A 110,005-nucleotide genomic window follows, 5' to 3' on the forward strand; every position below is an offset into this window, starting at 1 on the left:
CTTCACTGGCCCGCTCAGGAGCAGCAGGCGGTAACACCGACCGACGCCGTCGCCCCCGAACCGGTCCCGACCAGCGTTGCGGTGTCCACATCCGACGGCCAGCCAACCGCTGTGACGCGGAATGGCGTCGACACGTCAGCTGTCGCTGCGCCGCCGCCATCCGGGGTCGACGCGACGCAGTTGGACGGGGTCGAAGCCGCAGTTCAGGACGGTCGCAAGGATGCCGTCCATCCGGCAATGGGTGAGTCCGAAGCCGTCGAGCCGGAGTCAGAGTCAGTGGAGTCGCCGGTGGCGACCGAGAAGAGCTCGCTGGACCCGGCGCACGATGAGACCGGTTCTGCTTCGATCACCCAGCAGGGCGCCCCGCCTGACAACACGGCGACGACCGGCGACTCATCACCCACGCCGGCGGCACCCGGTGATTCGGCCACAGCACGCCAAGGGGCATCGCTGTCAGCGTAAGGCCCGGCCGAGCCTTGCACTCGCCATGGCAGAGTGCTAAAAATGCTGTTGGCACTCTCGACTCGTGAGTGCTAGGTCGGAGCGGTGAGACCGGGCAGCACAGGCCGGTCGTCCGTCGCGGGCACTGACCCGACCACAGCTTCGATGGAGCGACTCATCTAGCGGTCGCTCTTGACGTGCACAAAACCTATTCCGGAGGAAACACTTCGCAATGGCCAAGACAATTGCGTATGACGAAGAGGCCCGTCGCGGCCTCGAGCGGGGCCTGAACAGCCTCGCCGACGCGGTCAAGGTGACGCTGGGCCCCAAGGGTCGCAACGTCGTCCTGGAGAAGAAGTGGGGCGCCCCCACGATCACCAACGATGGTGTGTCCATCGCCAAGGAGATCGAGCTGGAGGATCCCTACGAGAAGATCGGCGCCGAGCTGGTCAAGGAAGTTGCCAAGAAGACCGACGATGTCGCCGGCGACGGAACCACCACCGCCACCGTCCTCGCTCAGGCCCTGGTTCGCGAAGGTCTGCGCAACGTCGCGGCCGGCGCCAACCCGCTCGGCCTGAAGCGCGGCATCGAGAAGGCCGTGGAAGCGATCACGGGAAGTCTCCTTGCATCCGCCAAGGAGGTCGAGACCAAGGAGCAGATCGCTGCCACCGCCGGTATCTCCGCGGGCGACCAGACCATCGGTGACCTGATCGCCGAGGCCATGGACAAGGTCGGCAACGAGGGTGTCATCACCGTCGAGGAGTCCAACACCTTCGGCCTGCAGCTCGAGCTCACCGAGGGCATGCGGTTCGACAAGGGCTACATCTCGGGCTACTTCGTGACCGACGCCGAGCGGCAGGAAGCCGTCCTGGAGGATCCCTACATCCTGCTGGTCAGCTCGAAGATCTCGACCGTCAAGGATCTGCTGCCGCTGCTGGAGAAGGTCATCCAGGCCGGCAAGCCGCTGCTGATCATCGCCGAGGACGTCGAGGGCGAGGCCCTGTCGACCCTGGTGGTCAACAAGATCCGCGGCACCTTCAAGTCCGTCGCCGTCAAGGCCCCGGGCTTCGGTGACCGTCGCAAGGCGATGCTGCAGGACATGGCCATCCTCACCGGTGGTCAGGTCATCAGCGAGGAGGTGGGCCTCTCCCTGGAGACCGCCGACGTCTCCCTGCTGGGCCAGGCCCGCAAGGTCGTCGTCACCAAGGACGAGACCACCATCGTCGAGGGCGCCGGTGACTCGGAGGCCATCGCCGGCCGGGTCGCCCAGATCCGCAGCGAGATCGAGAACAGCGACTCCGACTACGACCGCGAGAAGCTGCAGGAGCGCCTGGCCAAGCTGGCCGGCGGTGTTGCGGTGATCAAGGCCGGTGCTGCCACCGAGGTGGAGCTCAAGGAGCGCAAGCACCGCATCGAGGATGCCGTGCGCAACGCCAAGGCCGCCGTCGAGGAGGGCATCGTCGCCGGTGGCGGCGTAGCCCTGCTGCAGTCGGCTCCGGCGCTCGAGGAGCTGAAGCTCGAGGGTGACGAGGCCACCGGTGCCAACATCGTGCGCGTCGCGCTGTCGGCTCCGCTGAAGCAGATCGCCTTCAACGCGGGCCTCGAGCCCGGCGTCGTCGCCGAGAAGGTCACCAACTCCGCTTCCGGGACCGGCCTGAACGCCGCCACCGGTGAGTACGAGGACCTGCTCAAGGCCGGCGTTGCCGACCCGGTCAAGGTCACCCGCTCGGCGCTGCAGAACGCGGCGTCCATCGCGGCGCTGTTCCTGACGACCGAGGCCGTTGTCGCTGACAAGCCGGAGAAGGCCGCCGCTCCCGTCGGCGACCCGACCGGTGGCATGGGTGGCATGGACTTCTAGAAGTCGCCTACGGAAGAGCCCGGTGTGCATTGCACGCCGGGCTTTTCTTTCTTCGCCGAGCGTGGGCCATATGGATGTCCAGAGGTGGATTTCCGTACGCAGGGCCCACACTCGGCGAGGTGTGCGGCCGGTTCACAGTCGAATGTTCGTCCACAGCAACCACGTTCGGTGATCAGCATGGGCGCTCGGTGACATCCGGTCCGCAGAACATGGGCCCATGGACGCCATTCCCTTCTCGGGCAGTCAGGCCCTCGCGCGCGGTGCCGTCACCCGCAATCAGCTGCGCACGCGGTATCGCGCGGTGTTCCGCGACGTGTACGTCGACAGGAACGTGCAGCTGACCGCAGCGACCAGGGCCCGTGCGGCCTGGTTGTCGACGGGTGCGATCCTGGCCGGCCATTCCGCGGCCGCCGTGCTCGGCACGAAATGGCTCGACGCGGCAGCGCCCGCAGAGATCGTGCGCCGTGACCGCCATGGTCAGCCGGGGATGGTCGTGCACAGTTACCGGCTGGCCGACGACGAGGTCCGCATCGTCCGGGGAATGCGCGTGACCACGGCCGCCCGTACCGCATTCGACATCGGGTGCGGACTGCCGGTGGCGCGGGCGCTGCCGATCCTCGACGCATTGCTCAATGCAACCCGGATCGAGCCCGCGCACGTGCGCGCGGTGGCGGATCGATACCCCGGGGCACGCGGCATCCGGCGGCTGCGCGCTGCGCTGGAGGTGGCAGACGGCGGCGCCGAATCACCGATGGACACCCGGGTGCGGATGCTGTTGGTGGCTGCGCGCCTGCCCAGACCCGAGACGCAGATCGAGGTGTGGGGCCTGTGCGCCCGATGCATCCGCCTCGATATGGGCTGGCGTGCATGGCGGGTCGCCGTCGAGTACGACGGTGTTCAACATTGGGATGATCCGGCGCAACGAGCGTGGGACATCGAGCGGCTCGCACTCCTGGAAGCCGCCGGCTGGGTGGTGATCCGGATCAGCGCCGCAATGCTGCGGCGTCCTGCGGTGATCGTCGACCGCGTCCGCGCCAAGCTCGCCGAACGTGGGGCCTTTGGACCTTCCGAATTCGATTTGCGTACGCAGGGCCCACACTCGGCGTGATGCAGGCGCCTCAGTCGGGTGTCCGCGCCAGCAGGCGCTTCAAGCTCGACGACTACAACTCCAGCGCCTCGAGATCGTCGTCGCCGAGTCGGTTCGCGGCATCGCTACCGCATGACGCAGAATCGACGACATGCAGATGGCTGGCTATTCAGCGCCAACGATGGACCTGCGTGCGGTGCCCGGGCTCCAGGAGGCGGTGGACTGGACGATGGCCACCACGGTGACCACGGCACGCCGGGTCATCGCGCTGGCGTCGCTGATCGACCGGGCCGGGTCGACGCTCGACGACATCGCCGAGCTGCGGCGGTCGGCCGAGATCATCGCGGAGACCCTGTCCGATCTGGGCACCAGCGCGGCGGGCATCGACCGCAACGCCGGCAAGATCGGCGAGGAGATCTCGGGTCTCAGCGACGCGGCCCAGGGCATCGACACGCATGCACAGAAGCTCGTCACCGGGATCGACGAACTAGTGGCGATCCTGCCGACGCTGCAGCGGCTGACCGAGATCGTCGACCCGCTGGACAACACGGTGGTCCGGCTCGGCCGATTCGTGGATCGGCTGCCTGGGGCTGGCCGCCGCGCGGTTCGACCGGCCAGGGACTGACGTCCGGTCAGGCCTTGAAGACGACGCAGTCGTGCAGGCAGCCGGACTCGGCGGCCGGCGAGCCGGGCGCGGCCCGGCGGTGCAGCAGCGCCTTGATCGGCACCACCCGCAGATGGTCACCCGCCTCGGCGCGGCCGTCGACCATCAGCGCGTAGCCACCCGGTTCATGTGGCGGCCACAGCAGGCTGACGACGTCATGTGCGCCGATGTTGTCGGTGCTGTGGGATCCGATCTCGCCGACGTGAAAGACGTTGTCCCGCAGAACCGTATCGACCATCACCGTATGCGGTCGGCCTTCCGCGCCGACGGTGATCAGATAGGCCACGTCGAAGTCGGCCAGCGCCTCGGCCAGTCGCGCGAAGTCAACGGAACTCATTTCCAGTCCCGGAAGGCCGACAGTAGACGATTGCGGAAGACGGGATCGAGCTGGTCGTCGGAGATCTGATTCAGGGTGCCGATGGTGGTCCGCAATTGCTGCAGATAGTTCTCGCACCCGTCGCATTCCAGCAGGTGCATGTCGAACCGGGCCCGCGTCTCGAGGTCCAGTGCCTGGTCCAGATACGCGGTCACCAGTTCGACGAGCTCGTTGCAGTCCATCGGCTCGGGACCCGTTGCCGTCATGACGGTCCCTCCTTCAGATAGTCCTCGAGTGCCTGCCGGATCGCCGAACGACCGCGATGCAATAACACCCGTTGGTTCGCGACGCTGATCCCGAGCACCGCGACCACCTCCGCCGACTCGAATCCGAGGATATCTCGCATCGTCACGACGGCCCGCTGTCGTTCGGGCTGCTTGTCCAGCTCGCGCTGGGCCAGGGCCACCAATTCGGCGCCGAGCAGCGACCCCTCGGGGCTGTCGGGGAACGGCGCCGGCGTCCGGTCGGCCTTCCAATGTCCGGGCCATTCGTCGCCGTCCGGCCGGAACCGGTCCGGGTCCACGGAAGGGCCGTCGAACGCCAGCAGCTCGACGGAGGCGGTGCGCTGTTCGCGGACGCCCCGGGATTTCGCGATGTTGATCAGCACGGTGAACAGCCAGGTTCGCAGCGACGAGCGCCCCTCGAAGCCGCCGATGCCCTTCAGTAGCGCGATCCAGGTGTCCTGCACCACTTCTTCGGCGCTCTCGGTGCTGCGGACGTATCCGCGGGCGACCCTGAGCATCGACGGGCCGTAGCGGTCGATCAGCTCACCGAAGACGGACTCGTCACCCGCTCTGAGCGAAGCGATGAGCCCGGCATCCGGATCTGGCATCGCCGGCATGGTCCGATGATGTCATGCAGCCGGCTGGGAGATCGTCCGTCACGCATCGGTGATCAGTTGTCCGCCATGTTCATCACCACGACGCAACCCTCGATGGTGGCCCCGGTCAGGGGCATCCCGGAGGCCTGCGCCCGCGCCATGCACTCGTGGAAGCGGTCGGCGCGACGATCCGCCGCGTTGCCGCCGTCCAGCGCGAGGGTGCCGTGGACGGTGATGAGGCTGCCGGTCGGCAGGTGGCCCTGCGACGGATCGGCGGACGCCGGGGTGGCCAGGCCCAGTGCGGTAATCCCCACGGCGGCCGCGGCCCCCAGGGTCGTGACGAGTCCCCTCATGAGCATTCCCTCCAGTGTCCGGTCCGGCGGCCATCCGCCGAACGCTTACTGAGCGGGAGTGCAGGGCAGGTGACGAAGCGTTACACGCAATCAGCCGACCGGTGCCGGCTGGCGTCCGCGGATCAGCCGGCCGGGGCGCGCCGCGGTGGGCACCCCGTTCTCGGCGATCACCTCACCGGCGACGACGGTCGCCACGTAGCCGTCGGCGGTCTGGTCCAGACGCCGGCCGCCCGCGGGCAGGTCGCTGACCACCACGGGCCGGTGCAGTCGCAGCGCGTCGGCGTCGATCACGTTCAGGTCCGCCTTGTAGCCGACCGCGATCCGGCCGCGGTCGGCCAGTCCCGCGATGCGAGCGGGTACCGAGGTCAACTCGCGGATCACCTCGGGCAGGCCGAGCCGTCCCGACGCGCGGTCGCGCACCCAGTGGGTCAGCAGGTAGGTCGGGAACGACGCGTCGCAGATCATCCCGTAGTGCGCACCGCCGTCGCCCAGGCCCAGCACCACGTCGTCGCGCTGGATCAGTTCGGCCACGGTGTCCAGGGAACCGTCGCGGAAGTTGGCCAGGGTGACCAGCAGCATGGCGTGCCCGTCGTCGTCGAGCAGGCGGTCGTATGCCTCTTCGAGCGGGGAAACGCCGTGTGCGGCCGCCCGGGCCTCGATCGAATCCTGCGGTGACGGTTCGTAGTTCGGCGGATCGCCGAGTGGATACATGTAGCGGAAGGCCTGTGCGGCGAACATCAGCGGATGCCCGTCGGCGGCGGGGGTGTCGTTCAGGATCCGTTGGCGCACTTCGGGTTTGCGCATCTCGGCGACGCGCTCGGCCAGTGGCAGGTCGGCGATCGCCCGGTAGCTCGGATACATCACGAACGGGTTGCCCGACAGGTCCAGGCCCAGCACCAGGCCGATGGGCCGCGGGAAGATCTGCCCCGTGACGTCGCCCCCGTTCGCGTTCGCCTTCTCGACCATGGCGAGCGCGTCGAGGTGGATCGGCGGCCCGGCGTTGCCGATCGCCAGGGTGAACGTGACCGGCAGACCGACGTCGGTGGCGACGTCGAACACCGCGGCCAGCGCGCCCTCGTAGTCGCCGGCCATCAGATCTGGGACGAACTGGAGCAGTCCGCCGCCCGCGTCGTCCACGCCGCGAGCGATCGCCTCGATCTCGGAGTATGCCGCTTCGTAGCTCGGGATCGGTTGTCCGCCAGCCGTTTTGTGCAGGGTCAGCCTGGACGAGGCAAAGCCCAGGGCGCCCGCCCGCACGGCTTCGGCGGCCAGCTTGCGCATCAGCGCCAGGTCCTCGCCGGTGGCCGGCTCCCGGTTGACCCCCCGCTCGCCCATCACATAGACCCGCAGCGGCGAGTGCGGCAGGAACGCCGCCACGTCAATGTCGCGGCGACCGCGGTCGACGGCGTCCAGGAACTCCGGGAAGGTCTCCCACTGCCACGGCAGGCCGTCGACCATCACCACGCCGGGAATGTCCTCGACCCCGGCCATCACGTCGACCAGCACGTCGTGATCCTCCGGCCGGCAGGGGGCGAACCCGACACCGCAGTTGCCCATCACCGCCGTCGTCACACCGTGCGCCGACGACGGCGTCATGCGTTCGCTCCAGATCGCCTGACCGTCGTAGTGCGTGTGCAGGTCCACGAAGCCCGGCGTGACGAGCAAACCGGTCGCGTCGATCTCGCGGTCGCCCGCACCGTCGACGTCACCCACCGCGGCGATGACGCCGTCGCGCACCGCGACGTCACCGACGTAGGGTGGGCCGCCCAGGCCGTCGACGATGGTGCCGTTACGGATGATGAGCTCGTACGTCATATCCCGAATGTACGGTGGCGGCATGATCGACCATTTCGGAATCAACTGTTCGGATTGGGAGAAGTCCAAGGACTTCTACGACAAGGTGCTCGGCGTTCTGGACGCCACCCGGCAGCTGGATATGGGTCAGGCCATCGGTTACGGCACCGACCACCCCAGTTTCTGGATCGCCGACGCCTCCGCCGGGGAGGCCCAGGGGCCGAACCGGGAGGTCCACATCGCCTTTGCGGCCAAGAGTCCGGAGGCGGTGCAGGCGTTCTTCCGCACCGCCCTGGCGCTGGGCGCCGAACCGCTGCACGAGCCGCGGCTGTGGCCGGAGTACCACGACCACTACTACGGTGCCTTCGTCCGGGATCCGGACGGCAACAACGTCGAGGCGGTCTTTCACGGCGGAGGCCCGCATGACTGATGCCGAGGCCGTGCAGGAACTGCTGCGCGACGCGTTCACCCGGCTCATCGAGCACGTGGAGGCTGTCACCGACGATCTGTCCGAGCCGGATGCGACCTTCCGGCCCACGCCGCAGGCCAACAGCATCGCCTGGCTGGTCTGGCACAGCGCCCGGGTGCAGGACGCGCAGGTGGCCGACATCGCCGGCGTCGACCAGGTGTGGACGTCCGAGGGCTGGGTCGATCGGTTCGGCCTGGACCTGCCGCGGGATGACACCGGTTACGGGCACTCCGCGCAGGACGTCGCGAAGGTCCGTGCTTCGGCTCAACTGCTGGCCGGCTACTACCGGGCCGTGCACGCGATGACGCTCGACTACGTGGTCACCGTCGATTCGGACACCCTCGGCCGGATTGTCGACACCCGCTGGGATCCACCCGTCACGGCCAGTGTGCGGCTGGTCAGCGTCATCGACGATTGTGCGCAGCATCTGGGGCAGGCGGCCTACGTCAAGGGCATCCTCGGCTGACTGCTGTTCACCCGTTGGTTACCGCCGAGTACCGCGATGGCGGTAGTTTCGGGACGTGCTGACGCCATCTTCTGTGCCCACCACTACCTATACCGTCCGCGACGATGACGACGACGACCCGGTGCTGCTGCTGCAGCCGGGTGACCGCGAAGTCGACACGTGGCGGGAGAACTACCCGTACGACGAGCGGATGAAGCGCGACCTGTACGAGGACGAGAAGCGGCAACTGCAGATCGAACTCCTCAAGCTGCAGAAGTGGAGCCAGGCCAACGGTCGCCGGCACGTCATCCTGTTCGAGGGCCGGGACGCCGCCGGCAAGGGGGGCACCATCAAGCGGTTCATGGAACACCTCAATCCGCGCGGCGCCCGCGTCGTCGCGCTGGAGAAGCCCACCGAGCGGGAGACCACGCAGTGGTACTTCCAGCGCTACGTCGAGCACTTCCCGGCCGCCGGCGAGATCGTGATGTTCGACCGCTCCTGGTACAACCGCGCTGGGGTCGAACGGGTGATGAGTTTCTGCAGTCCCCGGCAGTACGACGAGTTCATTGCGCAGGTGCCGCTCTTCGAGCAGATGCTGGTCAACGACGGCATCAGCCTGATCAAGTTCTGGTTCTCGGTGTCGCAGTCCGAGCAGCGCACCCGGTTCACCATCCGCATGGTCGACCCGGTGCGGCAGTGGAAGCTCTCGCCGACGGACCTGGCGTCGCTGGACAAGTGGGGCGACTACACCTACGCCAAGGAAGACATGTTCGCCAAGACGGACACCGACGTCGCGCCGTGGATCGTGGTGAAGAGCAACGACAAGAAGCGCGCCCGCCTCAACGCCATGCGCTACGTGTTGAGTAAGTTCGACTACGACAACAAGAACTTCGACATCGTCGGGCAGCCCGATCCGCTGATCGTGGGCCGCGCGCTCTCCGACTGACAAGGAGCCCGCGTGCGGTTCGTGCTGGCGGCGCTGATGTGGCTGCTCACCACGGCCGCGCTGGCGTTGGCCCTGCCGGTGATGTGGTTGCAGCACAACATCGTCGATGCCGACGGCTACGCCGCGTTGGCGCAGCGGGCCGCGTCCGACCCCGCACTGCAGCAGGCCGTCGCAGGTGAATTGACCAGCCAGATAGGGAACCTCGCGTCCGCTGATGTTTCGACGGCGGTGGTGGGTGCGCTGGCGTCGAGCTATACCGGCGGGTCGTCATTCCCGGGACAGTTCGCGCAGGCGAACCGCCTCGCGCACCGGTGGATGTTCACCAACTCCGTGCAGTCCCAGCTGGATTCGCAGGGCCGCTGGGTGGTGGACCTGGCGCCGATGCTGGCGGACAGTTCGTTCCAACAGACGCTGAACAGTTATCGCATCCAGGTTCCGCAGACGCTGCCGGTGCCGCTCACGGAGAATGTGCCGGCGGCGGTGCGCCCCGGCCAATTGCAGCGCGTGGCCACCTGGGGTCCGTGGGTCAGCGCCGGCCTAGCCGGTCTGGCCGGATTGGGTGCGCTGCTGACCGTCGTGGCAGCGCGCAAGCGTGGCAAAGCAATTGCCGCACTGGGTGTTTCGCTGCTGCTGGTGGGCGCGGTGGGTTGGGTCGGTCTGGAGATCGGCAGCAGCTACCTCGACGGCGCGCTGGGGTCCGTCTCCGGGAATCCGCGCCAGATCGCCGAATCCATGGTGCAGCAGTCTATTTCGAGCATGCACCAGTGGCTGAACCTGGGGCTGGCCGGCGGCGGGGCCCTGGTGGTCCTGGGTGTCGTCGTCGCGCTGCTCGGCGGCATCGGGCACCGTTCGGTGCGCGAGCCCCGCCTGACGCCGTAGCGGCGAGCGTGCACCCTTATGCAAATCAGGTGTCTGCAATTGCATACTGGTGCACGCTCGCGCCGTCAGGTAGCTCCGATGGTGCGCCAGAGGAACTCGTACGTCAACGCCGTCTTGAACGCCGTCTGCGCGTTGTCCGCCGCGCCGGCGTGCCCGCCCTCGATGTTCTCGTAGTACCGCACCCGGTGCCCGGCGGCCTCGAGCGCCGCGGTCATCTTACGGGCGTGGCCGGGATGCACGCGGTCATCGCGCGTCGACGTCGTCATCAGCAACGCCGGGTAATCGGCTGTGGCCGAGATGTTCTGGTACGGCGAGAATGCCTCCATGAACGCCCAGTCGGCGGGGTTGTCCGGGTCGCCGTACTCGGCCACCCAGGATGCGCCGGCCAGCAGTAGGTGGAATCGCTTCATGTCCAGCAGTGGCACGCTGCACACCAGCGCGCCGAACAGCTCCGGGTAGCGGGTCAGCATGACACCCATCAACAGGCCACCGTTGCTGCCGCCCTGCGCGCCCAGTTGCGGCACGGTGGTGATGCCACGGTCGACGAGATCCGTTGCCACCGCAGCGAAATCCTCGTAAACCAGATGCCGGTTCTCGCGCATGGCCTGGGTGTGCCAGCGCGGGCCGTATTCGCCGCCGCCGCGGATGTTGGCCAGCACGTAGGTGCCGCCGCGGGCCAGCCACAGCCGGCCCAGCACGCCGGCATAGCCGGGCAGGTTGGAATTCTCGAAGCCGCCGTAACCGCCCAGCAGGGTCGGGCCGGGACCAGAACGATCGCGATGCCCGACAACGAAATACGGGATCCGGGTGCCGTCGGCCGAGGCCACGAAGTGTTGGGACACCGCCAGGTCGGTGGCGTCGAAGAACGACGGTGCGCTCTTGACCTCGACCAGCGACTCACCCGCGTGGCCCCACAGCAGCCGCGACGGGACGGTGAATCCACTGCAGTCCACGAAGATCTCGTCGCCGTACTCGTCCACGTCGACGATCACGGTGTTGGTGTTCGGCGGGATGCCGGCCACCGGTTCGCGATGCCAGCTGCCGGGGGTGGTGATCTCCAGCCGGCTGGCGACGTCGGCCAGGGTCAGCAGGATGAGCCGGTCGCGGGTCCAGGAGAACGACTCCAGGCTGGTGTGCGCGTCGGGCTCGAATACTACGGTCAGTTCGGCTGTACCGGTGAGGAATTCGTCGTATTTCGCGGCCAGGAGCGAGCCTGCTGGATGCAATGTGGACCCGACCTGCCAGTCGGTGCGCGGGCGGATCAGCAGCCATTCCCGGTGCGCCGAGATGCTGGCGTCGGTCGGTACCTCGACGAGGACCGGCTGCTCGCCGCGCAGTTCGTAGTATTCCCGGTTGAAGAAGTCGGTCGACCGCGAGATGAACAGCCGCTCGTAGCCGGGGGTCGGGTCGTAGCCGGCTCCCACACTGACGTCCGACGCCGAGCCCTCGAACAACGTCGCCGCCTCGGCCAGGGCCTGCCCACGGCGCCAGCGCTTCACGATGCGGGGATAGCCCGAATCGGTCAGCGAGCCGGGCCCGAAGTCGGTGCCGACCAGCACCGAATCCGCGCCCTCCCAGGTGATCGACGTCTTGGCTTCCGGCAGGTTGAACCCGTCTTCAACGAATTTCCTTGTCCGAAGATCGAATTCGCGTACCACGGTGGCGTCGGCACCGCCGCGCGACAGGCTGATCAATGCCAGCGTAAGGTCCGGTTCGATGACGTCGGCGCCGGCCCACACCCAGTTTTCGCCGTCGACCGCGGCCAGAGCGTCTATATCGATCAGCACGTCCCACTCGGGTTCGTCCGTGCGGTAGCTGTCCAGCGTGGTGCGCCGCCACAGCCCGCGCGGATTGGCGCCGTCGCGCCAGAAGTTGTACAGGTGGTCGCCCCGGCGGCGCACGTAGGGGATGCGGCTGTCGGTGTCGAGAATCTCGAGCGCCTCGGCACGCATGTGCTCGAACGTGTCGTCGCACAACTCGGCGACGGTCGGTGCGTTGTGGTCCCGCACCCAGTCCAGGGCGGCGTCTCCGGTGACATCCTCGAGCCACAGGAAGGGGTCGGTGCTGCTCGGTTCGGGCATGCCGCCAATCTTGCCCGCGGCGTAGGGTGGCCGGCATGGTGGCCCCTGCCCGGGTGTTGATCACGCGCAGTGCCGCCGACCTGTTGGCGACGCTGCAGGGTCGGCACGGCCCGCTGATGTTCCATCAGTCCGGCGGCTGCTGCGACGGGTCGTCGCCGATGTGCTATCCGGTCGGCGACTTCATCGTGGGGGACCGGGACGTGCTGCTGGGGCTGCTCGACGTGGTGGGCGACCGCCAGCCCGACGGCGTGCCGGTGTGGATCTCCGGGCCCCAGTTCGATGCCTGGAAGCACACCCAGCTGGTGATCGACCTGGTGCCGGGTCGCGGCGGCGGATTCAGCCTCGAAGCACCCGAGGGCGTGCGGTTCCTGTCCCGCGGACGCGCCTTCACCGATGACGAGAATTGCCAGCTCAGCGCCGCCACCCCGGTCACCGGATCGGGCTATGAGCAGGGGCAACGGCCGGCCGGTCCGCGCGGCTCCGTGGTCGCCGAAGCAGCCGATGCGTGCACGTTGCCGGTGGGGCGCGCCGCGCAGGTCCACGGCTAACCGCAGGTCACGCGGTAGCGTTTTCTTCGTGGTTCCCCTACCGCGGGCGAGATGGCTGACCGGCGCACTGCTGCTGGGTGTGGCGGCCGGGGTCATCGCGGCGGTGCTGGCGACGCTGCTCGTCACCGTCTCGGTCCGGCCCGACGTCGCGATCGGTCTGGTCCTCGTGGTGCCGACGGCCCTGGGTGCGGCGTTGCTGATGGTGTCGGGTAGCCGGACCGTGACGGCCATGGGCGCGTTCTGTCTGGCGTTCGCTCCCGGCTGGTTCATCGTGCTGGTCCTCACGCAGGTGGTGAGCGGTGGCTGACAGCGTTGACGTAGTAGAGACCGGCGCTGTGGATACCGGCTCCATGCCGATGACCGAACCGCACCACGCACCCATCTTCGACACCGGCCCGCATCCCGAACCGCTGAACTTCGGGGGCGACGCGGTTGACTACACCCCGCCGGTGGAGGTCAACCCCTACGCGCGCGCCAGCCGGGAGCCGGTGCACATCGACCTCAGTGGGGCGATCTCGTCGGAGCCCGTCGTGGTGCCCGCAGCGCCCGTCGCGGTACCGGGCCAGTTCGCCTTCATCAAGCGCTGGAAGCTGGCGCTGGTACTGGCCGGCGTGTGGCTGGTCGGAGCGCTCGCCGGCGCTGGCATGTACTTCTGGTGGTTCCACGCGATGGACAAGACGTGGGTGGAATTCGCGGCCCTGGTGTTCGTGATCGTGTGTGTGGTGGCCGCGCTACTGGTCGCGATGGTCGACAACCGGCCCACCCTGTCCGCGGTCGCCCTGGCGGTGATGTCGACGCCGTGCGCGGCGGCCTGCGGTGCGGGCCTACTCTACGGGCTGTACGCGTACCGCCTGATCACCGCCACTCAGTAAGTCCTGCGAGAGTTTGTCGCAGACGGCGCTACTGGATGCGAGGCGCTTGGTCGCACCACTAGGCTGGGGAGCCGTGACTCACTATGACGTCGTCGTGCTCGGTGCCGGCCCCGGCGGATACGTGGCGGCGATCCGGGCGGCCCAGCTCGGACTGAACACCGCCATCGTGGAACCCAAGTACTGGGGCGGGGTGTGCCTCAACGTCGGATGTATCCCGTCCAAGGCGCTGCTGCGCAACGCCGAACTGGCCCACATCTTCACCAAGGAGGCCAAGACTTTCGGCATCAGCGGTGAGGTCACCTTCGATTTCGGCGCGGCGTTCGACCGCAGCCGCAAGGTCGCCGACGGCCGGGTGGCCGGCGTGCACTTCCTGATGAAGAAGAACAAGATCACCGAACTGGGCGGCTACGGGAAGTTCACCGGACCCAGCTCGTTGACCGTCGAACTCAATGACGGCGGCACCGAGCAGGTGGAGTTCGACAACGCGATCATCGCGACCGGATCCTCGACCCGGCTGGTGCCCGGCACCTCGCTGAGCGAGAACGTCGTCACCTACGAGAAGCAGATCCTGACCCGGGAGCTGCCGGGGTCCATCATCATCGCCGGCGCCGGTGCGATCGGCATGGAGTTCGCCTACGTCCTGAAGAACTACGGCGTCGACGTCACTATCGTCGAGTTCCTGCCGCGTGCGTTGCCCAACGAGGACGCCGAGGTCTCCAAGGAGATCGAGAAGCAGTACAAGAAGCTCGGTGTGAAGATCCTGACCGGCACCAAGGTCGAGTCCATCACGGACTCGGGCTCCGCGGTGACGGTGGTCGTTTCCAAGGACGGCAAGACCGACGAACTGAAGGCCGACAAGGTGTTGCAGGCCATCGGTTTTGGGCCCAACGTCGAGGGCTTCGGCCTGGAGGCCGCCGGGGTTGCGCTGACCGACCGCAAGGCCATCGCCATCGACGACAACATGCGCACCAACGTGCCGCACATCTACGCCATCGGCGATGTCACCGGCAAGTTGCAGCTCGCCCACGTGGCCGAGGCGCAGGGCGTCGTTGCCGCCGAGACCATCGCCGGTGCCGAGACCATGACGCTGGGCGACTACCGGATGATGCCGCGCGCCACGTTCTGTCAGCCGCAGGTGGCCAGCTTCGGGCTCACTGAAGAGCAGGCCAAGGCCGAAGGCTACGACGTTGTCGTCGCCAAGTTCCCGTTCACCGCCAACGGGAAGGCGCACGGGCTGGCCGACCCGACCGGCTTCGTCAAGTTGATCGCCGACAAGAAGCACCTCGAGCTGATCGGCGGGCACCTGATCGGGCCCGACGTGTCCGAGCTGCTGCCCGAGCTGACGCTGGCGCAGAAGTGGGACCTGACCGCCACCGAATGCGCGCGCAACGTGCACACCCACCCGACGCTGTCGGAGGCACTGCAGGAGTGCTTCCACGGCCTGGCCGGTCACATGATCAACTTCTGATGTTCGCGCGCGCTGCACTCCCGGCCCTGTTGCTGACCGCGGCGGGTGTGGTCGGCGCCGGTCCCGCCGCAGCGGCGCCGGAAGCCCCTGACCTGTCCGGGTATTCAGCGGCAGCACCGGATCAGTACGTCGACGGCGGCGAGGTCTACTTCCAGACTCCGGACGGGCTGTTGTGCGGAATCCGGCCGGCGCAGGGCATGGCCGGCTGTGACGGTCCGTTGCCGCGAGGATCGAGCGGGGCCAATCAGGTTGTGCTGTCGGCCGACCAGGTGCGCCGGGGTCTGCACAACACGGCCAGCCCGTTGTTCGTGAAGTCGACCGGGGCCGCCGCCGCGGTGTTGCCGGTGGGCCACAAGATCGTGTTCGACGATTTCGCCTGCGCGGTGGGCGACGCAAAGGTGTTCTGCACCAAGGGCACCCCGGTGGCCCAGTGGATGGCGATCACCCCCGACGGCGCCAGTGTGGGTCCGCCGACGCCCGGGCTGCCGGCCGGCTTTCCCGATCCCAACGATTTCGTCGTCGGCGACGAGAGCTACATCGTCGGCACCGGAGCGAAGAACCTGTTCCCGGTGTTCACCGTCGGTTCTGGGCTGACGTGCAAGATGGCGATGTTCAGCGGTGGTGTGATCGGTTGTGACACAACGCCTCCGGCGGCGCTGCCCGGTGTCGACGGTTCGGACGATGAGGTGTTCGCACAGCTGCCGGGGCCCGTCGGCACCCGCCGGGCCGGGACTCCACGCCTGGCCAACCCCGACTACCCGGGGGTCGTCAAGGAGCTACCCATCGGGCACCGGATCGATTCCTACGGCGCCACCTGCATGGCCACCGACGACGGCGTCGCGTGCTTCGGGGCCGCCGGTGGTGCGCCGCAGGGGTTTCAGGTGAGTGCTTCGGAGACAACTACTTTCGGTGGTAGCTGACGGCCGGGAGTGGCTAGTCCGGGAAGTCCAGGGGAACCCTCAGCGTGTTCAGTGTCGCCGCCACCATGTCGTAATGCCCTGCCAGGAAACAGAACTCGATCAGCTGATGGTTGTTCAGATGCTCCGAGAGCTGTGACCACGTGTCGTCGGAAACGGTGCGATCCGTGATGAATTCGTCGGTCGCCCGGATCAGCGCACGCTGACGGTCGGTCAGCCCTTCGGCATCGGGCCCTTCGAAAATCCTTGCCTGGGTCTGGTTGTCGAGTCCCCGGCTGCGCGCCAGTCGGCGATGCTGCTGCAACTCATACTCGGATTGGCGCAGATGGCCCACCCGCAGGATCACCAATTCGGTGTCCCGCTTGGGCAATCGGCCCCAGTACAGCAGCGAACCTGCGAAGGGCAGATAGGTCCACATCGTGGACCGGCTGCGAGCCAGGGCGTTGAACAGATGGAACTCGGGTGCCCGGATGCCGCGCGCACCGACCGCGCAGATGACCGCGTTGATCAACCCGACGTCGCGGACGCCGCGGGTGACCGGAATCCGAGCCGGTTCGGCCGAACTCATGCCGGCCGCACCAGATACGGCGACACCGTGCTGCGGTGCTCGTCGATGTCCAGCGCGCGACCCAGTGCCGGGAAGGCGCGCTGCGGGCAGTTGTCGCGTTCGCACACCCGGCAGCCAGCGCCGATCGGGGTGGCGACGAGGTCGGCGGTCAGGTCCAATCCCTCCGAGTAGACGAGCCGGTGTGCATGACGCAGTTCGCAACCCAAGCCGATGGCAAAGGTCTTTCCCGGCTGACCATACCGGTAGGCGCGGCGCTCGACGGTGCGCGCCACCCACAGATAGTTGCGCCCGTCGGGCATCTGCGCGACCTGGACGCTGATCTTGCCCGGATTGGCGAACGTCTCGTAGACATTCCACAACGGACAGGTGCCTCCCGACGACGAGAAGTGAAAGCCGGTGGCGGACTGACGTTTTGACATGTTCCCGGCTCGATCGACGCGAACGAACGAGAACGGCACACCGCGCATCGACGGTCGTTGCAGCGTCGAGAGCCGGTGACAGATGGTCTCGTAGCTGACCGAGTAGAGGGCCGACAGGCGTTCGACGTCGTAGCGGAATTCCTCGGCGACGGCGTGAAATTGCCGGTAGGGCAAGACCGTTGCGGCCGCGAAGTAATTCGCCAGGCCGCGTCTGGCCAGCGTTCGGGACTCGGGGCTGGTGAATGTGCCGTCGTCGACCATCGCGTCGATCAGATCGCCGAACTCGAGGTAGGCCAATTCAGTGGCCAGCCGGAACACCTGCTGTCCGCCCGAGAGCTGATTCCCGATCTGCAGTGTCCTGGTCTGCGGGTCGTAGCGGTGCAGCACGCTGTCGCCGAGGTCGACCTGCCGCACGATGCGCACACCGTGCACCTGGTTGAGTCGCTGGGACAGATCGCGGGCGAGATCGCCTCGGTGCATACCCATCCGCACCGTGAGGTCCTCGGCGGCGGTGTCGAGTTCGTCGAGGTAGTTCTGGCGGTCGTAGAAATAGTCGCGCACCTCTTCGTGCGGCATGGCGATCACTGCGCTGCCGCTGCTGTCAGTGAACCGGCCCTCGGCGACCGCCGTCAGCTGCGCGGTGGTGATCCGGTAGCGCCGATGCAGGTTGACCATCGCCCGGGCGACCGCCGGGTGCGCACCGACCACCTCGGCGATCTCGGCCGGATCCAGGTCGATGTCGAGGTCGCGGTCCAGGCTGACCTCGCGCAGCTCGGCGACCAGGCGGGTGTCGTCCTGGGAGGCGAAGAAGGTCGCGTCGACGCCGAACACCTCGGTGATCCGCAGCAGCACCGCCACCGTCAATGGCCGGACGTCGTGCTCGATCTGGTTGAGGTAGCTGGGGGAGATCTGCAGCGTCTGTGCCAGCGCGGCCTGGCTGAGGCCGCGCTCGTTGCGGAGCTGACGCACGCGTGAGCCGACGAACGTCTTGGACATTCGACCAGGTTACTCGGCTGCTAATTGGCCTTCGCACACTTCGCAGCCGGCGCGGGCGCAGCCAGCGGTTCGTCGACGAAAACGCACGCTCGGCCCGCGCGCAACCGTTTGGCATGATGACCGGGATGGCTATCGAGGATGTGGCGAACGCCCCGGCGACGGGCTTGGCGAAGACGCTGATGCCGGTTCCCGACCCGCACCCCGACGTCTTCGACACGCAGTGGCCGCTGCGGGTCGCCGACATCGACCGCGTCGGACGACTGAAGTTCGACGCCGCGTGCCGGCACATCCAGGACGTCGGCACCGATCAGCTGCGCCAGATGGGCTACGAGGAAACCCACCCGCTGTGGATCGTGCGGCGCACGATGATCGACCTGATCAGGCCCATTGAGTTCCAGGACATGCTACGGATGCGCCGCTGGTGTTCGGGCACGTCGAACCGGTGGTGCGAGATGCGCGTGCGCATCGATGGAAAGCGCGGCCAGGGTCTGATGGAGTCCGAGGCGTTCTGGATCAACATCAACCGCGAGACCCAGGGCCCGGCGCGCATCTCCGATGACTTCCTGGAGGGTCTGCAACGCACGACGGTCGTCGACCGGCTGCGATGGAAGGCGTACCTGAAACCCGGTGCCCGCGAGGACGCCAACCAGATCCGTGACTATCCGGTGCGGGTCTCCGACATCGACCTGTTCGACCACATGAACAACTCGGTCTACTGGAGCGTGATCGAGGACTACCTGCACGCTCACCCCGACCTGCTCGCCGGACCGCTGCGGGTCACCATCGAGCACGATGCCGCCGTGGCGCTCGGGGACAAGCTGGAGATCCTGGAGCACGTGCATCCGGCGGGTTCGACGGACATGTTCGGTCCCGAACTGGTGGATCGCGCTGTTACAACGCTCACATACGCGGTCGGCGACGAGACCAAAGCGATCGCCGCGATCTTCCCGCTCTAACAGTACGTTTGTCCGATGTTTTTCGGTGCTGACCTGCGGCGTTCATGTTACCGACGGGTAGCAGCTGAAGCGGTCAAGTTCGGCAGAACTTTGCAAGATTTGCAAGTTCACACGATCTCGTAGCTGAAATTGGCAATCAATATGGCTTGAACTGCGCATATTCCCGGTGGCATCCTTGCTCCAGCACGCCACTGAAGTTGCCTCGGCATTAACAAACCGGCGATCTGAACTCGCCGAGAGGAGCACGCAATGTCCACGGTCGGAACACCGAAGTCCCCCGAGCAGATCCAGCACGACTGGGATCACAACCCCCGCTGGAAGGGCATCACCCGCACTTACACGCCGCAGGACGTCGTCGCCCTGCAGGGCCACGTCGTCGAGGAGAGCACGCTGGCTCGCCGCGGCTCCGAGGTGCTGTGGGAGCAGCTCCACGAGATGGACTACGTCAACTCGCTGGGTGCGCTGACCGGCAACCAGGCGGTCCAGCAGGTCCGCGCCGGCCTCAAGGCCATCTACCTGTCGGGTTGGCAGGTTGCCGGTGACGCCAACCTGTCCGGCCACACCTACCCCGACCAGAGCCTCTACCCGGCCAACTCGGTCCCGCAGGTCATCCGTCGCATCAACAACGCGCTGCTGCGCGCCGACCAGATCGCCAAGGTCGAGGGTGACCGTTCGGTCGAGAACTGGCTGGCCCCGATCGTGGCCGACGGCGAAGCCGGCTTCGGTGGCGCGCTGAACGTCTACGAGCTGCAGAAGGCCATGATCGCCGCCGGTGTCGCCGGTTCGCACTGGGAGGACCAGCTCGCGTCGGAGAAGAAGTGCGGCCACCTCGGTGGCAAGGTGCTGATCCCGACCCAGCAGCACATCCGCACCCTGACCTCGGCCCGCCTGGCTGCCGACGTGGCCGACGTGCCCACCGTCGTCATCGCCCGGACCGACGCCGAGGCCGCCACGCTGATCACCTCCGACGTCGACGACCGCGACAAGCCGTTCGTCACCGGCGAGCGCACCGCCGAGGGCTTCTACCACGTGAAGAACGGCCTCGAGCCCTGCATCGCCCGTGCCAAGGCCTACGCGCCGTACTCGGATCTGATCTGGATGGAGACCGGCACCCCGGACCTCGAGCTGGCCAAGAAGTTCGCCGAAGGCGTCAAGAGCGAGTTCCCGGACCAGATGCTGGCCTACAACTGCTCACCGTCGTTCAACTGGAAGCAGCACCTGGACGACGCGACGATCGCGAAATTCCAGAACGAGCTCGGCGCGATGGGCTTCAAGTTCCAGTTCATCACGCTGGCCGGCTTCCACGCCCTCAACTACTCGATGTTCGATCTGGCCCACGGCTACGCCCGCAACCAGATGAGCGCCTACGTCGAGCTGCAGGAGCGCGAGTTCGCCGCCGAGGAGCGTGGTTACACCGCGACCAAGCACCAGCGCGAGGTCGGCGCCGGCTACTTCGACCGGATCGCCACCACGGTCGATCCGACCAGCTCCACCACGGCGCTGGCCGGCTCCACCGAAGAGGGCCAGTTCCACTAGCAGTCTCCGCTCGAGAATTGGGTTTCTGACAGCCCGTCCTGGTAGAACGCGTCAGAAACCCAATTCTCGGCGCTGAAAGATCAACCCGTAGGCCCCGCCCCGAACGAGGGGCGGGGCCTTCGCTGTGTTAGGGAGTACCCATGAGCAAGATCGAACGTGTGGGCGTCGTGGGCGGCGGACAGATGGGCGGCGGGATCGCCGAGGTGAGCGCCAAGGCCGGCGTTGACGTCATCGTCTACGAGCCCACCGAGGAATTCGCGGCCGGTAGCAAGAAGCGGATCACCGCCTCCCTGGACAAGGCCGTGGAGAAGGGCAAGCTGGCCGCCGAGGACCGCGACGCGGCGCTGGGCCGGCTGACATTCACCACCGCCCTGACGGACCTCGCCGACCGGCAACTGGTCATCGAGGCGATCGTCGAGGACGAGAGCGTCAAGGCCAAGCTGTTCGCCGAGCTCGACGCGATCATCACCGATCCCGGCGCGGTGCTGGCCTCCAACACCTCGAGCATTCCGATCATGAAGATCGCCGCCGCGACCAAGAACCCGCAGCGGGTGCTCGGCCTGCACTTCTTCAATCCCGTGCCGGTGCTGCCGCTCGTCGAACTGGTCGCCACCCTGGTGACCGACGAGAAAGCCGTGGCCGCTGTCGCCGAATTCGCCGGCCAGACGCTGGGCAAGAAGGTCGTGCGCTGCACCGACCGGTCGGGGTTCATCGTCAACGCGCTCCTGGTGCCCTACCTGCTGTCGGCCATCCGGATGGCCGAGGCAGGGGTCGCCACCGTCGAGGACATCGACACCGCCGTGGTCGCCGGGCTCTCACATCCGATGGGGCCGCTACGCCTGTGCGACCTCATCGGCCTGGACACGATGAAACTGATCGCGGACTCGATGTTCGAGGAATACAAGGAGCCGCTGTACGCGCCGCCTCCGCTGTTGTCGCGCATGGTCGAGGCCGGCCAGCTGGGCAAAAAGTCCGGCCGGGGTTTCTACATTTATTGAGCCCACAGGGCTCGCGCGTATTGGCCAGAACGCTCAACCGTGGGCTAGCCTGGCTCGCGGTGGCGAAGACCCGATCGCCGCCACTGATCCACAGAGCAAGGGGTAGGAAGCCGCATGCCTGAAGTCGAGAACGAAATGAAGCCCTACTACGAGGAGTCCCAGGGCATCTACGACGTCTCCGACGAGTTCTTCGCGTTGTTCCTCGACCCGACCATGGGCTACACCTGCGCGTACTTCGAGCGTGACGACATGACCCTCGAGGAGGCACAGAACGCCAAGTTCGACCTGGCGCTGGGCAAGCTCAACCTCGAGCCCGGAATGACGCTGCTCGACGTGGGCTGCGGCTGGGGCGGTGCGCTGCGTCGCGCGGTCGAGAAGTTCGACGTCAACGTCATCGGCATCACGCTGAGCAAGAACCAGAGCGCCTACAGCCGCAAGATGCTCGCCGGCATCCCGACCAACCGGACCGTCGAGATCCGCATGCAGGGCTGGGAGGAGTTCGACGACAAGGTGGACCGCATCGTGTCCATCGGCGCGTTCGAGGCGTTCAAGGTCGAGCGGTATCCCGCGTTCTTCGCCAAGGCCTATAGCGTGCTGCCCGACGACGGCCGCATGTTGCTGCACACCATCCTGGCGCACAACCAGGCCTTCTTCCGCGACAACGGCATCAAGATCACCATCAGCGATCTGAAGTTCATGAAGTTCATCGAGCAGGAGATCTTCCCCGGCGGCCGTCTGCCGGCCGTGGAGGACATCGAAAAGCTGGCTGCCGACTCGGGTTTCACGCTCGAGCGCGTCCACCTGCTGCAGCCGCACTATGCGCGCACGCTCGACATGTGGGCCGAGAACCTGGAGAAGAACAAGGACGCGGCGCTGGCCATGCAGGGCCAGGAGGTCTACGACCGCTACATGCACTACCTGACCGGCTGCGCGGACTTCTTCCACCGCGGCGTCACCAACGTCGGTCAGTTCACGCTGCAGAAGTAGCTTGCGCTAGAGCGCGGCGACCTTCTTGCGCTCGGCCTCGAGGTCGAAATCGGCTGCGGGCCAAGACAGATCCATCGCGGTGAGCGCCTCGATGAGCAACTCGGTGACCGCCAGCCGGCTGTACCACTTCTTGTCGCACGGCACGACGTGCCACGGTGCGTAGTCCGTCGAGGTCTTGTCCAGCACCGCCTGATAGGCCTCCTTGTAGTCCGGCCACACGGCGCGTTCCTTCAGGTCGCCCGGGTTGTACTTCCAGTACTTGGTCGGGTCCTCGAGGCGCGCCGCCAGGCGCCGCTTCTGCTCGTCGAGTGACACGAACATCGCGACCTTCACGATCGTCATCCCGCCGTCGACGAGTTCCTTCTCGAACGCGTTGATCTCGTCGTAGCGCGCGCCCCAGACCTCCGGCGGGACCAGGTTGTGCACCCGGACCACCAGGACATCCTCGTAGTGCGAGCGGTCGAACACCCCAATATGTCCCGCGGCCGGCAACGCCTTGCGGATCCGCCACAGGTAGTGGTGCTCGAGTTCCTCCGCGGTGGGCACCCCGAAGCCGTGGTAGTCGATGCCCATCGGGCTGCCGGCGGCGACGACGTGGTTGACGATCCCGCCCTTGCCCGCGGTGTCCATGCCCTGCAGCACCAGCAGGATGGAGCGCTTGTCGTCGGCGCGGCCGTTGGCGTAGAGCTTCTCCTGCAGATCGGCGAACACCGCGTTGCGCTCCGCCTGGATCCTGGGCGCGTCGGCCTTGTCGCCCTTGAATCCCGGACTGGAGTCGGTGTCGATGTCGGAGACCTTGCTCCCGGGCTCGAACTTCAGGACCCTGTCGGGTTCATGGGTCCACTGCGAGGGCAGGTCGTCGGCCATGACGGTGAGCCTATAAGCCCGGGGGACGCGAATCAGGGTGCTTCGTCGACAGCCGTCGGCAGGACGGGCGTCGGATGCGGTTGGCTGTTGAACGCGGCCAGCGATCCGTTGGTCTCGACGATGCCGCACAGGGCGCTCCAGGACAGCATGGTCAGGTAGTCGATCAGCTCGTCGGAACTCATCCGGCGGTGCGACATCCATGAGTGTGTGGCCAACTGCACGCCGCCGACGATCATGTACGCCCACGGTTCGACACCCTTGGTGTCCATCCCGACCTTTTGCATGCGGCGGCGGAACATGACGGCCAGCATCCCGGCGATGATCCGTTCGCTGTCGGCGATCACCTTGCTCTTGCCGGCCGAACTGTTGGCGAACACGAACGGGTAGATCTCCGGCTCGGCGGCGACGGTCTCGACGTAGACGCGGATGATTTCGCGGGTCAGGTCGTAGCCGTCGAGGTTGGTGGACAGGGCCGCGGCCATGTTCGGGATCAGGGTGGTCTGCGCGAATCGCATCATGACGGCCGTCGTGAGGTCGTTCTTGTCGACGAAGTAGCGGTACAGGACGGTCTTGGAAACACCGATCTCCGCGGCGATCTCGTCCATGCTGACGTCGCGGCCACGGGTGCGGATGGCTTCCAGCGTTCCGTCGACGAGCTCATTGCGCCGTTCCACCTTGTGCTGGTGCCAGCGTCTCTTGCGCCCGTCCACCTTGTTCGCAGGCGGCCTGGCCCCGGTTGCCACGTCAGCAGTTCCTGTTCTGTCGATGATGCTGATATTACGGCCAGATCCTGACACCGCGGCGGCCCGCCCCGAGCGCCGGTCACAGTAACTGGACCCCTGCGGCCCGCCCTGCAACTCGCCGGAGTAGCGGATGATGGAGACGTGGCAGCTCTCCCAGAACTCCCGACTTCGCCGGCCGATGGTTTCGGCCGTCCAACTCCCGCGGTGAGTGACACCGTCATGGGGATATCGCAGACCCTGGGTTCGTTGGCGGAGTCGTTCGCCGACGCGGACCCGGTCGCCGACGAGCAGCGCCGCCGCGGCCTGCGCCGGATGAAGCTCGTGGCCCTCGGGTTCCTGCTCGGGGCGACGGTGATCTTCCTGGCGTGCACGTGGGCGCAGAAGGGCGGCGACGCGCCCGCCTGGGTGGGCTACGTCCGGGCGGCGGCCGAGGCCGGCATGGTCGGCGCGCTGGCCGACTGGTTCGCGGTCACGGCGTTGTTCAAGCACCCGCTGGGTCTGCCGATCCCGCACACCGCGATCATCCGGAAGAAGAAGGACCAGCTCGGTGAGAGCTTGGGCACATTCGTCCGCGAGAATTTCCTGTCGCCGCAGAACGTCGAGACCAAACTGCGGGACACCGACATCGCCGGCCGCGTCGGTAAATGGTTGTCCGAGCGCGAGCATGCCGAGCGCGTCGCCGGGGAGGCGGCGTCGGTGATGCGGGTGGGTGTCGAATTGCTCAACGACGATGACATTCAGCAGGTGATCGACCGGATGATCGTGCGGCGCATCGCCGAGCCGCAATGGGGGCCGCCGGTGGGCCGGGTGCTCTCCACGCTGCTCGCCGAGAATCGGCAGGAGACGCTGATCCAGTTGCTGGCCGACCGCGCGTTCCAGTGGGCGCTCAATGCCGGGGACACCATCGACCGGGTCATCATGCGCGATTCGCCGAGCTGGTCGCCCCGGTTCGTCGACCAGTTGGTCGGCGACCGGATCCACCGTGAGCTGATGGATTTCACCGACAAGGTGCGCCGCGACCCGAATCATGAACTGCGCCAATCGGCTACGCGCTTCCTCTTCGAGTTCGCCGACGATCTCCAGAACGATCCGCTGACCATCGCCAAGGCCGAGTCGGTCAAGGAGCAACTGATGGCCCGCGACGAGGTCACCCGGGCGGCGGAGACGGCGTGGCGCACCCTCAAGCGCCTGGTGCTGGAAGGCGTCGACGATCCGTCCAGCACGCTGCGCGCGCGGGTCGCGGATTCCGTCGTCCGCATCGGGGAGTCGCTGCGCGACGACGCCGAACTGCGCGACAAGGTGGACAACTGGATCGTCCGCGGGGCCCAGCATCTGGTGAGCCAGTACGGCGTGGAGATCACCTCGATCATCACCGAGACCATCGAGCGTTGGGACGCCGAGGACGCGTCCCGGCGCATCGAATTGCATGTCGGCCGCGACCTGCAATTCATCCGCATCAACGGCACCGTGGTGGGCGCCCTGGCGGGCCTGATTATTTACGCAGTGGCACAAATCATATTCTGACCTGCGCTTGCAACTGCTTGCAAGAGCTAGCACTTGTGCGTACCGTGGGATGTAGCAATTCCGACGAGTACATCAGGGGTGAGCCATGTCGCAGGATGAGAATCTTGCCGCCGTGGTGAGCACTGTCGCCTCCCATGCCGCATCGGATATTGGCAGTTTCATCCGGGCGCAGCGCGAGGCCGCACAGGTTTCGGTACGGCAGCTGGCCGAGAAGGCCGGGGTCAGTAACCCCTATCTCAGCCAGATCGAGCGGGGTTTACGCAAACCCTCGGCCGAGGTACTCAACCAGATCGCCAAGGCGTTGCGGGTGTCCGCCGAGGTGCTCTACGTGCAGGCCGGGATCCTCGAGCCCAGCGAGAGCAACGCGGTGCGCGACGCCATCGTGACCGACATGGCGATCAGCGAGCGGCAGAAGCAGGTGCTGCTCGACATCTACACCTCTTTCCTCCAGCAGAACGAGGCGCTTCAGAAGGAGCTTCCATCTGATCAAACCTCATGAAATGCCTTGCAGAACAAACCGATTGATCACTCCCCGAAAGGAAGAAGAAAATGGCAGAGAACACCACCACCGTTGAGGACCTGAAGGCTCCGCTGCTCGCCGCCGTGGGTGCCGCGGACCTGGCCCTGGCCACCGTCAACGAGATCGTCGTCACGCTTCGTGAGCGTGCCGAGGAAGCCCGCACCGACGCCAGCGAGCGTGCCGAGGAGAGCCGCGCCAAGCTGACCGCGCGTGTCGACGAGGCCCGCGACCGGCTGACCAAGCTGCAGAGCGACCTGCCCAAGGAACTGGGCGATCTGCGCGAGCGGCTGTCGGCCGACGAGCTGCGCAAGGTCGCCGAGGAGTACGCCGAGGCCGCCACCAGCACCTACAACAAGCTCGTCGAGCGTGGCGAGGCCGCCCTGGAGCGGCTGCGCAACCAGCCGGCGATCGAGGGTGCCGCGGACCGCGTCGAAGAGTACGTCGACCAGGCCGTCGAGCTGACCCAGGATGCGCTGGGCACCGTCGCCACCCAGACCCGCGCGGTCGGTGAGCGTGCCGCCAAGCTGGTCGGTGTCGAACTGCCGGGCAAGGCCGAGGACGTCGCCGCGCCGGTGAAGAAGGCCGTCAAGAAGGCCGCGCCGGCCAAGAAGGCGCCGGCCGCCAAGAAGGCCGCCCCGGCCAAGAAGGCCCCGGCCGCCAAGAAGGCCCCGGCCAAGAAGGTCACCCAGAAGTAAGACCGTCAGTCGACGGCAATAACGGCACCCGCCTACCCTTGGAGTCGTGATGCTCCAAGGTGTGGCGGGTGCCGTTCTTCTTGTCGTGCACTACGCGGTTCTGATTACCACGCTGTATGCGCTGGTCCACGCTGCGCTGCAGCGCCCGGATGCCTACACCGCCGTGGACAAGCTCACCAAGCCGGCCTGGCTGGTGATCCTGGCCGCTGCGCTACTGCTGGCGTTCGTGATGGGGCCCGGTTTCGGGTCGGCCATCGCGGCATGCGCGGCGGGCGTATATCTGGCCGACGTCCGGCCGAAGCTGCTGGAAGTCCAGGGGAAGTCCCGCTGAGCGCGCGCCTGGGGTTGCTCTCGGCGGTGGCCGTGGCCGCCGCGGTGCTGGGCGCCGCGCCGGCGCACGCCGACAACGACGTGTTCACCCCGCCGTTCATCGACCACGCCAGGTGGGACCAGTACTGGGGCAACCTCAACACCTTGCGCGTGTATCCGACGCCGCAGGGCCGGGCCGCGGCCGGCACGCTGCAGACCACCGCACAGGCCGACGAGGCGTGGCAGGAGGTCCTCGCCGACGCCCCGGATGCCGACCAGCCCGGGATGCGCGCACAGTTCCTGTGCCACTGGCGCCTGGCGGAGTTCGCCGAACCGGGCAAGGTCAGTTGGAACATCGAGCCGTGGCGGCCCGTGGTGGACGACGTGAAGATGCTGAGCACCGGCTGCAATCCCGGCGGTGAGGAAGAGCCCGACTAGTGGGGGACTGGACGCGCCAGCAGGTGGCGGCGCTGGTCGATCACACGCTGCTCAAACCCGAGGCCACCGCGGCCGACGTCGCCGTACTGGTCGCCGAGGCGGTAGAGCTCGGGGTCTGCGCGGTGTGCGTGTCGCCGTCGATGGTGTCCGGCGCGGCCGACCTGTGTCCGGATGAGCTGCAGCTGGCCGCCGTCGCCGGATTCCCGTCGGGCAAGCATGACAGCGGGATCAAGGCCCGGGAGGCCGCGCTGGCCGTTGCGGCGGGTGCCACGGAGATCGACATGGTGATCGACGTCGGCGCTGCGGTTGCCGGTGAGCTTGGCGCGGTGGGCCGAGATATTGCGTTGGTGCGCAAGGCGATTCCGCATTCCGTGCTCAAGGTCATCGTCGAGTCGGCGGCGCTGCTGTCGCTGTCGGGGGACAGGCTGCTGGTCGACGTGTGCCGCGCGGCCGAGGATGCGGGCGCGGACTTCGTCAAGACCTCCACCGGGTTCCACCCCTACGGCGGTGCCTCGGTGGCCGCCGTGGCCGCGATGGCCGCGACGGTCGGAGATCGCCTGGGGGTAAAGGCATCCGGCGGAATTCGAACGGCCGCAGACGCCCTGGCGCTGCTGGACGCCGGGGCCACGCGGCTCGGGCTCTCCGGTACACGCGCGGTGCTCGACGGGCTCACATAGGCCCGGCCCGGAACCCGCGTCCTAGGCGCGGAAGCGGGCCGCCCGGCGCTGTACCCGGTGCGACCGGCCCCGGGTACGTTCGTGCGGATCGCCGAGGTGCATGGGATCGGCGTAGAAGACCTTCTTGGTGATCTCGACCAGCACCAGGTAGGCCAGCGTCAGCACGGCCAGCGCGGCGAAGAACTGCCAGGGCAGGGTGGTGAAACCCAGCCGGCCCGCCAGGGGCGACAGTGTCAGCGCCACGCCGACCGCGATCACCGTCAGCGTCGAGGCGATCAGCGCCACGCTGGGTCGGCTGCGGAAGAACGGGATCCGCCGGGTGCGGATGGCGAAGATGATCAGCGTCTGGGTCGCCAGGGATTCCAGGAACCAGCCGGTGCGGAATTCGGGTGCACCGGCGTGCAGTACCCCGAGCATCAGCCCGAAGGTCAGGAAGTCGAACAGCGAGCTGATCGGACCGAAGGTCAGCATGAACCGACGGATGAACGCGATGTTCCAGTGCGACGGCGCGTGCAACTGTTCGGGGTCGGCGTGGTCGGTGGGGATCGCCAATTGGGAGGTGTCGTAGAGCAGGTTGTTCAGCAGGATCTGGCCCGGCAGCATCGGCAGGAACGGCAACACCGCCGACGCGGCCGCCGCGCTGAACATGTTGCCGAAGTTGCTCGACGTGCCCATCAGGACGTACTTGATGGTGTTGGCGAAAATGCGCCGGCCCTCGGCCACGCCGTCGGCCAGCACGCCGAGGTCTTTCTCCAGCAGCACCACGTCGGCAGCATCCTTGGCAACGTCGGTGGCCGAATCCACCGAGATGCCGACATCCGCCGAGTGCAGTGCGAGTGCGTCGTTGACGCCGTCGCCCAGGTAGCCGACCGACCGCCCCTGTTTGCGCGCCGACCGGATGATCGCCGCCTTCTGCTCCGGTGTCACGCGGGCGAAGATCGTTGTGTTGGAGACCATTTCGTCGAAGTCGGTGCCGGAGAGCCGCTCCATGTCGGTGCCGGTGACGACTCCCTTGGAAGTCAGTCCGAGGTCCTTGCAGACCTTCTCGGCGACCTGCGGGTTGTCGCCGGTGGCGACCTTGACATCGATCTCGAGTTCGGCGAGCTTGGCCAGCGAGTCCTTGGCGGCGGCCTTCGGGTTGTCGGCGAACACCAGGAATCCCGCCAGGGTCAGGCCCTGCTCGTCGGCCGCGGTGATGGCCGTCAGGGCGGACGCGGACCGGGTGGCCACCGCCACGACGCGGCGGCCGTCGGCGAACAGCGCGTCCAACGTCGGCCGTGCGGTCGCGGGGACGTCGACGCAGTCGTCCAGGACCTGTTCGGGTGCGCCCTTGAGGACGAGAGTTCTTGTCCCTCCGCTAGTTTCGTTGACCAGCACCGAGGAGGCGCGGCGGGTATGGTCGAACGGCAACTCGGCGACCTTGGTCACCCCGGCGGTCAGCCTCCGGGCATCCGGATGCGATTCCCACAGCGCCGTATCCATGTCGTTGCCGCTGGCCCCGCCGGTTGCCGGGTCGACGTCGGTGGCCAACAGTCCCAGCCGCAGGACGTCCGCCGATGCTGTTCCAGCCGGGTCCACGGCGTCGACGAAGCTGATGTGCCCCTCGGTGAGAGTGCCGGTCTTGTCGGTGATCAGGACATCGATGTCGCCCAGGTCCTCGATGCAGACCAGCCGCTTCACCAGGACCTTGCGTCTGGCCAGTTGTCGGGACCCGGCCGCCAGACTGCTGCTGACGACTGCGGGCAGCAGCTGCGGGGTGATGCCGACGGCGATGGCCAGCGCGAAGAGCACCGATTCGATGATGGGCCGGCGCAGCAGCAGATTGGTGACCAGGATGAGGACCGTCAGCGTGATCGCCACGTAGAGAAGCAGATACGAGAACTTGCGCAGGCCGGCCTGGAAATCTGTCTCGGGCGGGGTAGTGCCCAGCCCGGCGGCGATCTTCCCGAACTCGGCGCCGGACCCGGTTGCGTACACCACCGCGGTGCCTTCACCGGAGCTGACGATGGTGCCCATGAACGCCAGGTCGGAGCACTCGGCCAACGGCGTGCCGGGGGGAACCGGTTCCACGGACTTGACGGCGGCCGCCGACTCGCCGGTCAGCAGGCTTTCGTTGCACTCGAGTCCCTGGGCCTCGAGCAGGCGGACGTCGGCGGGCACCGCTTCGCCGAGGGTCAGCCGGATGACATCACCGGGGACCAGGTCGGTGACGTCGAGCTTGACGTACTGTCCGTCCCGGCGCGCCACCGCGCTGTGCTGGACCCGTGAATGCAGGGCCTGGGTCGCGCGTTCGGCCCGGTACTCGTTGATGAAACCGAGGCCGACGCTGATCACCAGGATGATCCCGATGATAATCGATTGGGTGGTGTCGCCCAGGAAGGCCGAAACGATGGCGGTGCCGGCGAGCAGCAGCAGCACGGCATTGCTCAGCTGTCGCTCGAGGATCTTCCAGGCGCTGACCCTGTGGGTCGGGAAGGCGTTGGGGCCGTAGGCTTCTCGCCTGCTGGCGGCCTCAGCGGTGGACAGGCCCTGCGGTGAGGTGGCCAGTTGGGCCAGCAGTTGGCCGGATGACGATGACGCGGCCTGGGCGAGTGGGACGCGGTTGTCCGCGGCGGTGGTCGAGTGCTCCGCGGCGGCGGTCATGTGACAGATAGTGCTCGAGGACCCAAGGCGGGGTCAAGCGGCCCTGTTGGACGTCCTACAGGCTGGTGAAGCAGGCGTCGTTGCCGCCGGCCGGAATCGTCGCGTTCGTCGTCGAGAGCTGGCCGCTCACACCGTCATCGGTCACCTGGATGGCGTCGGCCTTGATGCCCATCGGATAGTCCTTCATCATCTGCTGGGTGAAGGCGTCCAGCGCGGGCTGGACCGACTCGCTGGGCAGCGTGAACCCCAGACCGGTGACGTTCTGGACCTCGAGGCCGATGCTGCCGTTGGTGACGGTGGGCTTGGCGGTGACCGTTCCCAGCGGACCCTGCAACTCGATGGTCCCGGCGGACGCATCGGTGGTAACCCCCGACACGATTCCGCCGAACAGCGGGATCGCGTCCTGCACAGTGCGTTTGATGCCGTCGGAGGACCAGTCGAACCGCGCCACCAGGGAGCCGATGGTGCCGGCCGAGGTGCCCGCGTTCTTCAGCTGCACGTCCTTCAGGTCGATGTTCACCTTCATCCCCTTGGCCTCGCGCACCTGATTGCCGGCGGTTTCCACGGAGATGTTGGTGTAGTGCTCGTTGAAGTGCTGCCACAGGAACGGCGGGACCACCCCGAACGAGGCGTCGGCCTTGTCCTGCACCACGCACGAAACGATGGTCGAGACGATCGAGTTGGCCCGGTGGCGCGCGTAGAGCTCGCCGCCGACGATGGCCGCCAGTCCCAGCGCGACGACGGTCACCAGAACCAGGACGATCGACAGCGGATCGCTGACGAGCCGGCGCAGCGGGTTCTGCGTGGGCGGCCCAGGCTCTTCGGGAGCGATGGGGGGGCTCGCATTGGCCGTCTGGAACTGCTGGGTCGGCGGCTCCGGTCGGGCCTGCCGGGGGATTTGCTGCGTGGCCTCCGGCGGCGGGACCTGCGAAGGGATGCGTTCGGTGGGCGGCACCTGCGGTGGGCGGCCCCACGGCCCCGGTGGCGGATTCGTCACCCGCGCGATTCTGCCCTATCGGTCTGAGCGGACGCTGAGCGGTTACGCAGGACGGCCAGCGTGTCCCGGGCCGACGCGACGACGGCCGGGTCGACATCGCAGACCAGCAGTTGCTCGTCGGCGCCGGCGCTGCCGATGACCTCGCCGTACGGTGAGGCGACCAGGCTTCCGCCGACCCCGGTGGGCCCGATCTTGGCGATCTCGTCGCCGGGATACGCCTGCCCGACCGCGGCGACGAAGCCGGCGGTGTCCAGTGCCCGGGCGCGGGCCAGCAGCGTCCACTGGTCGAGCTTGCCGGGCCCGGTGCCCCAGGAAGCGCTGACGGTGAACACCTGCGCGCCGCGTTGGGCCAGGCCGACATAGAGCTCGGGGAAGCGGACGTCGTAGCACGTGGTCAGGCCAACGGCGACCCCGTCGACGTCGATCAACACCGGTTCGTGGCCGGGTGCGACGGTCTTGGACTCGGCGAAGCCGAACGCGTCGTAGAGGTGGATCTTGTCGTAGTGCGTGTCGATCCCCGGCCCGGCGGCGATCAGCGTGTTGGTGACCCGTTCGCCGTCGGCCGGGCAGAACATCCCCGCCACCACGGTGACGCCGTGCTCCGCCGCGGCCGCCCGCACGCCGTCCGCCCACGGCCCGTCCAACGGTTGGGCGACGGGGCGTAGCGGGACCCCGAAGCGGCACATCGTGGCTTCGGGGAACACCACCAGTTGCGCGCCCTCGGCCGCGGCCCGGCCGACGTAGTCTCGCACCGTGGCCAGGTTGGCGGCGGGGTCGGTGCCGCTCTTGATCTGGGCCAGCGCGATCCGCATGGGTTCAGACTATGCGCCGGGCGTCCAGCGCCACGGTCACCGTGTCGTCGACCTTCATGGTGCCCATCATCATCGAGAACGGCTTGATCTTGAACTCGGTCTGACGCACCTGGGCCGCACACGTCAGATGCCAGGTGTCGCCATCCTGGGTCATCGTGAGGTCGACGGTGGTGGGCCGGCTGACACCGTGGATGCTCAGCGGTCCCGCCAGCCGGTAGCCGTCGCCGGTGCGCTCGATGCTGTCCGGGTGGAATTCGATGGTCGGGAAGGATTTGGCGTCAAGGGTTTTCAGCGCGTTCCCGCGCGCGACCGCCTTTTCCGGGCCGGACAGCGGGGTCACACCGCCTTCGCCGCGCAGCACCTGCAGCGAGTCGACGTCGACGACGAGGGCGGCGGCGACCGGGGTCTTGCCCCGCCACGTCACGTCGATGCGCCACGACTCCATCAGCAGTGTCAATCGATGGCCCATCTTGGCGGCGCGCCCGGCGACGCCCGTGCGTATGGTGAGCTCGCCGTCGGCGTTGGTCAGGGTCCAGGTGGTCACCGTCGAATTCTGCACCAAGGTCGCTGAGACGCCCGTGGAACGACCCTGTGGCAGAACTCGACGTGGGATTTCAGACCGGCTCGACCACATTCCACGGCACCGTCAGCACCGCGTCCCGCAGCCTGCGCCGCTGCGGTTCGACCGGCACCCCGTCGCGCGCCAGCATTGCCACCATCTCGCGCCAGCGCACCCTGGGGCCGAACACCCCCTGACCGGACGCGTGGGCCCACGCCCGATCCGCGGCGGCCAACAGCGCGTGGATCGGCTGACCCGGAACATTGTGGTGGATAAGGACTTTCGGCAGTCGCTCGGCCAGATCGGATGGCCGTTCGAGGTTCCCGGGATCGCATGCCAGAGTCAGGCTCACCGGTCCGTCCTCGTCGAGCAACACCCAGCAGCAGCGCCGGCCGAGTTCGTCGCACGTACCATCCACGATCAATCCACCCGGCGCCAGCCGGGCCCGCAGCGTCGCCCAGGCGGCCGGCACCTCCTCCACGGGGTACTGCCGCAGCACGTTGAACGCGCGCACCAGCACCGGATGCAGTCCCGCCATCTCGAAACCGCCGACGGCGAACCGGACGCCGGGCCGGGCCGCGGACTGCGCCGAGGCCACCCGGTGCGGGTCGATCTCCAGCCCGACCACTTCCACATCGGGGCGGACCGCCCGCAGACGGTCGGACAACTCCAGCGTCGTGACCGGCAGGGCGCCGTAGCCGAGGTCGACCACCAGGGGATCGGCCGCCGACTCGAGAACCGTGCGGACGCGCGGCGAATGCACCAGCCAGCGGTCGCTGCGGCGCAGCCGGTTGTACCCGGTGGTGCCCCGGGTGGGTTGGCCGATGGGCGCGGGATCCCTAGTGATGCTTGGAGATCCAGTCCGCCGTGAACGCCTCCTCGGCGTCGAACAGCATCGTGATGTTGGACAGGATCAGCTGCTCGAGCGTTCCGCCCACGAAAGGGATGTTCACCTTGCACACGTTGGCCAACCGCAGCCGGCTGGTGCCGCCCTCGTCGGTCAGCATGTAACGGCCGCCGAAGTGGCCCGGGCCCAGTGGCACCGACGCCCGGTAGCGGCCCGTGGCGCTGTTCGTCTCGGTATCGAAGGGGGCGAAATGCTGTTCGCGCGTGATGATCATGTCCACCGGCATCACCGCGCGCGCCACCGGCGGCAGGTACATGCGCGGCAGGTTCTGTCGGAAAACGATGTCAGTGCCGGATTCCTCGCAGCGGAACTCGGTGATCTCGGATTGTGGGGTGAGCCACCCGTAGGCGTCCATCAACGCGTCCCAGTACTGGCGATCGGTGAAGTCCTGGTAGACCTTCTCGGCCGGGGCGTCGAACGTAATGGTGTAGTCCATCCGACGGCTCATGCCGGCGATTTTACTGACGCGTCAGCAATTTTCGGTGAGCCACTTCGTGGTGAATCGCTGTTCGGCGTTGAGCAGGTCCACCAGCTGGGCGCTGACGAAGCTCTCGATCTTGCCGCCCACCAGCGGAACGCGGACCTCCACGGAGCCACGAAAGGTGAGGCGGGTCAGATCACCTTTCCGGGTCAGCGCGGCATCCCCGCCCAGCCTGACGGGAGCCCCGTGGATATCGCCGCTGACCTGCGCGGTGGCCTTCTGGTCGGTAACCGGGCTCCACTGCTCCCGGCGCCCGATCCGCAGGTCCCCCCGGTGGAACTGCGTCACGATCCCGGGCAACCGATCGTGGCGCAGGATCTGCGTGGTGGCGACGGTGATGGTGCCGCCCGGGCCGACCTCCAGGGCGTCCAGGGTGGCGTCGTCGGCGCCCGAATCGGCCAGCCGCGCCTGCCAGTACCGCTCGTCGGCAAAGGCGCGATGGACCTGATCGACGGTGCCGTCGTACTCGGCGGACATGTCGAATGAACGCGGCATAGCTGGCCAGGCTACCGTTACCGCCCGTGACCGGTTCGCCATACGCCGGCGCCCTCGTCGAGCACGACGCGCCGTTGGCCCCGCTGACCACCCTGCGGGTGGGACCGGTGGCGCAGCGGCTCATCACCTGCACGTCCACCGACCAGGTGGTGGCCGCTCTGAACGCACTGCGGGGCGAGGGCATCGACCCACTGGTGCTGGGTGGTGGCTCGAACCTGGTCCTCGCTGACACCATGACGAACCTGACGGTCGTGCGCTTATTGAATGCTCGAATAGTGTTGGACGGCAACATTGTTCGAGCTGAAGCGGGTGCCGACTGGGATACCGTCGTGCGCACCTCGATCGACGCCGGCCTGGGAGGGCTGGAGTGCCTGTCGGGTATCCCGGGCTCCGCGGGAGCGACGCCGGTCCAGAACGTCGGCGCCTACGGCGCGGAGGTGGCCGACACCCTGACCCGGGTGCGCCTGCTCGACCGGGACACCGGCGAACTGCGCTGGGCGGCACCGGCCGAACTCGGATTCGGCTACCGCACCAGCGTCCTGAAGCACCCTGCCCCCGGGGTGCGCGCGCCGATCGCCGTCGAGGTCGAGTTCACCCTGGATGCCTCGAACCGCAGCGCGCCGCTGCGCTACGGCGAGCTGACCACCGCACTCGGTGCGGAGCCGGGGCAGCGCACCGACCCGGCCCGCGTCCGCGCCGCTGTCCTGGCGTTGCGCCGCGCCAAGGGCATGGTGATCGACGAGTCCGACCACGACACCTGGAGTGTCGGGTCGTTCTTCACCAACCCCGTCGTCAGCGCCGATCGGTTCGATCAGCTGCTCGCCCGCCACGGTGCCATGCCGCACTTCCCGGCGGACGCCGGGGTGAAGCTGGCCGCCGGCTGGCTGGTGGAACATGCCGGATTCGCCAAGGGCTTCCCGGGTCCCGATGCACCGGCGCGGTTATCGACCAAGCACGCGCTGGCCCTGACCAACCGCGGAACCGCCACCAGTGCCGATGTCATCGCGTTGGCGCGCCGGGTGCGCGACGGCGTGGCCAGCACCTTCGGTGTCGAACTGGTGCCGGAGCCGGTGATCCTGGGCGCTGTGGTCTGATCCGCCGGGCCTCGTGCTCGCGGAAATGCACCGCTCGCCGAACCCGGCTGTGGTGTGATCCGCCGGGCCTCGTGCTCGCGGAAATGCACCGCTCGCCGAACCCGGCTGTGGTGTGATCCGCCGGGCCTCGTGCTCGCGGAAATGCACCGCTCGCCGAACCCGGCTGTGACGTGACCCTCACGATTTAGCGTCCGTCAGCCCGGTCCGTACCCTGGATTCCCGTGAGTGCCGCCCGTCGTTCCGCCGACCTGCCGCCGGTCAACCGGCGCCGGGCGCTGGGCGTGCTGGCACTGGGGGCGCTGGCCCCGGGCGCGCTGGCCGCGTGTGTTGGCGGCGTCACCAAGAAGGAGGCGGCCGCCCCGCCGGCGAGTCCGACGTTGACCTTCAGCCCCGAAGCATCGGCGACCGATGTGCTGCCCACCGCGCCCGTGCGGGCCAACGTCGCCGACGGCTGGTTCCAGAAGATCTCGCTGACCAACGCGGAGGGCAAGGCCGTCGCCGGTGTCCTCAACCGCGATCGCACCGAGTTCGTCGTCACCGAGCCCCTGGGCTACGGCGCGGTGTACACCTGGGCGGGTTCGGTGGTCGGCCGCGACGGCAAGGCCGGCTCGGTGACCGGGAAGTTCAACACCATCAAGCCCACCGTCGTGGTCAACGGTCAGTTCCAGCTGTCGGACGGGCAGACCGTGGGTGTGGCCGCGCCGATCATCCTGCAGTTCGACGCGCCGATCTCCGACAAGGCCGCCGTGCAGAAGGCCCTGAGCGTGACCACCACGCCGCCGGTCGAAGGCAGCTGGGCCTGGTTGCCGGACGAGGCCGAAGGCTCGCGCGTGCACTGGCGCAGCCGCGAGTACTACCCCGCCGGGACCACCGTGCACGTCGAGGCCAAGCTCTATGGCGTCGACTTCGGTGACGACAACTATGGCGCCGGGGATTCGACCCTGGACTTCAGCATCGGCCGCCGTCAGGTGGTGAAGGCCGACGCCGGCAGTCACCGCATCCAGGTGATCACCGACGGCGGAGTGCTGTTCGACTTCCCGTGCAGCTATGGCGAGGCTGATCTGCCGCGCAACGTCACCCGCAGCGGTACCCACGTGGTGACCGAGAAGTACTCGGATTTCTACATGTCCAACGCGGCGGCCGGCTACAGCAACATTCACGAGCGCTGGGCGGTGCGGATCTCCAACAACGGCGAGTTCATCCATGCCAACCCGGCCAGCGCCGGCGCGCAGGGCAATACCAACGTGACCAACGGCTGCATCAACCTGTCCACCGATGACGCCGAGCAGTATTACTACACCGCGATCTACGGCGATCCGGTCGAGGTGACGGGCACGTCCATCGACCTGTCGTACTCCGACGGCGACATCTGGGACTGGGCGGTGGACTGGGACACCTGGGTGTCGATGTCGGCGCTGCCGCCCGAGAACGCTCCGGTGGCGCAGACGTCGATCCCGAGCACGGTTCCCGTGACGCCGACCGACGCGCCCACCCTGTCGGGTACGGCGACCACCACGACGACCACCACCACGACGACGACATCGTCGCCGACCAGTACGACGTCTACTTCTCCTGCGGAGCCCGGCGGCTGAACCGGCCCCACGGCGCCTGATCCCGCGGCCGGAGGATGATCTGGTCGAGATCGACGTGTGCCGGCCGCGACGCGACGAACCCGATGACCTCGGCGACATCCTCGGCGGTCAGCGGCGTGATGCCCGCGTAGACCGAATCGGCGCGGTGCTGGTCACCGTCGAACCGGACCAGGGAGAACTCCGTCTCTACCGCGCCCGGCGCAATCTCGGTGAGCCGCACGGGTTTTCCGAGCAGCTCGCCGCGCAGGGTGCGGTGCAGCGCGCCCTGGGCGTGCTTGGCGGCGGTGTAGCCCGAGCCGCCGTCGTAGGTCTCGAACGCCGCGATCGAGGTCACGGTGACGACGAGACCGTTGCCCGAGTCGATCAACTTGGGCAGCAGCGCGCGGGTCACCCGCAGTGTGCCCAGCACGTTGGTCTCCCACATCCAGCGCCAGTGCTCGAGGTCGGCGTCGGCCACCGTTTCGAGGCCCTTTGCGCCACCGGCGTTGTTGACCAGCAGGTCCACCCGCGGCAGCCGGTCGGCCAGCGCGTTCACCGCGGCGTCGTCTGTGACGTCGGCCACAATCGCGGTTCCGCCGATGTCGGCGGCCAGCGCCTCGATGCGATCCGCCCGCCGGGCCACTGCCGCAACATGAAAGCCTTGTGCGGCAAGTACTTTCGCAGTCGCCGCACCAATGCCCGAGCTGGCACCGGTGACGACGGCCACGCGGTTGTGTCCGTCTGGGTTGGTCATGGCCCAACTGTAGCCAGCGTGCTAGCTTCTCTACCCATGACGGGCACCACCTTCGGGATCCATGCGGCTGCGCACGCCGGCATGTGTTGTTGTCCCGTGCTTCGTCGCGCCTGACCGTCCTCCTCGGTTCCGGGCGCGGCATTCCAGCCCCGTCGGATCGAAACCCAAGGACATCAACGTGCGCACCCAGACTCTTGCTCGACCGGTCACCCCCATCTCCCGCCACGCATTGCGCGGCCGTCACCACGTCGTCGCCCCCGCACTGCGCATCGGCGATGCGCCCGCGGCCGCCGTTTTCGCCGCCGCCCGCCGGCGCGGACCCATCGCCCGGGACGCCATCGCCACCCTGACCTCGCTGTCCATTGCGACGGTGAATCGCCAGGTCAGCGCCCTGCTGGAGGCCGGGCTGCTGCGCGAACGCGCCGACCTGGCCGTCGCCGGGGCGATCGGGCGTCCGCGTGTCCCGGTCGAGGTGAACCATGAGCCGTACCTGACCCTCGGCGTGCACATCGGGGCGCGCACCACCAGCATCGTGGCCACCGATCTGCTCGGCCGGACCCTCGACGCCGTCGAGACGCCGACGCCGGGCGGCCCGCAGTCCAGCGCGCTGGCGACCCTGGCCGGCAGCGCCCGCCGCTACCTGAGCCGCTGGCACAAGCGCCGCGCGCTGTGGGTCGGCGTCGCGATCGGCGGGGTCGTCGACGGGCGGGCCGGCCACGTCGACCACGAACGGCTCGGCTGGACGAAGGCCCCGGTCGGGGCGGTGCTGGCCGAGTCGCTGGGACTTCCGGTGTCGGTGTCGGCGCACGTCGATGCGATGGCCGGGGCCGAACTGCTGCTCGGCGTGCGGCCCCCGGCGGCCAGCAGCCTCTACATCTATGCCCGCGAAACGGTGGGCTACGCACTGGTGATCGATGGCCGGGTGCACACGCCGGACACCGGCCCCGGCACCATCGCGCACCTGCCCGCGCACTCCGAACTGCTCGGCGGCACCGGCCGGCTGGAAACCACGGTCAGCGACGAAGCGGTGCTGGCGGCCGCGCGCCGGCACGGGGTACTACCCGCCACCGTCCCCGCGGTCGGGATGGCGCCGCTGGTCGGCGCCGCGCGCCAGGGCAACGACGTGGCCCGGGAACTGCTCGCCGAACGCGGCCGGGTCCTCGGCGAGAGCGTCGCTCTGCTGCGCGACCTGCTCAACCCCGACGACCTGGTGGTCGGCGGTCAGGCGTTCACCGAATACCCCGAGGGCCTGGCGGCCGCCGAGGCGGCCTTCGCAGAGCGCTCCACGCTGCCGCGCCGGGAATTACGCGTCACCGCGTTCGGCAACCGGGTGCAGGAAGCCGGCGCCGGCGCCGTGTCCCTGGGCGGCCTCTATGCGGACCCGCTGGGGGCGCTGCGAAAGGCCCAGCGGTCGCTCGCGGTTTCCTGATCGCGGGTGCGTGTAAGTATGGAGGCGTGCGTGTCGCCGTCCTGTCGGTCCATACCTCCCCGCTGGCCCAGCCCGGCACCGGCGACGCCGGCGGGATGAACGTCTACGTCCTGCAGAGCGCGTTGCACATGGCCCGCCGCGGGGTCGAGGTGGAGATCTTCACCAGGGCGACCTCGTCGGCCGATCCGCCGGTGGTCCGGGTGGCCCCGGGGGTGCTAGTGCGCAACATCATCGCCGGGCCGTTCGAGGGACTCGACAAGTACGACCTGCCGACGCAGCTGTGCGCCTTCACCGCGGGCGTGCTGCGGGCCGAGGCCAACTACGACCCCGGCCACTACGACATCGTGCACTCGCACTACTGGCTGTCCGGCCAGGTGGGCTGGCTGGCGCGGGACCGCTGGGCGGTGCCCCTGGTGCACACCGCCCACACCCTGGCCGCGGTCAAGAACGCCGCGCTGGCCGAGGGCGACGCGCCCGAACCGCCAATGCGCGCCGTCGGCGAGCAGCAGGTTGTCGATGAAGCCGACCGCTTGATCGCCAACACCGAAGATGAAGCGCGCCAATTGGTTTCGCTACATCACGCCGACCCGTCCCGCATCGATGTGGTGCACCCCGGCGTCGACCTGCAGACCTTCACCCCGGGCGATCGCCGTGCCGCGCGTGCCGCGCTGGGCCTGCCCGACGACCAGCCCGTCGCGGTCTTCGTGGGACGTATCCAACCGTTGAAGGCGCCCGACGTGCTGCTGCGCGCGGCCGCGCGGGTGGACGGACTGCGGGTGGTGATCGCGGGCGGCCCGTCGGGCAGCGGGTTGTCGGCCCCGGATGGGCTGATCCGGCTGGCCGAGGACCTCGGCATCACCGAGCGGGTCACCTTCCTGCCGCCGCAGTCCCGGGAACGGCTCGCCGATCTGTACCGGGCCGCCGACGTCGTCGCCGTGCCCAGTTACTCCGAATCGTTCGGGTTGGTCGCCGTCGAGGCGCAGGCCTGCGGCACGCCGGTGGTCGCGGCCGCCGTCGGGGGACTGCCCACCGCCGTGCGCGACGGTGTCAGCGGCGTCCTGGTCGACGGCCACGACCCGGCGGACTGGGCGGACGCCATCGCCGGCCTGCTCGCCCGCGACGCTGCGGACGTGGCCGCCATGAGTGCGGCGGCGGTGGCACACGCGTCGACGTTCTCCTGGGAGCACACCGTCGACGCGCTGCTGGCGGCCTATGACCGGGCGATCGCCGACTACGCCCGCAGTCACCCCCGGCCGGCCGTCGCAACGCCGTCGGCCCGCCGCGGCACGCGCCGGTGGACCCGCCGCCGCGGGGTGCGGGCGTGAGCCGAGTCGACGATGCCGGCGCTGAAGGCGGCGGAGGAGGAGCGAGGCAATCTGGCGTGAGCCGAGTCGACGAGATCATCACCGCCACCCTCGACGAGCACGGCCTCGAATACAGCCGGCATGAGGGCGTGCGTGGCGGACTGCCCGGCCTGGTCGTCGTGCTGCCGGGGGAGCGGCGCCTCAAGACCAACACGTTGCTGTCGATCGGCGAGCATTCGGTGCGCGTCGAGGCGTTCGTGTGCCGCAAGCCCGATGAGAACTTCGAGGCGGTCTACAAATTCCTGCTCAAACGGAACCGTCGCCTCTACGGGGTGGCCTACACCCTCGACAATGTCGGCGATATCTACCTGGTGGGCCGGATGGCACTGGAATCGGTGACGGCGGACGAGATCGACCGTGTTCTCGGACAGGTGCTCGAAGCCGTCGACAACGACTTCAACACGTTGCTGGAGTTGGGTTTTCGGTCGTCCATCCAGAAGGAGTGGGCGTGGCGGGTCGAGCGCGGCGAGTCGCTGAAGAACCTCGAGGCGTTCGCGCACCTGATCGACGACGAGGCCGGCGAATGAACGCTGCGGCACGGCAACGCCCGTCGTGGCAAGATTCCAGCCATGGCTGACTCCACCCTTGTCCTGCTCCGCCACGGCGAGAGCGAATGGAACGCGCTCAACCTGTTCACCGGCTGGGTCGACGTCGACCTGACCGACAAGGGCCGGGCCGAGGCGATCCGCGGCGGTCATCTGATGGCCCAGCAGGGGCTGCTGCCCGACGTGCTCTACACCTCGCTGCTGCGCCGCGCGATCACCACCGCGAACCTGGCGCTCGACGCCTGCGACCGGCACTGGATCCCGGTGATCCGCAACTGGCGGCTCAACGAGCGGCACTACGGCGCGCTGCAGGGCCTGGACAAGGCCGAGACCAAGGCCAAGTACGGCGAGGAGCAGTTCATGGCGTGGCGGCGCAGCTATGACACGCCGCCGCCGCCGATCGAGAAGGGCAGCAAGTACAGCCAGGACGCCGATCCGCGCTACGCCGACATCGACGGTGGACCGCTCACCGAATGCCTCGCCGACGTGGTCGCCCGCTTCGTGCCGTACTTCGAGAGCACCATCGTCCCCGACCTGCAGGCCGGCCGGACCGTGCTGATCGCCGCGCACGGCAATTCGCTGCGTGCCCTGGTCAAGTACCTCGACGGAATGAGCGACGACGAGGTTGTCGGTCTGAACATTCCCACCGGCATCCCGTTGCGCTACGACCTCGACGGCGCGCTCAAGCCGAAGATCCCCGGCGGCACCTACCTGGATCCGGAGGCCGCGGCCGCCGGAGCCGCGGCAGTGGCCAGTCAGGGCGCCAAGTAGCGATTTCGGCGATATTTCGGCGAACATCCGGTTAACGCGGGTGAACCACAGTCAAATACCTGCATTTCCGTGTGTGAGATGTCCCGAAATGGCCGCACGCTGCTGGGGTGGCGTTCATCGGGTGCGTACGATTTTCGTGTGAGTGTGGTGTCGGCGCTGATCGTCGCCGGGATCTTCCTCGTCGCGGGGATCGTGATCGGAGCTGTGGTGGCCCCCCGCTGGATTGACCGCCACCGCCGGCTGGCCGCCGAGCAGGCCGGCGTGACCGTCTCGCAGATGTTGGAGCACATCATCGCCGGCGCTCCGATCGGCGTCGCCGTCGTCGACACCCACCGTGACGTCGTCTTCATGAATGCCCGCGCCGAGGACCTCGGACTGGTGGTCGACCGCCGCCTCGACGAACGGGCGTGGACCGCCGCGCAGCGCACCCTGATGACCGGTGAGAGCCGCGACGTCGACCTGTCCCAGCGCCGCAGCGGCGCCCCGGGGCGGGCCACCCTGTCGGTGCGCGGTCATGTGAGCCTGTTGACCCGCGCGGACCGCCGGTTCGCCGTGCTCTACGCCGACGATCAGTCCGAGTACGCCCGATTGGAGGCCACCCGACGTGATTTCGTGGCCAACGTCAGTCACGAACTCAAGACGCCGGTCGGTGCCATGGGCGTGCTCGCCGAAGCACTGCTGGAATCGGCCGATGACCCCGATACCGTCCGCCGGTTCGGCACGAAAGTGCTCGCGGAGTCCAACCGGCTGGCGAACATGGTCGGTGAGCTGATCGAACTGTCACGGCTGCAGGGTGCCGAACCGCTGCCCGACCTCGACACCGTCAGCGTGGATACCGTTGTGGCGGAGGCGATTTCACGCAACAAGGTGGTGGCCGACAACGCCGAGATCAGCATCGCGACCGACACGCCGAGCGGCTTCCGGGTGCTGGGGGACCAGACGCTGCTGGTGACGGCCCTGGCCAACCTGATCTCCAACGGCATCGCCTACTCGCCGCACGGTTCGACGGTGTCGATCAGCCGCCGGCGCGCCGGGGACAACATCGAGATCGCGGTCACCGACCGCGGGATCGGGATCGCCCGCACGGATCAGGAGCGCGTGTTCGAGCGATTCTTCCGCGTCGATCAGGCGCGGTCGCGGGCGACCGGCGGCACCGGACTGGGATTGGCGATCGTCAAGCACGTGGCGGCCAATCACAACGGATCGATCCGACTGTGGAGCAAGCCGGGCACGGGCTCGACCTTCACGCTCTCGATCCCGGCATACCTGCACTGTGAATCTGCCTACGACTCGGACTTCGACGCTGAAGATGCCGAACCGGAGATTCCCCACGGAGAGGAAAAAGTCACCCGATGACACGAGCCGAGGAGCGGCGCCGATGACCCGCGCTGATGACGATGCAGAGCGAGGTACGAGCGATGAGGAGGAGCAGCGCCGATGACCCGCGCTGATGACGATGCAGAGCGAGGTACGAGCGATGAGGAGGAGCAGCGCCGATGACCAGTGTGCTGATCGTTGAGGACGAGGAATCGCTGGCCGACCCGCTGGCATTCCTGTTGCGCAAGGAGGGATTCGAGGCCACGGTGGTGGCCGACGGCCCCAGCGCATTGGCCGAATTCGACCGGGCGGGCGCCGACATCGTGCTGCTCGACCTGATGCTGCCGGGCATGTCGGGTACCGACGTCTGCAAGCAGCTGCGGGCCCGTTCCAGCGTGCCGGTCATCATGGTGACCGCGCGTGACAGCGAGATCGACAAGGTGGTGGGCCTGGAATTGGGGGCCGACGACTACGTCACCAAGCCGTATTCGGCGCGTGAGCTGATCGCCCGGATCCGGGCGGTGCTGCGCCGCGGCGGCGAGCCCGATGATGCCGGTTTGTACGACGGTGTGCTCGAGGCCGGTCCGGTGCGAATGGATGTCGAGCGGCACGTGGTCAGTGTCAACGGTGAGCCGATCACGTTGCCGCTCAAAGAGTTCGACCTGCTGGAGTACCTGATGCGCAACAGTGGCCGGGTGCTCACCCGGGGCCAGCTCATCGACCGGGTGTGGGGCGCCGACTACGTGGGTGACACCAAGACGCTCGACGTCCATGTGAAGCGGTTGCGTTCGAAGATCGAGTCCGACCCGGCCAACCCGGTGCACCTGGTCACCGTTCGCGGGCTGGGCTACAAGCTCGAGGGCTGATCCCCGTCCCCTTCGTGGGCGTCCGCATTTGTACGCAAGTACCGGCGTGTCGCCGTACGAACACGGACGCTCGCGGAAGGGGGACTACTCGGCGGCGCGGGTGGCCGGATGTACGGCGATGAGTCCTAATCCGCTGCGCCGCTTGCACATTGCGGCCAACTCGGCGTAGGCCTTCTCGCCGAGCAGTTCGGTCAGCTCGGGGGCGTACGACTGATAGACGGGCCGGCTGCCGACGTGCGCGGCCGGATCGCCGGTGCAGTACCAGTGCAGGTCCAGGCCGCCCTCGCCCCAGCCGCGGCGGTCGTACTCGGTGATGGTGGTCTTCAGGATCTCCGAACCGTCGGGCCGCGTGACCCAGTCCTGGGTCCGCCGGACCGGAAGTTGCCAGCACACTTCGGGTTTCATCGTCCACGGCTCGACGCCGAGTTTGATTGCCTTGCTGTGCAACGCGCATCCGATTCCGCCAGCGAACCCGGGCCGGTTCAGGAAGATGCAGGCGCCCTTGTACTTACGGGTCCGCAGGTTCGCCTTGCCGTCGTACTCGTCCATCTCCAGATAGCCCTTGCGGCCCAGTCCCTTGTCGCGGAACTGCCAGTCCTCGGCGGTCAGCGTCTTGACCGCGTCGTCGAGGTGGGCGCGGTCGTCGTCGTCGGACAGGAACGCACCGTGGCTGCAGCAGCCGTCGTCGGGCCGGTCCTCGACGGTGCCCTTGCACGCCGGGGTGCCGAACACACATGTCCAGCGCGACAGCAGCCAGGTCAGGTCCGCGGCGATCAGGTGTTCGGGATTGTCCGGGTCGTAGAACTCGACCCATTCGCGGGGGAAATCGAGTTCGACCTCGCCGGGATGGACGCTCACCCGGTCAACGGTAGTCGAGAATCGCGGCCGGCTCTTGCCGGGCGGCCGAAGAGCCCGCGGAACCTCGGCAGCATCCAGCCACTAGGTTGTATCCCGTGCGATTGGGTGTGCTCGACGTGGGCAGCAACACCGTCCACCTGCTGGTGGTGGACGCTCGTCGGGGTGGGCACCCCACGCCGATGAGTTCGACGAAGGCGGCCCTGCGGCTGGCCGAATCGATCGACGACTCGGGCAAGCTCACCCGGCGCGGCGCCGACAAGCTGATGTCGACCATCGACGAGTTCGCCAAGATCGCCGCCAGTTCCGGCTGTGCGGAGCTGATGGCCTTCGCCACCTCGGCGGTCCGCGATGCCAAGAACTCCGAGGACGTGCTGGCGCGGGTCCGGTCGGAGACCGGGGTGGAACTGCAGGTGCTCTCCGGTGTCGACGAGTCCCGGCTGACGTTCCTGTCCGTTCGTCGCTGGTACGGCTGGAGCGCCGGGCGCATCATCAACATCGACATCGGCGGCGGGTCCCTCGAGCTGTCCAGCGGGGTGGACGAGGAGCCGGATGTGGCGCTGTCGCTGCCGCTGGGTGCGGGCCGGCTGACCCGGGAGTGGCTGCCCGAGGATCCCCCCGGACGCCGGCGGGTCGCGATGCTGCGGGACTGGCTGGACACCGAACTGGCGGGGTCGGCCGATGCGGTGCTCGAGGCCGGCAATCCCGACCTGGCCGTCGCGACGTCCAAGACGTTCCGGTCGTTGGCGCGGCTCACCGGCGCGGCGCCGTCGGGCGCGGGGCCCCGGGTGAAGCGCACGCTCACCGCCAACGGCCTCAGACAGCTCATAGCTTTCATCTCTAGGATGGCCGCGGCTGACAGAGCGGAACTGGAAGGAGTCAGCGCCGAGCGCGCCCCGCAGATCGTCGCGGGCGCCCTGGTGGCTGAGGCGAGTATGCGTGCACTGGGCATCGACACCGTGGACATCTGTCCGTGGGCGCTGCGCGAGGGCCTGATCCTGCGCAAGCTCGATAGTGAAGCTGACGGAACCGCGTTGGTGGAGACACCGGTGGGGGATGCTGGGAGCCGAGCGGACCGACCGCAGGCTGCGCGGAACGGCGGCAAGGCGAGTGATCGGTCGAGAGGCAACAGGCGATGACGGAACCAGACGACGGCCAGACGGCCACGCGACCGATCTCGGTCGCCGAACTGCTGGCCAAGAACGGCACCATCGGCTCGCCGCCGGTGGGTGGGGGTCGTCGCCGCAAGCGCCGCGGCAACAGCGATGCCGTCACCGTCGCCGAGCTCACCGGCGAGATCCCGATCGTGCGTCTGGACGACAACGGGGTGCTTCTCCAGCACCATGACGACGGTGACATCGAAGAGCCCGGCATCGAGGACGAGGCCGACGGGTATGCCGACACCCATGACGATCATCACTACGTCGCGAGCCGGCTCGAGCCCTCGCCGGACCCCATGCCGCATCGCGGGTCGGGTATCAGACCCGAGCTCAGTCACTACCCGCGTCCGAAGGCGCCGGTCGCCGTCGATCCGGGCGGAGCAGGAGATGAGCCGGTGAACCCCGAGGCCATGACCCCCGACCCCACTGACGACGCGCCCGCGGTGAGCGCCCCGGCCGTCGATGACGAGCTGGGCATCGGCGCGGTCGACGAACCGGACGCGGAACTGTTCAGCGGAGTTGCGCTGTTCAGCAGCGAGGCCAACGACCTCGCCGAAGCGCCCGAGGACGCGGAAGGGGCCGTCGGCGGGGCCATTGATGATGCCGACACCGTCGAGCCCATCGCCGGGGACCTGTCGGACAGCCTGGTGGGCGATGTCGACGAGGATCTCGGCGACGAATACGGCCCGGCCGACCAGGACGAGTACGAGGATTACGAGGCCGTCTACGACTATTACGACGAGCCGACCCGTGGTCAGTCGATCCTGCGCGGCCTGGGCATTGCGCTGCAGTCCGTGCTGGCGGTGGCGCTGGGCGCCGGTTTGTTCCTGGCTTTCGCGCAGCTCTGGCAGTGGAACAGCCTGATCGCCATGGTGTTGGCGATCCTGGCCACCCTCGGCCTGGTCGCGGGGGTGTGGGTGGTTCGTCGGACGGAGGACATCGCGAGCACGTTGATCGCGGTCGGGGTGGGTCTGCTGGTCACCTTCGGACCGCTGGCCCTCATGCACGCGACCAACTGACGCGCGTCCCGTGCGTCCCGCGATCAAGGTCGGACTCTCGACGGCCTCGGTGTACCCGCTGCGGACCGAGGCCGCCTTCGAATACGCCGCCCGGCTGGGCTATGACGGCGTCGAGCTGATGGTGTGGGCGGAGACCGTCAGCCAGGACATCAACGCCGTGCAGCTGCTCTCCGAGCGCTACGACGTGCCGGTGCTGTCGGTCCACGCGCCGTGCCTGCTGATCAGTCAGCGGGTGTGGGGCGCCAATCCGATCATGAAACTCGAACGCAGCGTGCGCGCCGCCGAACAGCTCGGCGCGCAGACGGTGGTGGTGCACCCACCGTTCCGGTGGCAGCGCCGGTACGCCGAGGGGTTTTCCGCGCAGGTCGCCCAGTTGGAGGCCGCGAGTCAGGTCATGGTCGCCGTCGAGAACATGTTCCCGTTCCGGGCCGACCGCTTCTTCGGCACCGGCCAGACGTCGATCGAGCGGATGCGCAGGCGCGGTGGCAGCCCGGGGGTGGGGATCTCGGCGTTCGCGCCGTCGTACGACCCGCTGGACGGCAACCACGCCCACTACACGCTGGATCTGTCGCACACCGCCACGGCCGGCACCGACGCCGTCGAGATGGCCAACCGGATGGGCTCGGGGCTGGTGCACCTGCACCTGTGCGACGGCAACGGCGCATCCGCCGACGAGCACCTGGTGCCGGGCCGCGGGACCCAGCCCACCGCCGAGGTCTGCCAGATGCTGGCCAACAGTGACTTCGCCGGCCACGTGGTGCTGGAGGTCACCACGTCGGGGGCGCGCTCGGAAGCCGAACGCGAGGAGCTGCTGATCGAGTCGCTCGAGTTCGCCCGTACCCATCTGATGCGGTGACTCGTGCAACCGAACATGACCACGCCCTCGTTCGCGCATGCGATGACGCTGCGCCCGGTCTCCGACAGCCCGGACGGTCCCGTTTTCGCCGCGGATCTCAACCCGCACTGGACGATCGGCGCGAAGATCCACGGTGGCGTCATGGTGGCGCTGTGCGCCCGGGCGGCCACCGCCGCGGCCGGCGGGGCGCCGTCCGCGTCGCTGCAGCCGCTGGCGGTCTCGGCCAACTTCCTCGGCGCGCCCGACCCCGGTGAGGTCCAGCTGGTCACCGCCGTCCGCAAGCGCGGCCGGCGGATCAACGTGGTCGACGTCGAACTCAACCAATCCGGCCGCACCGCCGTGCGGGCCGCGGTGACCGTCGGAGTGGCGGAGTCCCCGGGAGAACCCCTACTGCTGGCCAACCCCGTGGTGGACGTCATGCCCGTGGAGCCGCCGCCGGGCCTCGGGGCGATCGGCCCCGGCCACCCGATGGCCGAGATCAACCATCTGGCGGCCGGCTGCGACATCCGCCCGGATCTGGCCAGCGTGTGGACCCACGAACCGGGCCGGTCCCCGGTGACCCGCGTGTGGGTGCGGCCCCGCGACGAGCCGGTGGATGCCCTGTTCGCATTGCTGGCCGGCGACATCTCGATGCCGGTGACGTTCGCGGTGGGTCGCACCGGCTGGGCCCCGACGGTGCAGCTGACGGCGTATCTGCGCGGGTTGCCGGTCGATGGCTGGCTGCGGGTCATCTGCACCACCACCCAGATCGGGCAGACCTGGTTCGACGCCGACCACACCGTCGTCGACAGCGCGGGCGCCGTGGTGGTGCAGACCCGTCAGCTCGCCATGGTGCCGACGCCGTAGCCGGCGCGAACCACTAGGGTTGCCCGACATGGCCAGAATCGCGATCATCGGCGGCGGAAGCATGGGCGAGGCCCTCCTGGCGGGACTGTTGAGGTCCGGCCGGCAGGTCAAGGACCTGGTGGTCGCCGAGAAGCAGCCGGAGCGCGGCAAATACCTCGCGGACACGTACTCGGTGCTGGTCACGTCCGTGCTCGACGCGGTCGAGCACGCGACGTACGTGATCGTGGCGGTCAAGCCGACCGATGTCGACCTGGTGATCGGCGACGTCGCCGAAGCGGCGGCCAAGGCCGAGTCGGGCAGTGCCGAGCAGGTGTTCGTGACCATCGCCGCCGGTGTGACGACGGCCTTCTACGAGAACAAGTTGCCCGCGGGCGCCCCGGTGATCCGGGTCATGCCGAACGCGCCCGCGCTGGTGGGTGCCGGCGTGAGTGCGCTGGCGCCCGGCCGGTTCGCCAGCGCCGAGCAGCTGCGGGCGGTGTCCGAGCTGTTCAACGCCGTCGGCGGCGTGCTCACGGTCACCGAGGCGCAGATGGACACGGTGACCGCGGTGTCGGGCTCCGGACCCGCTTACTTTTTTTTGATGGTTGAAGCACTTGTCGACGCTGGGGTGGCGGCCGGCCTGACCCGCACGGTGGCCACCGAACTCGTGGCGCAGACAATGGCCGGTTCGGCGGCGATGTTGCTGGAGCGGATGGAGGAGACCCGCAAGCGGGCCGCCGACGCCGCTACCGGGGTGGGTGTGGACACCTCGCCCGCGCAGCTCCGGGCGACCGTGACGTCCCCGGGCGGCACCACCGCCGCTGGCCTTCGCGAACTCGAGCGTGGGGGTTTGCGGGCGGCGGCGGCGGCCGCGGTCGAGGCGGCGAAAACCCGCTCTGAGCAGCTCGGAATCACATCAGAGTAATTCAGGAAGTTTCAACGGATTACCCAACACCCGTCGCATTAACCCCATCCGCAACGCTATTCTCCTCGTGTAAGCACGCGTTCGTGCCAGCGGAGGGGAAGCCGCTGGAACTGGCCGTGCCCGATTGATTGGGTTGCGATGACGTCTATGAACGGGCCTTCGGCGCGGGACTCGGCCGGCGCGAAGAAGGACAGTGGAACAGGTTCGGACCAACCGGTCGCGAAGGCGCAGTTCCTCACCGTCGCCGAGGTCGCGGCCCTGATGCGGGTCAGCAAGATGACCGTCTACCGGCTCGTCCACAACGGGGAGCTTCCCGCGGTACGGGTCGGGCGTTCCTTCCGTGTGCACGCCAAGGCGGTCCACGACCTGCTGGAGTCGTCCTACTTCGACGCCGGCTGACCCCGCCGGGTCCGGCGAGCGGTGCGGTTTTCGGTTGGGCGCGCTCCTTCGGTAAGGTGACCAGGTCAAGTCGTGTCCGCCCACCCGCGCGCGGACGTCACAGTGCTAGGTAGGCAGCGAGTTCATGGGTTCAGTCATCAAGAAGCGGCGCAAGCGCATGTCGAAGAAGAAGCACCGCAAGCTGCTTCGCCGCACTCGGGTGCAACGCAGAAAACTCGGTAAGTAACCCGATCTCCTCGGCTTCAGTTGCCCAACTGCGGTTGCGCTCACGATTCCGCACCGCGTGCCGCCGAACCTGAGCGTTTCCTTTTGGTTTCGCGCCCGAACCGCGTCGCGGGGTTCCGGCCGGTAGCCTGACGGGATGGAATTCGGCCGCGACGAGACCCCGCCGCCGAAAGTGGTCCTCGTCACCGGAGCGTGCAGGTTCCTCGGCGGGTATCTGACCGCCCGGCTGGCGCAGAACACGTCGATCGACCGGGTGATCGCCGTCGACGCGGTGACGCCCAGCAAGGACCTGAAGCGCCGGATGGGCCGGGCGGAGTTTGTCCGGGCCGATATCCGAAACCCGTTCATCGCCAAGGTGATTCGTGGCAACGACATCGACACCGTGGTGCATGCGGCGGCAGCGTCGTACGCTCCGCAGTCCGGTGGGCGGGCCACGCTCAAGGAACTCAATGTGATGGGCGCGATGCAGCTCTTCGCGGCCTGCCAGAACGCTCCGACGGTGCGCCGGGTGGTGCTGAAGTCGACGTCCGAGGTGTACGGCTCCAACCAGTTCGATCCGGTGATGTTCACCGAGGCCGGCGGTGCGCGCCGGCCGCTGCGCGACGGGTTCGGCCGCGACAGCACCGACATCGAGGGATACGTCCGTGGACTGGGCCGCCGCCGGCAGGACATCACCGTGACCATCCTGCGGCTGGCGAACATGATCGGGCCGGCGATGGACACCGCGCTGTCGCGCTATCTGGCCGGGCCCGTGGTGCCCACGGTCTTCGGCCGGGACGCCCGTCTGCAGCTGCTGCACGAGCAGGACGCCCTCAGCGCCCTGGAGCGTGCGACGCTGGCGGCCCGGCCGGGCACCTTCAACATCGGTGCTCGCGGCGTCATCATGATGTCCCAGGCGATCCGCCGTTCGGGCCGGGTGAGCCTGCCGCTGCCCCGGGTGGGTGTGCGGGCGCTGGACTCGATGCTGGGCGGGCGGGGGCGCGACGCGAGCAACGACAGCCTCGACTACATGAGCTTCGGCCGCGTGATGGACACCACGCGGATGCGCACCGAGTTGGGATTCGAGCCGAAATGGACCACCATGGAGGCCTTCGACGACTACGTGCGCGGCCGTGGTCTGACGCCGATCATCGATCCACGGTGGGTACGCTCTCTGGAGCGTCGCGCGACAGCATTGGCGCAGCAATGGGGATAACGATCACGGTCTGGTCAACGGCTGATTCGGGAGAGGGGGTGACAACTCGTGACGGGTGAGTCCAAGGCGAAAGTCATTCCGCTGCACGGAAATTCGTCCGCAGCGGCACGGCGTGCCGGGGAGCGCGCCGCGGCGGCGCGCCGACATCCGTCGTTGTTCACCGACGCCGACACCGCGCTCACCGATGAGCAGGTCTCCGCCGTCGTGCACGAGTTCGACCAGCACCGCGGCGCGCCGTTCACCGAGAACGATGAACCCAACGAGCTGGCGCAGCGCGTCAGCGCGATCTCGGAGTTCCTGCGCAAACGACTCACGGGCGACTACATCGTCGACGAGTTCGGCTTCGATCCCGATCTCAACAACGCGGTGTTCCTGCCGATCCTGCGGACCCTGTTCCGCAACTGGTTCAGGGTGGAGGTCAGCGGGATCGAGAACCTGCCCGTCGACGGGGCCGCGCTGATCGTCGCCAACCACGCCGGCGTGCTCCCGTTCGACGGCCTGATGACCTCGGTGGCCGTGCACGACCATCATCCGACCAACCGCGACCTGCGGCTACTGGCCGCCGATCTGGTGTTCGACATGCCGATGGTCGGGCAGGCCGCCCGCAAGGCGGGTCACACGATGGCCTGCACCGAGGACGCACACCGACTGCTGGCCGACGGCGAACTGACGGCCGTCTTCCCCGAGGGCTACAAGGGCCTCGGCAAGCACTTCCGGGACCGCTACAAGCTGCAGCGCTTCGGCCGCGGTGGATTCGTCTCGGCGGCCCTGCGCACCCAGGCTCCCATCGTGCCGTGCTCGATCGTCGGCTCCGAGGAGATCTACCCGATGATCGCCGACGTGAAGCTGCTGGCCAGGCTGATGGGCCTGCCGTACTTCCCGGTCACCCCGCTCTTCCCGCTGGCCGGTCCGCTCGGCATGGTGCCGTTGCCGTCGAAGTGGCACATCGAGTTCGGGACGCCCATCGACACCACCGGCTACGACGCGGCGGCGGCCGATGACCCGATGGTCACCTTCGAGTTGACCGACCAGGTGCGCGAGACCATCCAGCAGACGCTCTACCGCCTGCTGGCCGGCCGTCGCAACATGTTCTTCGACTGACCGTTCTGCGCCGAGATCGACGAAAAGGCGCGAGACTCTCGCACTTTCACGCCGAAACGGACGTCTCGGCGTGGTTGGGGTGTTGGCTCAGTTGCCCATCGCCCGGGCCGCGATGGCCGCGATCTGCTCATTGGTCTCCTCATCACTGGAGGCCTCGCCGAACATGGTGACCACGCTGGTGATGACGGGCTCGCCGTTGGCATCGGTGACCTCGGCGCGGATCTCGGTGATCACCGCGCCGTGCGACTCGACGACGCTATCGAGGTAGGAGTCGAAATAGAGCTCGTCACCGGCCACCAGCGGACGGTGGAAGGTGAGCTTCTGGTCGCGGTGGATGACGCGGGCGATGTTGATACCCACGTCGAAGCGCTTGAACATCTCCAGCTGCACGCGCCGGCCGGCCACGGCGATGAACGTCAGAGGTGCCAGCACACTGTCGTAGCCGAGTTCGTTGGCCTCGGCCGCGTCACGGTGGGCCGGGTGGTCGTCCTTGACCGCGGCGGCGAACTCCCGGATCTTCTCCCGGCCGACCACGAAGCGGTCGTGGTAGCGGTAATGCGTTCCGATGATCTCTTCAGCGATGGCCATAGCGCTTGTCAGCCTAGTCGACGGCGCGGGTGTTCTACTTCCGCCGGGACGCGACGGCGGCCAGCGCTCCGCCCGCGGCGCCCAGCGCCAGCGCCGAGGGCACCCCGATCCGCGCGGCCTTGCGCACGGTCCGGAAATCCCGGATCTCCCAGCCGCGCTCGCGGGCCACGTCGCGCAGATCGGCGTCGGGGTTGATCGCCACCGCGGTGCCCACCAGGGTGAGCATCGGCAGATCGTTGTACGAGTCGGAGTAGGCGGTGCAGCGGCGCAGGTTCAGCCCTTCCCGGATGGCCAGCGCCCGAACGGCGTGGGCCTTGCCCGCCCCGTGCAGGATCTCGCCGACCAGTCGCCCGGTGAAGACCCCGTCGACCGATTCGGCGACCGTCCCCAGCGCGCCCGTCAGGCCGAGCCGGCGGGCGATGGTGGCCGCCAGCTCGTAGGGCGTCGCCGTCACCAGCCAGACCTGCTGGCCGGCATCCAGATGCATCTGGGCCAGGTCACGCGTGCCGGGCCAGATCTTGTCGGCGATGTACTCGTCGTAGATCTCCTCGCCGAGCGCCTCCAGTTCCGAGGTCGGGCGACCCTCGATGAAGGACAGCGCCTTCTGCTTGCCCTCGGCCACGTCGTCGCTGTTCTCCCGGCCGGTCAGCTGGAACTTGGCCTGCGCGTAGACGAACCCCATCACGTCGCGGTAGGTGAAGTACTTGCGGGCGGCCAGCCCGCGGGCGAAATGGACCAGCGACGAGCCGTGCACCATCGTGTTGTCGACGTCGAAGAACGCCGCGGCGGTCAGGTCGGCCGGGGGCGCCGTCCGTTCGGCGGGTTCGGCCTCTTCCTGGTCGGCTTCGTGCTCGGCGAGGTCCTCGACGGCGCGTTCGGCGCTGGCCTCCCCGGCCACCGGTTCTGTCTCGCTACCGGTCATCGATGGACACCCCCTCTCCGCATGCGCTGTCGCCTGACAACCCTACTGAGTGCAGACTGAAACCCGTGTCCCGACCGACCGTCACCGTGCTCACCCGTGCGGGCTGCAGCATCTGCGAACGTGTCCACGCGCGCCTCGGCGAGTTGTCCGGTGAGCTCGGCTTCGACGTGAGCACCACCGACGTCGACGCCGAAGCCGCCGCCGGACGGCCCGCCCTGCGCGCGGAATATGGCGACCGGTTGCCGGTGGTCCTCCTCGACGGTGTCGAACACAGCTACTGGGAGATCGACGAGCCCCGGTTGCGCCGCGATCTGAGGGGTCCCGGTTAGTTCGTCGGCGGGCCTCGTGCTCGCGGAACTGCGCCGCTCGCCGAACCCGCCGATTCCGTTGTCGGCGGGCCTCGTGCTCGCGGAACTGCGCCGCTCGCCGAACCCGCCGAAAAATTTGGAGACCACCTAGGCAAACGACTACCTTGTAGGCAGTTTTCGCGGCGGCAAGGGAGCGGCTAGGTGATTGCTCTGTGAGTGTCCTGCTCTTCGGGGTGTCGCACCGCAGCGCGCCGGTTTCCGTCCTCGAACAACTGTCCACCGACGAGGCCGATCAGGCCAAGATCGTCGCCAAGGTGCTGCAATCGCCGCTGGTCACCGAGGCAATGGTGCTGTCCACCTGCAACCGCGTCGAGGTGTACGCCGTCGTGGACGCCTTCCACGGCGGGCTCTCGACCATCGGGCAGGTGCTCTCCGAACACTGCGGCATGCCGATGGGCGATCTGACGAAGTACGCCTATGTGCGTTACGCCGAGGCCGCCGTCGAGCATCTGTTCGCCGTCGCGTCGGGCCTGGACTCCGCGGTCGTCGGCGAGCAGCAGGTGCTCGGGCAGGTGCGCCGGGCCTACGCGTCGGCCGAGGCCAATCACACCGTCGGGCGCATCCTGCACGAGCTGGCGCAGCGCGCACTGTCGGTGGGCAAGCGGGTGCACTCGGAGACCGGCATCGACGCGGCCGGCGCCTCCGTGGTTTCGGTGGCCCTCGACATGGCGTCGGAGCGGCTGTCCGGCCTGACCGGTCGCACGGCGGCCGTCATCGGCGCCGGCGCGATGGGCGCCCTCTCGGCCGCCCACCTGATGCGCGCCGGGATCAGCACGGTGCTGGTGGTCAACCGCTCGCTGCCGCGCGCGGAGCGCCTCGCCGGCAATCTGCGTGAGCAGGGCATCGAGGCCCGGGCGCTGGTCCTGGACCACCTGGCGATCGCGCTGGCGGCCTCCGACGTCGTGGTCAGCAGCACCGGCGCGGTGCGCCCGGTGGTCTCGCTGGCCGATGCGCACTATGCGCTGGCCCGCCGCCGCGACCGGGACGATCTGGTGGTGTGCGATCTGGGTATGCCGCGCGACGTGGATCCCGCGGTCGCCGGGCTGCCGGGCGTGGACGTCATCGACATGGACCGCATTCAGCGGGAACCGTCGGCACGAGCGGCCGCGTCCGACGCCGACGCGGCCCGCAAGATCGTGGCGGCCGAGGTGGCCAGCTATCTGACCGGCCAGCGGATGGCGGAGGTCACCCCGACGGTCACGGCGTTGCGTCAGCGCGCCGCCGACGTGGTCGAGGCCGAGCTGCTGCGCTTGGACAACCGGTTGCCCGGTCTGGACGACGTCCACCGCGACGAGGTGGCGCGCACCGTGCGCCGGGTGGTCGACAAATTGCTGCACGCGCCCACCGTGCGGGTCAAGCAACTGGCCAGCGCACCCGGCGGCGACAGCTACGCCGAGGCGCTGCGGGAGCTCTTCGAACTGGATCCGACGGCTGTCGATGCCGTTGCTGCGGGCGAGTTGCCGCTGGTGGCAACGGAATTCGACCCTGCCGCGCCGTCGGACGTCCTCGGCGAGACGCAAGAGTAGGGCAGACCCGCGAACGTGATCCGGATCGGCACCCGTGGCAGCCTGTTGGCCACCACCCAGGCCGGCACCGTACGTGATGCCCTGCAGGCGCTGGGCCACGATGCGGAGCTGGTGATCATCTCGACCGAGGGCGATCGGTCGTCGGCCCCCATCGCTGACATCGGCGTCGGCGTGTTCACCACCGCGATCCGCGACGCGGTGGCCGACGGCCGGGCCGACGTTGCGGTGCACTCCTACAAGGACCTCCCGACCGCCGCCGACGACCGGTTCACCATCGCGGCCATCCCGGTGCGGGCCGACTCCCGCGACGCGCTGGTTGCCCGCGACGGCCTGGTGCTGGGTGAATTGCCGGCTGGTTCGGTGATCGGAACATCGTCCGTGCGGCGGGCGGCACAGCTTAGAGCACTGGGTCTCGGTTTGGAAATCCGCCCCCTAAGAGGCAACCTGGACACCAGGTTGAACAGGGTAAGCAGCGGTGATCTCGATGCCGTCGTGGTGGCCCGGGCGGGACTGTCCCGCATCGGACGCCTCGACGTCGTCACCGAGACGCTGGAGCCGGTACAGATGTTGCCGGCACCGGCTCAGGGTGCGTTGGCGATCGAGTGCCGTGCCGGTGATACGGCGCTGGTGGAACTGTTGGCGGCGCTCGACGACGCTGACACCAGATCGGCGGTCACCGCGGAGCGTGTCCTGCTCGCCGAGCTGGAGGCGGGTTGTTCCGCACCGGTCGGCGCGATCGCCGAGGTGGTCGAATCGATCGATGAGGACGACTCACATGTCTTCAACGAACTGTCGTTGCGCGGCTGCGTGGCGGCGCTGGACGGATCCGACGTGATCCGCGCGTCCGGCATCGGAACTCCCGGTCGGGCTCGAGAGCTGGGGCTCTCGGTGGCCGCGGAGTTGTTCGAGTTGGGTGCGCGCGAGCTCATGGAAGAGCGGGAGTGAGCAGATGAGCATGCGAGGCCGTAAGCCGAAGCCGGGGCGCATTCTGTTCGTCGGGTCAGGGCCGGGAGATCCGGGCCTGCTGACGACGCGGGCGCGGGCGGTGCTGGCCAACGCCGCGTTGGTGTTCACCGACCCCGATGTGCCCGAACAGGTCCTGAGCATCGTCGGTACCGAGTTGCCGCCGGCCGCCGGACCCGCCCCCGCACCGGCGTCCGTCACCCCCGACGATGCGTCTCCGGGCGCCGGGCCTGTCGAAGAGCTCGCCGCGCCGATCGTCACGCTCGGACCCGACGTCCGGCCCGCCCTCGGCGACCCGGCCGAGGTCGCCAAGATCCTGGCCCATGAGGCGCGGGAGGGCCACGATGTGGTCCGGCTGGTCGCCGGCGACCCGCTGTCGATCGACTCGGTCCTGGCCGAGGTCAACGCCGTGTCCAAGACCCAGCTGGCCTTCGAGATCCTGCCGGGCCTGCCCGCGGCCACCGCCGTCCCGACCTACGCCGGCCTGCCGTTGGGCTCGTCGCACACCGTGGCCGACGTCCGCTCACCGGACGTGGACTGGCCGGCCCTGGCCGCCGCACCCGGCCCGCTGATCCTGCACGCCACCGCGCAGCACCTGGCCGACTCGGCGCGCACCCTCATCGAGCACGGTCTGCACGACTCCACCCCGTGCGTCGTCACCGCGCAGGGCACCACGTGTGCACAGCGCAGCGTGGAGGCCACGCTGGCCGAGCTCTGCGACCGCGCGGCCATCGGCGCCAATGACCCGGCCGGCCCGCTGACCGGACCGCTCGTGGTCACCATCGGCAAGACCGTCGCGCACCGCGCGAAGCTCAACTGGTGGGAGAGTCGGGCCCTGTACGGCTGGACCGTGCTGGTGCCGCGCACCAAGGATCAGGCGGGCGAGATGAGCGACCGACTGGTCAGCCACGGCGCGCTGCCCATCGAGGTGCCCACCATCGCCGTCGAGCCGCCGCGCAGCCCGGCCCAGATGGAGCGGGCGGTCAAGGGTCTGGTCGACGGGCGCTACCAGTGGGTGGTCTTCACGTCCACCAACGCGGTGCGCGCGGTGTGGGAGAAGTTCATGGAGTTCGGCCTGGACGCGCGGGCGTTCTCCGGCGTCCGGATCGCCTGCGTCGGCGAGGCCACCGCCGATCGGGTGCGCGCGTTCGGCATCAGCCCGGAACTGGTGCCGTCGGGTGAGCAGTCCTCGCTCGGCCTGCTCGACGAATTCCCGCCCTACGACGACATTTTCGATCCGGTGAACCGGGTGCTGCTGCCCCGCGCCGACATCGCCACCGAGACGCTGGCCGAGGGCCTGCGTGAGCGCGGCTGGGAGATCGAGGACGTCACCGCCTACCGCACGGTGCGGGCCGCCCCGCCGCCGGCGCAGACCCGCGAGATGATCAAGACCGGTGGGTTCGACGCCGTCTGCTTCACCTCGAGTTCCACGGTGCGCAACCTGGTCGGCATCGCCGGCAAACCGCACGCGCGCACCATCGTGGCGTGCATCGGCCCCAAGACCGCCGAGACCGCAGCGGAATTCGGCCTGCGGGTGGATGTGCAGCCGGAGACTGCGGCCGTGGGCCCGCTGGTCGAGGCGCTGGCCGAGCACGCCGCCCGGCTGCGCGCCGAGGGTGCGCTGCCGCCGCCGCGCAAGAAGAGCCGCAGGCGCTAATCGTGCGGCAGCGCCCGCGCAGGCTGCGCTCGACGGCGGCGATGCGACGGCTGGTTGCCGAAACATCCTTGGAGCCAAGGCATCTGGTGCTGCCGATGTTCGTCGCCGACGGCATCTCGCAACCCCGGCCGATCTCGTCGATGCCGGGGGTGGTCCAGCACACCCGGGACTCGCTGCGCCGCGCCGCCGCCGATGCGGTGGCCGTTGGGGTCGGCGGGCTGATGCTGTTCGGGGTGCCCCGTGACGAGGACAAGGACGCCTGCGGATCGGCGGGCGTGGATCCCGACGGCATCCTGAACGTCGCTCTGCGTGATCTGTCGAAGGACCTCGGCGATGCCAGCGTGCTGATGGCCGATACCTGTCTGGACGAGTTCACCGATCACGGCCACTGCGGCGTACTCGATTCGCGGGGCCGGGTCGACAATGACGCGACCAACGCTCAGTACGTGAAACTGGCTGTGGCACAAGCAGAGTCGGGTGCCCAGCTGGTGGGGCCCAGCGGCATGATGGACGGTCAGGTGGCGGCGATCCGCGACGGCCTGGATGCCGCCGGGTATTCCGACGTCGCCGTTCTGGCCTACGCGGCGAAATTCGCGTCGGCGTTCTACGGGCCGTTCCGGGAGGCGGTCGCGTCGAGCCTGGAGGGCGATCGCCGGACATACCAGCAGGAGGCCGGCAACGGCCGGGAGGCGCTGCGCGAGATCGAGCTGGACATCGCCGAGGGCGCCGACGTGATCATGGTCAAGCCCGCAATGGCCTACCTGGATGTGGTGCGCGCCGCGGCCGACGTGTCCCCGGTGCCCGTTGCGGCCTATCAGGTGTCCGGCGAGTACGCGATGATCAGTGCCGCGGCCGCCAACGGCTGGGTGGACCGGCGCGCGGCCGTATTGGAATCGCTGACCTGTATCCGGCGGGCCGGCGCGGACATCGTGCTGACCTACTGGGCTGCCGAGGTCGCCGGCTGGCTGGCGTGAGCGCGCCGGGAGCCCCTGGCCCGGCGACGCGTCCCGAGGACGTCGACACCGCCGTCTGGCTGTGGGCGGTCGGGTTGCCGCTGATGATCGCCGGCTATGTCAGTGACGCGGTGTCGGGCCCGCGGCCGGGATTCCTGGTGGTGCTCACCGTCGTGTTCGTCGTGGTGCTGGCGACGGTGGTGGTGACGTTCCTGGTGCTGATGCGCGCCGGGTACCGGTGGGCGCGCACGGTCCTGGTGGCCGGGGCGCTGGCGTCGATCGTGTACACCGTCAACGCGCTGCTGACCGTGCGGCGGGATACGCCGGGTGCGCTGATCTACGCCGGTACCGGCATCGTCGGCACCGTGTTGCTCGCCGGCGGGGTGTTCCTGCTGCACCGCAAGGACGCCGACGCCTGGTTCACCCGGTGACCGGATAGGCTGGCCCGACCATGGATTCCCCCGCACCGCCGCGTCCGCGTGTCGTCGAGGTCGCCTTCTGGCTGCTGGTCGTTGCAGCACTGGCATTGATCACGACCGGGCTGGTGGTCGTGTTCTCGTCGTCGCCGCTTCCGGCATTCTTCCGGGGCGCGGGCGTCCTGTTCGCCGTGGCCGGCGCCGCGCTGGCGTTCGTCGCCGGCCGCACCCGTGGCGGCGATGCCCGGTTCCGGAGCGCGACCATCGGACTGGCACTCGCCCTGGTGGTCCTGCTGGCGTTGTTCAGCCTGTTCAGCCGGGGGCTGGCGTGGCTGCTCATCATGGTGGTGCTCATGGTCGCGGCGATCCTGCTGCTGCGTCCCGCCGCCCACGATTGGTTCGTGGACCGATGACCGAGCCGGAGCCGACTCCCGAGATCCTGTTCGCCGAAAGCGGCGCCAGTTGGCTGTGGCTGCTGGCCGGGCCGGCCGCCGGTCTGGCGATGTTCCTGATCCAGCTCAACAGCGGGCTCGGGGTGCGGTGGGTGGTTCCGCTGGCGTTCTTCCTGCTCGTGTCGTCGTTCCTGGCGCTGCAGATCAAGGCGGCGCGCATTCACACCTCGGTGGAGTTGACGCCCGAGGCCCTGCGGGAGGGCACCGAGACCATCCTGGTCGACGAGATCGTCGCCCTGTACCCCGAGCCGCCGGCCAAGCGGTCCTACGAGCGCGGGCTGATGAAACCCAACGCGATGACCAATCGCGCCATGAAGCGGGCCGGGTTCGACGAGGCGGAGCTGGCCGCCGCGGCGGAACCGGAGGACGACGGCGAGGACGACGCAGCAGCGGAGGCGGCCCGGAAGTGGCAGTCGGCGCGGGCGATCGGTGAACTCACCGGGGTGCCGCGCGGCCGCACCGGCATCGGCCTGAAGCTGACGGGCGGGCGCACCGCGCAGGCCTGGGCCCGGGACCACCGCGGTCTGCGCGCGGCGCTGACGAGGCTGGTGGAGGCCAGGCCGTGACGGCGCGGGTACGTGCGCGGTTGCAGTTGATCCTGGCGGTCGTCGCGGCCGCCGGTTGTGTGTGGAGCTGGGTGGCGGCGCGGTCGGAGGCCGTGGTGGCGCCGGTGGCCGACGGGCAGCCGTCCACCACATCGATCCTCTACGACCCGGCACTGATCAGCCTGGCGCTGGTGCTGGCCACGGTCGCGGGTGTGCTGGCCGTCCTGGGGGTGGCCAACCGCCGCCGGGAGCGACCCCATACACATACCCCGTAGGGGTATAGTCGCCAGGGTGAACGACACCCGAACCATCACCGATCTGCGCCTGAGCGGCATGAGCTGTGCTTCCTGCGCCGCGCACATCGAGAACGCCCTGAACAACCTCGCCGGCGTGCATGCAACCGTGAACTTCGCGGTCGAGACGGCGCACGTCGAACACGATCCCGACGTGGCCCCCGACGATCTGGTCGCCGCCGTCGAATCCTGCGGATACCACGCCGAAGCCGTCCCCGAACACGACGCGGCGGGCGGCGGGCACGATCACATGGACCACGATTCGGGCAGCGGCCTGTTGGCGCGGCTCGTCGGCTCGGCCGCGCTGGGCATCCCGGTCGTCGCGATCTCGATGGTGATGGCGTGGCACTTTCCCGGCTGGGAGTGGCTGGCCCTGGTGTTGACCACCCCCATCGTGTTCTGGGGTGGCTATCCGTTCCACCGCGCCGCGTTGCGCAGTGCCCGGCACGGCCGGTCGACGATGGACACCCTGGTGTCGCTGGGCACCCTGGCCGCATATCTGTGGTCGGTCGTGGTGGTGCTGACCGGTAGCGGCCACCATGGTGGGCACGTCTATTTCGAGACGGCCGCGGCGGTCACGGTGTTCCTGCTGGCCGGGCGCTACGCCGAGGCGCGCGCCAAGCGTTCCGCCGGCGCGGCCCTGACGGCCCTGGTGTCGCTGGCCGCCAAGGACGCCACGGTGCTGCGCGGCGAGGCCGAGGCCCGGATACCTGCCGGAGAGCTGGTGGTCGGCGACGTGCTGGTGGTGCGCCCCGGCGAACGGGTCGCCACCGACGGCACCGTGATCGACGGGGCCAGCGCCCTGGACACCTCGGCGCTGACGGGCGAGTCCGAGCCGCGCGATGTCGGCCCCGGCGACGCCGTGCTGGGTGGGTCGCTGAACACCTATGGCCGGATCCTCTTGCGTGCCAACACCGTTGGTGCTGACACCCAGCTGGCCCGGATGGCCCGGATGGTCACCGAGGCGCAGAACGGCAAGGCGGCCGTCCAGCAGTTGGCCGATCGGGTGTCGGCGGTCTTCGTGCCCGTCGTGCTCGGCATCGCCGCGGTGACGCTGGTGGCCTGGCTGGTGTTCGGCCCGTCGGTGACCGCCGCGTTCACCGCCGCCGTCGCGGTACTGATCATCGCCTGCCCCTGCGCGCTGGGCCTGGCCACGCCGACGGCCATCCTGGTGGGCACGGGACGCGGCGCGCAGCTGGGCATTCTGTACAAGAACCCGAGTGTGCTCGAAACGGTCACCGGTATCGACACCGTCGTGCTGGACAAGACCGGCACCGTCACCACGGGCGCCATGAGCGTCACCGGCGATCCGGACGACACCCTGCTGGCCCGGGCCGCGGCGGTGGAGTCCGCGTCCGAACATCCGGTGGCGACCGCCATCGTTGCCGCGGCGCGCGAGCGCGGGCTCACGGTGGCGCCGGTCGGCGATTTCGTCAACGAACCGGGCGTCGGCGTCTCGGGCCTGGTCGACGGCACCCGGGTGAAGGTCTCCCGGGCGGGCTCGACCGCCGGTGCCGTCCTGCCGGGCACCGCCGTCGAGGTGATCTGGGACGGACGCGCACAGGGTGTCATTCGTCTGGCGGACGCCGTGAAGGCCACCAGTCCCGCGGCCGTGGCCGAACTGCGCGCGATGGGGGTGACCCCGATGCTGCTGACCGGCGATTCCGCAGCGGTGGCACACAGCGTCGCCGCCGCAGTGGGTATCGACGCCGACAACGTCATCGCCGGTGTCCTGCCGACCGAGAAAGCCGCTGTGGTGCAACGACTTCAGGCGCAGGGCCGCAAGGTCGCCATGGTGGGCGACGGGGTCAACGACTCCGTCGCGCTGGCGACCGCGGATATCGGGATGGCCATGGGCACCGGCACCGACGCCGCCATCGAGGCGGGCGACGTCACGCTGGTGCGAGGCGATCTGCGGGCGGTGCCGACCGCCCTGCGGCTGGCCGCACGCACGTTGCGGGTGATCAAGCAGAACCTGTTCTGGGCGTTCGGCTACAACGTGGCGGCCATCCCGCTGGCCGCCCTCGGCCTGCTGAACCCGATGATCGCCGGCGCGGCCATGGCCGCCTCGTCGGTGCTGGTGGTGCTCAACAGCCTCCGGCTGCGCGGGTTCCACTGACGCCCCAACCCCGCCGAAACGGACGTATCGGCGAAAAGGCCCGAGTTCATGCCTCCATTTCGTCGATCTCGGCATCGCTCGAGTGTCCCCGGCCACAGCCGTTTGGTACAGAGTTCAGAATCTGTAACACTGTGTCCATGACGGAGCTCGCCCAATCCGGGACCAAGTCTGAAGCCGCGCCACTGGATGCGCACTCACTGGTGTGGCGGTACTTCGGCGACAACCGCATGTACCTGATCGGGCCGCGGCCCGCGGTGCTGCAGAACATGCTGGCCGAACTCGGCCAGGGCGTGCTGGACCACTCGGTGTTCTTCGCGGATACCGCCGCCCGGATCAAGCGGTCGATCCCGCCGATCATGCGAACGGTCTACGGCTCGGAAGCCGCCAACGACGGCCTGCAGGTCCGCGACTTCCATGTCAACATCAAGGGCGCGATGCCGGACGGCTCGCAGTACCACGCGCTCAATCCGGAGACCTACTTCTGGGCGCACGCCACCTTTGTCGAGCAGGTGCTCTACTTCGCCGACACCTTCGTCAAACGTCTCACCGACGCGGAGAAGGAGCAGATCTGGCAGGAGGGCAAGACCTGGTACCGCCGCTACGGTGTCAGCGACCGGATCGTGCCCGACACCTACGCCGACTTCGTGACGTACTGGGACCACATGATGGATTCCGTCGTGATCCCGCACAAGACCGCGCAGTACGGTATCGGCTACGTCACCAAGGGCTTCCCCAAGCCCAAGGCCGTATCCCCGCTTGCGTGGAAACTCGTTGCGCCCGTGTTCAATCCGATCGCAGCATTTCTGACCACCGGTGGAATGCCGCCGCGGGCGCGGGACATGCTCGGTCTGCCGTGGAGCGACCGCCAGGAGCGCCGGTACCGGCGACTGGCCGCGTTCTGGCGCTCGCGCCCCGTCAACGCAGTGTGGGACCGGCTGCCGATGTCGGTGCGCTACAACGCGTTCGCCCGCACCGGCTACGCGAGGGAAGGTGTCACGCCATAAGTCTGACAGCGCCCGACGCCGTTACCGGGGTCATCCTCGACGCAGCGGTCCAGGAGTTCGAGCGACACGGCTTCCGCCGTGTCGCTCTCGACGACGTCGCGCGACGGGCCAAGGTCAGCCGCACCACGATCTACCGGAAGTTCGCCGGCCGCGACGAGCTGGTGTCCGCGGTCATCGACCGGGAGAACGAGCGCCTGTTCGTCACGATCGCCGAGCGCATCAAAGCCGCTGGGCCGCAGTCGAACATCTACGTCGAGGCGTTCACCGCCGCCATCGTCACCTTTCGGGATCACCGCGTTCTCACCAGGCTGATCACTGACGATCCCGCGCTGGCGCTCGAACTCGCCCATCAGCACTACGCTGCGGCCGTGACGCGCATCGTTGCCGCCCTGTACGTCATCTTCCCGCCCGGCTTCGCCGACAGGGTCGGCGCGCCGGCGGTGTCGGGGCTGGCCGACTGCATCCTGCGCTACGCCATGGTGCTGCTGCTCCTGCCGAGCTTGCAGCCAATGGACACCGTCGAGGACATCAGGACCTTCGCGACCACGCACTTCCTGCCCAGCCTGCCGGCGGCACTGCGGGCCCTTCCGGTGTGACGTTCAGACACGACGCAGCAGCACCGCGCCGTTGTCGAACGGCAACCGTGGGAAGATCCACCGAGCCAGCCCGGTGACGTGCTGTGCCGCTTCGGCTTTGGAGACCACCCGCGGATCGGAGACGGCGAACGTCCGCCCGTAGCGCTTCATCCGGCCGCCGCCGGCCGCGGTGATGTTCTTGAGCCAGTCCCGGTCGGGTCCGTAGGTGAGCATGATCGCCAGGCCCTCATCGGTGGAGAACACCGTCAGCGGAGTTCGATAGGTCTTTCCCGACTTGCGGCCGACGTGCTCGAGGATCCCGAACGTCGGGGCGAAACCCGCCCAGAGTTTCTGGATCGGGTTGGTGAAGTACCTGTTGATCCGGGCCACTCGTTGTGGAATTTGCACGTCCTCATCCAACCTCAGCGGTGCCGTGGCCGTCGAGAGCTCGGCGAATAGTCCCGGAACGTCATCAGGAATCCGATTCCAGCCACCACGGCCGCCGCGATGTAGATCGTGACCGACAGCCAGGTCGCGGAGACCGAAGCGGCCAGCCAGCAGGACAGGAAGGCCGCCGCCAGCAGGCAGGCACCGTAGAACGGTGTCCGCTGCGGATGCTCGCCGCGGGCCATCAGTCCGCGTCAGTCGTTCCGATGAGCCGGCCCGGCCTTGGGCGCGGGCTCATCGGTGGCATGCTCGACCTCTTCCTGGGCCTTGGCAGCGTCCTTGGCCAGTTCCTCGATCGACTCGTCGCCTTCTTCGGCGCGCATGGCAATCCTCCATTCGTCGGTACTCCGGTTCGGTTGCCCGAACCCACTGCGGGCGAAACGCCGGCCTCGGCGGGCACACTGTGGGCATGGCCTATCTGAAACCCCCGTGGTACGTGAGCAAGGTGTTCAACCGGCTGGCGATGGCGACCGGTCTCGCCGGTAGCGAGACACTGACGTTGACCCGCCGCTCTACCGGCCAGGCCCAGCGCATCCCGGTGCTCACCGTGGTGGTGGACGGCACCCGTTATCTGGTATCCACCCGGGGCGAATCGCAATGGGTGAAGAACGTGCGTGCGGCACCCGACGTCGTGATCGGCACCCGCGCCGGAACCGTGCGGTACCACGCCACCGAGGTGCCTGTGGAGGCGCGCGCCGCGATCCTGACCGCCTATCAGGCCAAGGCGGGTAAGGCCGTCGAGGGCTATTTCCGGGACCTCCCGGAGGCCGTCGACCATCCGGTGTTCGCGCTCACCGAGAAGTAATGACGGCTCAGGCCACGCTGCTGACGATCGCAGCGACCAGGCCGCCGACCGTCAGCAGTGCGACCAGCGCGGCGGCGGTGATCGCCGGGCCGTGGCGGTGCCGCCGGATGTAATAGATCGCCAGGGCGATGCCGATGAGGATCAACGCCGCGTAGGCCGAGAGCCCCAGCGTCAGCACTGCCGTTCCCGTCGCAGTGGCCAGAGTCGCGTCGTGCACCGGGCAAGCCTAGGGGGCCGGTGGACGTGGCCGCGGCCCAGCTCACCAGACGGCGGCCACGAAACCGGTGCGAAGCACCACGAAGCCGCGCGATCAGTGCCCACATCCAAAGAACGCCATGAGGACCGCCGCGGCGGTCATGTTCACCCACCCCGGCCATGCGCTGAACTCGACGAACACGGGGTTTCGCACCGGTACTCCAATGTCCGCGCGCGGGCTCGGGCGCCGGACGCACCTCGAACCCGAGCGTTGTCCGTACGGGTGGATTTCAGGCCGGAGCACCCTGGCTGGAACACTGGTCACCATGAGCAGCACCGAACAGTCGGCAAAGCTGTTCGCCGACGCGTGCGCGGTGATTCCCGGCGGGGTGAACTCTCCGGTGCGTGCGTTCAACGCCGTCGGCGGCACACCCCGATTCATCACCTCCGGCAGTGGCTGCTGGCTGACCGACGCCGACGGCAACCGCTACGTCGACCTGGTGTGCTCATGGGGCCCGATGATCCTGGGCCACGCGCACCCGGCGGTGGTGGACGCCGTCGCCAACGCCGCCGCCCGCGGGCTGTCGTTCGGGGCACCGACGCCGTGCGAATCCGAGCTCGCCGCCGAGATCATCGCGCGGGTGGCCCCGGTCGAGCTGCTGCGCCTGGTCAACTCCGGCACCGAGGCCACCATGAGTGCCATCCGGTTGGCCCGCGGCTTCACCGGCCGGCCCAAGATCGTCAAGTTCTCCGGCTGCTACCACGGCCACAGCGATGCCCTGCTGGCCGACGCCGGGTCCGGCGTCGCGACGCTGGGTCTGCCGTCGTCGCCGGGGGTGACGGGCGCGGCCGCCGCCGACACCATCGTGCTGCCGTACAACGACCTCGACAGCGTCGCGGCGGCGTTCGCCGAACACGGCGATCAGATCGCCTGTGTCATCACCGAAGCCAGTCCCGGCAACATGGGCTGCGTGCCGCCGCTGCCGGGCTACAACGCCGCGCTGCGCCGGATCACCACCGCACACGGCGCACTGCTGATCTCCGATGAGGTGATGACCGGCTTCCGGGTGAGCCGAAGTGGTTGGTACGGAATCGATCCCGTTGACGCGGACCTGTTCACCTTCGGCAAGGTGATGAGTGGCGGGCTGCCCGCTGCCGCGTTCGGCGGACGCGCGGACGTGATGAGCAGGCTCGCGCCGCTGGGCCCGGTGTATCAGGCCGGCACCCTGTCGGGGAACCCGGTGGCGATGGCCGCCGGCCTGGCCACCCTGCGCACCGCCGACGATGACGTGTACGCGACCCTCGACGCCAACGCGGACCGGCTGGCCGCGCTGCTCGAAAAGGCGCTCACCGAAGCCGGTGTGGCACACCGGATCCAGCGGGCCGGCAACATGTTCAGCGTCTTCTTCGGGGACGATCCGGTGACCGATTTCGCCTCGGCGCGGGCCAGCCAGACCTGGCGGTTCCCGCCGTTCTTCCACGCCCTGCTCGACGCCGGCGTCTACCCGCCCTGCAGCGCCTACGAGGCGTGGTTCGTCTCGGCGGCGCTGACCGAGGAGGCCTTCGACCACATTGCCGCCGCATTGCCCGGTGCCGCCCGGGCCGCGGCGGCCGCGACGGAACCGGAGGCCTGACGTGGCGCTGACACGGGTCCACGTGATGCGCCACGGCGAGGTGCACAACCCGGAGGGCATCCTGTACGGCCGGCTGCCCGGCTACCGGCTGTCCGAACGTGGGCAGTCGCAGGCCCAGGCGGTTGCGGATGCGTTGGCGCACAACGACATCGTCGCCGTCATCGCCTCTCCGCTGCAGCGGGCGCAGGAGACGGCCACGCCCATCGCGGCGGCGCACGGCCTGGTGCTGGGCACCGATGACCAGCTGATCGAGTCGGCGAACTATTTCGAGGGCAAGCGGATGTCGCCCGGCGACGGGGTCTGGAAGAACCCGCAGGTGTGGTGGCAGGTTCGCAATCCGCTCACCCCGTCCTGGGGCGAGCCGTACAAGGAGATCGCCGCCCGCATGACGGCGGCGGTGCGCCGGGCGCGTGACCTGGCCGACGGCCGCGAGGCGGTGTGCGTCAGCCACCAGCTGCCCGTCGAGACGCTGCGCCGTTCGATGGAGGGCAAGTGGCTGCCCCACGACCCGCGCCGGCGGCAATGCAATCTGGCATCGCTGACCACCCTGACCTTCGACGGTGATCAACTCGTCGGCGTCGACTACCGTGAGCCGGCGGCTCACCTGTGACCGTTCGGGCCCTGGCGTGCGCGGTGGTGACGGCCGCCGCGGTCCTGCTCACGGGTTGTTCGACGGGGCATGACGCCGTTGCGCAGGGCGGCACGTTCGAGTTCATCGCACCGGGCGGAAAGACCGACATCCTCTACGATCCGCCGCAGACCCGCGGCCGGCCCGGGCCGATCAGCGGACCGGACCTGATGGATCCCGCCAAGACCCTCTCCCTCGACGACTTCGCCGGCAAGGTCGTCGTCGTCAACGTCTGGGGTCAGTGGTGCGGCCCATGCCGCACCGAGATCGGCCAGCTGCAGGACGTGTACGAGGCGACCCGAGCGAAGAGGGTCGCCTTCCTGGGCATCGACGTGCGCGACAACAACCGCGACGCCGCCGTGGATTTCATCAAGGATCGCGGGATCACCTTCCCATCGATCTACGACCCGGCGATGCGGACCATGATCGCGTTCGGCGGCAAGTACCCCACCACGGTGATCCCGTCGACCGTGGTGCTCGACCGGGAACACCGGGTGGCCGCGGTGTTCCTGCGTGAGCTGCTCGCCGAGGATCTACAACCACTGGTCGAACGCCTGGCCGCCGAACCCGCTCCGGGGCAACGACAGTGACCGGAACGGCTGAGCTGGCCGCCACCGGCCCACTGCTGCTGGCGCTGGGCGTGTGCCTGCTCGCCGGGCTGGTGTCGTTCGCCTCGCCGTGTGTGGTTCCCCTGGTGCCGGGTTACCTGTCGTACCTGGCCGGAGTCGTCGGCGTGGAGGAACAACCCGGCGCGGTGAAGGTGCATCGGCAGGCCCGCCTGCGGGTCGCGGGGTCGGCGCTGCTGTTCGTCGCGGGCTTCACGGCCGTCTTCCTGCTCGGCACCATCGCAGTGCTCGGGATGACCACCTCGTTGATCACCAATCAGGTTGTGCTGCAACGTGTTGGCGGCGTGTTGACGATCGTGATGGGCCTGGTGTTCGTCGGGTTCGTACCGGCCCTGCAGCGCCAGGCCCGGTTCGCCCCGCGGTTGCTCACTGGCATCGCCGGCGCACCGCTGCTCGGCGCGGTGTTCGCGCTGGGCTGGACCCCGTGCCTGGGGCCCACGCTGACCGGGGTGATCACCGTGGCGTCGGCCACCGACGGCGCCAGCGTTGCGCGCGGAATCGCACTGGTGATCGCCTATTGCCTGGGTCTGGGAATTCCGTTCGTACTCCTGGCCTTCGGATCCACCTGGGCGGTCGAAGGGTTGGGCTGGCTGCGCCGGCACACCCGGACCATCCAGGTGGTCGGTGGTGTGCTGCTGATCCTGGTCGGCGTGGCGCTGGTGACCGGGCTGTGGAACGACTTCATCTCGTGGGTCCGCGACGCGTTCGTCAACGACGTGAGGCTGCCGATTTGAAAACCGTCGATCTTCCGCGAGTGGACGGAAACGACCCCGAATTCCGTTCCGCGAAGGGGCCTCGGCGTCTGCTCGCGGTGATCCGGAACACGTGGCGGGCGTTGACGTCGATGGGCACGGCACTGGTTCTGCTGTTCCTGCTGGCGCTGGCTGCGGTGCCGGGAGCGCTGTTGCCCCAGCGTGCTCTCAACGCCGGCAAGGTCGACGAATACCTGCTGCAGCATCCGGTCATCGGGCCGTGGCTGGACCGGCTGCAGTTCTTCGAGGTGTTCTCCAGTTTCTGGTTCACCGCGATCTACGTCCTGCTGTTCGTCTCGCTGGTGGGGTGCCTGACCCCGCGGATCATCGAACATGCGCGCAGCCTGCGGGCCGTCCCGGTGCCCGCACCCCGCAATCTGGGCCGGCTGCCCAAGCATGCCAAGGCACAGCTCGACGGCGATCCGCAGGTCCTGACCGAACAGATGGCACATCGACTTCGCGGCTGGCGCAAGGACATTCGCCGCAACGGTGAGCTGACCGAGATTTCGGCGGAGAAGGGCTATCTGCGCGAGTTCGGCAACCTGGTCTTCCATTTCTCCCTACTCGGGCTGCTGGCCGCGGTGGCCGTCGGCAAGCTGTTCGGCTACGAGGGCAACGTCATCGTGATCGCCGACGGCGGTCCGGGGTTCTGCTCGGCCTCACCGGCGGCGTTCGACACCTTCCGGGCCGGCAACTCCGTCGACGGCACCTCGCTGTACCCGATGTGCGTGCGGGTCAACGACTTCCAGGCCCACTATCTGCCCAATGGGCAGGCCAAGACCTTTGTCGCGAACATCGACTACCAGGTGGGCGACGATCTGCAGTCCGGCGATTGGCGGCCCTACCGGCTCGAGGTCAACCATCCGCTGCGGGTCGGTGGCGACCGGGTCTACCTGCAGGGCCACGGATACGCGCCGACCTTCACCGTGACGTTCCCCGATGGCCAGCAGCGCAGCCAGACCGTGCAGTGGCGACCCGAGAATCCGCAGACCCTGCTGTCCTCGGGTGTCGTGCGGATCGATCCGCCGGCCGGCAGCCACCCCGACCCCGCCGAGCGGCGCAAGCATCAGATCGCGATCCAGGGATTGTTCGCGCCGACCGAGCAACTCGACGGCAAGCTGCTCTCCAGCGGCTATCCAGCGCTGAACAATCCGGCGGTCGCGGTCGACATCTATCGCGGGGACACGGGCCTGGATACCGGCCGGCCGCAGTCGCTGTTCAGCCTCGACCCGCGCCTGATCGAGCAGGGCCGGTTGCAGAAGGTCGACCGGGTGAACCTGCGGGCCGGTGAGCAGGTGCGGCTCGACGCACCCGGTCTGGAAGGGACCCTGGTGCGTTTCGACGGGGCCACGCCGTTCGTCAACCTGCAGGTGTCCCACGACCCGGGCCAGTTGTGGGTGCTGTTCTTCGCGATGACGATGATGGCCGGCCTGCTGGTCTCGCTGGTGGTCCGCCGCCGCCGGATCTGGGTCCGCGTGGCGCCGGCGGCCGGTGGCACCGGTACCGTGAACGTCGAGATGGGCGGCTTGGCGCGCACGGACAACTCCGGTTGGGGCGACGAGTTCGAGCGGCTCACGCAGCGATTGTTGGCGCCGGCGGGCGAGGAGAAGCGCCGATGAACCGCGCTGGCGACGATGCTGAGCGTGGCTCGAGCGATGAGGAGGAGCAGCGCCGATGAACCGCGCTGGCGACGATGCAGAGCGAGGCTCGAGCGATGAGGAGGAGCAGCGCCGATGAACCGCGCTGACGACGATGCAGAGCGAGGCTCGAGCGATGAGGAGGAGCAGCGCCGATGAATACCGAGCACGTGGACCTCGTGCTGGCCCGCTACTCCGACTGGGCGTACACGTCCGCGGTGGTGATCCTGGTGGTGGCGCTACTACTGCTGGCCGTGGAGCTCGCCTACAGCCGCAGCCGCGCCGTGGCCGCCCGCGAGCTCGTCGCGTCGGGCTCGGGATGGGCCACGGTGTCCGCCGACAGCGACCGTCCCGGCGTCGTGGCCGACGAACCGGCACGAACCCTCGACGAGCGGGTGGGGCGCGCCGGGCTGGCCCTGGTCCACCTCGGGATCGCCGCTCTGTTCGCCTGCATCGTGCTGCGCGGGCTGGCCACCGAGCGCGTGCCGTGGGGCAACATGTACGAGTTCATCAATCTGACGTGTTTGTCCGGGCTCGTCGCCGCGGCCGTCGTGCTGCGCAAGCCGCAGTACCGCGCGCTCTGGGTGTTCGTACTGGTGCCGGTGCTGATCCTGCTGACGATCTCCGGGCGCTGGCTCTACACCAACGCCGCACCCGTGATGCCGGCCCTGCAGAGCTACTGGCTGCCCATCCACGTGTCGGTGGTCAGCCTGGGGTCCGGGGTGTTCCTGGTCGCCGGGGTGGCCAGCATCCTGTTCCTGCTGAAGATGTCGCCGCTCGGCGCACCGGACCGGGCTGGGACCGTGGCCCGGATCGTCCAGCGGTTACCGGACGCCCAGACGCTGGATCGGATCGCCTACCGGACCACCATCTTCGCGTTCCCGGTGTTCGGGTTCGGGGTGATTTTCGGTGCGATCTGGGCCGAGGAGGCCTGGGGGCGGTACTGGGGCTGGGACCCGAAGGAGACGGTGTCCTTCATCGCCTGGGTGGTGTACGCGGCCTATCTGCACGCCCGCTCGACGGCCGGTTGGCGCGACAAGAAAGCGGCCTGGATCAACGTCGTCGGGTTCGTGGCGATGGTGTTCAACCTGTTCTTCATCAACCTGGTGACCGTCGGCCTGCACTCCTACGCCGGGGTCGGCTAGCGCGGCTCTCAGCGCGGATTGTTGTCGGGATGGTTGAGGCGCCAGAGGAATTCGGGGTCGTCGTCGGGACCGATCACACGCTTGCCGGAATGCTGGGGCCGGGCGCGCACGGCACGCCACGCGGCGTAGCCCAATGCGGCCAGTACCAGGATGACCAGCAGGTACGTCACGACAACCTCCTCGAGATCGAATATACGCCGGTCTGTAGTCTTCGGCCGATGCCTGCAGAGACCCCAGAAACCCCTGAAACGACCGACGGCCCCGGACGGCCGGGCGGTCGGATGGTGCTCGATGTCCTCGTCTACCTGTTCGCGCGACTGATCCTGGTCGTCGCGCTGACGGCGGCGATCTTCTACGGCGCTCATCTGCTGGGCGTTGCGGAGTTCCCGTTGGTCATCGCCCTGTTGTTCGCGATCGTCATCGCGCTGCCGCTGGGCATCTGGCTGTTCACCCCGCTGCGGCAGCGGGCCACGGCCAGCATCGCCGCGGTCGACGAGCGGCGTCGCCGCGACCGCGCGGATCTGCAGGCACGACTGCGCGGCGACGAATCCTCCGGGTAGCCGTCAACATTTCTTGACACATACTCGTCGTCAAGATAGCTTGACGGAATGGCCGATTCCGATGAGGTGGCCACCGCCGATCCCGCGGTGGGCCTGCGCGCGGTCCGCGCACTGCAACGACTGCAGGAGCGCCTCGAGGCCGTCCATGTGGCCAATGCCCGCGAGCAGGGCTGGAGTTGGCAGGACATCGCCGATGCCCTCGGGGTCAGCAGGCAGGCCGTGCACCAGAAATACCACCGAGGGGGATGAATGCAGCCCGAGCGATTCGCCCGTGACGCCCGCGCCGCGATGGTGCTGGCCGAGGCCGAGGTTCGTGAACTCGGTGACAACGCCATCGGACCCGAGCACGTGCTGGTCGGCGTGCTGCAGAGCGCCGGACGTGATCTGGCCGCATTGTGTTCGGCGGTCGGCCTGACCGTGGAGGCGATCCGGGCCAAACTCGACGGTGGCCGCGACGCGTTTACCTTCGACGACGACGCCGCCGCTCTGGCGTCCATCGGTATCGATCTGAACACCGTGCGCGACAAGGTGATTCACACCTTCGGCGCCGACGCCTTCGACGACGCGCTGCGGCGGTCCGGACGGCGCCGGCGGCGACGCGGTCAGATCCCGCTCGATCGACCCGGCAAGAAGGTCCTCGAATTTGCCCACCGCGAACTCGGTGTGCGTCGCGGCCGGGCGATCGAATGCGAGCATCTGCTGCTGGGCATTCTCGACGGCAATGATCGATACGCGATCGGGCTCATCGGTGAGCACGTCGACACCGAGCGTCTGCGCGACGCGGTGACCGCTCTGCTGGATCGGGCGGCATAGGGCTCGGCCCGTTGGCCTCGCTCCTCCTCCGCCCTGTCCGGGGCGGCATCGTCGGCTCAGCTGCCCAACGCCAGGGCGGCGGCCACCGCCACGGCCCAGACCAGCATGGTCAGGCCGGTGTCGCGGAGCACCGGAATCAGCTGCGGCCCCAGCGAACCGGATCGCACCGGACGCGCCGCACGGATCGCCAGGGGAGCGGCGAGCAGGCCGGCCAGACACCACGGGGTGGCCGCCGCGAGTGCCAGGGTCAGCACGCCGGCGACGGCCAGCAGAACCAGATACAGCGCCCGCGTGCGTCGATCGCCGAGGCGAACCGCGAGCGTGATCTTGCCGGATTGCGCATCCGTGGGGATGTCGCGCAGATTGTTGGCGACCAGCACCGCCGACGACAGGCAACCCATCGCCACCGCGCACGCCAGACCGACCCGGTCCACCCGCAGCGCCTGTGTGTACTGCGTGCCGAGCACCGCGACCAGGCCGAAGAAGACGAACACCGCGATCTCGCCGAAACCGGAGTAGCCGTAGGGTTTTGAACCTCCGGTGTACAGCCACGCGCCGGCGATGCAGGCCGCGCCGACGGCGATCAGCCACGGATCGGTCACCCACGCGAGCGCCACGCCGGCCACCGCGGCCACCAGCAGGGCGGTGACGGCCGCGGTCAGGACCGCGCGCGGCGCGGCCACCCGGGATCCGACCAGTCGCAGCGGCCCCACGCGGTCGTCGTCGGTGCCGCGCACACCGTCGGAGTAGTCGTTGGCGTAGTTGACGCCGACGATCAGGGCCAGTGCGACCGTCAATGCGAGCAGCGCCTTCCACCACACCGCCGAACCCAGCCACGCCGCGGCCCCGGTGCCCGCGATGACGGGGGCTACGGCATTGGGCAGGGTGCGCGGTCGGGCGCCTTCGATCCACTGTGCGACGGTCGCCATGCCCCGATCGTCCCACGGCCGAGGTCCGCCCCACCCGGTGCACGTTGTTGACACCTGTCAAGGTCATACTGGCCGAATGAAGACACCGATCTGTGAACAGTTCGACATCGAGTTTCCGCTGTTCGCCTTCAGCCACTGCCGCGACGTGGTCGCCGCGGTCACCAACGCCGGCGGCCTCGGCGTGCTGGGCGGTACGGCCTTCACCCCCGAGCAACTGGAACACGAGCTCGCCTGGATCGACGAACAGGTCCGGGGCAAGCCGTACGGCGTCGACATCATCGTTCCGGCCAAGTACGAGGGCAAGGGCGAGAACGTCTCCGGCGCCCAGTTGGCCGAGCGCATTCCGGACTCCTACAAGTCTTATGTCGCCGAACTGCTGGCCAGCCATGGCATTCCGGCCGAGGAGCGGCCCCGCCTGGCCGGCAGCGGTCTGTCCGGCGACACCGGCGAAGCGTTGCTGGACGTCGCGCTGCGCCACCCGATCAAGTTGATGGTCAACGCGCTCGGGGTGCCCCCGGCCTACATGATCGAGGCCGGTCGCAGCTCCGGCGTGCCGGTCGGTGCGCTGGTGGGCGCCAAGGAGCATGCCGTCAAGCAGGTCCGGGCCGGCGTCGACGTCATCGTCGCCCAGGGCACCGAGGCCGGTGGACACTGCGGTGAGGTGTCCACGCTGTGCCTGGTGCCCGAAGTGCTCGACGCGCTGGCCGGTCTCGGCAGCAACGTGCCGGTGCTGGCCGCGGGCGGAATCGTGACGGGACGGCAGATGGCCGCGTGCGTGGCGATGGGCGCCGCCGGCGCCTGGACCGGTTCGGTGTGGCTGACCACCGAAGAGGCCGAGACCGCGCCGTACACCGTGCAGAAGTTCCTCGCTGCCGGCTCCCGCGACACCATCCGATCGGCGGGCCGGACCGGAAAGCCGTCGCGCCAACTGGTTTCGGACTGGACCGACGCCTGGGCGCCCAACGAGGGCGGCCAGAAGCCGTTGCCGCTGCCGTTGCAGTCGATGCTCGTGGAGCCGGTGCTGCGCCGGGTCGACAAGCTGGCGGGCACCGGGCACGAGGGCGCCCAGGCCCTGGCGACCTACTTCGTCGGACAGGGGGTGGGCCTGATGAACAAGGTGAAGCCGGCCCGTGAAGTGGTGCTCGAGTTCATCGAGGACTACGTCAGCGCGGCCGAACGACTCGCCGGTTCGCTCGAGGACTGATGGCGTAGAACTACGGGGTGCATGATCCCCGGAATCGTGAGGTGCTCCGACTGGCCGCGCCGGTGGGCCTGGCCTTCATCCCGCTCGGTATCGCGCTGGGCCTGCTGATCACGCACGCCGGGTTGGCCTGGTGGTGGGCCCCGGTGTTCGCCGCGGTGCTCTACGCCGGATCGTTGGAGTTCCTGATGGTCGGCCTCGCGGCGACCGCAGCGCCGGTGGCGGCGGTCGCGCTGACCACATTCGTCGTGAATGCGCGGCACGTGTTCTATGCGTTGTCGTTCCCGCTGCACCGCGTGCGGCCGGCCGCCAAGTTGTACAGCACGTACACGCTCTCCGACGAGGCCTACGCGGTGGCCGTGTCGAGTGAGGCGCGGGGCTGGACCGGACGTCAGATCCTGTTGATGCAGTTGGTCTTTCACCTGATCTGGACGGTATCCAGCGCCGCGGGTGGCCTGCTGGGCGCGGCATTGCCGATCGAACGGGTCCATGGCCTCGATTTCGCCCTGACGGCATTGTTCATCGTGCTGGCGCTCGACGCGTTCCGTCAGCGCCCGGACCGCGTGACCGCCACCGCCGCGGCCGGCTGCGCGCTCGGTGCGTGGTGGCTGGCGCCCGGTCAGTTGCTGGTGTGCGCGTTCGCGGCGTTCACCGGGGTGCTGCTGGTGCGCTACGCGGTACGTCGAGAAGGCGTGGCCGATGCCGGATAACGGTCACATCGCACTGCTCGTCGCGGTCGGCGCCGCCATCACCTGGGCGCTGCGCGCGCTGCCGTTCGCCGCGCTGACGCCCCTGCGGCACAGTCCGGTGGTGCGCTATCTGTCGGTCCACATGCCGGTGGGGGTGATGGTGATCCTGGCGCTGTACACGCTGCGTGATGTGCCGGATGCCGCTGGCCGCCAACAACTCTGGTCGCTGCTTGCCGTCGGCGCAACCGTCGGTCTACACCTGTGGCGGGTCCGGCCGCTACTGAGCATCCTGGCCGGCACCGCGGTCTACGTCGTGCTGATGTCCGTGTGGCCGTGACGCGGCTGGCGGATTGCTAGGGCCCGAATCGGGTGAGCAGGGCCTGCCGGTCGATCTTTCCGATACCGCGGCGGGGCACCTCGTCGAGGACATGGAGCTCGCGTGGCGCGGCGGTGCGCGGCAGCGTGGCCTCGACATGCGTGCGCAGCTCGTCGAGGCCGGGTGCGGCGGCACCGGGTCGCAGCACCACGGCGGCCACCACCCGCTGGCCGAGTCGGTCGTCGGCGACGCCGAACACCGCGCAGTCGGCGATCGCGGGGTGGGTGGCCAGCGCCGACTCGACGGGTTGCGGCAGCACCGTCAGGCCGCCGGTGCTGATCGCATCGTCGGCCCGCCCGAGCACCCGCAGTGATCCCGAATCATCCAGGGCGCCAACATCGTCGGTGCGGAACCAGCCCGGTTCGGCGAACGGGTCCGGATCCGGTGGATTCCGGTATCCGCCGGCCAGAGTCGCGCCCCCCAGCACGATCCGGCCGTCGTCCTCGACCCGCACGTCGACCCCGTCGAGCGGGATGCCGTCGTACACGCAGCCGCCGGCCGTCTCACTCATGCCGTAGGTGCGCACCACCGAGATATCCGCTGCGGCAGCCTCTTCCAGGATCCGGGCCGGGGCCGGGCCGCCGCCGAGCAGGACGGCATCCAGGTCCGCCAGAGCGGCCAGGGCATCCCGGTCGGGCAGACACTTGGCCAGCTGGGCGGCCACCAGGGAGGCGTACCGCCGACCCGACCCCATGGCGGCCACAGCGCCGGGCAGCCCGGCAGGGTCGAACCCGTACGTGACATCCAGTTCGACCGGAACGGTCCCCGCGAGCGCGCTGCGGATCAGTACCTGCAGTCCGGCGATGTGATAGGTGGGCAGGGCCAGCAGCCAGGTGCCGGTGCCGCCGAGTCGGTCATGGGTGGCCGACGCACTGGCGACCAGTGCGCGGGCCGACAGCATCGCGCCCTTCGGCGTGCCGGTGGTGCCCGACGTCGCCACCACCACCGCGACGTCGTCGTCGATCTCCTGGCCGACTCCCAATGACTCGGTCAACAGCTCGCACTGGCGCAGATCGTCGCCGGGCATCGGGGCCAGCGGGGGGCCGAGACCGTCGAGCATGCCCTGGACGACCGTCGACATCGACTGGGCCGACGGACCAGCGGGGACGACGAGTGCGCGCAGAGTGGCTATTCGCCCGCCTCCGCGTCGCGGGGGTCGTCCAGCGGCCAACCGAAATCATCGAGGTGATCGCGGACCCGTTCGACGTCGTCGGGCGACGGGAGTTCGTCGGTGATCCGCATGATGGCCGCGCCGATGTCGAAATCGTCGAAAACGGGGCGACCCGCGAGTTCCAGCGCGACCGTCCGCACCTCGTCGGCGGTGAGCTTGCGGGACAACAACGCCAGCAGCGGCAGGTAGTCGTTCTGCGGCACGCCGTCCGGATAGCCGGCGCGCAGCCACGACACGATGGAGCTGAGGAATCGGTTCACAGCTTGGCTCCTCGGATCAATCACTGCGCGGTCTGTCAGAAATGCTAGTGCGCCCCCCGGAGTCATGCGCTGGACACAACATCGGCGGCGTCGGCGAACGTGCGCGAGACGGAACGTGAACAATTGGTGAACACGTCGCGCTCGTCGAAAAACTGCCAGGTGGCATCCGTACTTGGTGACCAATGACGTTAGGCAAATCCGAGCGCGTGGCCCCAGAATTAGCGCCATGAGCGCAGAGCTGATCGTCCTCGTGCTGTTGATTGCCACAGCGCTGGCATTCGACTTCACGAACGGGTTTCACGACACCGGAAACGCCATGGCGACATCGATCGCCACCGGCGCTCTCAAGCCCAAGGTGGCGGTCCTGCTGGCAGGTGTCCTCAACCTCGTCGGTGCGTTCCTGTCCGTCGAGGTCGCCGTCACCGTCACGACCTCGGTGCTGAAGGTCCAGGACAGCAAGACCGGCCACCTGTTGCCGGGCATCGACGCCACGCTGGGCCTCGAGATCATCTTCGCCGGCTTGATCGGCGGCATTCTGTGGAACCTGCTGACCTGGCTGTTCGGCATCCCGTCCAGCTCGTCGCACGCCCTGTTCGGCGGTCTGATCGGTGCCGGCCTGGCCGCCATCGGACTGGCCGGGGTCAACTGGACGGGTGTCACCCAGAAGGTGCTGATCCCGGCGCTGGCCGCCCCGCTGATCGCCGGCATCGTCGCCGCCTGCGGCACCTGGCTGGTGTACCGGATCACCCGCAATGTCGAGAAGAAACACCGAGAGAGCGGATTCCGCTGGGGCCAGATCGCGACGGCCTCGCTGGTGGCGCTCTCGCACGGCACCAACGACGCGCAGAAGACCATGGGCGTGATCGCCCTTGCGCTCATCACCACCGGACACCTCACCGGTGACGTCAAGGCCAACGGTCTGCCGCTGTGGATCATCGCCAGCTGCGCTCTCGCCATCGGCCTGGGGACCTACCTGGGTGGCTGGCGGGTCATCCGGACCCTGGGCAAGGGTCTGGTCGAGATCGAATCGCCCCAGGGCCTGGCCGCCGAGGCGTCGTCGGCCGCGATCATCCTGTCGTCCAGCGCCGCCGGTATGGCGCTGTCCACCACCCACGTCGCCACCGGTTCGATCCTGGGCAGCGGTGTCGGCAAGCCCGGCGCCGAGGTGCGCTGGGCGGTGGCCGGCCGGATGGCGGTCGCCTGGCTCGTGACGCTGCCGGCCGCGGCGCTGATGGGTGCGCTGAGCTTCTGGCTGGCGCACGGGGTCGCCGCCGTCACCACGGATCTGATCGGCAGCCTGCTCATCTTCGCGATCCTGATCGGCCTGTCGTTCTTCATCTGGTGGCGCGCCCAGCAGCAGAAGGTCGACCACACCAACGTCAACGCCGATTGGGACGCCTCGACCAACTCCGTGGTGCCCGCCGAGGTTCGGTCGGCCACCCAGGCCCCCGCCGGCGAAAAAACCACGATCGCCTGACCCGCCCACCGAACTTTCAGAACGTAAGGACTGAACCGATGCAATACCTGGAAAGCATCTTCCACGTACTGGTGGTGGGACTGATTCTCGGCGCCGGTCTGCCCGCGCTGTTCGCGACCGGCCTGCTGGCCTTCTCCGAGGGCTCTGGAGTGCCCGAGGCCGACGGCACGGTACCCCGCCAGAACCCGGCGCTCAGGTTCGTGGGCCTGCTGCTGTTCGCGTTCGTCGCACTGGTCATCCTGGCCGCGATCCTGTGGATCACCCGGGGCACCATCGTCCACCACTTCAATGTGGACCCCTTCCCGTTCCTGCCGAAGAAGTGATCTGACTCATGGCCGAGACATCCAAGGTGCTCGAGAACGTTCTCAACTGGCTGCGCGCCGGCTATCCGCAGGGCGTACCGCCCACGGACTACTACCCGGTGCTGGCCCTGCTGACCCGGACCCTGTCCGAGGACGAGGTGGTGCAGACCGCGCGGACGGTGCTGCTGCAGGGTGAGGAACCGGTGACGGTCGAACAGATCCAGGAAGCCATTCGCCAGGTTGCCGAGAAGGAGCCGACCGACGAGGAGATGCGGCAGGTTGCCGCCCGGTTGGCGTCCGTCGGCTGGCCGTTGGCCGGCCCGCTCGAAGTGGCCCCCGCGCGGGCCTGACGCGCGCTACCTGACGTCGCGGCGCAGCGGGTGGTCGTCGGGGACCTGCACGAAGATCAGCGCGACACCGTCGGGATCGGCGACGTGCATTTCGTCGAGACCCCACGGTTCGCGCTGTGCGGCACGCGCGATGGCCACCCCGTGACCCTCCAGTTCGGCCTGGGTGGCGCGAATGTCCCGGACCTGCAGCCACAACGCCCCGGGGAACGGCGGTGAACCCGCCGCCGGTGCGCCGTGCCCGGCGAGTTCGACCAGTGACTGGCCCGCATAGAACACGGTGCCGCCCGGATATTCGCGGGCGATGGCCAGACGCAGGCCGTCCCGGTAGAAGCGCAGTGAACGCTGGTAGTCCACCGGCCGCAGCAGCACCCGGCTGGCCAGGATCTCCATGGGTTCCAGTGTTTCCCGCTGGCGCGGGTGTCGGTTCGCCGACACGCCGGGGGCCGTCAGCCCGGTTGGAAGCGCTGCCGTTTCATCAGTCCGTTGACCAGGGCCGGGGCCACCGCGTCGACGGCGCGTGAGGTCACCGCGACCCGCGGCGCGATCCGGATGGGCCGGTCCCGGGCCGCGGTGATCATCCAGTCGGCGGCCTCGTCGGAGCTCAGGGCCGGCAACCCGTCGTAGGCGCGGGTGGGCGCGATCATCGGGGTGGCGACCAGGGGGTAGTACAGCGTCGTCGAGTGCACTCCCTTTGGCGCCCACTCGGTTTCGATCACCCGGCTGACGGCGGCCAGGGCGGCCTTGGAAGCGTTGTACACCGCGAACAGTTGCGCGGCCTCGTTCATCACGCCCCAGGTGGCGACGTTGATGATGTGGCCGTCGCCGCGTTCGATCATCGCCGGCGCGAACCCGCGGATCAGCCGCAGCGGCGAGAGGTAGTTCAGCGTCATGGTGCGCTCGACGTCGTGCCAGCGGTCCAGTGATTCGGCCAGTGGCCGGCGGATGGACCTCCCGGCGTTGTTGATCAGAATATCAACGGGGCCAACGGTTTTCGCCAGCTCGTCGATCGCGTCCAGGTCGGACAGGTCGGCGCTGACGGCCTGTGCGTCGCCGCCGCGGTCGGTGATCCGCGCGGCCAATGCGTCGAGCAGCTCCTGGCGCCGGGCCACCGCGATCACGGTGGCCCCCGCGTCGGCGAACTTCTCGGCCGCGGCCTCCCCGATTCCCGACGACGCCCCGGTCAGCAGGACCCGTTTGCCGCGCAGGTCGATCCGTTTCGCGCCGGGCAACCTCGGCAGGCCGGTGGGCGGCCGCATCCCGGCCATGACGAACGGCTGGAGGATCTTTCGGCGCAGGCTCACGACTGGGAGTCTAGGAATGCTCAGAAGTAGCGGGGGAACGGGCTCCAGTCGGGGTCGCGCTTCTCCAGGAACGCATCACGTCCCTCCACGGCTTCGTCGGTCATGTACGCCAGCCGGGTCGCCTCGCCGGCGAACAGCTGCTGGCCCACCAGGCCATCGTCGAGCAGATTGAACGCGTACTTCAACATCCGTTGCGCCTGAGGCGATTTGCCGTTGATCTTGGCCGCCCACTCCAGTGCGACCTTCTCCAGATCGGCATGGTCGATAACCGCGTTGACCGCGCCCATGTGATGCATCTGCTCGGCGGTGTACGCCTCGCCGAGGAAGAAGATCTCCCGGGCGAACTTCTGCCCGACCTGGCGGGCCAGGTACGCCGACCCGTAGCCGCCGTCGAAGCTGCCCACGTCGGCGTCGGTCTGCTTGAAGCGGGCGTGTTCCCGGGACGCCAGGGTCAGGTCGCACACGACGTGCAGGCTGTGTCCGCCGCCGGCCGCCCAGCCGTTGACCAGGCAGATCACCGGTTTGGGCATGAACCGGATCAGCCGCTGGACCTCGAGGATGTGCAGCCGGCCGGCCCGTGCCGGATCGACCGTCTCGGCGGTTTCCCCCTCGGCGTACTGGTAGCCGCTGCGGCCGCGGATGCGCTGATCCCCGCCCGAGCAGAACGCCCAGCCGCCGTCCTTGGGGGAGGGGCCGTTGCCGGTCAGCAGCACCACCCCGACGTCCGGGGACATCCGGGCGTGGTCGAGCGCGCGGTACAACTCGTCGACGGTGTGCGGCCGGAACGCGTTGCGCACCTCGGGCCGATCGAACGCGACCCGCACCGTCGGCAACGCCGTGCCGTCGACCACCTGGCGGTGGTAGGTGATGTCGGTCAGGTCGGCGAAGCCTTGGACCGGCTGCCACACCGCAGGGTCGAACGGGTTCTCACTCACCGGCCAACGGTAGCCCGCCGCTGGTCGCCCCGGCCGAGCGGATCGAAGCGGAACACCGCGCAGCGTCTCGAATTCGTCGGGCGGCTCAGATGTCCAGTCCGTACTCGCGCAGGCCGCGCAGCAGTCCGTCGGGGCGCTCCCACGTCGGCAGCGGGTCGACCAGGACGAAGCCGCAGCCCAGCTCCCGGGCCGCGCCGTCGGCCTCCTCACTGTCGCCGACCATCACGGCGTCGGACGCGTCCACCCCGAGACGGTTCAGCGCGATCTCGAAGATCTCGTGGTTCGGCTTGACCACGCCGACCTCGAAGGACAGCACATAGTCATCGGTGCCCGTGCCTGCCGTCGCGAACGCCGTGCGCACGTCGAACGGAATGTTGGACACCACGCAGGTGTGGATCCCGCGATCGGACAACCGGTGCAGGACGTCGGCGGTGTCGGGATAGGGCGTCCACGACGCCGGGTCGATCACCCGCCGGTACAGCAACTCCGCGTGTTCGTCGGCCAGGCCGGACTCCCGCAGCACGTGCAGGTAGGCCTCCCGGTGCAGGTGCGGTTGCAGATCGCGGTTCACCCACGCGTGGTACTCCTCGGGGCCCATGTCGACCGGTCGGCCGGTGGGTGCGGTCAGCCGCCGCATCAGCTCGACCTGCACATGGCCGTCCACCAACTTGTCGTCGACCACCAGGCCGTCGAACCAGCTGTCGTCCTCCTCCAACCGGAACAGCGTGCCGGAGTAGTCGAAGAGTGCCGCGCGAACCGTCACGCTGCCATGGTGCCAGCCGCTGTCAGGGGTCACCCAGGATCCGGCGGATCATGGCGTCGAGCTGGTCGGCGTCGGAGACGACGGGGTAGCCCTGGACGAAACTGACGATGACGCCGCTGATGAAGGTCAGGACCGTGACCGCGCGCTCCTCGATGGCGGTCGCCAGCAGATCGTGGCCGTCGTACCAGCGCGCGACCACGTCGCGGGCGAGTTCGTAGAACCGGATGCCATAGGCGGTCATCGTGGCGTTGAGGTCAGGGTCCTGCGAGGCGTGCAGGATCAGTTCGAACCGGGCGCGACTGCGGGTCCGGTAGGGCTCGGTACCGGAGAGCATGACCAGCTCCGCCAGGCCGCGGGTGCCGGAGTAGGTGGGGCTGGGCCGGCCCTCGATCTCCTCCAGCATCGACAGGTCGGCGGTGTCGAGTTCGGTCAGCCGCGCGGCCAGCGCCGCCAGCAGGGCCCTGCGGGTGCGGAAGTAGTACGAGGCGGTGCCGGGTGGGACGCCCGCGTGCTTGTCGAGGCGGGGGTGGGTGAGTCCGCGGGCGCCCTGGGTGCCGAGCAGGTCGATGGCGGCGTCGGCCAGATCGGCGCGCCGCTGGGCTGCGTTGTACTTGCGACGTGCGGTGATGGCAGCAGTTTAACGCCAGCGCCGCTGTTTGTGGGCCGCCGGCGAACACTTCCTCTATCACCTTAGAGGATGTTATGTTCCGCCGATGGGGTGGATCTCACGCCGTGCATGGGCGGCCCTGCTGGTGCTCGTCCTGGTGGTCATGACCACGCCTTCGGCGTGGGCCACCGTGTCGCCCGGCTTCGATGAGAACAACGACGTCTGGTCGACGGCCGTCCCGGCAGCAACGTGCCGGCCCGGGGACCGGGTGGAAACGGGCCTGCAGGGTGAGGTCCCGGTCGGCGATCGTGATTCGCACCGCAGCGTCGAGGGCTATGCCTGCAACATCGACCTGATCGGGCAGTACCAGGGACCCGGGGCCGGATGGACCAGTGCGGCCTACCAGAACTGCGTCTACATCGGGTCGACGTTCCCGCACACCGACGGGGTGCAGGTGGTCGACGTCTCCGATCCCGCACACCCCAGGCCCACCGACGTGCTGCGCGAGCCGGCGATGATCAACGGGACCTGGGAATCGTTGAAGGTCAACGAAACTCGCGGACTTCTGGCCGCCACCGGTGTGCCGTTCGTGTTCGGCCTCGGATACATCTCCCTCTACGACATCGCCACCGACTGCGCCCATCCACGGCTGCTCAACGAGGGCCGCGGCTCGCTGCCTGGGGTCCGGATCCCGATGCTGACCCATGAGGGCAACTTCTCACCCGACGGGAACACCTACTGGGCGTCCGGGCAGATCTGGGCCAGCGCCGTGGACGTCTCCGACCCCGCCGATCCAGCCGTCGTGTGGAGTGCACCAGCCGGATTCGCCAGTCACGGAATGGAATTCACCCCGGACGGCGACACGATGTTCATGTCGACGGCGGCGGGGTTGAACATCCTCGACACCTCGGCCGTGCAGGACCGGGCCGCCCCCGGGATGACGATGCACCAGCTGCTGCCGAGCCGTGGATACAAGCACTGGCACGACGGACTGATCAGCCAGCACAGCATCTACGTGACCTACGGTGGGCGACCATTCCTGTTCAACGTCGACGAATTCGGTTCCGGCGGTGTCAAACTCTTCGATGCCGCCGACTTCGGCGACCTCCGGCTGCGCACCACCATCAAGCTCGACATCAACCTGCCGCAGAACCTGGACCGGTGGGCCGCGAGCGCTTCCAGCAGCGGGGCGTTCGGGTACGAGTCCCATTACTGCAGTGTCGACCGCCGCGTGGATCCCCAAGCCATGGCGTGCGGCTGGACCCAGTCCGGCATCCGCATCTTCGATGTGCGCGACCCCGACCACGTCCGCGAGATCGCCTATTTCAACCCGCCCGCTCAGACCGGGAAGAACGACCAACTGCCCAACTCCCAGCATGTGCGGTTCGGCGGCATCGTCGTACCGCCGGCCAGTAGCGCCATCTCGATCGCCCAGGCGATCCTCAACGGGCAGATCAACGGCGACGACATCGTGCGCGACGGCCGGATCATCGGCCTGGACCTGTCCGCGGACTGGTGCATGTCGCCACCGGACTTCCGCGGAAACCTGCTGTACGTCACCTGTTCCGACAACGGCTTGATGACCCTGCGCATCGACCCGGCCGTCTATCCGCCGCGATGAACCGGCTCTCCGCCGTCGCCGTGCTGCTGGCCATTGTGCTGGGGGCCGCGGGCAGCGCGCTCTACTACCGGCAGCATCGGCCCGCGCCGGTGCTCTCGGAGCTGGAAATCGGCTTCGCACAGGACATGTCGGCCCATCACCAGCAGGCGGTCATGATGGCCGACATGCTGGCCGCCGACGCCACGCGCGATGTGAAGGCACTCGCCGACCAGATCCGCGTCACCCAGCTGACCGAGATCGGACAGCTGGCCGGCTGGCTGCAGCTGGCCGGGGCGCCGCCGGCGGCGTCACACCCGATGGCCTGGATGATGCCCGGCCACGACGACCATTCGATGGGTATGCCCGGGATGGCGTCGACGGCCGACCTCGAGCGACTGCAACGCAGCGTCGGCCCGGCCAATCAGATGCTCTTCCTCGAGCTGATGACCCGGCATCACCAGGGCGGAATAACCATGGCGGCCTATGCCTTTCGGCACTGTTCCAACGACGCCGTGCGCCGGGCCGCGAGCATCATGATCGACGAACAGACCCAGGAGATCCAGGTCATGACGACGCTGCTGGCCCAGCACCAGGGTTAGCCTCGCCCGAGATCGATCTATTCCGCGCTGGCTGCGACATTGTGCGAGTGGGCCCCGCACTGACCGCGGAACAGATCCGGTTGGGGTCAGCCGTCAGCCGACGGCCCGCGCGGCGCCTTCCCAGAACCGCGCCCGCACCGCCTTCTTGTCCGGCTTGCCCAGTCCCGTCAGCGGCAGCGCGTCCACCACCACCACCTGCTTGGGCACCTGCACCGAACCCTTGCGGTCCTTGACGCTGGCCTGGATCTGCTCGGTCATGGTGGCCACGCCCGCCTCGGAGGCATCGGCATCCGGTCGCAGCACCACCACGGCCGTGACGGTCTCGCCCCACTTCTCGTCCGGGGCGCCGACGACACACACCTGGGCGACCGAAGGATGCTCGGCCACAACGTCTTCCACCTCACGGGGGTACACGTTGAAGCCGCCGGTGACGATGACGTCCTTGACGCGGTCCACGATGAACCAGTAGCCGTCCTCGTCCTCGCGGGCCATGTCGCCGGTACGCAGCCAGCCGTTCCGGTAGGTCTTGGCGGTCTCCTCCGGCAGCTTCCAATACCCGCCGGACAGCAGCGGGCCGGACACGCACACCTCGCCCACCTCGCCCTGGGGCACCGGGTTGTCGTCGGCGTCCAGCAGCGCGCAGCGGGCGAACAGGGTCGGCCGTCCGCACGACGAGAGGCGCTTGGCGTCGTGGTCCTTCTTGCCCAGGTACGAGATCGCCATCGGCGCCTCGGACTGCCCGTAGTTCTGCGCGAAGATGGGCCCGAAGCGTTCGATCGCCTCGGCCAGCCGGACCGGGTTGATCGCCGAGGCGCCGTAGTACACCGTCTCCAGCGACGACAGGTCGCGGGTGTGCGAATCCGGGTGGTCCATCAGGGCATAGAGCATCGCCGGCACCACGAACGTCGCGGTGATCCGGTGTTCCTCGATGTACCGCAGTGCCTCGGCCGGGTCGAACTTGGCCATCACATGCAGTTCGCCGCCCTTGATCACCGTCGGCAGGAAGTACGCGGCGCCCGCGTGGGAGAGCGGGGTGAGCATGAGGAACCGGGGGTTCTCCGGCCATTCCCACTCGGCCAGCTGGATGGTGGTCATGGTGGTGGTGGCCTGCGTCGTCATCATGACGCCCTTGGGCTTCCCGGTGGTGCCGCCGGTGTAGGACAGCCCGTTGACGTAGTCGGGTGCCAGGTTGGCGGCGGTCAGTGGCTTGGGCTCGTACTTGGCGGCCTCGGCGGTCAGGTCCACCACGGAGAAGCCGCCCGATTCCGCCGCAGCGGACAACTCGGCCGGAACCGGCCCGATGGTCAGGACCTGCTGCAGCGCGTCCACCTTGCCCACCAGGCCGATCGCGCGTTCGGCGAACATCGGGTTGGGATCGATGATCAGCGACGTCGCGCCGGAATCGGCCAGCACGTAGGCGTGGTCGTCCAGGGAGCCCAGCGGGTGCAGTGCCAGGCGGCGGTAGCCCTGGGTCTGGCCGGCGCTGGTGATCATCAGCACCTCGGGCCGATTCAGCGACAGGAAACCCGCGACCGCGCCCGATCCCGCGCCCAGGGCGTCGAACGCCTGGATGTACTGGCTGACGCGCTCGGCCAGTTGACCGCCGGTCAGCGTGGTGTCGCCCAGGTGCAACACCGGCTTGTCGCGGTGCCGTTTGAGCGCGCCGATGAGCAGGTGGCCGGAATGGACGGGGTGGCGCAGCAGGTCGTCACTCATAGGGGCCACACTAGAACGTGTTCCAGTTTTAGTACACCGCCGATCCGCCTACCATCGGCTCTCATGCCCGAACTCGAGGATCTGCTGGGGCGGGCGCACGTGGTGACGCTGCCGATGCGGGTCCGGTTCCGCGGGGTCACCGAGCGCGAGGCGGTGCTGATCGACGGGCCCGTGGGCTGGGGGGAGTTCGGCGCCTTCCTCGAGTACGGCACCGCCGAGGCGTCGCACTGGCTGGCATCGGCAATCGAATCGGCTTACGGCACAACACCATTGGCGCATCGCGACCGGATCGACATCAACGCCACCGTTCCCGCTGTGCCGGCCGGGCAGGTGCCCGAGGTGCTGGCCCGGTTCCCCGGGGCGCGCACCGCCAAGGTGAAGGTCGCCGAACCCGGGCAGACGCTGGCCGACGACGTCGCCCGCGTCAACGCGGTCCGTGCGGTGATTCCCACCGTGCGGGTGGACGCCAACGGCGGATGGACGCTGGCCGAAGCGATGGCCGCCGCGCGGGCCCTGACCGCGGACGGGCCGCTCGAGTACCTCGAGCAGCCGTGCGCGACGGTCGACGAGCTGGCCGAGCTGCGCCGCCGCGTCGACACCCCGGTGGCCGCCGACGAATCCATCCGCAAGGCCGACGACCCGCTGCGGGTGGTGCGCGCCGGTGCCGCCGACGTCGCGGTGCTCAAGGTCGCTCCGCTGGGCGGTATCTCCGCGCTGCTGGCCATCGCGAGCCAGATCGACGTCCCGGTGGTGGTGTCGAGCGCGCTGGACACCGCGGTGGGGATCGGTGTCGGCCTGATGGCCGCCGGCGCCCTGCCCGAGCTGCGGCATGCCTGCGGGCTGGGCACCGGCAGCCTGTTCGTCGAGGACGTGGCCGAGCCGTTGCCCGCCGAGGACGGCTATCTGCCGGTCGGGCCGGTGACGCCCGATCCGGCTCGTCTCGCCGGCCTGCGGGCCGCCGGGCCGCGCCGGGACTGGTGGCTGCGCCGGATCGCCGACTGCTTCCCGCTGCTGGGGCCGTCGAACTAGTGCTCGGTCTGGCGTCAACAGATCATGACGTACAAATGATGACACCGCCGATGTCCTGATTTGTGGGACGCGTGTCGTAGACGCCACGGCCGTCGCGGTCCACGATGAGGACATGAGACGGTCGGTCGTGGTGCTCGCCTACCCGGGCGTGCAGTCCCTCGACATCGTCGGACCCTTCGACGTCTTCGCCGGCGCGTCCCAGCTCCTGGGCGCCGACCAGGGATACGACATCACCCTCGTCTCGGTCGACGGCGCACCCGTGCGAGCCGGTACGGGCCTGGAATTCGTCACCCAGTCGCTGCCCGATCCACGGACCCCGACCGACACCGTCGTGCTGCCGGGCGGGTTCAGCGTCGAGACGGCCGCGGCCGACGAGCGCCTGACCGATTGGGTCACCGCCGTGGCGGAGAACTCGCGACGCGTGGTCAGTGTGTGCACGGGCGCCTTCCTGGCCGCGCGGATCGGGCTGCTCGACGGCTGCCGCGCCACCACCCACTGGGCCTTCGCCAGCGAACTGGGCAGCCGATTCCCGGCGGTCGACGTCGACCCGGAGCCGATCTTCGTGCGCAGCTCGGCGAAGGTATGGACCGCGGCGGGCGTCACGGCCGGCATCGACCTGGCGCTCGCGCTGGTCGAGGAGGACCACGGCACCGAGCTGGCGCAGACGGTGGCCCGCTGGCTCGTGCTGTACCTGCGGCGCCCGGGCGGGCAGACCCAGTTCGCCGCCCCGGTGTGGATGCCGCGGGCGCGGCGGCGCCCGATCCGGGACGTGCAGGAAGCCATCGAGGCCGAACCCGGCGCCGGTCACACGGTGACGGAACTCGCCGGCCGTGCCGCGATGAGTCCCCGGCACTTCACGCGGGTGTTCACCGAGCAGATCGGTGAGCCGCCCGCCGCCTATGTCGAGCGGATCCGCATCGACGCGGCCCGCCGTCAGCTCGAGGAATCCGCCGACACCGTGAGCGTCATCGCTGCGCGTTGCGGGTTCGGCAGCGCAGAAACCATGCGGCGCAACTTCGTTCGGCGCATTGGGATCTCACCCGACCAGTACCGGCGAACCTTCGCCCACGCCTAGAAAGGACCCGACATGCAGATTGCCATCGTGCTCTACCCCGGATTCACCGCCCTGGACTTCATCGGCCCCTATGAGTCGCTGCGCTGGCTGCCCGGCGCCGAGATCCGGCTGGTGTGGCACGAAACCGGGCCCATCGCAGCGGATTCCGGCATCCTGCTGATCGGAGCCACCCACACCTTCACCGAAACACCGTCGCCCGACCTGATTCTGGTACCCGGTGGCTTCTCGACGATCGAGCACGCCCGCGACGAGGTGCTGCTCGAGTGGCTGCGCCGGGCCGACGAACACACCGTCTGGACCACATCGGTGTGCTCGGGCTCGATCATCCTGGGTGCGGCAGGTCTGCTCACCGGTAAGCGCGCCACCTCGCACTGGGCGGCCCTGCCCGTGCTCAGGACAATGGGCGTGACGCCCGTCGGCGATGAGCGGATCGTGCACGAGGGCAAGGTGGTCACCGCCGCCGGCGTCTCGGCCGGGATCGACCTCGGGCTGTGGCTCGCCGGCCAGATCGCCGGTCCGGACAAGGCCAAGGTGATCCAGCTGTCCATGGAGTACGACCCGCAACCGCCGTTCGACTCCGGGCACATGTCCAAGGCGTCGGCCGCCACCAAGGCCTCGGCGACGGCGCTGATGGGCAAGGAGATGGCCACCCCGACCCAGCTCAAGGCCGCCACGGCGCTCCTGTGGACCAGCGCCATCGACACCGCCCGGCGCCGCCTCGCCCGCCGCTGATCTACCCCGTCCGGTACCGTCTCGCGGGTGATCAACCTCGAATTCGACGATCGCGGGGATGGCGATCCCGTGCTGTTCATCGCGGGTCGCGGGGGTGCCGGCCGGACGTGGCACCTGTTCCAGATCCCGGCGTTCCAGCGGGCCGGTTACCGGTGCATCACCTTCGACAACCGCGGTATCGGCAAGACGGAGAACGCCGAGGGCTTCACGCTGTCGACCATGGTCGGCGACACCGCCTCGATCATCGAGCAGGTGGTCGGCGGCCCGGTTCGTGTGGTCGCGGTGTCGATGGGGTCGTACATCGCCCAGGAGCTGATGCTGGCGCGGCCCGAATTGGTCAGCCAGGCCGTGTTGATGGCCACCCGCGGCCGCCTCGACCGCACCCGGACGTTCTTCCTGGACGCCGAGAACAAGATGACGGCATCAGGCGTCCGGCCGCCGGTCGAGTACGACGCGAAAATCCGCTTGCTGGAAGGCTTTTCGCCGCGCTCGCTGAACAACGACAAGTTCGTCGGCGACTGGATCGACATGTTCACGATGTGGCCCATCAAGGCCACCCCCGGCCTGCACGCGCAGACCAACGTCGCCCCCACGGAGAATCGGCTGAACGCCTACCGAGGCATCACCAAGCCGACGATGGTGATGGGCTTCGCCGACGACGTGGTGGTGCCGGCCTATCTGGGCGCGGAGGTGGCCCAGGCCATCCCGTACGCGACGTATCTGGAGGTCCCGGACACCGGTCACCTCGGATTCATCGAGAAGCCCGATGCCGTCAACGACGCGATCCTGCAATTCTTCGCATCCGAGTGCGTGTGACAGGCTGGACGGGTGAATCCATCGACGGCGCAGGCGCGCATCGTCGTCGACGAACTGATCCGCGGCGGCGTCCGCGACGTGGTGCTGTGCCCGGGCTCGCGTAACGCACCGCTGGCGTTCGCCCTGGCCGATGCCGACCGCGCCGGCCGGATCCGGCTCCACGTTCGCATCGACGAACGCACTGCCGGATATCTCGCCGTCGGACTCGCCATCGGTGGACGGGACGGCGGCCACCCGGTGTGTATCGCGATGACGTCGGGCACCGCGGTGGCCAACCTGGGTCCGGCCGTGGTGGAGGCCAACTACGCCCGGGTTCCGCTGATCGTGCTGAGCGCCAACCGCCCCTACGAGATGCTGGGCACCGGTGCCAACCAGACGATGGAGCAACTCGGCTACTTCGGCACCCAGGTTCGCGCCACCATCAGTCTCGGTCTGGCCCCCGAATACCCGGGCGCCCCGATGGAGGCGCTCAACGCGCAGTGGCGCTCGGCGACGTGCCGGGTGGTGGTGGCCGCCACCGGCTCCCGGACCGCCAACGCGGGGCCGGTGCAGTTCGACATCCCGCTGCGGGAGCCCCTCGTGCCGGACCGCACCGACGCGCCGGCCACGCCGGGTCGGCCGGACGGCGCCCCGTGGACCTACACCCCGCCGGTCACCTTCGACCAGCCGCTGGACCTCGACCTGACCCCGGACACCGTCGTGATCGCCGGCCATGGCGCCGGCACCCATCCGAACCTGGCGGACCTGCCCACCGTGGCGGAGCCGACGGCCCCGGTGCCCGCCAACCCGCTGCATCCGCTGGCGCTGCCGTTGCTGCACCCGCAGCAGGTGATCATGCTGGGGCGCCCGACGCTGCACCGCCCCGTGTCCGCGCTGCTGGCCGACCCGTCGGTGCCGGTCCTGGCGCTGACCACCGGACCACGCTGGCCCGACGTGTCGGGCAATTCGCTGGCCACCGGGACCCGCGCCGTGACCCGAGGCGCACCCGATGAGGCCTGGCTCCACCGCTGTGCGGAGGTCAACGGGCATGCGCTGGCCGCCGTGCGCGATCAGCTGGCCGCGCACCCGCTGACCACCGGGCTGCACGTGGCCGCCGCCGTCGCCGCCGCGGTCCGGCCCGGCGACCAACTGGTCCTCGGGGCGTCCAATCCGGTGCGCGACGTGGCCCTGGCCGGATTCGCCACACCGGGTGTCACGGTGCGGTCCAACCGCGGCGTCGCCGGGATCGACGGAACCGTGTCGACGGCCATCGGCGCCGCGCTGTCGCACGACCGCACCGGCGGTCGCACAGTGGCGCTGATCGGGGACCTGACCTTCGTGCACGACGCGTCGGGACTGCTCATCGGCCCGACCGAGCCGGTGCCCGCGCAGTTGACCATCGTGGTGTCCAACGACAACGGCGGCGGGATCTTCGAACTGCTCGAGCAGGGCGATCCACGGTTCTCCGAAGTGTCGTCGCGAATCTTCGGTACGCCCCACGACATCGACGTCGGCGGGTTGTGCCGGGCCTATCACATCGAGTACCGACAGGCCGAGGCCGACGAACTCGCCGCGGTGCTCGACGAGCCGTTCACCGGGGTGCGGGTTGTCGAGGTCAAGGCCGACCGATCCACCCTGCGCCGGTTGCATGCCGCCATCAAGGCGGCGCTGTAGTGCAGGTCACCCTGCCGCGGTGGTGGCGGACGCTGATCCACGGGCCCAGCGGGCTTGCTCCGAAATCGTTGGCGGGCAAGGTGATCCGTGCCGTCCGCATCGTGGTTCTGGTGCTCGCCGCGGTGATGACGGCAGCAGCGGTGCTGCTGGTGGCCGGCGCGTGGCGCAACGATCTGGCCATCGAATCGAACATGGGGGTGGCCGCGGCCGAGGTGCTCAGCGCCGGACCGCGCCGGTCCACCATCGAGTTCGTCACCCCGGACCGGGTGACCTACCGGCCCGAGCTCGGTGTGCTGTACCCGTCGGAACTGGACACCGGGATGCGCATCTACGTCGAGTACTACCGGTCCGATCCCGACCTGGTACGCGTGCAGGGCCGTAGCGCTCGACTGGCGATCATCCCCGCCCTGTCGGTGGCGGTGGTCAGTTGGGCGGTGGCCGCTGCGGCGCTGTCCGGGCTGAGTCTGCTGGAGCGCAGGCTCACCCGTCGTTCGGGAGTGCGTTAGAGGCGCTTTCAGGCGCCGCGCAGCAGAGCGTCGAGCCAGTCCGGGTCGGAGATGTCGACCACCTCCCGGCCGTGCACGTCGTAGACCGTCGGGGTGCCGGGGGAGTCCGTGTCGCTCAGCGCGTAGGTGTTGTGTTCGTCCATCGCCACGGTGTCCACGGCGGCGCGGCCCGCGGTGATCTGCGCGACCACCGCGTCGGTCACGCCGGCCTGGCGGGCCTGGTCGGCGAAGTCGCCGTCGGTGTAGTGCTGGTGAGCCAGATCCTGGTTGGCCCAGAGGCTTTCGACGAACTTCTGGAATACCGACGCGGTGGTGGTGGGGCCGGCGGCCAGGAACAGGGCGTTGGACACCGTATGCGAATAGCCCGTGTCGCTGTCGTCGAAGAATGTCAGCAGCCGGTAGGTCACCGCGAGCCGGCCGCTCTGGATCCCGGACCTGATGTCCTCACCGAAGGTGGCCTGGAAGTGCGCGCAGTGATCGCACTGCGGCTCGGTGAACAGCTCCAGTTGGACCGGGGCGTCGGGGAACCCGACCACGATGCCGAACCCGTCGACGCCCAGCGCGACGCCGGGCGGGTGCTGATCCGGCTCGGCCGTCCCCGCCACCACCCGCGCACAGCCCGTCAGTGCCATCATCAGCACCGCGAGTACCGCCCAGTAGCGCATAGGGGAAACCTACCCGGGGCACCGGGTTTTCGTGTCGCGTCCAACTGGCCGCAACCTTGCCGACACGCCCCGCTGCCACTGTTGGGGTGTGCGCGTTGCGATCGTCGCCGAAAGTTTCCTGCCGAACGTCAACGGTGTCAGCAATTCGGTGGTGCGGGTCCTCGAGCACCTGCGCCGGACGGGCCACGAGACCCTGGTCATCGCACCGGACAACCCGCCGGGGCAGCCACGGGCCGAACGGGTTCATGAGGGCGTGCGGGTGCACCGGGTGCCGTCGCGGATGTTTCCCAAGGTGACCTCGCTGCCACTTGGGATCCCGTGGCCGCGGATCGGGCGGGTGCTGCGTGGCTTCGGTCCCGATGTCGTCCACCTGGCGTCCCCGGCGCTGCTGGGCTACGGGGGCGTGCGCGCCGCCCGCTACCTCGGGGTGCCGTCGGTGGCGGTGTTCCAGACCGACATCGCCGGGTTCGCCGCCAGTTACGGGGTCAGCGGCGCGGCCCGTGCCTCGTGGGCCTGGCTGCGCCACCTGCACTCGCTGGCCGACCGCACGCTGGCGCCGTCCAGCGCGTCCATCGAAGACCTTGTCGCACATCGGATCCCGCGGGTTCACCGGTGGGCCCGGGGGGTGGATGTCACGGGGTTCGCACCGTCGGCCCGGAGCGCGGCGCTGCGGCGGCAGTGGTCACCGGATGGCCGCCCGATCGTCGGGTTCGTCGGCCGGCTGGCCCCGGAGAAGCACGTCGAACGGCTGACGGCGCTGTCCGCCCGCGGCGACCTCCAGGTGGTCGTGGTCGGCGACGGCGTCGACCGGGACAAGCTCCGGAACGCAATGCCCGCAGCGGTTTTCACCGGTGCGCTGTACGGTGCCGAGCTGGCCACGGCGTACGCGAGCATGGACGTCTTCGTCCACCCCGGTGAGCACGAGACGTTCTGCCAGACCGTCCAGGAGGCGATGGCGTCCGGGCTGCCGGTGGTGGCGCCCGCCGCCGGCGGTCCGATCGACCTGGTGACGCCGATGCAGACCGGAATCCTGCTGGGGGTCAACGAGTTCGCCGACCGGCTGCCGACCGCGGTCGATCATCTGATCGCCGAGCGGGCCCGGTACTCGGTGGCCGCCCGGCGCAGTGTGCTGGACCGGACCTGGCCGGCGATCTGCGACGAACTGCTGGGCCACTACGAAGCCGTGACCGGCCCGCGCCGGGGCACGAAGCTCAGGGCTCTTTGAAGGCCCTGCGACCACCCCGTTCGGGTAGCGTCAACCCGGTGAGCCGCGCGACGCTGGACAAGGACCCGCACGAGGTGGCGTCGATGTTCGACGCCGTGGCCGAGCGTTACGACATCACCAACACGGTGCTCTCGGCCGGACAGGACCGGTACTGGCGGCGGGCCACCCGGTCGGCCCTGGGGGTCGGGCCGGGGGACAAGGTGCTGGATCTGGCGGCCGGTACCGCGGTGTCGACGGTCGAGCTGGCCAGGTCGGGCGCCTGGTGCGTGGCCTGCGACTTCTCGGTCGGCATGCTGAGGGCCGGTGCGCACCGCCCGGTTCCCAAGGTGGCCGGCGACGCGACCAAGCTGCCGTTCGGCGATGCCGTGTTCGACGCCGTGACCATCAGCTTCGGGCTCCGCAACGTCGTCGACACCGTCGGCGGGCTGCAGGAGATGGCGCGGGTCACCCGGCCCGGCGGGCGGCTCGTGGTCTGCGAGTTCTCCACACCGACGGTGCCGGTGTTCTCGACGGTCTACAAGGAGTACCTGATGCGGGCGCTGCCGGCGCTGGCGCGCGTGGTCTCGAGCGATCCGGAATCCTACGAGTACCTGGCCGAGTCCATCCGGGCGTGGCCGGATCAGGCCGCGCTGGCCGGACTCATGGGCCGGGCCGGTTGGTCGCAGGTGCGTTGGCGCAATCTGACCGGTGGGATCGTCGCTCTGCACGCCGCGGTCAAAGAGTGAGCACCCGACAGGTGTAGCTGAACAGCCGCAGCGATCGGGTGTCGCGCCGGCTCACGTCGATGCCGGCCAGTTCCCGCGCGTAGGGGTGTTGCATGGCCCGGATCGCGCGCCGCGGCACCACGCGCGGCCACCAGTCCGACGGGTCGAGGATCTCGTCGCGATACCGCTCGAAATGCGGACCGGGCCGCAGCTCGGTCCGACAGCAGTCGTCGAAGTATTCGGTGAACTCCGGCCAGCTCTCGGGCATGGGCCGCGCCGAGATCCCGTAGCGTCGGTACCAGTCGCAGCAGCCCCGGTACAGGGTGGTGCGCCGGTTGTCGTCCAGCGGCGCGATGAACGTCTCGACCATGCCGAACAGCGTCTCGACGTAGGTCGCGTGCACGAAGTGGAACAGGTCGGGTTGCAGCGCATGATATTTGGACCCGTCTTCCGTCACGCCGGTGACATGCTCGTGGGAGAACCGGATTGCGGGCCGCATGTCCCGGTCGGAGTGGGCGATCTCGATCGCCTGGGTCACCGCCCGCTGCTTGTGCAGCCAGATCCGGTCCCGGTGCAGCGCATGCTGGTCGATGCCGGCGGCGATGCCCGGATGCAGCATCTGCAGCGTCACTGCCCGCGGCAGCATGAACAGAAAACGTCTGTCCCCGAGGAACTTTCGCAGCAGCTCCTGCGCGTCGGGGTCGGATGCCGGGGTCAGATCAGTGGCTTCTTGTGCTTCAGCCGCCAGCGCAGGTCGGTCATCAGCACGGTGTAGTTGTGCGTCCGGACGAACTTGGGCAGGAACCGGTTGACGAAGGACACGAACAGGAACAGGTGCTCGAAGCGGCGCTGGTCGGTCGCCGACCACTCGAGCCCGAGGTTGTCGCGGAACACCGGTGCCAGGAATCCGATCGTCAGGAACCGCAGCAGCGGGGCCAGAATGATCCGCGGCACGATGTTGATCATCTTCAGATCCACGATGTACAGCAGGAATTCGCGGATGTGGTCGTCCATCTGGATCCGTCCGCAGGCGGTGTTCCAGTACACCTCGAAGTCGGCGCGGGTGGCCGGCCACTGCTCCTCGAGCACCTGCAGCGTGGTCCCCAGCGGCATGGCGCTGCGATAGAACGTCTCGGCCTGATCCTCGGTCATCTTCCCGTGCAGCAGCTGGTAGGTGTCCTCGTAGAAGATGAACAGGCAGGCGGCCACCCACAGCTGGAGTTCGCGGTTGAACGCGTTGTACTTGACCGGGCTCTCGTCGGTGGATCGAACCTGCCGGTGCGCGACATTCACCGCGTCCCGGTATGCGGCGCGTTCCTCGTCGGTGCCCAGGATCGCCACCGCCATGTACTGCGCGGTGGTGCGCAGCCGCTTCCACGGATGGTGGACGAGTGAACCGGAGTGCACCCGGCTCTCCGCGACGCCGTAACCGACCTCGGGCCAGCTGAGTTGCATGATCACGTTGGCGGCCGAACCGGCCGCCGACCAGAAGTCCAGCGCGTCGGTCACGTCCACCGACTTGCTGCTCCAGCTGGGGGTGCGCTGGTTGATGGTGATCCGGGTCTGCTCGGCGGTCAGCCGGGGTTCCGAGTCGACGTCGTGGGCATCCAGGTACTGAGCGGTCATGATCGTGCTTCCTCTCGGGTGTCGGGTCAGACTGTTTCGACGTTGTCCACCGACCAGTCGTCGCCGGTGCGAACCAGCGTCACGACCATTCGGTAGCGCTGTTGATTGCCCTTGGGGACAGTGACATTGGTGACCTGCTGGTCGACGTAGCCGATGACGGTCGCGGAGTGCTCGTCGAGCTGCTGCACCGCGATGTGGTCGGCCGTCGCGGTCGCCACTCCCTTGCCGGTCACGACGATGTCACGCAGGGCGCCCACCATCTCGTCGTACTTCTTGGCGAACTCCGGGGTGGACGCCTTGGTGATGTCGGCCTTGTTGGCCTCCAGGTTCCGGTAGTCGAACGACGCCATCGCGACCAGGTAGTCGCGAGTGGTGTCCACCGCCTGCGCGTGCAGGCGGTGCAGTTCGCTCTGCTGGTAGAGCGTGTACCCGAGGGCCACGCCGATGGCCAGCAGGCCGGCCGTCAGGGCGGCGGTCACGATCCGCCGCAGCCGGCCGCGGTGTGGCGCGGGCTGGTCCGCAGGATCGGCGACGGGCTCCTCGGTCGCCTCGCCGGTTTCGATCAGGGTCAGCAGTTCATCGAGGGACATCTTTGCCTTTCAGGATCATTCGCCACTTGTAGATCACTTCGGCCAGGGTGGGGATCTTGACCGGGTCGGCGACCACCGGGGGACCGACGACCCCGCCGGGGTCCTTCGAGTTCTGCATCCCCAGGTCGTTGGGCCGGGGTGCGTTGACCGCGCCCCGCATCTGCATGTCCGGCGCGGGCGGGCAGTACCGCACCAGGTTCGGCTCGACCGGGGTGAGGTCGCCGATCGCCCGCCGGTCGATGTCGTGGGTGCACACCGGGCCCTGGGTGGCGACCAGTGAGAAGTCCGCCCGGTCGTTCTTGACGATCGAGGCCAATGCGTTGAGCCCGTAGGGAATCGCGGTCAGCCCGGTGTCCAGTGAATCGGTGCGGTCGCCGATGATCGGGGCCACCGTCGCCAGGTTGGCCAGGGTCGCGCCGAAGGTGTCCCGGTAGGTGTCCATCACCCGGCGAACCGAGGCCAGGGTGGCCGGCGAGTGGTCGGTCAGATAGAGGAAGACCGGCGCGGAAGCGTCGAGTTGCTCGGTGAACCGGGCAGAGGCGTTCATGCCGCGCTGGAAGCTGTCGCGCTGCGCGGCCATCGTGGTGACCAACGCGGTGGTGCCGTCGATCAACGGTTGCAGTTGGCCGAGCCGCTCGTGCATCCGGCGGGAGATGGTGGAGCCGTTGTCGATCAGGGTGGCCAGGCTGGGTCCCAGGCCCGAGAAGGACGCCGACAGTTCGTCGGAGACTTCGCCGACCGCGCGGGAGTCGATGCCGCGCACCAGGTTTGCGGCGTCGAGCATGACGCGGTCCATCTGGACGGGCTGGCGGTCGGCCGGCGCTGCGAGGGCGTCGCCGGATTCCAGGAAGGGCGCGCCGTCGGACTGGGGCAGGATGTCGACGCTCTGGATACCGGCGGCGGTGCCCATGCCGACCGTCATGATCGAGTCGCGCGGGATGCGGGTGCCGGGGTGGATCGCCAGGGTGATCACGGCGTGCCCGTCGGGGGACAGCCGAACCGTGTCGACGGCGCCGACCTCCACTCCGCGGACCGTCACGCTGGTGCCCTTGTTGAGGCCGAACGCGTCGGTCATGCTGGCGCGCAACGTCATCGGCGTGGACAGGCCCGCCGGACCGGCGACGAACCGGACCCCGAACGGGATCACCACGGCGGCGATCACCAGGAACATCAGGACCTGGACGACGACGAGGCGCTTCACCGCAGGCCTCCGGAGAGGAATCCGTCGAGTGCGTCCTGGCCGTTGATCGGGGTGCCGTTGACCAGCAGGCCGCCGGTGACCAGTTTGTCGAGGGTGCCGGGGATGTCCAGCGCACCGTTGAACACCATGTAGTCGCCGTGGATCGAGGTGTCGATACGGCCCAGGAAGGTGGACATGGTGGACAACGTGTCCTTCAACCGGTCGTTGTAGGTGCCCAGGGTCCGGATCACCGTGCCGGCGTCCCGGACCAGCTGGGCCGGGTTGGCAGCCGAATCAGCCTCGGAGAAGACGGAATTGGCGGTCGCGGCGAGCGCGGTGGTGGAGGCCAGCAGGGTCTGCAGCTTGGCCCGCTGGATGTCGAGCATCGCGACCAACCGGGGCAGGGCGTCGAGGTATCCGTCGACGGTGTGCTGTGCGCGGGCCAGCTGTGTGCTGATGTCGGAGGCCTGTGCCAGCGCCTCGTCGAATTCGCTCTGGTGATCCCGGGCCTTGCCGGTGAGCAGCGACACCGCGTCGACCAGACCGCGGATCTTCCCGCTGCGCCCGCCGAATGCCTTGTCCAGTTCGGTCACGATGGTAGCCAGTTGGTCGACGCCGCTGCGCGACATCAGCGCGCCGAAGGTCGCCAGGGCCGATTCGATCTGCGGTCCGAGTTCGGTGCGGTCCGGGGGGATGACGTCGCCGTCGCGCAACACCCGCGGGTCCGCGCCGTCGGGTTCGTTGGGCGCGGAGAGCCGGACGAACGGATTACCCAGTGCCGAAGGCAGTTCCACGCTGGCTCTGGTGTCGGCGGGCAACATGCTGTCCTGGCGGACCGACAGCCTGATCGAGGCGCCGTAGGAGGCGAGCTTCATCCCGCTGACCCGCCCGACCACCTTCTGGCCGGTCCGGACATCGGCCCCGATGGTGATGCCCTCGGCGGTGGGCAGGATGACGGTGACCGCCATGGTCCGGCCCTGCGCGGACCGGCCCACCGGCAGATCCTGCAGACCGAGGTCGGATGCGGCCCACAGTCCGGTCGCGGTCGCGGCCACCACGCCGAGCACCGCCGCCGCGGTCCGAGAGGGAAGGAGTTTCATCGTGATCACCTGGGGTGGTGTGGATTCGGCGGGGGAAGGACACCGGTGACGGCGCTGACGATACCGAGCGGATCGGAACGGCTCAGCGGGTACGAGACGGGGTTGACGATGCCGATCCCGGAGCAGATCGGCCAGCCGGTGCGTTCACAGAAGTTCTCCGCCGCCGCGAACTGCGTCAGCGCGGACGACACATTCAGCCTGATCCGGCCACGGCGGTCCGGGCCGATGGTGGCGCCCAGGTTCTGCATCATCAGCGGGACCAGGTCCATGAATTCGGCCAGGTCCGGTTGATGCCTGGTCAGGACGTCGCCGACGGCGTTCAGGTTCTCGGCGATGGCGCCGAGGTTGTCGCCGTGTTGGGTAACCACCGAGTTGACCTGGTCCAGAACGGTTTTCAGGTCGTTGACGGAGCTGGTGATGTCCAGGTTCTGATCGGCCCAGGAATCGCCGAGGGCGCCCAGGTCGTCGACCAGCTGGGTCAGTGACACCTGGCGCTCGTTGAACGCCGCCATCATCTTCGTCAGGTTGTCCACGATGGCGTCGATGTCGTCGGCCCGGGCGCCCAGCACGCCGGTGGCCGAGCTGAGACTCCGCACAGCGGCGTTGAACTGGGCACCCTGGCCCCGCCACTGGTCGGCCCCGCGCCGCAGCAGCGCCGACAGGTCGCCCTGTTCGGAACCGAGCGACGAGGTGAGCGCGTTGAGGCTGCCCAGCATGGTGTCGAAGGTGATGGGTGCGTGGGTCCGATCGGCCGGAATGACCTGTCCGCCGGTCAGTGTCGGGCCGGCGCCGGAGTAGGCCGGACCCAGGTCGACACTGCGGTCGCTGATCAGCGCCGGGCTCATGACGTAGGCCTGGACGTCGACGGGCAACCGGATCCCTTCGGGGACCGACATGCTGATGCGCACGGTGGTGCCCCGCGCTTCGACGGCGGTGACGCGGCCCACCGGCACCCCGAGAATGCTGACCTTGCTGCCGCGGTAGATGCCGTTGACGTAGTTGAAGTCGGCGGCGAACGTGGTGGCCCGGTCGGTCCGGCCGAACACGTACCACGCGGTTGCGCCGATGAACAGCAACATGACCGCCGAGATCACCACGGCGCGCCGAACCCGGCTGCCGGCCCTCATCGGCACTCCCGCTGAATGTTCAGGACGCACAGCAGGTTGTCCGGCATGACCAGGCTGGGCGAGTTGACGTCGGCCCAGTTGCCGTTGCCCGTGGCGTTGGTGACCGCGCGGATCGCCGGCGGCAGCTTGGTCAGGGTCTGGTCGATGCGGTCGACGTTGGCCTTCAGGGTGGCGGTGACCGCGCCCAGTTGGGTGACGACGTCGGAGAAATCCTGGCCCTTGGCGCTGTAGACCGAGGCCAGCTGGTGCAGCACGGCGGTCAGGTTGGTGACGATCTGCCCGAGTTCGGCCCGCCGGGCCGCCAGGGCGGAGACGATGTGGGCGGCATTGCCGGCGGTGGCCGCCAAGGTGTCGTTCTGGCGCACCAGCATGTCGGTCAGCGACCGGGAGATCCGCAGCAGCTCGTCGATCTTTCCGCCGTTCTGCGCGAATACGCCCGTGGCACTGCTGATTCCGGCCAGCGCGGTCCGCAGATCGGTGTTGTCGTCGGGAATGGCCTCATTGACGGTACGCATGGCCGCGGTCAGCGCCTGCTGGTCGACGCCCGCGGCGGCGTTCTCGGCCTTGCGGCCCACTTCGTCCAGGCTGTAGGGCACGGTGGTGCGCGCCAACGGGATAACGGTGCCGGAGTCGGGAACGCCGGCGGGCATGACGTCGAGGAACCGCTTGCCCAGCAGCGTGCGCAGCCGCACCGTGGCGGTGGTCCGGTTACCCAGCTGCTGGGCGTTGTCCAGCCGGAAGCCGATCCGGACGTGGTCGCCGGCCAGGTCGATGGTTCCGATCTGGCCCGCCGGAACGCCGGCCACATAGACCGGGTCGCCCGGGGTCAGTCCGCTGGCATTGGCCATCTCGGCGACGTACGCCCCGGTGCGGGCCTGGTAGGCGACCCGCGGTGCCCCGACGGCGATCAGCAGAACGGCGATCAGGGCGATCGACCCGACGACGCCCAGCGCCATCGGCGCCGACGGGTTGTGCCGGCGCTGTTTGGAGAACAGGAACATCACCGCACTCACGGCGACGTCGATCGCTTTCACCAGCCACATGAGGATCATCGCGGGATCGCCCCCCAGGCCAGCAGCAGAATCATCCCGCACACCGCGAACAGGGCGCCGGTCAGCACCAGCATCACGACGAGAGGGGAGCCAGCACCACGTTCTTCGGCGGGTGAACTGAGCGTGACGATCGCGCCAACGATGCGGTCGATGAACCGGACCACGAGCATCAACATCACAGGCACACCTCCGAATGACGGTGGCCGAAGATGTTGGCCTCGTGCTTGGCGATCTTGAGGGTGAAGTTGCACAGGTAGAGGCTGACGAATCCGCCGTAGCTGGTGGATCGGTTGATGGCGTCGGCGAAGGGGGGCAATTTGTCGATCAGCGCCTGGAATTCGGCGTTGTCACCCTGCCAGGTGCCGAGCATCGACTTCAGGTCGGTGATCGCGTCGCCGTAGGACGTGCCGGACTGGCTGACGGTGGCCGCCAGCGTCGCCAGTGCGGCGTTGCCCTGGTCGAGGAGCAGGTCCAGCTGCCCGTCCGGACCGTTGACGGTGGCGGCCAGGCGCTGCAGGCCGGCCAGCATCTCGTCCAGTTGCGGCTGGCGGGTGTCGACCGAACGCATCATCTTCGACAGGTTGTCCACCAGGGTGTTGAAGATGCCCTGGTTGTGGTCCATAGCGGTGGTCATCGTCGCAATCTGTGCCAATAGTGTTGTCACCGTTTGGGTTTGGCCACTGAACGTTTCGACGAACCCGCGGGTCAGGGTGTTCACCTGGGCCGGCTCGAGTGCGTCGAACAGCGGCTTGAAACCGTTGAACAGTGCGGTCAGGTCCACCGCCGGGGCGGTCCGGGCCAACGGGATGACCGCACCGGAGGCCAGGCGCTTCGGTTTGTCGCCGGTGGACACGGTGATGATCCCCCCGCTCGGATCGGACAGGGCGACGTAGCGCGCCCCGAGCATGTCGCCGTAGCGCACCGCGGCGGTGACATCCGCGGACAGGGTCAGCCGCGACGTGAGTTGTAGGCCGACGTCGGCGCGTGCGGTGCCATTCCCGTTGTCGGCGAAGCGGATCGACGAGACGCGACCGATGCGCACGCCGTCCATCAGCACCGGGTTGCCCACGTTGAGGCCCTCGACGCTGCTGAACTGCGCGAGGTAACCGGTGGTCGCGCCGCGGACGGGGACCGACAGCGTGTTGACCACGAACAGCGCGCACATCACGCCGACGGCACAGAACATCCCGGCCTTGGCCCAGGCGTGCCAGGTGAGCTTCATGAGACGTGCACCTGCGCGCCCCGCACCAGCGGTCCGAGCATCATGACCGTGGCGATGGCCGGGCGGTCGGCGTCCTGCGGGCCGGGCCCGCCACGCAGGATCTCGTTCTGCAGCAGGGCCAGTGCGTGGCCCTCGTCGGCGCCACCGACGATCGCCGAGGCGCCGTGGGCCTCGGCCGGGAACTGCGGATCCGTCGGTCCCGCGGGCACCGGGTCGGCCGGGGCCGGACCAGCGCCGCGCGGCTGACCGTCGGGGAACGGCGCGAAGATCGGCGGCGCCAGCGGATCGACCCCGGCGGGCACGGGAACGTCCAGCGGGAAGGCGGGCAGCGGATGCGTCGGATCGGAATCCGCGCAGTGCGCGCCATAGGTCCTGCCGTACACCGGGCAGTCGGCCGCGCTGTAGGGCATCGGGCCGGCGAACGTCGCCACCGCGGTGATGTTGAACTTGCCGGTGGAGAAACTGCGGGATCCCGCGTCGCCGAACGCTTTCGCGCCGGACAGGGTGTCGACCAGGCCCTGGGGATTGGTGGCGGTGGTGGCCAGGATCTTGCCCGCGGCGTCGACGACGGTGATCATCTGCTCGCGGTGGTCGGCGAAGAACCCGGTGAAGACGGAGCCCAGTGCGGCGAGTTCGTCGAGCATCCCGGACAGCCCCGCGCGATCGGCGAGCATGTGGTCGGACACCGAGGTGGCCGCCGACAGGGTGCTGATGATGTCGGGGGTCGCGGAGTGCAACGCGGTCATCACGTCGCGGAACTGCGGGGTGGAATCCAGGAACGCGGCCGCCGACGGGGTCAGCGTGTCCGCGACGTCGCTGAGGTTGTCGATGGTGGCGCCGATGTCCTGGCCACGATCAAGCAGGGCCTGGCTCAGCGCCGTCAGCGCGGTCTGCATCTTCTCCGGCTTGATCTGCGAGAAGATGGCGACGACCTTGGTGAACACGTCGTAGAGCGCCATGGCGTCGGCGCTCTGGTCGATCGAGATCTTGGCCCCCGGTGCCAGCGCCCGGGTGTCGCGGCCGGCCTGCCCGTCGTTGAGCTGCAGGTAGACGTCACCGAAGAAGGTGCGCGGAACAACCCGTGCCACAACGGATTCCGGAATCAGGGCCAGGTCCTGCTTGTCGATGGCCAGTCGCACCATCGACGTTCTGGTGCCCGACTCGATATCGGCGATCCGGCCGATGTTGACCCCGTGGTAGCGCACCGGCGCCGAGGTGGTGATCAGACCGGCCGACGCCGGGATACCGACGAAGACGTCGGCCACCGGATCGAGGTTGCCCGAGGCGCGGCCGACGAGCCCCGCGGCGACCACGCCGGCTGCCCCGACCGCGACCAGTCCCCGTAGCGCCAATATCGGCCGGGCCGGAGGCAACGGCCTGCGGCGCGCCATCACACACCCATCCCGGGGATCTCGGGAACCAGGCCCCACAGCGCGAAGGTCAGCAGGACGTCGAGGACGCCCACGGCCAGGATCGCGGTTCGCAGCGCCCGGCCCGCCGCCTGCCCCACGCCCGCCGGACCGCCGGATGCGAAGTACCCGTAGGTACAGTGCACCAGCGCGACGACGACGGCGAACACCACCGCCTTGAGCATCGAGTAGGCCAGGTCGCGCGGGCCGAGGGCGAGGTGGAAGAAGAAGTCATAGGTGCCCGCCGACGCGCCGTTGAAGAACACCACGACGGTGCGGGTGGACAGATAGCTGGCCAATAGCCCGATCATGTAGATCGGGACGACGCAGACCAGCGCCGCCAGTACCCGGGTGCCGACCAGGAAGGGCACCGACTGGATGCCCATCGTGTCCAGCGCGTCGATCTCGTCGGAGATGCGCATGGCGCCGATCTGGGCGGTGAATCCCGTTCCGACCTTGGCGGCCAACGCAATTGCCACCACGACGGGCGCCAGCTCGCGGGTGTTGGCGATGGCCGCCAGCATGCCGGACATGGTGTTCATGCCGACCAGGTCCAGCCCGCGCTGGGTTTCGACGCCGAGCATCATCGCCGCGGCCAGTGACATCGCGAACACGATCCCGATGGTGCCGCCGCCGGACAGCAGGGAGCTGGTGCCGAAGGTGACCTCGCCGATCTGGCCGACGGTGTGTCGGCGGTAGCGCACCAGCGCGTGCGGCAGTGAGGCGAACACCTTGACGTAGAAGCTGACGTGCTGGCCCACGGTCGCCAGCCCGTCGTAGGCGGTCATGGCCGGCCGGGCCAGCCGGTGGAAGCGCGCCGGGGCGCTGGGTCGTGCGGCCAGGGCGGTCATCGGTAGTTCCCCACCGCGGGCACCACCACCGTGTAGAGCGCCGACAGGATCGTGTTGAGGACGAACACCAGCGCAAAGGCCAGGACCACGGCTTCGTTCACCGAATCGGCGACTCCGCGTGGGCCGCCCTTGGTGTGCAGCCCCTTGAAGGTGGCGACCAGCGTGGCGGTCAGGCCGAACAAGGCGGCCTTGACCAGTGCCATGACGAAGTCGGAAACCCGGCCGTACTGACTGAAGGTGGCCAGGAAGGTTCCGGCCGGCAGATGCTGCACGGAGATGTGGTACAGGTAGCAGGCCAGGACCCCGCCGAAGGTGACCATGGCGCACAACGCGACCGACACGACCACGGCGGCCACCAGACGCGGTGCCACCAGGCGTTCGACCAGATCGAGTCCCATCACCTCCATGGCGTCGACCTCTTCGCGAATCTTGCGCGATCCCAGGTCCGTACAGATCGCCGAGCCGGCGACTCCGGCCATCATCAGTGCGCACACGAGCGCGGCGGCCTGGCCGACGATGATGAACGCCACGACGGCGCCGGAATAGCCGCCGGCGCCGATGCGGCCCGCGAGCTCGCCCACCGATACCGCGATGAACACACCGATGGGCATCATCAGCAGCAGTGACGGCCCGGTGCAGACCCGGCCGATGAACAGCGTCTGGGTGACGACCTCGTAGAGCGACAGGCGCCGGGTCAGCGTCGCGACGACGGTGCCGACCAAGGCCTGGACCGAGAACCCCAGGATGTAGCCGGCCTGGACCATCAGATCGCGCAGCGGCCCTCGGGATGCCGGAAGTTCGTACGTCATGTCTTCGTTCCTGTCGACTGCGCCGGGGGCAGTGCCACGCTGCAGTCGCCCCCGGCTCGGTGTGGAGCATGTCACAGTGAGCCGTTCCGTCGCAAGCATTAAGTTAATCCTCATTCTCATCGTTGGCGCGGAATTGCCAACCCGTCCCGTGCCCGGCAAACTCGAGAAATATGTTGTTGTTCAGTCAGATACGAGTCGATGACCAGACCACGCAAAGGCATAGCAGTGATGAATGATTCTCATTTTGGAGCAGATGGCGCGCGGTCGGCCGGCGGGGATCGCCGATGCCCCGTGCCGATTACGCGGGCCGCAGTTCGCCGGGCCTCGTGCTCGCGGAACAACACCGCTCGCCGAACCCGGCCGGGTAGTTGTCGCCGGGCCTCGTGCTCGCGGAACAACACCGCTCGCCGAACCCGGCGGGGTAGTTGTCGCCGGGCCTCGTGCTCGCGGAACAACACCGCTCGCCGAACCCGGCGGTTGCGTTACGGTGTCGGATATGCCCCGGGATGACCGTTCGCCGGCGGGTGCGGTGAAGCGTCGCCCGAAGGATCGCAAGGCGCAGATCGCCCGCGCGTCGGCAAACGCGTTCAGCGCGATGGGTTATCACGCGGTGAGCATGGAGGACATCGCCCGCGCGGTCGGCATCTCGGCGGCCGCGCTGTACCGGCACTCGTCGAGCAAGTACGAGTTGTTCCGCGATGCGGTGCTCTCGCTGGGCCAGCAGTTGGTGGATTGCACGGCGCTGGCCGATAGCGCCGATGCCGACAATACGGACCCCGCTGCGCTGCTCGACGAACTCGTGGACGCGCTGATCGACACCGCGATGGCCAACCGCACATCCGGTGGTCTGTACCGCTGGGAGGGCCGGTATCTGCACGGCGACGACCAGGCCACGCTGATGGCCCAGGTCAAGCTCGTCAACCGCCGGCTGCAGCGACCGTTGACGCAGCTCCGCCCGGGCCTGACCTCCCGCGACCGCTGGACCCTGTCCGCGGCCACCCTGTCGGTCATCGGCAGCATCGCCGACCACCGGGCCCGAATGTCCGCCTCCGAGATCCGTTCGGTGTTGCGGGACTTGGCATTTGCGATCCTGACCGCCGAACTGCCCGCCGGAGTCACGGCATCGGCGCCGGCGGAGGACGTCCACCCCCTGCCCGACGCGGGACGATACGAGGCGCTGCTGCGGGCGTCCATGACGTTGTTCAACGAACGCGGCTACCGGGAGACCGGTATGGAGGACATTGCCGCCGTGGTGGGTATGCCCGCCTCGGGCATCTACCGGTACTTCGGCGGCAAGGCCGACATCCTGGCGGCGGCCT

General features: G+C 68.6%; 127 protein-coding genes and 1 pseudogene (2 of these 128 only partly in view). 79 read left to right on the forward strand and 49 right to left on the reverse strand.

Annotated elements, in window-relative coordinates; translation table 11 throughout:
• The 4 genes from U0R18_RS12140 to U0R18_RS12155 all read left to right on the forward strand — a co-directional run.
• Positions 1–462, forward strand: the 3' portion of a protein-coding gene (locus tag U0R18_RS12140; protein ID WP_526368607.1) for a PE-PPE domain-containing protein. It extends 831 nt beyond the left edge of the window; 462 of the gene's 1,293 nt are visible here — the last part of the coding sequence; its start codon lies off the left edge, out of view; it ends in the stop codon at positions 460–462.
• A 211-nt stretch (positions 463–673) separates the two neighbouring features.
• Complete coding sequence (gene groL / locus U0R18_RS12145) at positions 674–2,299, forward strand: chaperonin GroEL (RefSeq protein ID WP_526368609.1); 1,626 nt, start codon at positions 674–676, stop codon at positions 2,297–2,299.
• A 217-nt stretch (positions 2,300–2,516) separates the two neighbouring features.
• Positions 2,517–3,407: an endonuclease domain-containing protein gene (locus tag U0R18_RS12150; protein ID WP_526368611.1), complete on the forward strand. Its 891-nt coding sequence runs from the start codon at positions 2,517–2,519 to the stop codon at positions 3,405–3,407.
• Between the two features lie 130 nt (positions 3,408–3,537).
• The gene (locus U0R18_RS12155; protein WP_526368613.1) at positions 3,538–4,011 is read left to right on the forward strand and encodes a hypothetical protein; all 474 of its coding nucleotides are present in this window, start codon (positions 3,538–3,540) and stop codon (positions 4,009–4,011) included.
• Between the two features lie 7 nt (positions 4,012–4,018).
• Here the strand turns inward: U0R18_RS12155 and U0R18_RS12160 are convergent, their stop codons facing one another.
• The 5 genes from U0R18_RS12160 to U0R18_RS12180 all read right to left on the reverse strand — a co-directional run bounded on the left by U0R18_RS12160 (position 4,019) and on the right by U0R18_RS12180 (position 7,414).
• Positions 4,019–4,387, reverse strand: coding sequence for a pyridoxamine 5'-phosphate oxidase family protein (locus U0R18_RS12160; protein WP_526368615.1), 369 nt, complete (start codon positions 4,385–4,387; stop codon positions 4,019–4,021).
• Entirely contained in the window at positions 4,384–4,632 is a 249-nt protein-coding gene (locus U0R18_RS12165; protein ID WP_526368617.1) for an anti-sigma factor family protein, read from the reverse strand. Before U0R18_RS12165 ends, U0R18_RS12160 begins: the two co-directional genes overlap by 4 nt.
• Entirely contained in the window at positions 4,629–5,267 is a 639-nt protein-coding gene (locus tag U0R18_RS12170) for an RNA polymerase sigma factor (protein ID WP_526368619.1), read from the reverse strand. The genes U0R18_RS12165 and U0R18_RS12170 overlap by 4 nt, the downstream gene beginning before the upstream one ends.
• Before the next feature lie 53 nt (positions 5,268–5,320).
• Positions 5,321–5,599, reverse strand: coding sequence for a hypothetical protein (locus tag U0R18_RS12175; RefSeq protein ID WP_526368621.1), 279 nt, complete (start codon positions 5,597–5,599; stop codon positions 5,321–5,323).
• 90 nt (positions 5,600–5,689) lie between these two features.
• Entirely contained in the window at positions 5,690–7,414 is a 1,725-nt protein-coding gene (locus tag U0R18_RS12180; protein ID WP_526368623.1) for an N-acyl-D-amino-acid deacylase family protein, read from the reverse strand.
• A 22-nt stretch (positions 7,415–7,436) separates the two neighbouring features.
• Here U0R18_RS12180 and U0R18_RS12185 point away from each other — a divergent pair, with 22 nt between their 5' ends.
• From U0R18_RS12185 to U0R18_RS12200, 4 genes are read left to right on the forward strand one after another with little or no spacing between them, the layout of a single operon-like run.
• Entirely contained in the window at positions 7,437–7,823 is a 387-nt protein-coding gene (locus U0R18_RS12185) for a VOC family protein (protein WP_526368625.1), read from the forward strand.
• On the forward strand, positions 7,816–8,328 hold the full coding sequence (locus tag U0R18_RS12190; protein WP_526368627.1) for a mycothiol transferase: 513 nt from the start codon (positions 7,816–7,818) through the stop codon (positions 8,326–8,328). The genes U0R18_RS12185 and U0R18_RS12190 overlap by 8 nt, the downstream gene beginning before the upstream one ends.
• A 55-nt stretch (positions 8,329–8,383) precedes the next feature.
• Positions 8,384–9,253: a polyphosphate kinase 2 gene (gene ppk2, locus U0R18_RS12195; RefSeq protein ID WP_526368629.1), complete on the forward strand. Its 870-nt coding sequence runs from the start codon at positions 8,384–8,386 to the stop codon at positions 9,251–9,253.
• A 12-nt stretch (positions 9,254–9,265) separates the two neighbouring features.
• Entirely contained in the window at positions 9,266–10,132 is an 867-nt protein-coding gene (locus tag U0R18_RS12200) for a hypothetical protein (RefSeq protein WP_526368631.1), read from the forward strand.
• Positions 10,133–10,197: 65 nt separating this feature from the next.
• Here U0R18_RS12200 and U0R18_RS12205 read toward each other — a convergent pair whose 3' ends face one another.
• Positions 10,198–12,213 (reverse strand): prolyl oligopeptidase family serine peptidase, encoded by a 2,016-nt coding sequence (locus tag U0R18_RS12205; RefSeq protein WP_526368633.1) that lies wholly within the window; start codon positions 12,211–12,213, stop codon positions 10,198–10,200.
• Between the two features lie 35 nt (positions 12,214–12,248).
• On the opposite strand from U0R18_RS12205, the gene U0R18_RS12210 reads away from it, so the two are divergent.
• The 5 genes from U0R18_RS12210 to U0R18_RS12230 all read left to right on the forward strand — a co-directional run bounded on the left by U0R18_RS12210 (position 12,249) and on the right by U0R18_RS12230 (position 16,021).
• Positions 12,249–12,761: a DUF779 domain-containing protein gene (locus U0R18_RS12210; protein WP_526368635.1), complete on the forward strand. Its 513-nt coding sequence runs from the start codon at positions 12,249–12,251 to the stop codon at positions 12,759–12,761.
• A gap of 28 nt (positions 12,762–12,789) precedes the next feature.
• Positions 12,790–13,068, forward strand: coding sequence for a putative holin (locus tag U0R18_RS12215; RefSeq protein ID WP_526368637.1), 279 nt, complete (start codon positions 12,790–12,792; stop codon positions 13,066–13,068).
• Between the two features lie 49 nt (positions 13,069–13,117).
• Positions 13,118–13,633: a hypothetical protein gene (locus U0R18_RS12220; RefSeq protein WP_526368639.1), complete on the forward strand. Its 516-nt coding sequence runs from the start codon at positions 13,118–13,120 to the stop codon at positions 13,631–13,633.
• A 73-nt stretch (positions 13,634–13,706) separates the two neighbouring features.
• Positions 13,707–15,101 carry a dihydrolipoyl dehydrogenase gene (lpdA, locus tag U0R18_RS12225; protein WP_526368641.1) on the forward strand — a complete coding sequence of 465 codons (1,395 nt, stop codon included), beginning with the start codon at positions 13,707–13,709 and terminating at the stop codon, positions 15,099–15,101.
• A complete protein-coding gene (locus U0R18_RS12230; RefSeq protein WP_526368643.1) occupies positions 15,101–16,021 on the forward strand; it encodes a hypothetical protein in 921 nt (306 codons plus the stop codon). The genes lpdA and U0R18_RS12230 overlap by 1 nt, the downstream gene beginning before the upstream one ends.
• 13 nt (positions 16,022–16,034) lie before the next feature.
• Here the strand turns inward: U0R18_RS12230 and U0R18_RS12235 are convergent, their stop codons facing one another.
• Together U0R18_RS12235 and ramB are read right to left on the reverse strand one after the other, a co-directional pair.
• Positions 16,035–16,586 (reverse strand): carboxymuconolactone decarboxylase family protein, encoded by a 552-nt coding sequence (locus tag U0R18_RS12235; RefSeq protein WP_526368645.1) that lies wholly within the window; start codon positions 16,584–16,586, stop codon positions 16,035–16,037.
• A complete protein-coding gene (gene ramB / locus U0R18_RS12240; RefSeq protein WP_526368647.1) occupies positions 16,583–18,001 on the reverse strand; it encodes an acetate metabolism transcriptional regulator RamB in 1,419 nt (472 codons plus the stop codon). Before ramB ends, U0R18_RS12235 begins: the two co-directional genes overlap by 4 nt.
• A gap of 125 nt (positions 18,002–18,126) precedes the next feature.
• Here ramB and U0R18_RS12245 point away from each other — a divergent pair, with 125 nt between their 5' ends.
• The 4 genes from U0R18_RS12245 (at position 18,127) to U0R18_RS12260 (ending at position 22,478) form a co-directional block, all read left to right on the forward strand.
• On the forward strand, positions 18,127–18,957 hold the full coding sequence (locus tag U0R18_RS12245; protein WP_526368649.1) for an acyl-[acyl-carrier-protein] thioesterase: 831 nt from the start codon (positions 18,127–18,129) through the stop codon (positions 18,955–18,957).
• Between the two features lie 249 nt (positions 18,958–19,206).
• Positions 19,207–20,493 carry an isocitrate lyase gene (gene aceA, locus U0R18_RS12250; protein ID WP_526368651.1) on the forward strand — a complete coding sequence of 429 codons (1,287 nt, stop codon included), beginning with the start codon at positions 19,207–19,209 and terminating at the stop codon, positions 20,491–20,493.
• Between the two features lie 140 nt (positions 20,494–20,633).
• A complete protein-coding gene (locus tag U0R18_RS12255; protein WP_526368653.1) occupies positions 20,634–21,491 on the forward strand; it encodes a 3-hydroxyacyl-CoA dehydrogenase family protein in 858 nt (285 codons plus the stop codon).
• 114 nt (positions 21,492–21,605) lie between these two features.
• The gene (locus U0R18_RS12260) at positions 21,606–22,478 is read left to right on the forward strand and encodes a cyclopropane mycolic acid synthase family methyltransferase (protein ID WP_526368655.1); all 873 of its coding nucleotides are present in this window, start codon (positions 21,606–21,608) and stop codon (positions 22,476–22,478) included.
• A gap of 6 nt (positions 22,479–22,484) precedes the next feature.
• Here the strand turns inward: U0R18_RS12260 and U0R18_RS12265 are convergent, their stop codons facing one another.
• Both U0R18_RS12265 and U0R18_RS12270 read right to left on the reverse strand, forming a co-directional pair.
• Positions 22,485–23,345 carry a polyphosphate kinase 2 family protein gene (locus U0R18_RS12265; RefSeq protein WP_526368657.1) on the reverse strand — a complete coding sequence of 287 codons (861 nt, stop codon included), beginning with the start codon at positions 23,343–23,345 and terminating at the stop codon, positions 22,485–22,487.
• Between the two features lie 32 nt (positions 23,346–23,377).
• Positions 23,378–24,088, reverse strand: a complete 711-nt coding sequence (locus tag U0R18_RS12270; protein WP_526368659.1) for a TetR/AcrR family transcriptional regulator — start codon at positions 24,086–24,088, stop codon at positions 23,378–23,380.
• 219 nt (positions 24,089–24,307) lie between these two features.
• Here U0R18_RS12270 and U0R18_RS12275 point away from each other — a divergent pair, with 219 nt between their 5' ends.
• The 6 genes from U0R18_RS12275 (at position 24,308) to deoC (ending at position 28,251) form a co-directional block, all read left to right on the forward strand.
• Positions 24,308–25,612: a DUF445 domain-containing protein gene (locus tag U0R18_RS12275; protein ID WP_526369489.1), complete on the forward strand. Its 1,305-nt coding sequence runs from the start codon at positions 24,308–24,310 to the stop codon at positions 25,610–25,612.
• Between the two features lie 85 nt (positions 25,613–25,697).
• Complete coding sequence (locus U0R18_RS12280) at positions 25,698–26,111, forward strand: helix-turn-helix domain-containing protein (protein ID WP_526368661.1); 414 nt, start codon at positions 25,698–25,700, stop codon at positions 26,109–26,111.
• Between the two features lie 50 nt (positions 26,112–26,161).
• The gene (locus U0R18_RS12285; RefSeq protein WP_526368663.1) at positions 26,162–26,827 is read left to right on the forward strand and encodes a heparin-binding hemagglutinin; all 666 of its coding nucleotides are present in this window, start codon (positions 26,162–26,164) and stop codon (positions 26,825–26,827) included.
• A 49-nt stretch (positions 26,828–26,876) separates the two neighbouring features.
• Positions 26,877–27,158: a DUF2516 family protein gene (locus tag U0R18_RS12290; protein WP_526369491.1), complete on the forward strand. Its 282-nt coding sequence runs from the start codon at positions 26,877–26,879 to the stop codon at positions 27,156–27,158.
• Positions 27,089–27,574, forward strand: coding sequence for a DUF2599 domain-containing protein (locus U0R18_RS12295; protein WP_526368665.1), 486 nt, complete (start codon positions 27,089–27,091; stop codon positions 27,572–27,574). The genes U0R18_RS12290 and U0R18_RS12295 overlap by 70 nt, the downstream gene beginning before the upstream one ends.
• Positions 27,574–28,251 carry a deoxyribose-phosphate aldolase gene (deoC, locus tag U0R18_RS12300; protein WP_526368667.1) on the forward strand — a complete coding sequence of 226 codons (678 nt, stop codon included), beginning with the start codon at positions 27,574–27,576 and terminating at the stop codon, positions 28,249–28,251. Before U0R18_RS12295 ends, deoC begins: the two co-directional genes overlap by 1 nt.
• A gap of 21 nt (positions 28,252–28,272) precedes the next feature.
• On the opposite strand, the gene mgtA is transcribed toward deoC, so the two are convergent.
• From mgtA to U0R18_RS12335, 7 genes are all read right to left on the reverse strand, one after another.
• The gene (mgtA, locus tag U0R18_RS12305) at positions 28,273–30,894 is read right to left on the reverse strand and encodes a magnesium-translocating P-type ATPase (RefSeq protein WP_526368669.1); all 2,622 of its coding nucleotides are present in this window, start codon (positions 30,892–30,894) and stop codon (positions 28,273–28,275) included.
• Positions 30,895–30,949: 55 nt separating this feature from the next.
• Positions 30,950–31,891 (reverse strand): LmeA family phospholipid-binding protein, encoded by a 942-nt coding sequence (locus tag U0R18_RS12310; RefSeq protein ID WP_526368671.1) that lies wholly within the window; start codon positions 31,889–31,891, stop codon positions 30,950–30,952.
• Positions 31,888–32,703, reverse strand: coding sequence for a carbon-nitrogen hydrolase family protein (locus U0R18_RS12315; protein ID WP_526368673.1), 816 nt, complete (start codon positions 32,701–32,703; stop codon positions 31,888–31,890). Before U0R18_RS12315 ends, U0R18_RS12310 begins: the two co-directional genes overlap by 4 nt.
• A 4-nt stretch (positions 32,704–32,707) precedes the next feature.
• On the reverse strand, positions 32,708–33,247 hold the full coding sequence (locus U0R18_RS12320; protein WP_526368675.1) for a YceI family protein: 540 nt from the start codon (positions 33,245–33,247) through the stop codon (positions 32,708–32,710).
• Positions 33,248–33,317: 70 nt separating this feature from the next.
• The gene (locus U0R18_RS12325; protein ID WP_526369493.1) at positions 33,318–34,109 is read right to left on the reverse strand and encodes a class I SAM-dependent methyltransferase; all 792 of its coding nucleotides are present in this window, start codon (positions 34,107–34,109) and stop codon (positions 33,318–33,320) included.
• The gene (locus U0R18_RS12330; protein WP_526368677.1) at positions 34,102–34,617 is read right to left on the reverse strand and encodes a DUF2505 family protein; all 516 of its coding nucleotides are present in this window, start codon (positions 34,615–34,617) and stop codon (positions 34,102–34,104) included. Before U0R18_RS12330 ends, U0R18_RS12325 begins: the two co-directional genes overlap by 8 nt.
• Before the next feature lie 21 nt (positions 34,618–34,638).
• Positions 34,639–35,145, reverse strand: coding sequence for a DUF2505 family protein (locus U0R18_RS12335; RefSeq protein WP_526368679.1), 507 nt, complete (start codon positions 35,143–35,145; stop codon positions 34,639–34,641).
• A gap of 26 nt (positions 35,146–35,171) precedes the next feature.
• Here U0R18_RS12335 and U0R18_RS12340 point away from each other — a divergent pair, with 26 nt between their 5' ends.
• On the forward strand, positions 35,172–36,239 hold the full coding sequence (locus U0R18_RS12340; RefSeq protein WP_526368681.1) for a UDP-N-acetylmuramate dehydrogenase: 1,068 nt from the start codon (positions 35,172–35,174) through the stop codon (positions 36,237–36,239).
• Positions 36,240–36,460: 221 nt separating this feature from the next.
• A complete protein-coding gene (locus tag U0R18_RS12345) occupies positions 36,461–37,831 on the forward strand; it encodes an Ig-like domain-containing protein (protein WP_526368683.1) in 1,371 nt (456 codons plus the stop codon).
• On the opposite strand, the gene U0R18_RS12350 is transcribed toward U0R18_RS12345, so the two are convergent.
• Positions 37,803–38,564, reverse strand: coding sequence for an SDR family oxidoreductase (locus tag U0R18_RS12350; RefSeq protein WP_526368685.1), 762 nt, complete (start codon positions 38,562–38,564; stop codon positions 37,803–37,805). The genes U0R18_RS12345 and U0R18_RS12350 overlap by 29 nt on opposite strands.
• Positions 38,565–38,736: 172 nt before the next feature.
• On the opposite strand from U0R18_RS12350, the gene U0R18_RS12355 reads away from it, so the two are divergent.
• The 6 genes from U0R18_RS12355 (at position 38,737) to regX (ending at position 44,856) form a co-directional block, all read left to right on the forward strand.
• Positions 38,737–39,993, forward strand: coding sequence for an ROK family protein (locus U0R18_RS12355; protein ID WP_526369495.1), 1,257 nt, complete (start codon positions 38,737–38,739; stop codon positions 39,991–39,993).
• Positions 39,990–41,318, forward strand: a complete 1,329-nt coding sequence (gene mshA / locus U0R18_RS12360) for a D-inositol-3-phosphate glycosyltransferase (protein ID WP_526369497.1) — start codon at positions 39,990–39,992, stop codon at positions 41,316–41,318. Before U0R18_RS12355 ends, mshA begins: the two co-directional genes overlap by 4 nt.
• Before the next feature lie 56 nt (positions 41,319–41,374).
• The gene (locus U0R18_RS12365; protein WP_526368687.1) at positions 41,375–41,884 is read left to right on the forward strand and encodes a YbjN domain-containing protein; all 510 of its coding nucleotides are present in this window, start codon (positions 41,375–41,377) and stop codon (positions 41,882–41,884) included.
• Between the two features lie 42 nt (positions 41,885–41,926).
• A complete protein-coding gene (locus U0R18_RS12370) occupies positions 41,927–42,673 on the forward strand; it encodes a phosphoglyceromutase (RefSeq protein ID WP_526368689.1) in 747 nt (248 codons plus the stop codon).
• A gap of 138 nt (positions 42,674–42,811) precedes the next feature.
• Complete coding sequence (locus tag U0R18_RS12375) at positions 42,812–44,029, forward strand: sensor histidine kinase (RefSeq protein WP_526368691.1); 1,218 nt, start codon at positions 42,812–42,814, stop codon at positions 44,027–44,029.
• A gap of 140 nt (positions 44,030–44,169) precedes the next feature.
• Complete coding sequence (gene regX, locus U0R18_RS12380) at positions 44,170–44,856, forward strand: two-component sensory transduction protein RegX (RefSeq protein WP_526368693.1); 687 nt, start codon at positions 44,170–44,172, stop codon at positions 44,854–44,856.
• An 84-nt stretch (positions 44,857–44,940) separates the two neighbouring features.
• Here the strand turns inward: regX and U0R18_RS12385 are convergent, their stop codons facing one another.
• On the reverse strand, positions 44,941–45,714 hold the full coding sequence (locus tag U0R18_RS12385; protein WP_526368695.1) for a DUF3109 family protein: 774 nt from the start codon (positions 45,712–45,714) through the stop codon (positions 44,941–44,943).
• Between the two features lie 95 nt (positions 45,715–45,809).
• On the opposite strand from U0R18_RS12385, the gene U0R18_RS12390 reads away from it, so the two are divergent.
• The 9 genes from U0R18_RS12390 to U0R18_RS12430 all read left to right on the forward strand — a co-directional run bounded on the left by U0R18_RS12390 (position 45,810) and on the right by U0R18_RS12430 (position 53,416).
• A complete protein-coding gene (locus U0R18_RS12390) occupies positions 45,810–46,850 on the forward strand; it encodes a Ppx/GppA family phosphatase (protein ID WP_526368697.1) in 1,041 nt (346 codons plus the stop codon).
• The gene (locus tag U0R18_RS12395; protein WP_526368699.1) at positions 46,847–47,890 is read left to right on the forward strand and encodes an Rv0497 family membrane protein; all 1,044 of its coding nucleotides are present in this window, start codon (positions 46,847–46,849) and stop codon (positions 47,888–47,890) included. The genes U0R18_RS12390 and U0R18_RS12395 overlap by 4 nt, the downstream gene beginning before the upstream one ends.
• A 10-nt stretch (positions 47,891–47,900) precedes the next feature.
• The gene (locus U0R18_RS12400; RefSeq protein WP_526368701.1) at positions 47,901–48,746 is read left to right on the forward strand and encodes a sugar phosphate isomerase/epimerase family protein; all 846 of its coding nucleotides are present in this window, start codon (positions 47,901–47,903) and stop codon (positions 48,744–48,746) included.
• 15 nt (positions 48,747–48,761) lie between these two features.
• The gene (locus U0R18_RS12405; protein WP_526368703.1) at positions 48,762–49,592 is read left to right on the forward strand and encodes an acyl-CoA thioesterase; all 831 of its coding nucleotides are present in this window, start codon (positions 48,762–48,764) and stop codon (positions 49,590–49,592) included.
• Positions 49,593–49,620: 28 nt separating this feature from the next.
• Complete coding sequence (gene proC / locus U0R18_RS12410; protein ID WP_526368705.1) at positions 49,621–50,496, forward strand: pyrroline-5-carboxylate reductase; 876 nt, start codon at positions 49,621–49,623, stop codon at positions 50,494–50,496.
• Between the two features lie 138 nt (positions 50,497–50,634).
• The gene (locus U0R18_RS12415) at positions 50,635–50,895 is read left to right on the forward strand and encodes a helix-turn-helix domain-containing protein (RefSeq protein WP_526368707.1); all 261 of its coding nucleotides are present in this window, start codon (positions 50,635–50,637) and stop codon (positions 50,893–50,895) included.
• A 124-nt stretch (positions 50,896–51,019) separates the two neighbouring features.
• Positions 51,020–51,121, forward strand: a complete 102-nt coding sequence (locus U0R18_RS12420) for a 30S ribosomal protein bS22 (protein ID WP_003402602.1) — start codon at positions 51,020–51,022, stop codon at positions 51,119–51,121.
• A 135-nt stretch (positions 51,122–51,256) separates the two neighbouring features.
• Positions 51,257–52,315 (forward strand): NAD-dependent epimerase/dehydratase family protein, encoded by a 1,059-nt coding sequence (locus U0R18_RS12425; RefSeq protein WP_526368709.1) that lies wholly within the window; start codon positions 51,257–51,259, stop codon positions 52,313–52,315.
• A gap of 48 nt (positions 52,316–52,363) precedes the next feature.
• Positions 52,364–53,416, forward strand: coding sequence for a lysophospholipid acyltransferase family protein (locus U0R18_RS12430; RefSeq protein WP_526368711.1), 1,053 nt, complete (start codon positions 52,364–52,366; stop codon positions 53,414–53,416).
• Between the two features lie 87 nt (positions 53,417–53,503).
• Here the strand turns inward: U0R18_RS12430 and U0R18_RS12435 are convergent, their stop codons facing one another.
• Both U0R18_RS12435 and U0R18_RS12440 read right to left on the reverse strand, forming a co-directional pair.
• Positions 53,504–54,004: an FAS1-like dehydratase domain-containing protein gene (locus U0R18_RS12435; protein ID WP_526368713.1), complete on the reverse strand. Its 501-nt coding sequence runs from the start codon at positions 54,002–54,004 to the stop codon at positions 53,504–53,506.
• Positions 54,005–54,038: 34 nt separating this feature from the next.
• Positions 54,039–54,926 carry an HAD family hydrolase gene (locus U0R18_RS12440; RefSeq protein WP_526368715.1) on the reverse strand — a complete coding sequence of 296 codons (888 nt, stop codon included), beginning with the start codon at positions 54,924–54,926 and terminating at the stop codon, positions 54,039–54,041.
• Between the two features lie 65 nt (positions 54,927–54,991).
• On the opposite strand from U0R18_RS12440, the gene U0R18_RS12445 reads away from it, so the two are divergent.
• From U0R18_RS12445 to U0R18_RS12500, 12 genes are all read left to right on the forward strand, one after another.
• Positions 54,992–55,255 carry a glutaredoxin family protein gene (locus U0R18_RS12445; RefSeq protein WP_526368717.1) on the forward strand — a complete coding sequence of 88 codons (264 nt, stop codon included), beginning with the start codon at positions 54,992–54,994 and terminating at the stop codon, positions 55,253–55,255.
• A gap of 191 nt (positions 55,256–55,446) precedes the next feature.
• Complete coding sequence (locus U0R18_RS12450; RefSeq protein WP_526368719.1) at positions 55,447–56,820, forward strand: glutamyl-tRNA reductase; 1,374 nt, start codon at positions 55,447–55,449, stop codon at positions 56,818–56,820.
• A gap of 15 nt (positions 56,821–56,835) precedes the next feature.
• Entirely contained in the window at positions 56,836–57,765 is a 930-nt protein-coding gene (gene hemC, locus U0R18_RS12455; RefSeq protein WP_526368721.1) for a hydroxymethylbilane synthase, read from the forward strand.
• 4 nt (positions 57,766–57,769) lie between these two features.
• Positions 57,770–59,440, forward strand: a complete 1,671-nt coding sequence (locus U0R18_RS12460; RefSeq protein ID WP_526368723.1) for a bifunctional uroporphyrinogen-III C-methyltransferase/uroporphyrinogen-III synthase — start codon at positions 57,770–57,772, stop codon at positions 59,438–59,440.
• Positions 59,441–59,442: 2 nt separating this feature from the next.
• Positions 59,443–60,414 carry a porphobilinogen synthase gene (gene hemB / locus U0R18_RS12465; protein WP_526368725.1) on the forward strand — a complete coding sequence of 324 codons (972 nt, stop codon included), beginning with the start codon at positions 59,443–59,445 and terminating at the stop codon, positions 60,412–60,414.
• Positions 60,411–60,824, forward strand: a complete 414-nt coding sequence (locus U0R18_RS12470; RefSeq protein WP_526368727.1) for a hypothetical protein — start codon at positions 60,411–60,413, stop codon at positions 60,822–60,824. Before hemB ends, U0R18_RS12470 begins: the two co-directional genes overlap by 4 nt.
• Before the next feature lie 20 nt (positions 60,825–60,844).
• Positions 60,845–61,222: a hypothetical protein gene (locus tag U0R18_RS12475; RefSeq protein WP_526368729.1), complete on the forward strand. Its 378-nt coding sequence runs from the start codon at positions 60,845–60,847 to the stop codon at positions 61,220–61,222.
• On the forward strand, positions 61,219–61,827 hold the full coding sequence (gene mce1N, locus U0R18_RS12480) for a transport-regulating membrane protein Mce1N (RefSeq protein WP_526368731.1): 609 nt from the start codon (positions 61,219–61,221) through the stop codon (positions 61,825–61,827). Before U0R18_RS12475 ends, mce1N begins: the two co-directional genes overlap by 4 nt.
• Positions 61,824–62,081 (forward strand): hypothetical protein, encoded by a 258-nt coding sequence (locus U0R18_RS12485; protein WP_526368733.1) that lies wholly within the window; start codon positions 61,824–61,826, stop codon positions 62,079–62,081. Before mce1N ends, U0R18_RS12485 begins: the two co-directional genes overlap by 4 nt.
• Positions 62,082–62,085: 4 nt before the next feature.
• Positions 62,086–64,218, forward strand: coding sequence for a heavy metal translocating P-type ATPase (locus U0R18_RS12490; protein ID WP_526369499.1), 2,133 nt, complete (start codon positions 62,086–62,088; stop codon positions 64,216–64,218).
• 137 nt (positions 64,219–64,355) lie between these two features.
• Positions 64,356–65,222 (forward strand): oxygenase MpaB family protein, encoded by an 867-nt coding sequence (locus tag U0R18_RS12495; RefSeq protein WP_526368735.1) that lies wholly within the window; start codon positions 64,356–64,358, stop codon positions 65,220–65,222.
• Between the two features lie 2 nt (positions 65,223–65,224).
• Complete coding sequence (locus U0R18_RS12500) at positions 65,225–65,818, forward strand: TetR/AcrR family transcriptional regulator (RefSeq protein WP_526369501.1); 594 nt, start codon at positions 65,225–65,227, stop codon at positions 65,816–65,818.
• Between the two features lie 3 nt (positions 65,819–65,821).
• On the opposite strand, the gene U0R18_RS12505 is transcribed toward U0R18_RS12500, so the two are convergent.
• The 3 genes from U0R18_RS12505 to U0R18_RS12515 are packed head-to-tail and all read right to left on the reverse strand — an operon-like array spanning position 65,822 to position 66,567.
• Positions 65,822–66,205 carry a nitroreductase family deazaflavin-dependent oxidoreductase gene (locus tag U0R18_RS12505; protein WP_526368737.1) on the reverse strand — a complete coding sequence of 128 codons (384 nt, stop codon included), beginning with the start codon at positions 66,203–66,205 and terminating at the stop codon, positions 65,822–65,824.
• A 14-nt stretch (positions 66,206–66,219) separates the two neighbouring features.
• Positions 66,220–66,429, reverse strand: a complete 210-nt coding sequence (locus tag U0R18_RS12510; RefSeq protein ID WP_526368739.1) for a hypothetical protein — start codon at positions 66,427–66,429, stop codon at positions 66,220–66,222.
• A 9-nt stretch (positions 66,430–66,438) separates the two neighbouring features.
• A complete protein-coding gene (locus tag U0R18_RS12515; protein WP_526368741.1) occupies positions 66,439–66,567 on the reverse strand; it encodes a hypothetical protein in 129 nt (42 codons plus the stop codon).
• Positions 66,568–66,653: 86 nt separating this feature from the next.
• Between U0R18_RS12515 and U0R18_RS12520 the strand changes: the two genes are divergently transcribed.
• Positions 66,654–67,049 carry a nitroreductase/quinone reductase family protein gene (locus tag U0R18_RS12520; RefSeq protein WP_526368743.1) on the forward strand — a complete coding sequence of 132 codons (396 nt, stop codon included), beginning with the start codon at positions 66,654–66,656 and terminating at the stop codon, positions 67,047–67,049.
• Between the two features lie 7 nt (positions 67,050–67,056).
• Here the strand turns inward: U0R18_RS12520 and U0R18_RS12525 are convergent, their stop codons facing one another.
• Positions 67,057–67,266, reverse strand: a complete 210-nt coding sequence (locus U0R18_RS12525; RefSeq protein WP_526368745.1) for a hypothetical protein — start codon at positions 67,264–67,266, stop codon at positions 67,057–67,059.
• A gap of 304 nt (positions 67,267–67,570) precedes the next feature.
• Here U0R18_RS12525 and hemL point away from each other — a divergent pair, with 304 nt between their 5' ends.
• The 6 genes from hemL to ccsB all read left to right on the forward strand — a co-directional run bounded on the left by hemL (position 67,571) and on the right by ccsB (position 73,666).
• On the forward strand, positions 67,571–68,878 hold the full coding sequence (hemL, locus tag U0R18_RS12530; RefSeq protein WP_526368747.1) for a glutamate-1-semialdehyde 2,1-aminomutase: 1,308 nt from the start codon (positions 67,571–67,573) through the stop codon (positions 68,876–68,878).
• A 25-nt stretch (positions 68,879–68,903) separates the two neighbouring features.
• Positions 68,904–69,488, forward strand: coding sequence for a histidine phosphatase family protein (locus tag U0R18_RS12535; RefSeq protein ID WP_526369503.1), 585 nt, complete (start codon positions 68,904–68,906; stop codon positions 69,486–69,488).
• On the forward strand, positions 69,485–70,096 hold the full coding sequence (locus U0R18_RS12540) for a TlpA disulfide reductase family protein (RefSeq protein WP_526368748.1): 612 nt from the start codon (positions 69,485–69,487) through the stop codon (positions 70,094–70,096). The genes U0R18_RS12535 and U0R18_RS12540 overlap by 4 nt, the downstream gene beginning before the upstream one ends.
• On the forward strand, positions 70,093–70,866 hold the full coding sequence (locus tag U0R18_RS12545; RefSeq protein ID WP_526368751.1) for a cytochrome c biogenesis CcdA family protein: 774 nt from the start codon (positions 70,093–70,095) through the stop codon (positions 70,864–70,866). The genes U0R18_RS12540 and U0R18_RS12545 overlap by 4 nt, the downstream gene beginning before the upstream one ends.
• Positions 70,867–70,976: 110 nt before the next feature.
• Positions 70,977–72,503, forward strand: coding sequence for a cytochrome c biogenesis protein ResB (gene resB, locus U0R18_RS12550; protein ID WP_526369505.1), 1,527 nt, complete (start codon positions 70,977–70,979; stop codon positions 72,501–72,503).
• 173 nt (positions 72,504–72,676) lie between these two features.
• A complete protein-coding gene (gene ccsB / locus U0R18_RS12555; RefSeq protein WP_526368753.1) occupies positions 72,677–73,666 on the forward strand; it encodes a c-type cytochrome biogenesis protein CcsB in 990 nt (329 codons plus the stop codon).
• An 8-nt stretch (positions 73,667–73,674) separates the two neighbouring features.
• Here the strand turns inward: ccsB and U0R18_RS12560 are convergent, their stop codons facing one another.
• A complete protein-coding gene (locus U0R18_RS12560) occupies positions 73,675–73,836 on the reverse strand; it encodes a hypothetical protein (protein WP_526368755.1) in 162 nt (53 codons plus the stop codon).
• 48 nt (positions 73,837–73,884) lie between these two features.
• Here U0R18_RS12560 and U0R18_RS12565 point away from each other — a divergent pair, with 48 nt between their 5' ends.
• From U0R18_RS12565 to U0R18_RS12575, 3 genes are read left to right on the forward strand one after another with little or no spacing between them, the layout of a single operon-like run.
• Entirely contained in the window at positions 73,885–74,226 is a 342-nt protein-coding gene (locus tag U0R18_RS12565) for a DUF4229 domain-containing protein (protein WP_526368757.1), read from the forward strand.
• A 48-nt stretch (positions 74,227–74,274) separates the two neighbouring features.
• The gene (locus U0R18_RS12570) at positions 74,275–74,475 is read left to right on the forward strand and encodes a helix-turn-helix domain-containing protein (protein ID WP_526368759.1); all 201 of its coding nucleotides are present in this window, start codon (positions 74,275–74,277) and stop codon (positions 74,473–74,475) included.
• A complete protein-coding gene (locus U0R18_RS12575) occupies positions 74,476–75,039 on the forward strand; it encodes a Clp protease N-terminal domain-containing protein (RefSeq protein WP_526368761.1) in 564 nt (187 codons plus the stop codon).
• Between the two features lie 56 nt (positions 75,040–75,095).
• Here U0R18_RS12575 and U0R18_RS12580 read toward each other — a convergent pair whose 3' ends face one another.
• Complete coding sequence (locus U0R18_RS12580) at positions 75,096–75,968, reverse strand: 1,4-dihydroxy-2-naphthoate polyprenyltransferase (protein WP_526368763.1); 873 nt, start codon at positions 75,966–75,968, stop codon at positions 75,096–75,098.
• Between the two features lie 76 nt (positions 75,969–76,044).
• Here U0R18_RS12580 and U0R18_RS12585 point away from each other — a divergent pair, with 76 nt between their 5' ends.
• From U0R18_RS12585 to U0R18_RS12595, 3 genes are read left to right on the forward strand one after another with little or no spacing between them, the layout of a single operon-like run.
• Entirely contained in the window at positions 76,045–77,172 is a 1,128-nt protein-coding gene (locus U0R18_RS12585) for a nitronate monooxygenase (protein WP_526368765.1), read from the forward strand.
• Between the two features lie 17 nt (positions 77,173–77,189).
• Positions 77,190–77,879 (forward strand): AzlC family ABC transporter permease, encoded by a 690-nt coding sequence (locus U0R18_RS12590; protein WP_526368768.1) that lies wholly within the window; start codon positions 77,190–77,192, stop codon positions 77,877–77,879.
• Positions 77,869–78,195 carry a branched-chain amino acid transport AzlD family protein gene (locus U0R18_RS12595; protein WP_526368769.1) on the forward strand — a complete coding sequence of 109 codons (327 nt, stop codon included), beginning with the start codon at positions 77,869–77,871 and terminating at the stop codon, positions 78,193–78,195. Before U0R18_RS12590 ends, U0R18_RS12595 begins: the two co-directional genes overlap by 11 nt.
• A gap of 16 nt (positions 78,196–78,211) precedes the next feature.
• Here U0R18_RS12595 and menE read toward each other — a convergent pair whose 3' ends face one another.
• The gene (menE, locus tag U0R18_RS12600; protein WP_526369507.1) at positions 78,212–79,294 is read right to left on the reverse strand and encodes an o-succinylbenzoate--CoA ligase; all 1,083 of its coding nucleotides are present in this window, start codon (positions 79,292–79,294) and stop codon (positions 78,212–78,214) included.
• A 68-nt stretch (positions 79,295–79,362) separates the two neighbouring features.
• Entirely contained in the window at positions 79,363–79,665 is a 303-nt protein-coding gene (locus tag U0R18_RS12605; RefSeq protein ID WP_526368771.1) for a DUF3349 domain-containing protein, read from the reverse strand.
• A 226-nt stretch (positions 79,666–79,891) separates the two neighbouring features.
• Here U0R18_RS12605 and U0R18_RS12610 point away from each other — a divergent pair, with 226 nt between their 5' ends.
• Genes U0R18_RS12610 through U0R18_RS12620 form a run of 3 tightly spaced genes read left to right on the forward strand, consistent with a single transcriptional unit; the run spans position 79,892 to position 81,794 of the window.
• Positions 79,892–81,142 carry an inorganic phosphate transporter gene (locus U0R18_RS12610; RefSeq protein ID WP_526368773.1) on the forward strand — a complete coding sequence of 417 codons (1,251 nt, stop codon included), beginning with the start codon at positions 79,892–79,894 and terminating at the stop codon, positions 81,140–81,142.
• 38 nt (positions 81,143–81,180) lie between these two features.
• Positions 81,181–81,465, forward strand: coding sequence for a hypothetical protein (locus U0R18_RS12615; protein ID WP_526368775.1), 285 nt, complete (start codon positions 81,181–81,183; stop codon positions 81,463–81,465).
• An 8-nt stretch (positions 81,466–81,473) separates the two neighbouring features.
• The gene (locus U0R18_RS12620) at positions 81,474–81,794 is read left to right on the forward strand and encodes a DUF3349 domain-containing protein (RefSeq protein ID WP_526368777.1); all 321 of its coding nucleotides are present in this window, start codon (positions 81,474–81,476) and stop codon (positions 81,792–81,794) included.
• 6 nt (positions 81,795–81,800) lie between these two features.
• Here U0R18_RS12620 and U0R18_RS12625 read toward each other — a convergent pair whose 3' ends face one another.
• The 6 genes and pseudogenes from U0R18_RS12625 to U0R18_RS12650 all read right to left on the reverse strand — a co-directional run.
• Positions 81,801–82,184 carry a VOC family protein gene (locus tag U0R18_RS12625; protein ID WP_526368779.1) on the reverse strand — a complete coding sequence of 128 codons (384 nt, stop codon included), beginning with the start codon at positions 82,182–82,184 and terminating at the stop codon, positions 81,801–81,803.
• A 56-nt stretch (positions 82,185–82,240) separates the two neighbouring features.
• Complete coding sequence (locus U0R18_RS12630; RefSeq protein WP_526368781.1) at positions 82,241–83,095, reverse strand: SDR family oxidoreductase; 855 nt, start codon at positions 83,093–83,095, stop codon at positions 82,241–82,243.
• Between the two features lie 20 nt (positions 83,096–83,115).
• Entirely contained in the window at positions 83,116–84,030 is a 915-nt protein-coding gene (locus tag U0R18_RS12635) for a 1,4-dihydroxy-2-naphthoyl-CoA synthase (RefSeq protein ID WP_526368783.1), read from the reverse strand.
• 85 nt (positions 84,031–84,115) lie between these two features.
• A complete protein-coding gene (locus U0R18_RS12640; protein WP_526368785.1) occupies positions 84,116–84,793 on the reverse strand; it encodes an HAD family hydrolase in 678 nt (225 codons plus the stop codon).
• Between the two features lie 22 nt (positions 84,794–84,815).
• The gene (locus tag U0R18_RS12645) at positions 84,816–85,196 is read right to left on the reverse strand and encodes a hypothetical protein (protein ID WP_526368787.1); all 381 of its coding nucleotides are present in this window, start codon (positions 85,194–85,196) and stop codon (positions 84,816–84,818) included.
• Between the two features lie 51 nt (positions 85,197–85,247).
• Positions 85,248–85,421 (reverse strand): annotated as a pseudogene (locus U0R18_RS12650) (TetR family transcriptional regulator); the annotation flags it as partial.
• A gap of 85 nt (positions 85,422–85,506) precedes the next feature.
• Here U0R18_RS12650 and U0R18_RS12655 point away from each other — a divergent pair.
• Both U0R18_RS12655 and U0R18_RS12660 read left to right on the forward strand, forming a co-directional pair.
• Entirely contained in the window at positions 85,507–87,021 is a 1,515-nt protein-coding gene (locus U0R18_RS12655) for an LVIVD repeat-containing protein (protein ID WP_526368789.1), read from the forward strand.
• Complete coding sequence (locus tag U0R18_RS12660; RefSeq protein ID WP_526368791.1) at positions 87,018–87,599, forward strand: DUF305 domain-containing protein; 582 nt, start codon at positions 87,018–87,020, stop codon at positions 87,597–87,599. Before U0R18_RS12655 ends, U0R18_RS12660 begins: the two co-directional genes overlap by 4 nt.
• Positions 87,600–87,692: 93 nt before the next feature.
• Here U0R18_RS12660 and fadD8 read toward each other — a convergent pair whose 3' ends face one another.
• Positions 87,693–89,315, reverse strand: coding sequence for a fatty-acid--CoA ligase FadD8 (fadD8, locus tag U0R18_RS12665; protein ID WP_526368793.1), 1,623 nt, complete (start codon positions 89,313–89,315; stop codon positions 87,693–87,695).
• A gap of 63 nt (positions 89,316–89,378) precedes the next feature.
• Between fadD8 and U0R18_RS12670 the strand changes: the two genes are divergently transcribed.
• The 6 genes from U0R18_RS12670 (at position 89,379) to U0R18_RS12695 (ending at position 95,126) form a co-directional block, all read left to right on the forward strand.
• Positions 89,379–90,344: an o-succinylbenzoate synthase gene (locus tag U0R18_RS12670; protein WP_526368795.1), complete on the forward strand. Its 966-nt coding sequence runs from the start codon at positions 89,379–89,381 to the stop codon at positions 90,342–90,344.
• A 112-nt stretch (positions 90,345–90,456) separates the two neighbouring features.
• A complete protein-coding gene (locus tag U0R18_RS12675; RefSeq protein WP_526368797.1) occupies positions 90,457–91,419 on the forward strand; it encodes a GlxA family transcriptional regulator in 963 nt (320 codons plus the stop codon).
• Positions 91,420–91,431: 12 nt separating this feature from the next.
• Complete coding sequence (locus U0R18_RS12680) at positions 91,432–92,151, forward strand: DJ-1/PfpI family protein (protein WP_526368799.1); 720 nt, start codon at positions 91,432–91,434, stop codon at positions 92,149–92,151.
• 30 nt (positions 92,152–92,181) lie between these two features.
• On the forward strand, positions 92,182–92,967 hold the full coding sequence (locus U0R18_RS12685) for an alpha/beta fold hydrolase (RefSeq protein WP_526369509.1): 786 nt from the start codon (positions 92,182–92,184) through the stop codon (positions 92,965–92,967).
• A 12-nt stretch (positions 92,968–92,979) separates the two neighbouring features.
• Positions 92,980–94,620 carry a 2-succinyl-5-enolpyruvyl-6-hydroxy-3-cyclohexene-1-carboxylic-acid synthase gene (menD, locus tag U0R18_RS12690; RefSeq protein ID WP_526368801.1) on the forward strand — a complete coding sequence of 547 codons (1,641 nt, stop codon included), beginning with the start codon at positions 92,980–92,982 and terminating at the stop codon, positions 94,618–94,620.
• A complete protein-coding gene (locus U0R18_RS12695; RefSeq protein ID WP_526368803.1) occupies positions 94,620–95,126 on the forward strand; it encodes a DUF3592 domain-containing protein in 507 nt (168 codons plus the stop codon). Before menD ends, U0R18_RS12695 begins: the two co-directional genes overlap by 1 nt.
• Before the next feature lie 8 nt (positions 95,127–95,134).
• Here the strand turns inward: U0R18_RS12695 and U0R18_RS12700 are convergent, their stop codons facing one another.
• Positions 95,135–95,791, reverse strand: a complete 657-nt coding sequence (locus U0R18_RS12700) for a DsbA family protein (protein WP_526368805.1) — start codon at positions 95,789–95,791, stop codon at positions 95,135–95,137.
• Positions 95,792–95,879: 88 nt separating this feature from the next.
• On the opposite strand from U0R18_RS12700, the gene U0R18_RS12705 reads away from it, so the two are divergent.
• Positions 95,880–97,016 carry a glycosyltransferase family 4 protein gene (locus tag U0R18_RS12705; RefSeq protein ID WP_526368807.1) on the forward strand — a complete coding sequence of 379 codons (1,137 nt, stop codon included), beginning with the start codon at positions 95,880–95,882 and terminating at the stop codon, positions 97,014–97,016.
• A 38-nt stretch (positions 97,017–97,054) separates the two neighbouring features.
• The gene (locus U0R18_RS12710; RefSeq protein ID WP_526368809.1) at positions 97,055–97,741 is read left to right on the forward strand and encodes a demethylmenaquinone methyltransferase; all 687 of its coding nucleotides are present in this window, start codon (positions 97,055–97,057) and stop codon (positions 97,739–97,741) included.
• On the opposite strand, the gene U0R18_RS12715 is transcribed toward U0R18_RS12710, so the two are convergent.
• From U0R18_RS12715 to U0R18_RS12770, 12 genes are read right to left on the reverse strand one after another with little or no spacing between them, the layout of a single operon-like run.
• The gene (locus U0R18_RS12715) at positions 97,731–98,468 is read right to left on the reverse strand and encodes an oxygenase MpaB family protein (protein WP_526369511.1); all 738 of its coding nucleotides are present in this window, start codon (positions 98,466–98,468) and stop codon (positions 97,731–97,733) included. The two genes, U0R18_RS12710 and U0R18_RS12715, sit on opposite strands and share 11 nt — an antisense overlap.
• Positions 98,435–99,346 (reverse strand): oxygenase MpaB family protein, encoded by a 912-nt coding sequence (locus tag U0R18_RS12720; RefSeq protein ID WP_526368811.1) that lies wholly within the window; start codon positions 99,344–99,346, stop codon positions 98,435–98,437. The genes U0R18_RS12715 and U0R18_RS12720 overlap by 34 nt, the downstream gene beginning before the upstream one ends.
• A gap of 26 nt (positions 99,347–99,372) precedes the next feature.
• A complete protein-coding gene (locus U0R18_RS12725) occupies positions 99,373–99,936 on the reverse strand; it encodes an Rv1363c family protein (protein WP_526368813.1) in 564 nt (187 codons plus the stop codon).
• Positions 99,923–101,137 (reverse strand): MCE family protein, encoded by a 1,215-nt coding sequence (locus U0R18_RS12730; RefSeq protein ID WP_526368815.1) that lies wholly within the window; start codon positions 101,135–101,137, stop codon positions 99,923–99,925. The genes U0R18_RS12725 and U0R18_RS12730 overlap by 14 nt, the downstream gene beginning before the upstream one ends.
• Positions 101,134–102,216, reverse strand: a complete 1,083-nt coding sequence (locus tag U0R18_RS12735) for an MlaD family protein (RefSeq protein ID WP_526368817.1) — start codon at positions 102,214–102,216, stop codon at positions 101,134–101,136. Before U0R18_RS12735 ends, U0R18_RS12730 begins: the two co-directional genes overlap by 4 nt.
• Before the next feature lie 5 nt (positions 102,217–102,221).
• Complete coding sequence (locus tag U0R18_RS12740; RefSeq protein ID WP_526368820.1) at positions 102,222–103,343, reverse strand: MCE family protein; 1,122 nt, start codon at positions 103,341–103,343, stop codon at positions 102,222–102,224.
• A complete protein-coding gene (locus U0R18_RS12745; protein ID WP_526368822.1) occupies positions 103,340–104,395 on the reverse strand; it encodes an MCE family protein in 1,056 nt (351 codons plus the stop codon). The genes U0R18_RS12740 and U0R18_RS12745 overlap by 4 nt, the downstream gene beginning before the upstream one ends.
• Positions 104,392–104,571 (reverse strand): hypothetical protein, encoded by a 180-nt coding sequence (locus U0R18_RS12750; RefSeq protein WP_526368824.1) that lies wholly within the window; start codon positions 104,569–104,571, stop codon positions 104,392–104,394. Before U0R18_RS12750 ends, U0R18_RS12745 begins: the two co-directional genes overlap by 4 nt.
• Positions 104,571–105,617 carry an MCE family protein gene (locus tag U0R18_RS12755; RefSeq protein ID WP_526368826.1) on the reverse strand — a complete coding sequence of 349 codons (1,047 nt, stop codon included), beginning with the start codon at positions 105,615–105,617 and terminating at the stop codon, positions 104,571–104,573. The genes U0R18_RS12750 and U0R18_RS12755 overlap by 1 nt, the downstream gene beginning before the upstream one ends.
• Positions 105,614–107,008 (reverse strand): MCE family protein, encoded by a 1,395-nt coding sequence (locus tag U0R18_RS12760; RefSeq protein WP_526368828.1) that lies wholly within the window; start codon positions 107,006–107,008, stop codon positions 105,614–105,616. The genes U0R18_RS12755 and U0R18_RS12760 overlap by 4 nt, the downstream gene beginning before the upstream one ends.
• The gene (locus U0R18_RS12765) at positions 107,008–107,877 is read right to left on the reverse strand and encodes an MlaE family ABC transporter permease (RefSeq protein ID WP_526368830.1); all 870 of its coding nucleotides are present in this window, start codon (positions 107,875–107,877) and stop codon (positions 107,008–107,010) included. The genes U0R18_RS12760 and U0R18_RS12765 overlap by 1 nt, the downstream gene beginning before the upstream one ends.
• Positions 107,874–108,686, reverse strand: coding sequence for an MlaE family ABC transporter permease (locus tag U0R18_RS12770; protein ID WP_526368832.1), 813 nt, complete (start codon positions 108,684–108,686; stop codon positions 107,874–107,876). The genes U0R18_RS12765 and U0R18_RS12770 overlap by 4 nt, the downstream gene beginning before the upstream one ends.
• Before the next feature lie 496 nt (positions 108,687–109,182).
• On the opposite strand from U0R18_RS12770, the gene U0R18_RS12775 reads away from it, so the two are divergent.
• Positions 109,183–110,005 carry the 5' portion of a TetR/AcrR family transcriptional regulator gene (locus tag U0R18_RS12775; RefSeq protein WP_526368834.1) on the forward strand. Its footprint extends 413 nt past the window's final position, so the window shows 823 of its 1,236 coding nt (coding positions 1–823); the start codon lies at positions 109,183–109,185; the stop codon falls past the right edge of the window.

It is taken from the genome of Mycobacterium sp., from assembly GCF_046330795.1.
Lineage (GTDB): Bacteria > Actinomycetota > Actinomycetes > Mycobacteriales > Mycobacteriaceae > Mycobacterium.

Bases quoted from the DNA above. Each gene is read 5' to 3' on its own strand.
- U0R18_RS12535 (WP_526369503.1), top strand. From the start codon at position 68,904: ATGCGCCACGGCGAGGTGCACAACCCGGAGGGCATCCTGTACGGCCGG.
- U0R18_RS12165 (WP_526368617.1), bottom strand. From the start codon at position 4,632: ATGACGGCAACGGGTCCCGAGCCGATGGACTGCAACGAGCTCGTCGAA.
- U0R18_RS12295 (WP_526368665.1), top strand. From the start codon at position 27,089: ATGCGCGGCGGGCGTATATCTGGCCGACGTCCGGCCGAAGCTGCTGGA.
- U0R18_RS12735 (WP_526368817.1), bottom strand. From the start codon at position 102,216: ATGAAACTCCTTCCCTCTCGGACCGCGGCGGCGGTGCTCGGCGTGGTG.
- aceA (WP_526368651.1), top strand. From the start codon at position 19,207: ATGTCCACGGTCGGAACACCGAAGTCCCCCGAGCAGATCCAGCACGAC.
- U0R18_RS12210 (WP_526368635.1), top strand. From the start codon at position 12,249: ATGGTGGCCCCTGCCCGGGTGTTGATCACGCGCAGTGCCGCCGACCTG.
- U0R18_RS12720 (WP_526368811.1), bottom strand. From the start codon at position 99,346: ATGACCGCTCAGTACCTGGATGCCCACGACGTCGACTCGGAACCCCGG.
- U0R18_RS12575 (WP_526368761.1), top strand. From the start codon at position 74,476: ATGCAGCCCGAGCGATTCGCCCGTGACGCCCGCGCCGCGATGGTGCTG.
- U0R18_RS12190 (WP_526368627.1), top strand. From the start codon at position 7,816: ATGACTGATGCCGAGGCCGTGCAGGAACTGCTGCGCGACGCGTTCACC.
- mce1N (WP_526368731.1), top strand. From the start codon at position 61,219: ATGACCGAGCCGGAGCCGACTCCCGAGATCCTGTTCGCCGAAAGCGGC.
- U0R18_RS12750 (WP_526368824.1), bottom strand. From the start codon at position 104,571: ATGTTGATGCTCGTGGTCCGGTTCATCGACCGCATCGTTGGCGCGATC.
- U0R18_RS12155 (WP_526368613.1), top strand. From the start codon at position 3,538: ATGCAGATGGCTGGCTATTCAGCGCCAACGATGGACCTGCGTGCGGTG.
- U0R18_RS12680 (WP_526368799.1), top strand. From the start codon at position 91,432: ATGCAGATTGCCATCGTGCTCTACCCCGGATTCACCGCCCTGGACTTC.
- U0R18_RS12350 (WP_526368685.1), bottom strand. From the start codon at position 38,564: ATGACCAACCCAGACGGACACAACCGCGTGGCCGTCGTCACCGGTGCC.
- U0R18_RS12260 (WP_526368655.1), top strand. From the start codon at position 21,606: ATGCCTGAAGTCGAGAACGAAATGAAGCCCTACTACGAGGAGTCCCAG.
- U0R18_RS12245 (WP_526368649.1), top strand. From the start codon at position 18,127: ATGGCTATCGAGGATGTGGCGAACGCCCCGGCGACGGGCTTGGCGAAG.
- U0R18_RS12415 (WP_526368707.1), top strand. From the start codon at position 50,635: ATGACGTCTATGAACGGGCCTTCGGCGCGGGACTCGGCCGGCGCGAAG.
- regX (WP_526368693.1), top strand. From the start codon at position 44,170: ATGACCAGTGTGCTGATCGTTGAGGACGAGGAATCGCTGGCCGACCCG.
- U0R18_RS12230 (WP_526368643.1), top strand. From the start codon at position 15,101: ATGTTCGCGCGCGCTGCACTCCCGGCCCTGTTGCTGACCGCGGCGGGT.
- U0R18_RS12255 (WP_526368653.1), top strand. From the start codon at position 20,634: ATGAGCAAGATCGAACGTGTGGGCGTCGTGGGCGGCGGACAGATGGGC.
- U0R18_RS12615 (WP_526368775.1), top strand. From the start codon at position 81,181: ATGCAATACCTGGAAAGCATCTTCCACGTACTGGTGGTGGGACTGATT.
- U0R18_RS12580 (WP_526368763.1), bottom strand. From the start codon at position 75,968: ATGGCGACCGTCGCACAGTGGATCGAAGGCGCCCGACCGCGCACCCTG.
- U0R18_RS12235 (WP_526368645.1), bottom strand. From the start codon at position 16,586: ATGAGTTCGGCCGAACCGGCTCGGATTCCGGTCACCCGCGGCGTCCGC.
- U0R18_RS12280 (WP_526368661.1), top strand. From the start codon at position 25,698: ATGTCGCAGGATGAGAATCTTGCCGCCGTGGTGAGCACTGTCGCCTCC.
- U0R18_RS12290 (WP_526369491.1), top strand. From the start codon at position 26,877: ATGCTCCAAGGTGTGGCGGGTGCCGTTCTTCTTGTCGTGCACTACGCG.
- U0R18_RS12440 (WP_526368715.1), bottom strand. From the start codon at position 54,926: ATGACCGGTAGCGAGACAGAACCGGTGGCCGGGGAGGCCAGCGCCGAA.
- groL (WP_526368609.1), top strand. From the start codon at position 674: ATGGCCAAGACAATTGCGTATGACGAAGAGGCCCGTCGCGGCCTCGAG.
- U0R18_RS12495 (WP_526368735.1), top strand. From the start codon at position 64,356: ATGACGGAGCTCGCCCAATCCGGGACCAAGTCTGAAGCCGCGCCACTG.
- mgtA (WP_526368669.1), bottom strand. From the start codon at position 30,894: ATGACCGCCGCCGCGGAGCACTCGACCACCGCCGCGGACAACCGCGTC.
- U0R18_RS12160 (WP_526368615.1), bottom strand. From the start codon at position 4,387: ATGAGTTCCGTTGACTTCGCGCGACTGGCCGAGGCGCTGGCCGACTTC.
- U0R18_RS12185 (WP_526368625.1), top strand. From the start codon at position 7,437: ATGATCGACCATTTCGGAATCAACTGTTCGGATTGGGAGAAGTCCAAG.
- U0R18_RS12755 (WP_526368826.1), bottom strand. From the start codon at position 105,617: ATGAAGCTCACCTGGCACGCCTGGGCCAAGGCCGGGATGTTCTGTGCC.
- U0R18_RS12150 (WP_526368611.1), top strand. From the start codon at position 2,517: ATGGACGCCATTCCCTTCTCGGGCAGTCAGGCCCTCGCGCGCGGTGCC.
- U0R18_RS12220 (WP_526368639.1), top strand. From the start codon at position 13,118: ATGACCGAACCGCACCACGCACCCATCTTCGACACCGGCCCGCATCCC.
- U0R18_RS12205 (WP_526368633.1), bottom strand. From the start codon at position 12,213: ATGCCCGAACCGAGCAGCACCGACCCCTTCCTGTGGCTCGAGGATGTC.
- U0R18_RS12660 (WP_526368791.1), top strand. From the start codon at position 87,018: ATGAACCGGCTCTCCGCCGTCGCCGTGCTGCTGGCCATTGTGCTGGGG.
- U0R18_RS12170 (WP_526368619.1), bottom strand. From the start codon at position 5,267: ATGCCGGCGATGCCAGATCCGGATGCCGGGCTCATCGCTTCGCTCAGA.
- U0R18_RS12315 (WP_526368673.1), bottom strand. From the start codon at position 32,703: ATGCGGATCGCGCTGGCCCAGATCAAGAGCGGCACCGACCCCGCCGCC.
- U0R18_RS12405 (WP_526368703.1), top strand. From the start codon at position 48,762: ATGACCACGCCCTCGTTCGCGCATGCGATGACGCTGCGCCCGGTCTCC.
- hemL (WP_526368747.1), top strand. From the start codon at position 67,571: ATGAGCAGCACCGAACAGTCGGCAAAGCTGTTCGCCGACGCGTGCGCG.
- U0R18_RS12585 (WP_526368765.1), top strand. From the start codon at position 76,045: ATGAAGACACCGATCTGTGAACAGTTCGACATCGAGTTTCCGCTGTTC.
- U0R18_RS12765 (WP_526368830.1), bottom strand. From the start codon at position 107,877: ATGACCGCCCTGGCCGCACGACCCAGCGCCCCGGCGCGCTTCCACCGG.
- U0R18_RS12645 (WP_526368787.1), bottom strand. From the start codon at position 85,196: ATGCTGGAGGAGATCGAGGGCCGGCCCAGCCCCACCTACTCCGGCACC.
- U0R18_RS12425 (WP_526368709.1), top strand. From the start codon at position 51,257: ATGGAATTCGGCCGCGACGAGACCCCGCCGCCGAAAGTGGTCCTCGTC.
- U0R18_RS12670 (WP_526368795.1), top strand. From the start codon at position 89,379: ATGCCCGAACTCGAGGATCTGCTGGGGCGGGCGCACGTGGTGACGCTG.
- U0R18_RS12330 (WP_526368677.1), bottom strand. From the start codon at position 34,617: ATGAGCCGTCGGATGGACTACACCATTACGTTCGACGCCCCGGCCGAG.
- U0R18_RS12655 (WP_526368789.1), top strand. From the start codon at position 85,507: ATGGGGTGGATCTCACGCCGTGCATGGGCGGCCCTGCTGGTGCTCGTC.
- ramB (WP_526368647.1), bottom strand. From the start codon at position 18,001: ATGTCCAAGACGTTCGTCGGCTCACGCGTGCGTCAGCTCCGCAACGAG.
- U0R18_RS12435 (WP_526368713.1), bottom strand. From the start codon at position 54,004: ATGGCCATCGCTGAAGAGATCATCGGAACGCATTACCGCTACCACGAC.
- U0R18_RS12740 (WP_526368820.1), bottom strand. From the start codon at position 103,343: ATGAGGGCCGGCAGCCGGGTTCGGCGCGCCGTGGTGATCTCGGCGGTC.
- U0R18_RS12700 (WP_526368805.1), bottom strand. From the start codon at position 95,791: ATGCGCTACTGGGCGGTACTCGCGGTGCTGATGATGGCACTGACGGGC.
- U0R18_RS12275 (WP_526369489.1), top strand. From the start codon at position 24,308: ATGGGGATATCGCAGACCCTGGGTTCGTTGGCGGAGTCGTTCGCCGAC.
- U0R18_RS12515 (WP_526368741.1), bottom strand. From the start codon at position 66,567: ATGCGCGCCGAAGAAGGCGACGAGTCGATCGAGGAACTGGCCAAGGAC.
- U0R18_RS12610 (WP_526368773.1), top strand. From the start codon at position 79,892: ATGAGCGCAGAGCTGATCGTCCTCGTGCTGTTGATTGCCACAGCGCTG.
- U0R18_RS12265 (WP_526368657.1), bottom strand. From the start codon at position 23,345: ATGGCCGACGACCTGCCCTCGCAGTGGACCCATGAACCCGACAGGGTC.
- U0R18_RS12620 (WP_526368777.1), top strand. From the start codon at position 81,474: ATGGCCGAGACATCCAAGGTGCTCGAGAACGTTCTCAACTGGCTGCGC.
- U0R18_RS12420 (WP_003402602.1), top strand. From the start codon at position 51,020: ATGGGTTCAGTCATCAAGAAGCGGCGCAAGCGCATGTCGAAGAAGAAG.
- U0R18_RS12180 (WP_526368623.1), bottom strand. From the start codon at position 7,414: ATGACGTACGAGCTCATCATCCGTAACGGCACCATCGTCGACGGCCTG.
- U0R18_RS12395 (WP_526368699.1), top strand. From the start codon at position 46,847: ATGACGGAACCAGACGACGGCCAGACGGCCACGCGACCGATCTCGGTC.
- ccsB (WP_526368753.1), top strand. From the start codon at position 72,677: ATGAATACCGAGCACGTGGACCTCGTGCTGGCCCGCTACTCCGACTGG.
- fadD8 (WP_526368793.1), bottom strand. From the start codon at position 89,315: ATGAGTGACGACCTGCTGCGCCACCCCGTCCATTCCGGCCACCTGCTC.
- U0R18_RS12760 (WP_526368828.1), bottom strand. From the start codon at position 107,008: ATGGCGCGCCGCAGGCCGTTGCCTCCGGCCCGGCCGATATTGGCGCTA.
- U0R18_RS12370 (WP_526368689.1), top strand. From the start codon at position 41,927: ATGGCTGACTCCACCCTTGTCCTGCTCCGCCACGGCGAGAGCGAATGG.
- U0R18_RS12770 (WP_526368832.1), bottom strand. From the start codon at position 108,686: ATGACGTACGAACTTCCGGCATCCCGAGGGCCGCTGCGCGATCTGATG.
- U0R18_RS12520 (WP_526368743.1), top strand. From the start codon at position 66,654: ATGGCCTATCTGAAACCCCCGTGGTACGTGAGCAAGGTGTTCAACCGG.
- resB (WP_526369505.1), top strand. From the start codon at position 70,977: ATGGGCACGGCACTGGTTCTGCTGTTCCTGCTGGCGCTGGCTGCGGTG.
- U0R18_RS12510 (WP_526368739.1), bottom strand. From the start codon at position 66,429: ATGGCCCGCGGCGAGCATCCGCAGCGGACACCGTTCTACGGTGCCTGC.
- U0R18_RS12175 (WP_526368621.1), bottom strand. From the start codon at position 5,599: ATGAGGGGACTCGTCACGACCCTGGGGGCCGCGGCCGCCGTGGGGATT.
- U0R18_RS12565 (WP_526368757.1), top strand. From the start codon at position 73,885: ATGCCTGCAGAGACCCCAGAAACCCCTGAAACGACCGACGGCCCCGGA.
- U0R18_RS12675 (WP_526368797.1), top strand. From the start codon at position 90,457: ATGAGACGGTCGGTCGTGGTGCTCGCCTACCCGGGCGTGCAGTCCCTC.
- menE (WP_526369507.1), bottom strand. From the start codon at position 79,294: ATGCTCGACGGTCTCGGCCCCCCGCTGGCCCCGATGCCCGGCGACGAT.
- U0R18_RS12285 (WP_526368663.1), top strand. From the start codon at position 26,162: ATGGCAGAGAACACCACCACCGTTGAGGACCTGAAGGCTCCGCTGCTC.
- proC (WP_526368705.1), top strand. From the start codon at position 49,621: ATGGCCAGAATCGCGATCATCGGCGGCGGAAGCATGGGCGAGGCCCTC.
- U0R18_RS12475 (WP_526368729.1), top strand. From the start codon at position 60,845: ATGGATTCCCCCGCACCGCCGCGTCCGCGTGTCGTCGAGGTCGCCTTC.
- U0R18_RS12595 (WP_526368769.1), top strand. From the start codon at position 77,869: ATGCCGGATAACGGTCACATCGCACTGCTCGTCGCGGTCGGCGCCGCC.
- U0R18_RS12335 (WP_526368679.1), bottom strand. From the start codon at position 35,145: ATGCCGCGTTCATTCGACATGTCCGCCGAGTACGACGGCACCGTCGAT.
- U0R18_RS12725 (WP_526368813.1), bottom strand. From the start codon at position 99,936: ATGTCCCTCGATGAACTGCTGACCCTGATCGAAACCGGCGAGGCGACC.
- U0R18_RS12460 (WP_526368723.1), top strand. From the start codon at position 57,770: ATGAGCATGCGAGGCCGTAAGCCGAAGCCGGGGCGCATTCTGTTCGTC.
- U0R18_RS12745 (WP_526368822.1), bottom strand. From the start codon at position 104,395: ATGATCCTCATGTGGCTGGTGAAAGCGATCGACGTCGCCGTGAGTGCG.
- U0R18_RS12625 (WP_526368779.1), bottom strand. From the start codon at position 82,184: ATGGAGATCCTGGCCAGCCGGGTGCTGCTGCGGCCGGTGGACTACCAG.
- U0R18_RS12570 (WP_526368759.1), top strand. From the start codon at position 74,275: ATGGCCGATTCCGATGAGGTGGCCACCGCCGATCCCGCGGTGGGCCTG.